Genomic DNA, 111,114 nt, shown 5'->3' on the forward strand with positions numbered 1-111,114 from the left:
GCGCCACGATGTCGTGCAACTCGCGGGCGATCGAGGCCCGTTCCGCCGCCGCGGCCTCCCGGCGCTCCAGCGCGATCAACCGGGCCTGTGCCAGGGCCCGTTCCCGGCGGGTCTCGTCCCGGGCGCGCACCGCGTCGCCCATCGCCACGGCGCCGATGACGATGACGGTCAACACGAACGCCTCGGCGAACAGCCCCAGTGAGCCGGGCCGCCCGACCGTGGGCACCGGGACGCCGTCGACCGGCGGCCAGGTCGCGATGTGGACCAGGTTCACCGCCCCGGCGCCGAGCACTCCGCTGAGCACCAGCACCGCCGGGTGCTGCACCCGGTGCCGGGCGAGGGTGTAGACGCCGACCAGCCCGCTGACCATGGTCACCAGGTAGAAGGTGTGGTCGGCGGCGAAGGCGAGCAGCGCCGCGGCGATGGTGAGGAACCCGACGGGCGGACAGGTCCGCCGCCACGCCAGCGACACCGTGGACAGCAGCACCCCCGCCCGGGTCCAGGGGTCCGCCGGGTACCAGGACAGCTCCAGCACCGCGAGGACGGTCAGACCCCATCCCGTCACGGTCTGGTACCCCGGCGAGCCGATCCACCCGCGCAGCGCCGTGGCGCGGGGGCGCGGGCGTGGTGTGCGGAGGCGCGGCACAGCGAACACGCCCTCCCCGTCCCTTCCGTCGAGCCCGTGGTGCCGCAGGGTCCCGTGGCGGGGCCGCACCGTCCGATCGCTCCTCACCGTACGGGTGGAGCCGGGCGGACACGTCAGCCCACGGGTTGACGTGCGGATACGCCCCACGGGCCGACGACCGCCCGGGCAACCCTTCCTAGCCTCGGACGGGGCCGAAGGGCGCGGTGCGCACGGGTCCCGACCCGGAGGACCGGGGGCGTGACCGGCCCCGTCCCCGGGCGACCGAACCGGGCAGAGCAGAGCAGAGCAGAGCGGAGCGGAGAGGCACGCATGCGCACCCTGATCGTCACCAATGACTTCCCGCCCCGGCAGGGCGGCATCGAGACCTTCGTCGGCGCCCTCGCCGCCCGCTTCCCGCCGACCGGGGTCGTGGTCCTCACCTCCGCGCACCCCGGCGCCCGCGCGTACGACGTCGCCCTGCCGTTCCCGGTGGTGCGGGCCGCCGCCCGCACCCTGCTGCCCGCCCCGGGGGCCACCGCCCTGGCGGTGCGGACCGCCCGCCGGTACGGCTGCGACCGGGTCTGGTTCGGCGCGGCGGCCCCGCTCGGGCTGATGGCGCGCGGCCTGCGTCGCGGGGCCGGGGTGCGCACGGCCGTCGCCACCACCCACGGGCACGAGGTCTGGTGGGCCAGGACCCCGGGCACCCGGGCGCTGCTGCGCCGCATCGGCGCCGACGTCGACGCCGTCACGGTGCTGGGGCCGGCCACCCGGCGCCCGATCGCCGCGGCGCTCGCCCCCGGCACCCGGGTGGAACGCCTGGTGCCCGGCGTGGACACCGCCGCCTTCCGCCCCGACCTCGACGGCACCCCGGTCCGGGACAGGTACGGCCTGGCCCGCCGCCCGGTGATCCTCTGCGCCTCCCGGCTGGTGCCCCGCAAGGGCCAGGACACCCTGGTCAGGGCGGTGCCGTGGGTGCGCCGGGCGGTGCCCGACGCGGTGCTGCTGCTGGTCGGGGACGGCCCGTACGAGGGGGAGCTGCGCCGGCTCGCGGCGGCGGAGGGCGTCTCGGACGCGGTGGTCTTCGCGGGCGGCCACCGCCACGCCGACCTGCCCGGCCACTACGCGGCGGCCGACGTCTTCGCGATGCCCTGTCGAACCCGTCGCCGAGGGCTGGAGGTGGAAGGGCTCGGCATCGTCTACCTGGAGGCCGCGGCGGCCGGGCTCCCCGTCGTCGCCGGCCGGTCCGGCGGCGCCCCGGACGCGGTGCGGGACGGGGAGACCGGCTACGTCGTCGACGGCACCTCGGTCGCGGCGGTCGCCGACCGCCTGGTGCGCCTGCTGCGGGACGGGCGCCTGGCGGCCGACATGGGGGCGCGGGGGCGCGCCTGGGTCCGGGAGGAGTGGAACTGGGACCGCTCGTACGCGGTGCTGCGCGCCCTGCTGGAGCCGCCGGTGGGGGCGGGGGACGTGGGATCGGGCCGGGGCCGGGGGAATGGAGAGCTGCGGGGGGACGTTACGAGTGGCAGAAAGTTTTAGATTCAACTAAAGTCGGATCACGAGGAGGTACCCACGATGCCCGCTGTGACCGTTGAGAACCCGTTGACCCTGCCCCGAGTGGTGGCGCCCCAGGATGCCGAAGCGCGTCCGGTACTCGCCGTGACCACCGCTCCGAGCGGCTTCGAGGGCGAGGGATTCCCGGTCCGCCGGGCCTTCGCCGGAATCAATTACAAGTACCTGGACCCGTTCATCATGATGGACCAGATGGGCGAGGTCGACTACGCGGCGGGCGAGCCGAAGGGAACCCCCTGGCACCCGCACCGCGGCTTCGAGACCGTCACCTACATCATCGACGGGACGTTCATCCACCGCGACTCCAACGGCGGTGGCGGCACCATCACCAACGGTGACACCCAGTGGATGACCGCCGGTGCGGGGCTGCTGCACATCGAGACCCCGCCGGAGGAACTCGTCGCGTCCGGCGGCCTGTTCCACGGTCTCCAGCTCTGGGTCAACCTGCCGGCCGCGGACAAGATGAAGGACCCGCGCTACCAGGACATCCGCGGCGGCGAGATCCAGTTGCTCACCACGGCGGACGGCGGCGCGCTGCTGCGCGTCATCGCCGGCGAACTGGACGGCCACGAGGGCCCCGGCATCACGCACACCCCGATCACCATGGTGCACGCCACCGTCCGCCCCGGCGCCGAGGTCACCCTCCCCTGGCGCCAGGACTTCAACGGCCTCGCCTACGTCCTGGCCGGCCGCGGCACGGTGGGCGCCGAACGCCGTCCGGTCCACCTGGGCCAGACCGCCGTCTTCGGCAACGGCTCGTCCCTCACCGTCCGCGCCGACGAGAAGCAGGACTCCCACACCCCCGACCTGGAGGTCGTCCTCCTCGGCGGTCGTCCGCTGCGCGAGCCGATGGCCCACTACGGCCCGTTCGTCATGAACACCCGCGAGGAACTCCAGCAGGCGTTCGAGGACTTCCAGAAGGGCCGTCTGGGCACCATCCCGGCCGTTCACGGGATGTGACCCCGCCGGTCGCCCCGCGGCGGCCACCCGCAACGGCGAACCCGCCGAACCCCGCCCGGCTCCGGCCGGGCGGGGTTCGTGGTTCCGGCGCGGTGGGGCGGGCCGGAAGCCTCCCCGCCCCCGGAGCGGTGCGGCCCGGCGAACCCCGGCGGAGCTAGCCTTCCGGCATGCGCCGGGACGAAGAACGCCTGCTGACTCTGGAGATCGACGCCAACCACGGCCTCGTGCCGCAGGATTCCGACACCCCGCAGGCAGTCCTGAGAGACCCTTCCCTGCTCGCCGTGTGGGCCTGGTCCCCCGGCGCACGGCTCCTGGCACTCGCGCCCGGGCTCGCGCTCCCCGACTCGATCGACGGCGCGGAGCAGCAGTACGTCCCCGGTGAGCCGCCCGAAGCCCTGCGCCGTCTGGTCGCGTCCCTCGACGACCGGAAGGTGTCCGTCGAAGGCGGCCCGAGCTACGTCTTCCCCGACCGCCTCACCCTCCCCGACCCGCCCCCGCTGCCCGTCATCACCTCCACCACGGAGGGCCTGCGCACCGCCCGTCGCCTCGTCCGGCCCGACAACTGGCAGCCGGGCGAGTGGGACGAGCTGGTCAACGGGCGCATGGGGCAGTGGGCCATGGCCGTCCACGACCGGGAGCCGGTGTCGATCTGCTTCACGCCCGCGGCGAACGCGACCGCCGCCGAGGCCGGCGTCTGGACGCGCCCCGACTTCCGCGGCAAGCGCCTCGCCCCGGCCGTCCTCGCCGCCTGGTCGGAGCGCGAGCGCCCCGCCCGGAGCGTGCTCTTCTACAGCACCACCGCCGACAACCACGCGTCCCGATCCGTCGCCCGCGCCCTCGGCCTCACCCCACTGGGCTGGATCTGGACCGTGGGCGAGGACACGAGCGGGCCTCGGCGGGACTGACGCGGCAGGCCGGCGCGAGCCCGGTGGTGGGAGGCCCGCCCCTGCCGGGAGGGGCGCCGGCCGGACAACGGTTTCCGCTCTCGCCCTCGTCTCCTTCGTCGCGAGCGTCAAGGCCGCGGGCACCGGCCGGCCTGAGAAGCGGCCGGTCACGGGAGAGTGCAGGGCGGGTCGCCCCCTACCCGTCCTTGCTCGCGTACACCCATTGGAACCCGAACCCGTAGGCGGCGTCGAGTTGTTGCTGTATCCACAGCTCGGGCGAGGGGCGGAACCAGCGGACCTCGCGGCGGAGGGAGAGGCCGTCGACGGCGGGGCGGACCAGGGCGATGGCGCAGGCGGTGGCACCGGACGGGGAGTCGTCGAGGTGGATGCGGGCGCCGGGTTCGCCGGGCACCGTGACGGTGACGGTGGCGCCCAGGGCGCGGAAGTCGACGGCGCCCTCGTACACGTACACGTAGAGCAGCAGCCGTTCGAAGACGTGGGCGTGGTCGAGGCTGACGCGCAGGGTCTCGCCGTCCGAGCTGGCCCCGGTGCGGTCGTCCTGGTCGAGGCTGACGTAGGGCCACCGGGTGAGGGAACCGTAGGAGCCGCCGAGGGCCTGCACGGCGGTGCCGTCGCCCTCGCGGCAGGCCACCAGGCAGCCGAGGTCCAGGTCGGCATCGGCCCCGGGACGCCAGTTGAGGTTGGCCTGGAGGACGCCCCGGCTGCCGGTGAAACGGGTCTGCGGCCGTGCGGCGGAGAGCACCACGGGCGCCGGCTCGCTCCGGTCGGGGGCGCGCACGGGGGTGCGCGGGCGTCGCAGGTCACGGGAGTCGGCCGGGACGGGTGAACCGGTGGGGGTGGGGGAGAGGGGCGGGGTCGGGGGAGGCGGGGCGGAGGGGGCGGAGCCGTTCCGCAGGTGGATCACTCCGCGGGGACGGTCGTCCCCGGAACGGTCGGTGCTGGTGTTCATGGACTCCCCCGGTGCGTCCCAACTCCCTGCGAAACAAGGCGGATCATATGCCCTGTCCGCGCCTTGTGCGCTAATATCGGCGCCCGCGCACGGAGCCCACGGGGGTGAGCAGGCGAGGCCGGAGCGCGGGGGCGGGGTCGGCCCGCCCGGAACGGGGAGGCGGCATCGGACGTCGGTGACCCGCGGCGGCTCCCCGGCGAACGGGCGGGGGGCGAAGGGCGGCTGACGGGCGGGGACGGGAGCGGTCGTGGCCCGACCGTGCTCCGTCGGTGGTCCGTTCGTGGCCCGTCGTGTCGGTCCTCCGGGGCCCGTGGAGTCCGTTTCCCTGCGTTCCGTCGTGCTCTTGGTGTTGTGTGGTGCGAAGAGCCGGTGGTTCGTTCTCTGTCGTTCTCACTTCTAGGGGTTGGCAATGCCCGTTGGGGCACTGGCGGACCGCACTGCGGTCGCCACACAGCTCAGGGACCTGGCGGACCGGCCCGCGCTGGCGCCGCGCCGGGACGAGTTGACGACGCTCGCCGACGCCCTCCAGGGGCTCGGTGACAGCGACCTCGAATCCTGGGCCGAACTCGACCTGTTGGCCGCGTACGCCCGCCCGGAGAGCGTCCGGGTGCCCGCCGCGGAACCGGACGGACCGGAGCGGGCCGTGTGGGGCGTCCTGGAAGCGGTGCTCGGCACGCTGGTGTTCGTGCCGCTGCTGCTCACCTGGATCGGGCTGACCCGGGCGTCGAGCGCGTACGAGGCGCTGATCGGGGCGGATCCGAAGATGGCGGCCCGGCCCTTCCTCCAGCTCTGGCAGACCGGATTCGAGGGCAGGTTGACCGGCTGGTCGACCTTCGGGAACGTGGCGCTGCTGGCGACCGGGGCCATCCTGGTCCTGTTGGTGCTGACCGCCGTGCACGGGCTGCGCAGGGCCCGTGAGGACCGGCGGGAGGCCGCGGCCCAGCGCACCGCCGAGGATCTGCTGGCCCGGCTGGTGCCGGTGCTCACCCGTGCGCAACTCCTCCTGAACGACGAGCGGTTGACGGCTCCCGGCAAGTTCACCGGGGAACTCTCCAAAGCGGCGGGGTCGCTGGGTTCGTTGGTGCGGCGAGCCGCCAGCACGCAGAAGGAGCTGACCGCCGCGGCCACCGTCGTGGGGGAGGCCGTGGACGGCGCCGAACGCCGGCTGGCCGGGGTGGACGCGGCGACCCGTCCGATCGAACAGGCGGTGGGCAGGGTCGAGGCGGCCGTGCGCACCGCTGGGGACGGGGTCGGCAAGGCCCTGGACGGGGTGCGCACCGTCAACGGCGAGGTGCGGGACGCGCTCGGCGCGGCCGGGGAACGGGTCGAGGACTCGGTGCACACCCTGGGCGCCGCCCAACGGTCGTTCACCACGGCGACCGAGGTCGCCACCGACGTGTCGGCCCGGGTCCTGGACCGCTTGGGCGAGGTCACCGAGGAGACGGCGCGGGCCGTCGCCGGATCGCAGGAGGCGGTCCGGCTGCTGTCGGACGAGGCGCGTGCGCTGCGGGCGGCGGCCGAGCGGTTCGCGGACCTGGTCGAGGTGCTCGCCGCCCGGTCCGCCCCGGCGCCGGCGAGCCCCGCGCCGGTGGTCCCCGCCGGCCCGTCCGGCGGGGGTCCCGGCGGGCCCCCGCCCACCGCCCCGGCGCCCACCGGGCCCTTCGTGTGGCCGCCCGCGTCGTCCCCGTCGTCGTCCCCGTCGTTGGCCCCGCCGGCCGGGCACCGGGAGCCCGGCACCCCGTCGACGCCCGGTGCGGTGCCCGGGGCGTCGGGGCCCGTGCCGCCGGTGCCCCGGGCCGGTTCCAGCAGCACCGAGGGCCGCACCGGCACCGGGGTGGAGAGCACCTCGCCCGGCGGGCGGTACGGCCCCTGGGTGGACGACGAGCCGCAGGACGCCCGCCCGGTCGTCGACGCCGACCCCCTGACCGGTGCCGATCCCGTCTCCGATGCGGACCCCGCCGTGCAGCCCCCGGCCGGTCACCGGTGAACCGGCGCACCCGGCACCGCCGTTACCAGCCGCTGCACCTGGCGGGCTGGCTCTTCGCGGACCTGCTGTTGGTGCTGGCGCTGGTCGCGATGGGCGACCAGGGCGACCCGGTGAAGGCCGCCGAGGGGGCGCGGCCCTCCCCCGCGGCCCCGGCGGAAGGAGAGGCGAAGGAGAAGAAGGCGAAGCCGAAGGGTCCGCGCGCGGTGCACCGCACCCCCGTCAAGGTGTCCATCGCGGCGGCCCGCGGCGACACCGACCGGATCGTGCGGCGACTGCGCGAGGTCACCGCCCCGCACCGCGGCAAGCACGCCGCGTTCGTGCTGACCTTCGGCCACCACCGCGACCCGGGGTCCGGCGGGGAGTACGCCAACCGCGTCAACGCGCTGCTGGGCAAGGCCCGTCCGGACATGTTCGACGGCGCGACCACCCGCGACTTCTGGAAGGGCGGCGCAGCCGGCTCCGCCGATCTGGAGATCTACTTCTACACCTACTGACCCCGGCCCGCCGCCCCGCGCCCACCCGATCCGTCCGTCCACCCGATCCGTCCGTCCGTCCATCCGTCCTCCGTCCGACCCCCGCACCGGAACCGGACGACCACCGCAGCCGTCCCCACCAGCCGACCCCCCCGATCACCACGCCGCCCGGAGGTACCACGACCGTGCAGATCCTTCCCTTCTACCTCGTGTGCGACGAGTCGGGATCCATGAACGGGGACCCGCTCGACAGCATCAACACCGCGCTGCCCGAACTCCACCGCGAGATCAGCACCAATCCGACCGTCGCGGACAAGACCCGGTTCTGCCTCATCGGCTTCTCCGACGACGCGAAGGTCCTGCAACCCCTGGTGGACCTCAGCGACATCGACACCCTGCCGGCCCTCGCGGCCGGCGGACTCACCGTCTACGGGGAGGCGTTCCGCACCCTGCGCACCTGCATCGAGGCGGACGTGAACGGGCTCAAGGCCGAGGGCCACGACGTGTACCGACCCGTCGTGTTCTTCCTCTCCGACGGCGGGCCCACCGACGAGGACTGGCAGCAGGCACACAAGGAACTCATCCAGGCCCGCTACCGTCCCAACATCATCGCCTTCGGCATCGGCGAGGCGGACCGGCCGACCATCGGACACGTCGCCAACTTCCGGGCGTTCATGCAGCAGGACCAGAGCGTCTCCGCGGCCCAGGCGCTGCGCGAGTTCGCGGCCAGCCTCACCCGGTCGATCGTGCGCTCCGCGAGCAGCATCCCGGCGGACGGCAGCGGCGGGTTCAACCTCGCCGTGGACGAGACCGTGCCCGGGTTCACCACCGTCGCCCTCGACAAGCTCTGAGGCGGGCGACGTGCACCAGCAACCGGAGAACCCCCAGGAGTGGCCGGCCCCCGCCTCGGGCCCCGAGGACCCGGCGCACCCCACCCACCAGGGCCCCCCGGCGAGCACCGGGGACGCCCTCGACGAGACCTGGTTCAGCCTGCCGCCCGGGGTCGGCGCCGTCCCCTACCGGCCACCGGCGCAGCCGGCGCCCGCCCCGTCCGTCCCCGGGCAGGTGCGGGGGCCCGGCCCGCTGCCCCCGGCCGAACCCGAACCCGTGTCCGCGCCGGCGCCCGCGCCGGTGCGCGTCTCCGCACCCGCGCCCGTCTCCGCACCCGCGCCCGTCTCCGCGCCCGTCCCCGTCCCGGAGCCGGAAGGGGAGCCGGAGCCGGAGCCGGAGCCGGAACCGGCGGCCCCGCCCGAGGCCGCCGCCCCGGCGGGCGCGCCCGCGCCCGCGCCCCTCCCTCTCCTCGGCACCCCGCCGCACAGCGGGCCCAGGCCGCCGCTGTACCCGCCGGACCCGGGCGCGCTGCCCGGCGTGCGGGAGGACCTCGACGGGGCGGTGCTGCCCGACATCGTCGTGGACGGGGCCCGCTACGGGGCGCTCACCGTACGGGCCGCCTCGGTGCGCGGCGACTCGCACCGCTACGAGGGCGGGCCCCGGCAGGACGCGCTGGTGGTGTGCCGGATCGGCGGACCCGAGCCGGCACAGGGTCTGCTGCTGCTCGCCGTCGCGGACGGGGTGGGCTCGGCGGCGCGTTCGCACGTCGGCTCGCACGACGTGTGCCGGGGCATCGCGTTCTTCCTGGACCGCTACGCCGACCAACTCGCCGAGGCCCTGCGGCTCGTGGACGAACGGACCCTGGGGGCGCTGGTCAACTCGGCGGTCGGCAGCGTGGCCGAGGGACTCGCCCAACGTGCCGAGCAGGGCGGAGAGTCGCCGACCGGGCACGCCACCACCCTGCGCGGGCTGCTGGTGCCGCTGGACCCGACCGTGCGGCACCGCGGGTTCTTCGCGGTCGGCGACGGCGGCGCGGCCCGACTGCGCCGGGGCGCCTGGGAGGTCGACGTGTTCGGGGAGGGCCACGGCGGGTCCGGGGTCATCGACACCGGGACGGCGGCGCTGCCCGGGTCCCGGCTGGCCCGGTCGGAGGTCTTCGGCCCCGTCGAGGACGGCGACGTGCTGGTGCTCTGCACGGACGGGCTGTCCACCCCGCTCGCCGGCGACCCGGGGATGCGGGAGTTCCTGGCCGCGGCCTGGGGAGGCGGCGGCCCGGTGCCCGGGCCGGTCGACTTCCTCTGGCAACTCCAGTACCGGGTGAAGTCCTACGACGACGACCGCACCGCCGTGGTCCTGTGGGAGGGCCCGGGGGCATGAGCGAGGCAGACGGCGTGGACGTCCCGCTCGGCTCCCTGCCGGTCCGGGACCGGATCGGGGACGGCGGGCAGGGCGAGGTGTTCACCCTGTCCGACCGGCCCGCGGTGCTGTACAAGAGCTACCGCGACCCGCGGCGGGTCGACGGCGAGGCACTCGCCGCGCTGGTCGCCGTGCGCCGGGCGCTCGATCCGGCGCACCGGGACCGGCTGGACGCGGAGGCCGCCTGGCCGCTGTGCCGGGTGGTCGACGCGGGCGGGACGACCGGCTTCCTGATGCACCGGGCCCCCGCCACGATGACCTGGACCACGGGCACCGGGGACACCAAGCTGACCGAGTTGGCGTTCCTGCTCCGCCCGGCGAAGGCGGCCTGGCAGGCCGTGGTGCAACCGACGCCCGACGAGCGGTTGGCGCTGGCCGCGGCCCTGGTGGAGGCGGTGCTCCGGCTGCACACCATGGGCCTGGTCTTCGGCGACCTGTCGGCCGCCAACGTGCTGTGGACGGTGCGCCCCGAGCCCGCCGTGCACCTGCTGGACTGCGACGGGGCGCGGCTGGTGGGACGGGCGCCGGTGCTGGCGCAGGCCGACACCATCGACTGGGGCGACCCGAAGGCGCCGCCCGGCACGGTCACCGTCGACGGCGACCGCTACAAGGTCGCCCTCGCGCTGGCCCGCGTCCTCACCCGCGACCCGTACGCCGCCCCGGGCGCCCCGTTCACCCCGCTGCCGGGGGTGCTGGACGAGCGGCGGGAACAAGCGGTGCGCCGGCTGCTGGACCAGGCGGCCGGCCCGTACGGCTCCCGCCCCGACCTCGGACAGTGGCGGGTGGCGCTCGGCGGGCGGCAGCTCATCAAGCTGACGGCGGCCACCCCCGCGCCCCGACCGCCCGTGGACCGCAGCAAGTTCGACGGCATGCGCCGGCGCGGGACGATCAACCTGCGGGACTGAGCCGCGGCCGGCGGGCCCCCGGGCCCCGGGCCCGCCGCCCGGCCGCGTCACCCGTTCGCCGTCCCCGTGCGGCGGTGCGGCGCCCGGGCTGGTCGGCTGGAGGGGTGCGTCCCCTGCTGCCCGAACCCGTGCGCCGCGCCGCCGCCTGGTGCGTGGTGTTCCTGCTGGTCGCGGGGGTGGCCGCGGTCGGGATCTGGCTGTGCATCGTGTTCAAGACCGCGGTCACGCCGGTGCTGCTGGCGCTGCTGGGCACCGCCCTGTTGCGCCCGCTGTACCGGCGGCTGGTGGCGGCCCGGGTGAACACCTCGCTCGCGGCCGGCCTGACCTGCGCCGCGGTCCTCGCCGTGGTCGGCGGGGCGGTGTACATCGTGGTCGCCGCGCTGGTCGACTCGGGCCCGCAGATCGTCGACTCGCTGAAGGTGGCCAGCCGTTCCCTCAGCGAGTACTTCGGGGCCGCCGGCACCTCCCTGGACGACCTGGCGACCCATGCGAAGTCGCTGCTCGGCCGGTTCGGTTCGACGGCAGCCTCCGGGGTGATCACGGGGATCAGCGTGGTCGGAACGATGATCGCCACCGCAGTGCTGGCCCTGCTGCTGATCTTCTTCTTCCTCCGGGACTCCGGGCGGGCGCTCGCCGCGCTGCACTCCTTCGCGCCGGGCGGCAGCGGGCGCACCCTGGAGGCGATGGCCCGGCGCGCGTTCCGGGCCGTCGAGGGCTTCATGCGGGGCACCACGGTGATCGCGTTCATCGACGCCGTGTGCATCACCGTCGGCCTGCTGGTGCTGAAGGTGCCGGGCGCGGTCGGGCTGGGCGCGCTGGTCTTCGTCGGCGCCTACATCCCGTACCTGGGGGCGTTCATCTCCGGCGCGGTGGCGGTGCTGGTCGCCCTGGCCGACCGCGGTTTCGTGATCGCGCTCTGGGCGCTCGCGGTGGTCCTCGCGGTGCAGGTGTTGGAGGGGCAGGTGCTCCAGCCGGTCATCCAGAGCCGGACGGTGCAGATGCACCCGGCGATCGTGCTGTTGGCGATCACTGCGGGCGCCTCGGTGGCCGGCATCCTCGGCATGCTGCTGGCCGTGCCGCTGACGGCGGCGGCCTTCGGCGTGGTCGCCGAACTACGGGAGCACTACGGCGCCCCGGCCCCGCCCCCCGGTGCCGCGGGCGACGCACCCGAGTCCGGCACCTGACCCCTGGCGCGACCGCCGCTCACGCGGAGTCGTCGAGGAGGACGGGCGTCATCGCCCGGACCTTGCCGAAGTTCGGCGTGAACCAGTCCCGGCGGACCTCCCCGGTGTTCTTGTCGACGAAGACCACGATGTTGTCCGTCCGGCCGTACGCCGCCAGGCCGTCGACGTGGAACTCCCGCGCCCCCCACACCGGCAGGTAGTCCACGGCGTCCTCGTACCACTCGGGCGCGATGTACAACTCGCCGGAGACCGGCGGCGGATGCTCGGCGAAGTACGCCACCAGCAGGGCCCTGGCTTCGCGGGGGGTCAGCATGACGCCAATCTCGCACACCGGTCCGTCAGCCGCCGGGGTCGGGCCGGGGAAGCCGCAGCCGGGCGAGGGCCGATACGGGTGCCATCGGACCGCGCCCCGGCCGCCACCGAGGTGACCGGAGGCGGCCGGGGCGCGGTGGAGCCCGTCCGATCGGCCGCCGTCGCGGAAGCACGGGCTGACGAGGGCTCAGGCGGTGCCGAGGGCCATCCCGATCACCAGGCCGCACGCACCGCTGATCATCACGATCACCAGGACGCCGGCGTACCGCACGAGGGCGCCACGCGGACGTAGTCGGGTACGGGCGCGCCTCACCGGGGTGTGGAACACGCGGGACGACGACGGTCCTCCTCGTTGTCCGCGAGGACGTGGCACAACTCCGCGTGGAGGAGCTCTGCTTCGGAGGGGGACAGCCACAGGCCGGAGTCCCCCCGGTGCTCGCCGTTCAGCAGGACCATCAGCGGGAGCAGGTACCGGGTGCCGTCGGCATCCTCGATCCTGCGGGTGCGCTTGCTCGGGATGCGGTCCACGCGCCAACCGACGCCGGGGCTGTATCGCGGATCGGCCATCAGGGGGTCGCCTGCCCTTCTGTCACGAGAACTGGACAGGTGGACCATTCCACCGGTTGACCTGTCCAGTCAAGAAGGGCAAACGAAACAACCCCTGCCGAAACAGGGGTTGTTGGGGATCGGTCATGCGTTTTCAGCCAGCCTGGTCACTCCGGCTGCAGGGCGTACTCCTCGGTCCGCGCCCACCGTCCGGAGGGGGTCACGCCCACCTCGTAGGCCAGCGGCCTGCCCTCCGAGTCGTAGGAGACATGGCGCACCTCCGCGACCGCCTGCGGTCCGTCGAGTCCGAGGATGCGCAGCTCATCCTCGGTGGCGAGCCGTGCGCTCCACCAGTCGCGGCCGGTCTGCGGGCGCCGACCGGTCTGCATCTCCACATAACGGGTGGTGCCTTCGCGCACCCGCTCCCGCTGCAACAGGCGCGGCGCCGCCCCGGCCACCTCGGCGGTGAACCACGAAGTGGACATGGCCGATGCCCGATCGCCCTCACGGGTGACGCGCTGCCGCCGTGCGACGTTCGCTCCGGGCTCCACGTCGAGTGCGGTGGCGACGTCTTCCGGTGCGGCCGTCAGCTCCGCCGCAAGGATCTCGGCGTACTCGCCGGCCGTGTAGATGTTCCCCGTCGTCACGGCGGTGCGGTACCGCTCGCCGGCGCTGCGTGCCAGCGGCACGCGCGGTTGGACCGTGGTCCCCACGCCCTGTCGGGAGGCGATCAAGCCCTCCTGGCGGAGTACCTGAAGGGCCCGGACGATCGTCGGGCGGGAGACGTTCCATCGGTCCGTCAGCTCACGTTCGCTCGGCAGGCTGTCGCCCGCGCCGAGTTCGCCTCGCACGATGCGGCCCCGGATCTCCGACGCGATCTGTTCGTACTTCGGCAGTGCCATGGTTCGGGCGCCCCTTGGTAGTTGGCCAGTTGACTTGTCCAGTGGTCATGTTGCCCCACCGCCCCTGGGGGAGCCAAGCCGCTGTCCCGCCGTGCACCCGCCGCTCGTGCCCTACGACGCGTCCGTGCCCGCCGGCTTCGCCGGCCCCTCGGACAGCTCGAACCAGATGGTTTTGCCCTCGCCCCGGGGCTCCACGCCCCAGGTGTCGGCGAGGAGTTCCATCAGCACCAGGCCCCGCCCGGAGGACGCCAGTTCGCCGGGCTCGCGCCGGTGCGGCAGGTCGTCGCTGGTGTCGGTGACCTCCACCCGCAGCGCACGGCGGCCCGGTTCGCCGGTCACCTCCGCGGCGAGCACCGCGTCCCCGTCCGTGTGCACCAGCACGTTGGTGACCATCTCGGAGACCATCAGCACCGCCGAGTCGACCTGCTCGCGGTCCGTCCAGTCGTGCAGCAGCTCCCGCAGCTGCTGCCGGGCCGCTGCGATCCGCTGCGGCTCGGCCTGGGCCACCATGAGGTGGGTGCGGCGGGTCGGGGTGGTCGGCTCGGGGTGCTCGCAGCGCAGCAGCAACAGGGCGATGTCGTCCTCGCGGCGGTCCGCCAACGGGCCCGTGGTGTAGTACGAGGACGGGCCGTGCACCGCCTGCACCAGGCCGTCCGCCAACTCCTCCAGGCTGTCGCCCGCGTACTCCTCCAGGATGGTGCGGAGGCGGGCCCAGCCGGTGTCCCAGTCGTGGCCGCCGGTCTCGATCAGCCCGTCCGTGCAGAGCAGCAGGGTCTCGCCGGGCTCCAGCACCATCCGGGTGGTCGGGTAGTCGGCGTCCGGGTCGACGCCGAGGGGCAGCCCGCCGGCCGTCGAGTGCTGCAACACCGTGCCGTCGACCATCCGCACCGCCGGCTCCGGGTGCCCGGCCCGGGCGATCTCCAGCTCACCGGTGCGCGGGTCGACCTCCACGTACAGGCAGGTCGCGAAGCGGGTCTCGGCCACGTCCCCGGGGGGCGCCGGGCCGGTCGCCCCGTACGGGACGGCGTCCGTCAGCCCGGACAGGAACCGTCCGGCGCGGGACAGCACCGCGTCCGGGCGGTGCCCCTCGGCGGCGTAGGCGCGCAGTGCCACCCGCAGCTGGCCCATCAGCCCGGCCGCCCGCACGTCGTGCCCCTGCACGTCCCCGATGACCAGGGCCAGCCGCCCGGACGGCAGCGCGATGACGTCGTACCAGTCGCCGCCGACCTGGAGCCCGCCGCCGGTGGGGACGTACCGGGCGGCCAGCCGCACGCCCGGCACCGCGGGGCCGAGGGTGGGCAGCATCGAGCGTTGCAGCCCGTCCGTCAGCTCCCGCTCGTTCTCCGCCGTGCCCGCCCGGGACAGCGCCTGGCCCAGCATCCGCGCCACGGTCGTCAGCACGGAACGCTCGTCGGGCGTGAACGTCACCTCGTACGAGAACGCGGCCATCCACGCCCCGATGGTGCGGCCCGCCACCACCAGCGGCAGGAACGCCCAGGACTGCCGGGCGAAGGGTTCGGCGAGCCGCCAGGCCGTGGGGTAGGTGCGCCGGTAGTCCCCGGGGGTCGACAGGTACACGGCCCGCCCGGTCCGCACCACCTGCGCGGCCGGGTAGTCGGTGTCCAGCGGCATCGCCGCGAAGGGGCCCTCGGCGCCGGGGGCGTGCCCGTGGTGGCCGATGACGGTCAGGTGGTCGCCGGTCACCCCGAACACCGCGAGCCCGTCCGGGGTGAACCCGGGCATCGACAGCCGGGCCGCCACCCGCAGCACCTCCGCCGTGGACCGGGCCTCGGCCAGGGCCCGCCCCGCGTCCAGCAGGAACGCCTCGCGGGAGCGGCGCCAGTCGCCGGTGACGGCGGAGCGGGCGGCGGCGCCGGGCGGCTGCTCGCCGATCTCCTGGAGCACCCCGAACAGCTCGTAGGAGCCGGTCTCGGGGTGGAAGACGGGCTTGGAGCGGCTGCGCACGGTGCGCACCACCCGGCCCCGCTCGTCCATGATCCGCAGCCGTGCCTCGGCCAGCGAGTCCTCGGTGACGGCGAGCCGGACGATGCCGTCGATCTCGTTCCAGTCGACCGGGTGGAAGCGGGCCCGCACCCGGTTCTCGTGGACGGTGGTGGCCACCGGGGGCCAGCCGAGCAGCCGGGCGGCCTCGGCGTCGAGGGTCACGACCCCGGCTGCGGTGTCCCAGTGCCAGAGCCCGGTGCGCAGCGTCCTCAGCGCCTCCTCGGCCGCGGGCAGGGCGGCGGGCCGGGGCTCTTCGGTGCACATTGCCCCACTGTAGGAATATCCGATGGAAAAAGGCCACCTCATCCGGAAACCCGTGCGTTCCCGGTGGGTCGCCGCACCGGTGCCGGTTACCCCGGGTAGCCCCGAGGGGTAAAGCCGTCGGGGGATCTTGGGCCCGGACGGTAACCTTGACGGGCCCGGCACGTACCCCGTCAAGACTTGGATGAACCACGATGCATCGGTACAGGTCCCACACCTGCGGCCAGCTCCGCGCCTCCGACGTCGGCACCGACGTCCGGCTGAGCGGCTGGCTGCACAATCGGCGCGACCTGGGCGGCATCCTCTTCATCGATCTGCGCGACCACTACGGGATCACCCAGCTCGTCGCCCGGCCGGGCACCCCCGCCGCCGAGGCCCTGGACAAGTTGACCAAGGAGACCGTCGTCCGCGTCGACGGCAAGGTCGTCTCCCGCGGCGCCGACAACGTCAACCCCGAGCTGCCGACCGGCGAGGTCGAGATCGAGGCCGTCGAGGTCGAGGTCCTGGGCGCCGCCCAGCAGATCCCGTTCACCATCAACGCCGAGGACGGGGTCAACGAGGAGAAGCGCCTGGAGTACCGCTTCCTCGACCTGCGCCGCGAGCGGATGCACCGCAACATCATGCTGCGCACCGCGGTCATCGCCGCGATCCGCCACAAGATGACGGCCCTCGGCTTCAACGAGATGGCGACCCCGATCCTCACCGCGACCTCCCCCGAGGGCGCCCGCGACTTCGTCGTCCCGTCCCGGCTGCACGCCGGCCGCTTCTACGCGCTGCCGCAGGCCCCGCAGCAGTTCAAGCAGCTGCTGATGATCTCCGGCTTCGACCGCTACTTCCAGATCGCGCCCTGCTTCCGCGACGAGGACGCCCGCGCCGACCGCTCGCCGGGCGAGTTCTACCAGCTCGACGTGGAGATGTCCTTCGTCGAGCAGGAGGACGTGTTCCAGCCCATCGAGAAGCTGATGACGGAGCTGTTCGAGGAGTTCGGCGGCGGCCGTCACGTCACCTCGCCGTTCCCGCGCATCCCGTTCCGCGAGGCGATGGCGAAGTACGGCTCCGACAAGCCGGACCTGCGGGCCCTGCTGGAGCTGGTCGACATCACCGACGTCTTCGAGGGCTCCGAGTTCAAGGCGTTCGCCGGCAAGCACGTGCGCGCCCTGCCGGTGCCGGACGTCTCCGCCCAGCCCCGCAAGTTCTTCGACCAGCTCGGCGAGTACGCCGTCGAGCAGGGCGCCAAGGGCCTGGCCTGGGTGCGGGTCGCCGAGGACGGTTCGCTGACCGGCCCGATCGCCAAGTTCCTCACCGAGGAGAACATGGCCGAGCTGACCAAGCGGCTCGCCCTCGCCCCCGGCCACGCGGTGTTCTTCGGCGCCGGCGAGTACGACGAGGTCTCCAAGATCATGGGCGCGGTCCGCGTCGAGGCCGCCAAGCGCGCCGGCCACTTCGAGGAGAACGTCTTCCGCTTCTGCTGGATCGTCGACTTCCCGATGTACGAGAAGGACGAGGAGACCGGCCGCATCGACTTCTCCCACAACCCGTTCTCCATGCCCCAGGGCGGCATGCAGGACCTGGAGGAGAAGGACCCGCTGGATATCCTGGCCTGGCAGTACGACATCGTCTGCAACGGCGTCGAGCTGTCCTCCGGCGCGATCCGCAACCACGAGCCGGACGTCATGATCAAGGCGTTCGAGATCGCCGGCTACGACCGCGAGACCGTCGAGCAGGAGTTCGCGGGCATGCTCCGCGCCTTCCGCTTCGGCGCGCCGCCGCACGGCGGCATCGCCCCGGGCGTCGACCGGATCGTGATGCTCCTCGCCGACGAGCCCAACATCCGCGAGACCATCGCCTTCCCGCTCAACGGCAACGCCCAGGACCTGATGATGGGCGCCCCCACCGAGCTGGACGAGACCCGCCTGCGCGAGCTGTACCTCACCATCCGCAAGCCCCAGCCCAAGTAGTCCCGCCGGCCGGACGGCCACCGCGACGGGCCCGTGACCACACCCCAGACAGGGGGCTGGTCACGGGCCCGTCGTGCGTGCGGCACCCCCCGCTACCGTGACGGCATGACCTCCGACTCCGTCTCCCCCGCCGAGCTGGCCTCCCTGGCCAAGGCCGAGTTCGCCTTCCCCGGCCCGCTGCGTGACCAGCTCGTCGCGGCGATCCTGGACGGCTCCAAGACCACGACGACCGGGCTCGTCGTGGAGTACGAGCACGACGGGGACCCCCTGCCGGAGGTCGGCGACCGTTCGGTGGTCGTCGACTCGGACGACCGCCCGGTCGCGGTCATCGAGGTGACCGGGGTGCGTGTGGTCCCGCTGGGGCAGGTGGACCTCGCCCACGCGGTGGACGAGGGGGAGGGCGACACCAACGCGGCCGGGTGGCGGACCTCCCACGAGGGCTACTGGCACGGCGAGGAGTTCCGCGCGGCCCTGGGCGACCCGGGATTCACCGTGGACGACGGGACGCCGGCGGTCCTGGAACGCTTCCGCCTCGTCGCCGACCTCCGGCCCAGGGACTGACCGGGTCCGGAGCGCCACCGGTGGGTTCACCTGTGTGAGTCCCGTGCAAGCCTTCTGACCTCGTTTCATCGGATGGTGCCAACAGCAGCACGATCCGTGCGGAGTTCTGAACTCCCGGTCCTAGCCTCGCGGGCATGTGCATCCCCCACACCACCCACCCCTTCGCCGATGGCCCGGCCCAGGAGTGCTTCGAAGCACTCGCCCGCCGCGCTCACCGGAACGACGAAACCCTTCGCCTTGAGTTCATCGACGGAAGGATCGTGGAGAAACCCATGGCGGACGGTGTACACGGGCGGATCGTCCAATGGCTCACCGAACGGTGCTTTGACCACCACCCCCATGGGTGGCTGCACTCCGACCAGGGCGTCAGGCTGACGACCTGCCCCCAGGGCAACGCCCGCCCGGACGGGTTGCTCGCGCCGACGGACACCTTCGTCGGCCAGGGCGAGTGGGCCTCCGCCGACGGCGTCCTCATGGTCGTGGAGGTCACCTCCGCCGATCCGAAGACCACCGACCGGGACCGGGTCGAGAAGCCCCGCGCCTACGCGGAGACCGGCCTCCCGGTCTACCTGCTGATCGACCGGGGCACCCACGAGGTCAAGGTGCACTCCCTCCCGGACGGGGTCCGCTACGAATCCGTGCTGACCGTGCCCTTCGGCAAGACGGTGCCCCTCCCCGACCCGGTCGGCTTCGACCTGGACGCCGAACCGCTGACGGGATGGGTGGGCTGATCCGCACTCGGACGCGAGGAAAAGGGCCGGGCGGGGCCGTCTCGTCCGATTCCGCCACTTCCGCGTTCCCGCAGGGACACGGGCAGGGGAGCGAAAGTACGCCGAGGAGGACGAGGAGCCCGTCCTGAGTGACGAGGCGACCGGGCGCCCGGCCGCGACAGCCGTGTGGGCCGCTCCCTCCGAGGAGGCGTTCACGCAGGCAGGGCGCGCAAGGAACGGCCGGTGGCGGCTCCAGTAGGGCACGGTTCCACGGGAGGTCCGTCGGGTTCACGCGGTTTCCTCTGCTTCGGCGTCGGCTTCGACTCGATGGAGCCGTTCCCCTCCGCGTGCGAGCAGGGTGTGGAGGGGAGCGCTGGGACAGGCGTACCGGTCCACGGGCCCGGCCCAGTGAGCTCGGCCGAGCCGGAGGGGGAGACCGGGGCGGGGCACACCGAGGTAGTACCCCGCTCCCAGGTGTTCGACCTGCGGCATTCGATGCGGGAGCCAGGCTCCGCACGCGGTGAGCACGTAGGTCTGCCGGGTGATGCGGTCGGTGAAGACGGGCCCGCCGCCCAGGGCGCTGCGCAGGACGGCGGCTGCCCGGGCGTCGTCGGTGGCAGCGGTGGCGACGCGTACCAGGTCGCAGGGGATGCGGACGGCGTCGAAGGTCCGTCCGCAGGTGAGCAGGGCCACTCCACGCGTCCCCCATTCGGTGAGGGCGGTGGACGGGTTCCCGGCGGCGAGCAGCAGCCAGCGGGTGAGGGCCTCCGTGTCCGGCCGGGGCATCAACGGCGAGTTCATCAGACGCTCCCGACGGGGATGCTGGTCACGCTCACGGCTTCCTCGGCACGTCGATGACCCGACGAACCGCCGGGCATCGGTGCCGTTGTCGTCCGGGACGGGTGCTTGGTCCGTGGTGGGCATGGGGCGCTCCCCCTGTGGTTCACGAAGGGTGTTCAATGGGACACCCTCGGCCATGGTCGGAAAGAGCCTGGCGTTCAGGAGGCGTCACTTCTACCCCCATTCCTCCCTCGTTTCTTATGGGCGGAGTTGACGCTTCACCTCGGATCGCCCTCGCTTCTCCCCCGGTTTCTTTGGAGACCTCTTTCAGGGGCAAGTAGCCCAAGACAGGAGAGCTAGCATCGGCGCGGACCATCCGGCTGTGGGAAGAGGAGGCATGGTGCGAACACTGTTCCGGTACCTGCTGGATGAACGGGAGTGGCGTACTCATGGCGCGTTTCTTGCCGCGTTCGCACCAGTGGCCCATCAACTCGGCCTGACCGGCATCGAGCCCGCTTCAACCACTTTCGAAGCGTGGTACTACGGAAAACGACGCCCTCAGAGGGATGCCCGCAGAGTCTTGGTCGAGATGCTCGGCTACAGCATCGACCAGCTGTGGGCAGAAGTGCCCGAGGGAGCCCATGGGTTCCTCGTCGTTCCCGGTGCTTCAGCAGCCGATCCCGACGGGGACTTGAGCGAGATGAAAAGGACGGGTGCAATGGCCGCGCGAAGGGCGAGGGACTTTGTTCTTGGGGCTGAACGGACCCGAGTCGGAGAGGAGACGATCGGGTTCCTCGACGATGAGGTAGCCTGACTCGTTGCTGAGTATCCACGTGTGCCACTGGCAGACGTCTGGGAGGATCTGGCGGCTGCGCAGGACGACGCATTTCGCCTGCTGGAAGGCGGTCGGCTGCGCCCCACCCAGCTTCGGGATTTGCACTTCAAGGCTGCGGTGCTGTCGTTCCTGATGGCCAAGGGCAGTAACGACATGGGTGACCCCAAGACTGCGATGATGCAGGCAAGAGCAGCGCTGGCGTGCGCTGCCGACGCCGAGCATCCCGGACTGATGGCATTGGCGAACGGGCTCAAATCACTGATCGCGTACTGGGCTGACCGACCCGAGGACGCTGTGCATTTCGCCCGCCAGGGAGGTGCCCACGCATCGGCGGGCCGAGGCACGGTCGGCCTGTGGATGCTTGGTCTGGAGGGCCGTGCGGCTGCGCTCCTGGGTGACACTGAGACGGTCAACGCAGTGGCCCGGGCGGCTGACGAACAGCGTGATCGTGTGGTGCCCGATGACTTGGATGCACTGGGCGGGCTTCTCACCTATCCGGCGGCCAAGCAGCTGTACTACACGGTCGAGGCCGAAGTGCTCCTGGGCCGTGGCGACGACCGTCTGTCCGCTGAGGCGGCCCGGGCCGTTCGAGAGTTCAGCGATTCCGGTTCCGCGCACTGGGCCTTCGGCGATTTGGCCGGAGCCCAATGCAACCATGCTCTGACCCATCTGTACGCCGGAGAGCTGGAGGGGGCGGCAGCAGCGATCCGACCGGTACTGGACCTGCCTGTGAACCAGCGCAACAACGGCATCGTCGTCTCGGCTGCCCGCGTGCGCCGAGCCCTGTCCAAGGGAACCCTTGGTGATGCGGCCGTGGCCAGGGAACTGCGTGAGGAGATTGCGCAGTACGGGTCCGGCCGTCTCGCTCTGCCGCGCGGATAGGGTGCCTCCGTGTACCCAGTCAGCCGACACGGCCAGCGTTTGGAGCTCCGCGAAACGGACCCGGCCGACGTGGACTCCGTCTTCGCGATCTACGGGGACCCCGGAGCCACGGAACACCTGTCGTTCACTCCCCGGACCCCGGTTGACGTTCGGGCGATCGTGCACCGGGCCATCACCTCCGCAAGAGCGGCCCCCCGCTCCGAGTACGCGCTTGCGGTCGTGGAACGGGACGGCGGACAGCTGGTGGGGGTCGGGCGCCTGGCCTCCGACCCCCACCAACAAGGGGCAGCCACCACCGGCTTCGCTCTGCGCCGCGAGTCCTGGGGGATCGGCTACGGGACCGAGATGCTCCGCCTGTTGCTCGCCACCGCGTTCGAGGACCTCGGGCTGCACCGGGTCTGGGGCGCGCGTTCCCCCCTCAACGAGGCGTCCGCCAGGACCATGCGGGCCGTGGGCATGTCCGAGGAGGGGATCATCCGCGAGCACGTGATGAAGGACGGACGGTGGCGGGACTCCGTGGTGCACGCCATCCTCGACCGTGAGTGGACCGCTGCCCACTAGCCGGACGCCGGACGCCGGGACCGGTCACCCCGCCTCGCTCGGGTGGCGGACCTGTGGGCACCGAACGCCCGAGGGGCGCGCCGAACGTCCGGCGCGCCCCTCGGGCGTACGTCGACCAACCGGCGGTGAGTGCTACTCGCCGCCGCCGAACCGCTCCCGGAAGCCCTCCAGGTCCTCGTCCGTGATCTTGGCGAAGAGGACCGGCGGCACCGTGAACGGGGTGCCCGCCGGGACCGCGTCCAGGGCGGTGGCCTCCGCCGGGGTGACCCAGGGCGCGGTGTCGCCCTCCAGGGCGAAGACGCCCCGTAGGGCCTTCGCCGTCGCCGGGACGAGCGGCTCGGACACCACCGCGTACAGCCGGATCAGGTTCATCGCGGTGCGCAGCGTCAGCGCCGCCGCGTCCTGGTCGGTCTTGATCTCCAGCCAGGGGGACTTCTCCTCCAGGTAGGAGTTGCCCGCCGACCACAGGGCGCGCAGCGCCGCCGCGGCCTTGCGGAACTGGAGCGCCTCCATCTGCTCCTCGTACTCGGCGAGCAGCCGGGCGATCTCCTCGCCGAGCCGCTGCTCGGCCTCGCCCGGGGCGCCGCCCGCCGGCACCGCGTCCCCGAAGCGCTTCTTCGAGAAGGACAGCACCCGGTTGACGAAGTTGCCCAGGGTGTCGGCGAGGTCCTTGTTCACCGTGGCGGTGAAGTGCTCCCAGGTGAACGAGGAGTCGTCGGACTCGGGGGCGTTGGCGATCAGGAAGTACCGCCAGTAGTCCGCCGGCAGCACGTCCAGGGCGGCGTCCGTGAACACGCCCCGCTTCTGCGAGGTGGAGAACTTGCCGCCGTAGTAGGTGAGCCAGTTGAACGCCTTGACGTAGTCGACCTTCTTCCACGGCTCCCGCACGCCCAGCTCGGTGGCCGGGAACATCACGGTGTGGAACGGGACGTTGTCCTTGGCCATGAACTGGGTGTACCGGACGGTGTCGTCGGCCTCGTACCACCACGACTTCCAGTCCCGGGTCTCGCCGGCGGGGGCCGCGTCGGCCCACTCCTTCGTCGCGGCGATGTACTCGACGGGCGCGTCGAACCAGACGTAGAACACCTTGCCCTCGGCGGCCAGCTCCGGCCAGGTGTCCGCCGGGACGGGCACGCCCCAGTCGAGGTCACGGGTGATCGCCCGGTCGTGCAGGCCCTCGGTCAGCCACTTGTGGGCGATGGACGAGGCCAGCTGCGGCCAGGCGTCGCCGACCTCGGCGATCCACGCCTCCACCTCGGGCTGGAGCTTCGACTGGAGCAGGAACAGGTGCTTGGTCTCGCGCACCTCCAGCTCCGTGGAGCCGCTGATCGCCGAGCGCGGGTCGATCAGGTCGGTGGGGTCCAGCACCCGGGTGCAGTTCTCGCACTGGTCGCCGCGGGCCTTGTCGTAGCCGCAGTAGGGGCAGGTGCCCTCCACGTACCGGTCCGGCAGGAACCGGCCGTCGGCCGGCGAGTACACCTGCCGGATCGACCGCTCCTCGATGAACCCGTTCTCGTGCAGCTTCCGCGCGAAGTGCTGGGTGATCTCCACGTTCTGCGCCGAGGAGCTGCGGCCGAAGTAGTCGAAGGCCAGCTCGAAGCCGTCGTACACGGCCTTCTGGGCCCCGTGGGCCCGCGCGCAGAACTCGTCCACGGGCAGTCCCTGCTCCTTGGCGGCCAGCTCCGCGGGGGTGCCGTGCTCGTCGGTGGCGCAGATGTAGAGGACGTCGTGGCCGCGCTGGCGCAGGTACCGGGAGTACACGTCCGCCGGGAGCATGGACCCCACCATGTTGCCCAGGTGCTTGATCCCGTTGATGTACGGAAGGGCGCTGGTGATGAGGTGTCGAGCCATCGGGGGCTGCTCCCAGGTCGCGGTGCGGTGGTGTGGTCTTCCGACCGGGCCGGTCACCGGGCCTCGTGGCCCCGTCCGGCGGGGTGCGGAATCCACAAATCGTATCCGACGGGCAGGGGCGCCCCGCGCGGAGATTTCCGCGCGGGGCGCCCCTGGGACCCGCCGGTGGTGCGGGTGCGCGGACGGGCCGTGCTCAGCCCCGGCGGGCGGCCAGCCAGGCGGGCAGCGCCGAGAGCAGCCCCTCGTACACCTGCTTGTCGGTGAGCTCGCGGGGCGCGGGCCCCGCGTGGAAGAAGCCGGTGTGCTCGGCGGTCAGCTTCCGCAGGTAGTCGAAGCCCTTGCCCTCGTGCTCGCCGAAGGCCACGAAGTGGAAGAACAGCGGCAGCCGGGCCGCTGCGGCCAGTGCCTCGCTCGCCACGCCCTTGGCGTCCGGCGGCCCGTCGACCTGGAACACCACCAGCGCCGGCTCGGTCGCCCCGGACTTCTCGTAGTGGGCGACGACCTCCTCGATCGCCGCGTGGTAGGCGGTGCGGCCCATCCGTCCGGCCGCCTCGTGCAACTCGTCGACCTTGCCCTCGTACGAGGAGAGTTCCAGTTCCCCGGTGCCGTCCACCTCGGTGGAGAACAGCACGACGGGCACGGTGGCCGTCTCGTCCAGGTGCGCGGAGAGCGCCAGCACCTGCTCGCCGAGGCCCTGCGCGGAGCCGTCCTTGTAGTACCCGCGCATGGAGCCCGAACGGTCCAGCACCAGGTACACCCGCAGCCGGGCGCCCGCCAGGCCCTGCTTGCGCAGCGCCGCCCCGGCGGCCTTGTACCCGGTGACCAGCCCGGGGGCCCGGGTCTTCACCCGGGCCAGGCTCCAGGCGGGCTTCGCCGGGGTCTCGGGCGTGGTCTCCGCGACCGTCTCCGGTTCCGCGACCGTCTCCGGTTCCGCGACCGCGGTCGGCTGCGGGGCCACGGGCTGCGGCGTGACCTCGGGCGTCTCCTCGGTGGTCGCGACCGTCTCCGGGACCCCGGCCGCCCCGGTGGGGGCGGTGACGGGTTCGGCGCCGGGCTTGTCGGCGGGGACGGGGGCCGCGGGTTCCCGCTGCTCGGTCTCCCGCTCGGGGTGCGGCTCCGTGCGCGCGGGCGCCGCGGTGCCGGTGCCCGCGCCGGCGCTGGTGGCGTCCGGACCCGGCTCGGGGGTCGGCAGCGGGTCGGGCTCGCCGGCGGGTGCCGGGATCGTCGGCTTCGCCTCCGCGCCGGCCGGCGGAGCCGGGGGCGCCGCCGGCGCGCCGGGCTGCGCCGGAACCGAGGCGGACGCGCTCCGGCCCTCCTCAGCGGAACCGTTCCGCCCCGACTCCGCAGGGCGGGCCACGCTCACGTGGTCGAACGCGGCGGAGACCAGCTCGTCCGCGACCGAGGACTGCACGGGTACCCGGGCCTCGGCAGCGGCGCCGGTGTCGGCCGGCTCGGCCGCCGCCGTCGACGCCGCGGAGGCGGTCGCCGAGGAGGGGACGGACTCCGTCGCCGTGTCCGACGCGCCCGGGGCGTCCGAGGCGCGCGCCGGCTCGCTCGCCGGGGCGGGCACGGTCCCCGCCGCCTCCGTGCTTCCGGCGCTTCCGGCGCTCGCCGTGGCCCCTTCGTCCGTGGTGGTCCCGGCGCCGGAATCCGTGGTGCCCCGGGCGCCCTCGGTGCCCTCGGTGGACGACTGCGGCGCGTCCGCCGCGGCGTCCTGCGCCGGGCCTTCCGCCTTCTTCGACCGACCGAACACGCCCCGCAGCCGATTCAGAATGCCCATGTGCGCAACCCTTCAGATGAGTTGTTCTGTTAATCCCTGGCCAGGACGGCTACGTAAGGTTAGCCAAACGCCCGCACGATCACGGGCCGACCCACCCCGACGGCCCAACGCCGCCCCTCGGCCTCCCCGGCAGGTTCACCCCTCGTTCACGTTTCGGTCCACCCCCCGGCGGGGGAACCGCCTAGGTTCACGCCGTACGCACACCGATCCGGAGACACCCGAGAAGGGGAGCGAGACGTGCGCAGAATGCTGCCGTTGATCACCACTCACCCGGGCGGCCGATCCGCCCTGACCTGCCGCTTCCGCTGCGGCGACGCCTGTTTCGGAGAGGTGCCGAACACCAGCGGGAACGCGTACGCGGGCGATGTCATCGCCGCGGCCGTGAGCCGCCGGGCCCTGATGCGGACCACGGCCGTGGTGACCGTCGCCGCGGCGGCCGGCGGCGCCCTGCTCGGCCCGGGGGCGCCCGCGGCGCAGGCCGCCGGCGCACCGCCGGCCGGGGCACCCGGGCGGCGCCCCCCGCGCGACCGGGCCGCCCGCGGCCTGCGGTTCGCGCCGGTGGCGCCCAACCTCGACGACCGGGTCACCGTCCCCGAGGGGTACGCGCAGAACGTGGTGATCCGCTGGGGCGAGCCGATCCTGCGGGGCGCGCCGGCCTTCGACCCGGAGCGCCAGACCGCCGCCGCGCAGGCCGGCCAGTTCGGCTACAACAACGACTTCCTCAGCCTGCTGCCGCTGCCCCGGGAACGGGACCGCCAGCTGTTGGTGGCCAACCACGAGTACACCGACGAGGTGCTGATGTTCCGGGGCTACGACCCGGAGCGGCCGACCCGCGAGCAGGTGGAGATCGCCTGGGCGGCGCACGGGCTCTCGGTCGTGGTGGTGGAGGGACAGCGACGCACCGGGCGGTTGGGCGCGGTGCCCCGCCACCCGTTGAACCGCCGGCTCACCATGACCAGCGCGTTCCGGCTGGCCGGCCCGGTCGCGGGCGACCCGCTGGTGCGCACGCACGCCGACCCGCGGGGCACCACCGTCCTGGGCACCCTCAACAACTGTGCGGGCGGCGAGACCCCGTGGGGGACGACCCTGCACGGCGAGGAGAACGTCAACCAGTACTTCGGCCACGCGGACCGGGTGACCGAACCGGTGGCCGCGGCCCGGTTGAAGCGGTACGGGTTCAAGAGCGGTGCCTCGGAGCGCAAGTGGGAACGGTTCGACGACCGCTTCGACCTGGCGAAGGAGCCCAACGAGGCGAACCGCTTCGGTTGGGTGGTGGAACTGGACCCGTACGACCCGGACTCCACGCCCCGCAAGCGCACCGCGCTCGGCCGGTTCAAGCACGAGGCCGCGCAGCCCCGGCTGACCCGGGACGGCCGGCCCGTCGTCTACATGGGGGACGACGAGCAGTTCGACTACTTCTACAAGTTCGTCTCCTCCAAGCGCCGCATGCGCGGTGAGAGCCGCACCGCGCACGCGCACAACCTGACGCTGCTGGACGAGGGCACCCTGTACGTGGCCAGGCTGACGGGCGACTCGCCGGCGGCGGAGGTCGACGGCAGCGGCACGCTCCCCGCGGACGGCCGCTTCGACGGCGGCGGCGAGTGGATTCCGCTGGCCACCGCGGGCCCGGGCGGGCGGGCCGTCTCGCACGTGCCGGGGATGAGCGCCGCGGAGGTGTACGTCTTCACCCGGCAGGCCGCGGACCGGGTGGGCGCCACCAAGATGGACCGGCCCGAGGACGTGGAGCCGTCCCCGCACACCGGCAAGGTGTACGTGGCGCTCACCAAGAACTCCGACCGGGGCAAGCCCGGCAAGCCGGGCGCGGACGAGGCCAACCCCCGCAACGGCAACAAGCACGGGCAGGTGCTGGAGCTGACCGAGCACGGCAACCGGCCGGAGGCCACCCGCTTCGGGTGGAACCTGTTCCTGGTGGCGGGCGACCCGGCGGACCCGGCGACGTACTTCGCGGGCTTCCCCAAGGACCGGGTCTCGCCGATCTCCTGCCCGGACAACCTCGCCTTCGACCCGCACGGCAACCTGTGGATCTCCACCGACGGGAACGCGCTCGGCTCGCAGGACGGCTTGTTCGGCGTGGCGACGGACGGGGAGCGGCGCGGTGAGTTGAAGCAGTTCCTCACCGTGCCGAACGGCGCGGAGACCTGCGGCCCGGTCATCCAGGAGCGGCGGGTGCTGGTGGCCGTGCAGCACCCGGGCGAGGTGGACGGGGCGAGCGTGGAGCGTCCGGCCAGCACCTGGCCGGACGGCCCGGGCCGGATCGTGCGGCCCGCGGTGGTCGCGGTGTGGCGTGCGGACGGCGGTGCCGTGGGCGGCTGAGCCCGGCGCCCGCCCCGGTGGCCGGAGGTCCGGCCGGGCCTTCGCGGCTCGGGGCAGCCGGGGTGGGCGCCCGTCCCCGTCGGGGCCGGGCGCCCACCGCCCCCGCCCCTCCAGCGCCCGTTCCGGCCCCCGTCCGGGCGAGCTCACCGGTAGCGGATCACCCGCACCCCGCACTCCCGCAGCGACTCAAGGCCGCTGAACGTCCGCGCGGAGCCGTCCACCAGGCCCACGGCGCCCTCCGCCGTGCGGAACCCGGTCAGCAGCACCCCGGTCGACGGGCGGCCCCGCCCGTCCAGCCGGCGCACCCACACCAGGGCCCGGCCGCCCGGCGACAGCGCCGCCAGGGATGCGACCGCCTCGGTCGCCGTCGCGTGTTCCGTCACCGACGACACCCCGCCCAGCTCCGCGAGCGTGGGCGCGAACCAGGCCGCCCGCCCCGGCCGGGGCACCGGGCCCGCCGGGCCGCCGCGGTCCCAAGCGGTGAAGTGGCCCCACGGATCGGAGTTCGGCAGCAGGAACGGCTCCTGGGCGTCCTTCGGCACCACCAGCGCCGCGTCCACCATCGACTCCCGCCAGTCACCGGTGCGCAGGAACGACGCGGTGTCGCAGGCGAACAGCCAGCCGCGGGCCGTCTCGTCCGCCGGATCGGGCGCCACCAACTCCACCGGCTCCGACCAGGACGCGCGCAGCCACTCCTCGGCCTTGCGGCGAGCCGTCGCGAAGTCGGGCGCGGGCGTCGCGCCCGACCCCGCGGGACGCACCCGCGCGAACGTCAACTCCCGCACGCCGAGGGTGTCCAGCCGGCCGAGTCCGCCCGTCATCCCGTCCAGGAAGACGACGTTCCCCCCGTCGTTGAGCGCGTACAGCAGGTGTCCGCTGGCCTCCGCACCCCCCGCCTCGCGCCGGATCCAGACCACGCCCCGGGTGCCGGGACCGGATTCCTTCGCCCGGCGCACGACCTCGTCCCAGTCCGCACAGCGAAGCGCCACCGCGCCCGGGAAGTAGCGGAGCAGCAGGTTCCACCAGCCGGGTGCCTCGTGCACCGCTCGCCACGGCAGCGGTGTCGACGGGGCGCCGCCGGATACCTGCGCGGCGACCGTGACCACGCAGCCCCGGGCGTTCAAGCGACGGGCACGGGCCTCCGGTTGCCGCGCCTGTGGGGGGCCGGGGTAGCAGGCGGCGTCCCCGAACGGATCGTCGGACGCCGGGTGGAACGGCTCTCCCCCGTCCTTCGGCACCACCACGGAGGAGGCCAGCATCGGGGTGCTCGGGTAGCCGGGCTGGGGGACCGTGCGGCAGCTGAACATCCAGGTCCGGGCGGACTGGGCGACGGGGTGCGGAGCGGCCAGCTCCACGAGGCCCCCGTAGGTGCGGTGCAGCCAGTGTCGGGCCGCGTCGGACGGGTCGGCGGCGTTCATCGTGCGCCGCCGCCCTCGGGCCACTCGCCCGCGGCGAGCTTCTCCAGGTAGTCCGGGACGGGGATGTTCGTGGGAGGGAACTCCGGCTCGGATCCGTCGTCAGGGACGAGGAGGATCTTCATCATGGGGCCGATCCATGGTTGTCCACTGTCAAGGGCCTCCTGCGAATCGAACCGCACCGCCCAACCCGCGTGATACCGGTAAGACCCGTCGGGCAGAACGACGATGGTCCATCCCGTGGAGTCGTTGGCATAGGCCTCGTCCAGGAACCGGCCCGCCACCCGGAGGGCTTCTTCCTTGCTCAACATGAGGTGTCCGTCCTGCGCTGCTACTTGTACGGGATGTGGGCAATCATTGTGGTCCCCTTCTCCAGCATGGCGAGGCCCCCGCTCTGGCCGTCCAGGAAGACCACTCCGTCCGGTGTCTTCACCGCGTTGAACACGTGGGCCGACGTCTCCCGGCTGATGTAGACCACGCTACGTGCGCCGTCACCACGGTCGTTCAAGTCCCGGATGATGTCGTCGTAGCCCTTCACCTGCGTGAACGATTCGGGGCCGACACCCAGTTCCTTGAAGGGGATGTCACCGGGCTGCGGCCGCGGCGCCGCGCTGACCTCGACGCCGTCGAGGCGCCGGTCGACGGTCACCACGTTGAACGTGCAGTTCTGCGTGTATCCGGGCTGGTTGGTGTTGTTGAGGTCCCGCATCCAGGGGAACTGCTCGTCGAGGTACTTCTGCGCGGTGGCCGGGTCCACGGAGTCGGCGTGGATCGCCTTCTCCTTGACCGTGTCGGTCGACTTCGCGAGGTCGCCCCACGAGGGCTTCGCCGGTGCGGCCTTCGCCGCGTCCGCGACGTCGTCCGCGACCCGGGCCGCGGTGCGGACCGTTCCCAGGCCCTTCGTGCCGAGGAGCTCCGGGATCAGCCGGCCGAACCCCTCGCTGGGGTCCTCCTTGAAGCTGTCCCACAGTGCCCCGGGGATGCGCTGCGGGTTCGCCGCGGCCGACACCACCCCCGCCAGGGTGGTGGAGACGCTCTGCCCGTACTGCGCGGGGTGCGTGAGGTTGTAGATGTCCAAGGGGTTGATTCCGCGCACGAAGTTGACGGCCCCCGCGGCGCCCTTCAGCGCGCCGCCCACGACGTGGGTCAGCTCGATCGCCGACCCCGCGGCGTGGTCGGCGACGTTCAGCACCATCCGGTCGGTGGGCGGCGGTTCGGCCGGGGCGTGCTCCAGTGCGGCCTGGAGGGCGTCCTGCGCCTCGCGCGCCGCCGCGTCGCGTTGCCGGCGGACCTCCCGGAGCAGGTCGTGGGCCTGGCGCCGGTCGGCGGCCCCGGGGTCGGTGAACGGCGGCGGCACGGGGCCCGGGTCCCGGTCCGCGGTGACGGCCGCGTTGTACGCGTGGACCTTGGTGTTGTGCGCCTCGACCGCGTCCTGCGACGCCTTCTTGCCCGCCCGGTACAGTTCGATCGCCCGCCGGGCCTGCCCCTGGGCCCACTGGACCACGTCCGCGTAGCGGGTCAGGACGAGGTCCGCGCCCTCGAACGCGTCGGCGGCCCGCAACCAGTCGGCCGGGTACATCGCGAACTTCGCACGGAACTCGTCGGCCGCCTCGCCCTTCCACCGGTCCGAGCCGAGCCCGCGCATCCCGTCGCCGACCCGGTTGAAGGCGTCCCGGAAGTCGGCCAGGTGACCCGCCGTGCTCCGGATGTCGGCGGGGCTGCCGTGGATCAGTTCGTTCGCCTCCTCGGTCTCGCCCAGCCGCTGCTCGCGGACCGAAGCCCCGAGGTCGGACGCCAGGTCGTCGCCGAAGTCCTCGACGGTGTCCGCGAGGTCCTCCGCGCCGACGTAGTCCAGGCCGTCGCCGATGCGGTCCGTGGTCCAGTCGACGCCCTCGCCGACCGCCTTCCTGCCCGCGTCGATGCCGTCCTCGATGCGGCTCAGGCCCTTGTCCGCGAGGTCCTTGAGGCCGCCGAGGTCGATGTCGGGTCCCCAGCCCATCAACCGTCGCCCTCCCGGGGCGCCGGCTCGGGCTCGGTCGCACGGTCCACCGCGCCCCGCACCTCGTCGCGCACGCCGACGGCCTCCAACACCTGGTTCTGGAGCAGGTGGTCGGCGCCGAAGACCTCGCGGGTCGCGCCCTTCCACGCCTCCTGCGAGGTGTGCGCCGCGGCCTCGAAGGACTCGCGGCTGTAGTCCGCGTCCCGGATGTGGGTGTACGGGTTGCTGGACAGCACCTCGCCCCAGTCCTTGCCGGTGATCTCGTCCTCGGTGGCGTACGGATTGCCGATGCCCGCGTTCACCACGACCTTGAGGCTGCCGTGCACGTACTGGTCCACTTCGTGCAGCACGCCCGCGGACAGTCCGACGTCGTCGGCGAACTCGTTGCCCTGTTGGACGAGTCGCCGCACCCCCCACTCCCAGCGTTCGCAGAAGTTCTCCAGGGTGGAGCTCAGGCCGTCGTGACCGGTCTGGAGACCGGTCAGGGCCAGGTCCGAGAAGCCGCGGCCGGTACTGGCCCGGCCGACCATGCCGAGTTCGTTCAACTCTCCCAGGGTGTCGGTGATGCCCTGCGCGATCTGTCCCAACGCCGCCTTGGACGAAGCCAGGTCAACGTAGTCGGTCATTCGGGTGCCCCTCCGTGGTTCGGGTGCGGTGGCGTGCGGGCCGGGGGCGCGGAGTTGAGGGCCACGCGGTCGGGAACGACGCCCCGTACCGGTGGGAGGACCCAGCCGTCCGGCCCGGCGGCGTCCAACGCCACCCCGCACGGGAACCCGGCCGCCGGTACCACCTCGTCCAGCAGCCGGGACCCGTACGTCCTGCGGTACGGCCAGTCGTGCGTCTCCTCGTCGCGGGCCAGCGCGAACCGGCAGAGCGCCGTCTCGTCGCTGAACGCGCAGATCCAGGCGAGTCCGCCGAAGGCGAGGGTCAGCGGGGCGCCGTCCCCGTCGAGCGGGACGAGCACCAGCGACCGGCGGAAGCCGGCGATCCGCTCCAGCGCCGCGACCCGGGCGGCGTCCACGGTCACCGCGACGGGTGACGGCGGCCGAACGGCTCCGGTCCCTGCCGGCGGCTCGGCGCCTTCGACGGCGGAGGCGGTGCGTCTGGCCGCCGCCTCCTTCAACTGCCGCCATTCCTCGTCGAAATCCACTCGGCTCCTCCGTGCCGTTCCTGTCCCCGAGCACCGTTGGACAGGAACCTACCGAAGGGGGTGACGGGCGCGGTCTCCTTTCTTCGCGCTCGGCACCGGACCGGGGAGGGCAAGGGGCGATCGGCGGTCAGGAACCGGGCTGGCGGAATCCGGGCCGGGTCGCGGGCCGTGCGGTGGACCCCCGGGTGCGGTCACCGGACCCCGTCGGGCTCCGGTGACCGCAGCGGGGTCCGGCTGCCGGCGGGGGAGGGCACGCGGTCCAGTGCGGTGCCCGGGTTCCGCTGCGGGGTCGGCACCTGTCCGTGTCCGGGTACCCGGGCCGTCCGTCCGGGGAGGGCGCCGGCGGGCACCGGCCGGGGGGCGTACGGCGGCGGGTCGGGGGGCAGTGCGGTGCGCGGGGGCGGCGCCGGTCGGTCGGCCAACCAGCGGGCGTAGGCCGGGGATTCTGCGGCGGCCTCCCAGTAGGCGGCGGCCAGGTCGTCGAAGACGGCGTCCACCTCGGGTCGGCTGCGGGCCACCAGGAGCAGCCGCACCCCGATCGGGTCGCCGCGCAGCGGCCGTACCGCGGTGTCCGGGCGGGGGCTGGTGGTGGGTTGGGACACCGTCACCACTTCGCCGGTGGCCACCAGGGTGTACGCGGTGAGGTAGTCCCCGTGCAGGACACGGGGGTTCAGGTCGGCTTCGCGGAGCACCCGGCACACCGCGTCCCACTCGCCGTCGACGGTGGCGTCCACCATCCAGCGGTCGTCGGCGAGGGCGTCGAGCGGTACGGTGCGGTGGGCCGCCGCCGGGTGGTCGGCGGCGAGCGCCACGAACTGCGGTTCGCGTTCCACCAGGATGCGGCTGTGCAGTTCGGCGGGGAACCGCAAGGGGCTGCCCTCCACCTCGTGCACGAACGCCACGTCGAGTTGGCCGTCGGCGACCATGCCCAGCAGGGCGTTGGGGGACACGTCCATCTGGAGGGTCGGTTCGGTGCCGGGGTGGCGCAGCCGCAGTCTGCGCAGCCAACCGGGCAGGGCGCGGCTCGCGGTGGAACCGATCAGGAGTTGGGTTCCGTCACAGGTGCGGGCGGCGGCGGCCCGGGTGTCGTTGACCAGGGCCCGCATCTCGGCGACCAGGGGTCGGGCGCGGCCCAGCAGGAACCGGCCCAGGGGAGTGGGCCGGCAACCGGACCGCTCCCGGGTGAACAGCCGTCCGCCCACGGCCTGTTCGATACGACGTAGTTGGGTGCTGAGGGTGGGTTGTGCGACTCCCAGCGCCCGGGCGGCCTTGTGCAGGCTGCCCGTGTCGGCGATGGCGCACAGTGCACGGAGGTGCCTCACTTCGAGGTCCATGACAGGTGAGCGTAGGCCCGCTCAGGTCACCGCACCAGAGCGTTCTCGTCACACTGCGGTCCGGACGTGCCGTTCCGCGGCCCACCCCCATCGGACGGACGCCGGTCGCGGGGGGTGGTAGCCCGGGGCTATCGCCACTTGCCATCATCCCGCGCTTCCGTTCCTCCCCGAAACTCCTTAGCAGTCGAACCGGTTCGCCACCCTCCAGCCCGTTCGGGACCCCACTCCCCAAGGAGTTCCGGACGTCACCCGGTCGCACCCGACGGAGACCAGACCGACGTCAACTGATCTCCGTTCGGTGGATCGAGACAGATCGAACCCATGACGAACGAGGAGTGCACCATCATGAAGCCCCCCACGCGCCTCCTGTCCGCCGCACTGGGCCTCGGCGTCGCCGCCGTGACCGCGGTCGCGGCCACCGTCCCCGCCTCGGCCGCCCCGGCCAAGGCCGCGGAGTCCCGTGCCAACCTGTCCACCGCCGAGTCGATCGCCCGCTACGAGGGCTCCGGCGAGGACAAGGCCGCCACGAAGGAGTTCTTCGAGGCGGTCCTGAAGTCGGCCGCCGAGAAGCAGGCCGCCAAGCCGGGCGCCGCCGCGGTCACCGTCCGCTACAACGCGACCCGCGCTCCGTCCTTCCGCGGACAGATAGCCAGCAGCACGGCCATCTGGAACAGCTCCGTGACCAACGTCAAGCTCCAGGAGACCACCGGCACCGCCGACTTCACCTACCGCGAGGGCAACGACGCCCGCGGCTCCTACGCCTCGACCGACATGCACGGCCGCGGCTACATCTTCCTGGACTACCGCCAGAACCAGCAGTTCGACGCGACCCGCGTCACCACCCACGAGACCGGCCACGTGCTCGGGCTGTACGACAACTACCGCGGCCCGTGCAGCGAGTTGATGTCCGGCGGCGGCCCCGGCCCGTCCTGCCGCAACGCCTACCCGAACGCGGCCGAGCGGGCCCGCGTCAACCAGCTGTGGGTCAACGGCTTCGCCAAGGCCCTGAAGCAGGCGAACATCACCCCGGACGGCGTCAAGAACCGCTGACCGGGTCGGACGGTCGCGACCCTCCGCCGTCCGCCTCCGTTCCTGCTCCTCCTCGGTGAACCGCACCCGCCCGGCCCGTCCGGGAGACCCCCGTACCGACCGGGCGGGCCGGTTCCCCGAGATCGGCACACACCCCACGTGCACGTGTGTCGCCCCCCACAGGGGTGCGGGCCGTCCCCTCGCTCACCGGGGACGGCCCGCACCGTCGCGCACCCGCCCGCCCCCGCTCACAGCAGGCGCCGGATCTCCCCCCGGACCCGGTAGAAGCCGCCCGCGGAGGGGTGCAGCGAGTCGACCACGTACCGGGCGCCCGCCTCCCGCATGCCCCGCGGGAACTGGACGTTCCAGCCGGACTCGTAGCCCTGCGACACCACCTGCACCCGCAGCCGGCTGCCCTGCTGCACGCACTCGACGACGATCCCGCCGGCCGGCGCCGCCGTCACCGTGGCCAGTGCCGTCACCGACTGCACCGGGGTGTAGGTGGGCAGCGCGGCGGCCGACTTGACGTCCCTGGCCACCGGCACGGTGCCCTGCTGGGCGGCGGTGACTGCCACGTCCGAGACGTCCACGCACACCAGCGACCCGTCCGTGGTCACCATGTACAGCCGCCCGTCGAGGTACTGCATGGAGAGCGCGGAACCGCTGCCCGTCCCCAGCTTCCACAACCGGTTGCCGGCGGCGTCGAAGCAGTACACCGAGGACGCGCAGTCACCGGCGAAGACGTAGGCGCCGCCGGGCGCGGTCGCGCAGGAGTACACCGAGGCGTCGCAGCGGTAGGTGGCCAGCAGCGCCCCGTTCGCCTTGGACAGCTTCTGCACCAGGTTGTGCGAGGTCCCCGCGTACACCGCGTCGTCCTCCTGCCAGCCGAACAGCACCCCGCCCTTGGTCGGGGTGTGCCAGGACTCGCCCGTTCCGTCCGGCGCGTAGGCGGTGACGCCCTTCTGGTGGCCGTGGTAGACGGCGCCGGCGTCGGTGCGCACCATCCACGCCTGACCGCCGGCCGACTTGCGGGACCACTGGTGCTCGTCCTCGTGGTCGATGACGGTGAGCCCGCCGTTCGCGTCCGAGACCTGGAGCACGCCCTCGTGGATGTCCAACCAGTAGATGTCGACGTCCGGGGCGACGGCGTAGGCGCCGAAGGGCACCTTGGAGGACAGGTCGTACACGGTGCCGTCGTCACAGCCCGCGTAGATCCAGAAGTCGTCGGCGACCAGGCACTTCACCCCGTCCGGCAGCCCGTAGTGGGCGAGCACCTCACCGCCGTGGCTGAGCGTGTAGACGTCGCCGGCCTGGTTGCCGACCCAGCAGCGGTCCTCCGCGATGTGGATGCCGAAGGCGGCCGACCCGGTGCGGAACCGCCACAGCACCGGGGCCGTGGACCGTGCCGTCGACGGGGCGGAGGCCACCTGCCGCCGGGTCACCGGCCGTGCGGCCCGCGCCCCCTGCACGGCGGGGGCGTAGCCCTTGCGGACCTTCTCCCCGACCTTCTTCGCCGCGGCGGCCCGCGCCTTCTCCTCGGTGGCGAAGGACGACACGGTCGTCTGCCCGTCCGCCCCGATCCGCCCGTACCGCACCGACACCACCGTGCCGTCCACGGTCACCTCGTAGAACTTGTGGGCGCCCCCGCCCTCCTGCGACAGCTCCAAGTACGTCGTCGAACGCGCCATGACGGACCCCTCCCCGGGACGGAACGGTCCCTCTCGGTCGGCCCGTTCGCACTGTTGTCACTGGGGAGGACAGTAGGCGGGGGTACTGACAGCGGGCCCGCCCGGATCGGACGGCCCGTCCGTCCGGACCCCTCCGTCAGCCCAGCACTTGGGTGCATGCGCGCCCTCAGGGCACCGGGTGCGTGGGGTGGTGGAGAGCGCGTACGGGGATGGTCGGTGGCCCGTGGCCGGATCGAGCCGGTTCCCACGAGGCGCTCTTTCCTCTTGAGTTAACGTCCTATCCGAATGGGAAACATGGGGGAGGAAATTTTATGCGTGTGCGTCGCCTCTTAGTCTTCTTGGCCGCCGGTTCGCTGGTCCTTACCGGTGTCACCGCCGCCCCGGCGCTGGCGGCTGGCGGACCCTCGGGGGACACGCCGGGTGTGGTGTCCGATCTTCTCACTCCGGAAGAAGAAGCGGCGGTCCATGCCGAGGTGGAGCCCGTCCGGCAGGTGGATATGTACTACAACGGCCAGAAGGTCGACCCGGCCGCTCCGTGGAACGGGGCCGCGGTCTGTGCCGAGGTTTCGGAAGACGGCACCATGCAGTGCTTTGACAGCGGAATCCAGGCCAATCGATACCTTGCCGAGCACGCGCCTTCGGTGAAGTCGCGAGCCGGAGCGGCCCAGGCTGTGAGGCAGGAAACGGCTGGCGGGGCATCGGGTGCGGAGTACACACCCCAGCGGGCCAGTGACTGCCCTGCCTGGTGGGTCTGCCTCTGGCAGCACTCGAACTACGGCGGGAGGATGCTCAAGTGGCCTTGGTACCCTGCGTCCAAGACTCGTCACCTCGACTCCTACCGCCCGTCATTCAGGGACGAGGCAAGCTCCGTCTATGTCAACCGTCCTCAGCGTGGGGTGGAGGCGTATGACTTCCGTTCGTTCATGCCCGACCCCCGTATGTTCTTCGGGGCAGGCTACGGAATGTATCCCAACCTCAAGAACGAGGATTACCCCACGGGGGGCAATTGGAACGACAAGATAGACGCGATAAAGTTCTGAAGCCGTCTGTCTTGTGCGCTGCTCTGATTGTGCAACTGCTCGGTTGTCTTCGGCTTTTCCTGGGGGATGGTGGGCTGGAGGTCGACCTCATCGGACGTGGAACGAATGCTGACGGAGACCTCTGTGAAACACATTTCTCGTGCCGTGACCGCTCTCGGGTGTGCCGCTGCTCTGCTGTCCTTCACGGTGGCGTGCGGTAAGGACTCCGTCGCGGAGCCGGACCAGGTCCGAATCGTGGCGAAGTTGCCCGAGGACGTGGACGAAATCCGATCGAAGAAGAACGCCGACGCGTTCCGTTCCTGGGCCGACCGAAACGGAACCGCTTCGCAGAAGGCTGCGGCCAACCGCGTGGGTCGGATCCTCGGGGAGTGGGACGCCAACACGGGAAACGCGTACATCTCCACGGACATCGACGGTCAGAAGACTCTGGAGGCTGACCTCCGAGCCATGGCGAACGACCTCGTCGAAGCGTTCGATGACTGGAGCGACTCCGAGTTGGGCTATGTGTCGGTGTACGACCGGAACGGTGACGCGTTGAAGACCAACCACCGTTTCTGAGCGGGGATGTGGGGCCGGCCGAGCGACTCCTGGGCAGTTGGCTCGGCCGGGGCCGGCCCGATGCGGCCTCTCACCATGGTGGCCAGCCCGAAGGCGTCGATCGCCCCGGTGGGCGAGTAGCCCGGTTCGGGTGCGCCGGCCCGGACCCCGCCCGCTCAGTCGCCGTCGGGTGTCGGGGACGAGCCACCGGCCTCCTCGGTGAAGGCCCCGGCCGAGGCGGCGAGGGCGGCGGTGCGGGCCGCCCGGCCGGGCAACTGCGGGTCGGGCGCGCCGTGCAGCAGCACCAGGTGGTGGTAGAGCGGGGCGGTGGCGGCGAGGAGTAGCTGCAGGACGTCGGCGTGCGGCGCCAACTCGCCGCGGGAGACGGCTCGTCGGCCGATGGTCTCGCAGCGTGCGTACCGGTCCTCCCAGAGGCGTTGTTGGGCCCGCGCCGCGCGCTCGGAGCGGAACGAGGCGGCGATCAGTGCCGTCATGACCGGGGGCTGCGAGGTGAGGCCCGTCTGGATCTCCTCGTTCAGCGCGGTCAGGTCGCCCACCAGTGAACCGGTGTCCGGCGGTTGCCAGCCGTCGTCGGCCGCGGCGTCGAGGAAGTCGGCCAGCAGGCCGCCGACGTCGCCCCAGCGCCGGTACACCGTCGTGCGGTGCACGCCGGCGCGGGCGGCGACGCCGTCCGTGGTGAGCCCGTCGTAGCCGTGCTCGCCGAGTTCGGCGAGGAGCGCGTCGAGGACCTGCCGGCGGACGCGGGCGCTGCGGCCGCCCGGCCGGCGGTGGGGCGTCGGGGACGGTGGGACGTCGTCCGCCCCGGGGTCTGCGGGAGCCATCGCCGGAATGCCTTTGCTCGGGGTGCCGTCGTCGTGCCAGGATATTAAAGCATCAACTGTTGCGATAGCTGCCTCTTCATGGACCCGTGGACCCGTCAGCCCACCGGAAAGGGACGATGACCGTGACGCCCCCCGCTCCCGCCGATCCCACCGTGCTCCACCCGATGCCCGGACACCCCCGCGTGGTGCTGCTGAAACCGCTGGTCACCTCCCCGCTGATCGAGGTCGGGGAGTTCTCGTACTACGACGACCCGGACGACCCAACCGCCTTCGAGACGCGCAACGTGCTGTACCACTACGGACCGGAGAAACTGGTCATCGGGAAGTTCTGCGCGCTGGGCGAGGGCGTGCGGTTCCTGATGAACGGTGCCAACCACCGCATGGACGGCCCCTCCACCTTCCCCTTCCCGATCATGGGCGGCTCCTGGTCGGAGCACATGGACCTCATCACCGGACTTCCCGGGCGCGGTGACACCGTGGTGGGTCACGACGTGTGGCTCGGCTACCGCTCCACCGTGATGCCCGGCGTCCGCATCGGCCACGGCGCGATCGTCGCCGCGGGCTCGGTCGTCGTCCACGACGTCCCCGACTACGGCGTGGTCGGCGGCAACCCGGCCCGCCTCCTCCGCCACCGCCACGACGAGGCCGACGTCGAGCGGCTGCTCGCCCTGGGCTGGTGGGACTGGCCCCTCCAGCACCTCACCGAGCACGTCCGGACCGTCATGTCCGGCAGCGTCGACGCGTTGGCGGCCGTGGCGCCCTGACCCGTGCGCGGAGGGGTGCCCGGTCCCGTCGGGGTCGGGGCGGAGTCAGCCCAGCACTCCGGCGAGCGCGCGGCCGAGCACGGTGGCGAACAGGTCGTGGGGGGCGGGCTCGGGTCGGAGGGTGGCGAGCGCCGCGGCGATGCGGGGGTGGGTGCCGGCGGCGGCCACGTGGCGCAGGTAGGAGGAGCGGCGCCGGGCGTCGGGGTCCGCCCCGGCCAGTTCGTTCTGGACGAACAGCGCGGTCAGCGCGTTCAGCACGGCGAACGCCTCCAGTTTGCGGGCGGGTTCGGCCGGATGGTCACAGAGCACGTCGAGCAGGTGTTCGAGCAGGTCGACGCCGTGCGGGCCGAGGCCGGGGCGCGTGACGACCAACTGCGGCAGCCAGGGGTGGCGCAGCATGATCCGTCGGGCCTGGTGGGCGATCTCCAGGAGGTCCGCCTGCCAGTCGCCGCTGGGGGCGGGCAATCGGTACTCGTCGGCGGTGCTGTCGATCATCAGGTCGAGCAGGTCGTCACGGGTGGCCACGTAGCGGTAGAGCGAGGCGGCACCGGTGCCGAGGGTCGCGGCGAGCCGACGCATGGAGACGGCGTCCAGGCCCTCCCGGTCGGCCAGTTCCACCGCGGCGGCGGTGATCTCGGCGCGGCTGCGCTCGGCAGGGCGTCCGACCGCCGCCTGTTCCGGCCGTAGCCAGATCACCGGTTCGTGCTGTCCCACCACCGTCACCTCCTGCGTTGCCGTCATCCTAGCGTTCCGAGTACGGTGTTCGCGAACACTGTTTGCGAACGGAAGGAGCCTCCGTGCCGCTCTTCGCGTCCCACGACGGAATCCGGATCGCCTTCGACGACCTCGGCGGAACCGGCGGCGACCCGCTGCTGCTGGTGATGGGGCTGGGGACCACGCGTTTCTGGTGGCCGGACGGACTGGTGGACGAACTGGTCCGCCGCAGCTTCCACGTCGTGGCCTACGACCACCGCGACGCCGGCCAGTCCACGCACCTGCCCGACCGGCGCGGGGGCTCGCCGCTCGCGGCCCTCCTGCGCCGCGAGCCCCCGGCCTACGGCGCCGAGGACCTGACCGACGACGCGGTCGCGGTCCTCGACGCGCTCGGCTGGGAGCGCGCCCACCTCTTCGGCTACTCGCTCGGCGGGCTCGTCGCCCAACGCATCGCCATCCGCCACCCCCGGCGCGTGCACACCCTCACCACCGCCTCGGCGGTGCCCAGCGACGTGAAGGGAGCGGGCGTCCTGCGCTACCTGCGCCCGGCGCCCCTGGTCCGTCTCGCCGGACTGCGCCACCCCGGGACGCCGCAGGGCGACCTGGCCCTGGCCCTGGCCGTCGCCCGCCTGATGGTGGCACCCGGCCAGCACGTCGACGAGGACGACGTGCGCGGGTTCGTGGACAAGGAGGCCGCGCACCGGGTCACCAGCTTCCGCGACCGCAAGGCGCAGAGCCGCCAGATCGGCGCGAAGTGGCACGGCGGCCCGCTCGCCGGGATCACCGCACCGACCCTGGTGCTGCACGGATCGCGGGACCCGCTGCTGCGCACGTCCGCCGCCCGTGACATCGCCGCCGCCGTCCCCGGCGCCCGCCTGCGCACCCTGCCGGGTGTCGGGCACTTCCTCACCGGCGACGTCTGGGCGACCTACGCCGACGAGCTGCGGGCGCTCGCCGACCGGCCGGCCACCGCCCCTGCATGACGAGGACCGTGCGGACCGCTCGTTCAGGACAGGGTGAGCCGGGGCATGCGGGGGTGCTCCAGGTGTTGACCCGTTCCGTCGACGGTGAGGCGGAACGCTTCGGGGCCCGGGCGGACGGCCAGTAGCCGTACAGGCCGTCCGCGACCGCGAGGTCCGGGCCCTCCCCCGGCGGGCACGACGGGCGGGGCCCGCTGTGGGTGCCTCAGACCGGCAGGCTCCACTTCGGGCCGTCCGGTGAGCCGAGCCACACGTTCTGCTGCTCGGGGGTGGCCGTCATACCGAATGCGGTGAGGTCCGGTGCGCCTGCCTCCTGCCAGCTGAGCAACGCCGCTTCCACCTGGTCCCACAGGGACAGCGGACCGTGCTGGTGGACGATCCAGCCTTCGCCCTCGGCCGCCGTCCACGCCTGTGACCCGGTGCCCACGTCCCGCAGCACGATGCCGTCGCCGGTCGTCATGAGCTGGGCGGAGGGCGCTGCCAACTGCGCGACGAAGCGGCCCGCCCAACGGTCCAGCAGTCTCGGATCCACCCGGGCGGTGCGGGTGTTGCCGAGCTGGGGGAAGAAGACCGGGGCGGGCGGCCGTTCATGGGGCCGGGCCAGCATGTACGAGATGCGGTCGTCGGTGAAGCGTCCGTGCGCGGTTCCCTCCTCGTCCAGCGTGAGACGGATCAGCCCTGCGGCCAACATCCATCCGCTGATGGTGGTGGTGATCGACCCGCCCTCGTTGAGCTGCCAGAACCACGACGGCGGTAGCGAACGCACGGAGCAGGTCGCCACGACGGCGTCGTAGTCGGCGTGCTGCCGGCAGCCCTGGAGCCCGTCCCCGACCACGAGCACGGGCGCGTATCCGGCCTCGTGCAGGTGGACGGCGGCGTTCGCGGCGAGGCGCTGGTCGTACTCGATGCTGACGATGTTCTCGGCGTTCCCGGCACCAAACCGGTGGCACAGCAATGCCGTGGAGTAGCCGGTCCCCGTGCCCACTTCGAGGACCTTCTCACCGCCCCGGAGCCCGGCCACCAGGGCGGTTCGGACGACGAGGGAGGGCAGGGTGGCCGAGGAGGTGGGGCTGCCCGTGACCGGACCGGGAGAACCATCCGCGTCCCGGCCGTCGACCTGGGTGACCCAGGTCCGGTCGGAGTAGACCATGCGCAGCCACTCCTCTTCCCCGAGCTCCTTCCGGTTCACGGGTTGCCAACCCTCCTGCACCCCACGGAAGACCGCCGTACCGAGGAACAGCTCGCGCGGCACGGAGGCGATGCTCTCCCGCCACTCGACGGGGAGTTCTGGGTCGGCGGCCGCGATCTCCTCCGTCAGCGCGCGTCGCAGTTCGGTGGCGTCAGGGGTCAAGGTGCTCTCCTGCGTACTGGAGTCGGTCAGCGATGGCCGAGACGATCCGCTGTGTGATCGGCTCGGGGAACCAGGCGAATTGGCCGTTCGGGTTGCACTCGTAGAACCAGGCGCGACCGTCGCGGTCGACACCGAAGTCGAAGGCGCCGAAGACCAGACCGAAGGATTCCATGTACGTGCGCACGCGGTGGGCCAGATGCCCGGGCGTGTCGATTGACCTGTACGACAGTTCGCCGTAGTGCCGCCGCCAGTCCAGGCCGGGGGAACCTTCGATGCGCACGGTGAAGACCTCCTGGCCCACGACCGTCACGCGTAGGTCGGCGACCGCGTGCACGCGCTTCTGGAAGAGGTGCACGGTGTGGGACACACCCGATCCCATCGAGGTGGGTTCCACCTCCTCGACCCACACCGTGAGCGCCCGTCCCTCGGAGTCCTGGTAGTCCGTGCTGCGGAGCGGTTTGTAGACCACGGACTGGTGCCTGCGGACGAAGGCCCGCGCCGAGCGGGGATCGTTGGTCAGGAGGGTCGATGGTACGTCGAACCCGCAGTTGCTCGCGGCGGCGAGTTGCGCGGGTTTGTACTCGGCATCACGGTTGCGCCAAGGATGATTTACATAGTGGGCTCCCCGCAGCGTCGCGAGTACGCCGCCCAGGCCGTACCGGGCTTCTTCCCGGCACCAGCGTGCGTCCTGCTCGGAAAGGCCCACGGGTGCGGCGTAGGGGCGGGGACGACGCCAGTACACGGATCGGATGCGTTCCAGGTCGGCGACACGCGTGGTCGTCCGGATGTCGCCCCGCAGCCCATCCGGACCCAACTGGGCGCGGACGGCGACGCGTTCGGGAAAGTCCCCCGGATCCAGCCGTACTACGGGGATTCTTCTCCGGTTCAGCTCGTCAATCACCGAATCGGCGGTCGGATCATCGACCTGGGACACGACGAGGACGGGCGTCCGCGCACTCAATCGGTGTCACCTTGCTGGTCGTGACCCTGATCCGGCTTGCCGTCCAGGCTGGTGATGTGCTGGGTTTCCTTGCTCGTCTCGGAGCGCTTGTGCCTGGCGGTCGCGGGCAAGGCGTTGCCGTGCCGATCGACCCACTTGCCCGTCTGGGTCACCGGGTCCAGGGTGACACCGGCTGCGGGCAGCTCGGCCACGTCGGGATAGGGCCTCATGCGGGTGACGCCCCAGGGGACGACGGTCTCACTCACGACCTACCTCGATTCTTCGCGGAGCCAGCACACAGTGTGTGGGAGCCGCGACTGGGTCCTCCAGAAGGAATCCGGCTGACCTGAGCCCCACGTGAGCTGAGGGGGTCCGGCCGGGGAACAGATCTCGTCGCGGCCTACCCCAAGGGCAGCAGGCACCAGGTCGCGGTGCGGTCCGGGCTCACGCCCCAGGTGTCGGCGAAGGCGCCGACGAGGTGCAGGCCGCGTCCGCTCTCGGCGAGGGGGTCGGCAGGGTCGGCGGTGGCCGGCGACGTGCCCGCCGGGCCGCTGCCGGCCACCTCGATGCCCAGGTGGCGTCCGGTCCGCCAGACCCGTACCCGCACGGTGGGGCCGTGTCCGTGCTGGAAGCCGTTGGTGACGAGTTCGGTCAGCAGGAGGCCGAAGTCGTCGCGGGCCGCCTCGGCCCCGCGTACGCCCCACTCGTCCAGGCAGGCGTTCCCCGCCCGCCGGAGCAGGCCCGGCCACACCCGGTCCACCCCGGCCGGCCGGGTGGCACGTGACAGTGCGACCTCGAAGCCCGGCTCGGACCGGGGATCGCACGGGGCCGGGCCGGTACGCCGGGTGCTGGGGAGGACGGACGGCGACGGGCAGGACGTCGGCTTCACGGACACGGGGAACCTCCGGACGGTGCGGTGCGGTGAGGGGGAGGAGACGGGAGGAGGGGACGGGGGGAGAGGGGGGCGCGGGCGGTCAGCGCGGGACGAGGGCGGCGCGGTCCGCCTCGCCGATGGCCCGTTCGGCGAGGGCGGCGAGCTGGTCCAGGCAGGCGGCGCAGGCGAACATCGGTGCCTCGCCGAGCGGTACGCGGACGGGCCCGATCCACTGGACGGGCAGCCCCTCGCGACCGCAGTACAGCCAGCACCTGTCCCGCACCCAGCCGGGGCCCGCGGCCGGGACGGCCGCCGTCACGGCCGCGCCCGGGTGACCCGCGCGGGGCCCGGGGCGACCACCGGCGCGGGCGCCGGAACGTGCTCGGTGGGCTGCCAGAACTGGTAGTCCGACCGGGTCCGCCGGTACCGGTTGTGGCGGGTTCCGGAGGTGTGCCGGATCATCCACGCCGTCACCTCTTCGGGTGAGTGTCGCGGCCCCGACTCGGCGCCGCACTCCACCTCCTCGCCCCATACGCACCGCGCCTCGTACTCCTCCTCCGCGCCCAGGTCAGCGTGGAGTTCGTACGTCACGTGCTTGATCACCGAACGGGTCATCGAACGGCCCCGGCCCTTCCGTCGCGCTGTTTGTTCTTTCACCGTGTGTACCGCAAGCGTCGCGCTCCGCGCCTACGCTGAACAGGGTCGATGGAATAACAACGGGCGATTTATCAAGGGGCGTTGAGGGCATGACAGTTGAGAAGGTCGAACCCGACCCCACGACTTCACTCCTCGCATTCTTCGGAGCGGAAGTGTTGCGGTTGCGCACCGAACGGGGCATGAGTCAGGCCACGCTCGCCGCCAAGGCGCTGGCCACCCAGGCCATGATCAGTTACGTGGAGCGCGCCAAGCGCGTCCCGTCCCGTGAGTTGGCCGAGGGGCTCGACCACGCCCTCCGGACGGGCGGCCACTTCGTCCGGCTCTACCCGTTGGTGATCCGGTACGCGTACCCGAGTTGGTTCCTGCCGTACGTGGAGTTGGAGCGGGAGGCGGTGAGCTTCCGGAGCTTTGAGGGTCAGATTGTTCACGGTCTGCTCCAGACAGAGGGCTACGCCAGGGCCATGCTCGCTGCCGGGAGGCCGGACAATCTTGAGGACTTGGTGGCGGCGCGCATGTCGCGACAGCAAGTGTTCGAACGAGACCTTCCGCCAAGGGCCTGGTTCGTTGTTGACGAATACGTGCTGCTCCGGCAAGTCGGCGGCGAGGAAGTCATGCGCGGCCAGTTGGAGAAGCTGTTGACGGCAGGGGAGTCACCGCGGACAGTCATCCAGGTGATTCCCAAGGACACGGCAGTGCACCCGGGACTCTGTGGCCCCTTCGCCCTCCTTGGGTTCGATGAAGGCGGGGACATCCTCTACTCAGATGGCTTCTCACAGGGGTGGGCAGTGACAGACCCGGCAGAGGTTGCAAGCGCTGCCCATGCCTATGATCTGCTCCGAGCCGTGGCCCTTCCGCCGGACGAGTCCGCCGACTTGATCGGCAGGCATCTGAAAGGACTGAGCGCATGATCAGTGCGAGTGAGCTTGCTGTGACCTGGCGGGCTTCGACGTACAGCAGCCCCAACGGTGGGGCGTGCGTCGAGGTGGGCGATGGTCTGCCGGGCGTCGTCCCGGTGCGCGACAGCAAGGTTCCGGCCGGCGCTGCCCTGGTGTTCGGGGCCGGGGGCTGGGCTTCGTTCGTGGGCTTCGTCGTGGATCAGCAGGTGTGACGCCGTGATCAGTGCGAGTGAGCTTCCCGTGACCTGGCGGGCGTCGACGTACAGCAGCACCAACGGCGGCAACTGCGTCGAGGTTGGCGAGGGCCTGCCCGGCGTCGTCCCCGTGCGCGACAGCAAGGTCCCGGCCGGCGCGGCCCTGGTGTTCGGGGCCGAGGGTTGGACCAGGTTCCTCGCGTTCGCCGTGGTGGAGCGGGGCTGAGGTCCCGCCCTGGGAACGTACGTGGTGAGCCCCCGACCGGCCTGGTGCGCCGGGCGGGGGCTTTTCGTCACTCCCCGGCCAGCAGGGATTCCTGGAGTTCGGTGACCCACTCGTCGCGGTTCTCGGGGCATTCGAGGGTCACCTCCCGGGGGTAGCCCGCCGAGCGGTGGCCGTGGGCCTCGATCCAGCGGCCCAGGGTCTGGATGGCGGGCAGGACGGCGTTCGGGGCGCCGCGGTGCACGATGGTCGCGGCCCGCTCCACGGGTGGCAGGTCCAGGACGCGCATGCCGTCGTCCTCCCCGAGGGGCGCGGCGACGGTGATCGCGGCGTGGATGAGGACGCGGCCGTCCGGGGTGTCCTCGTAGGTGGTGATCCCGGGGCCGGTCAGGGGGATGCCGGCCGCTTCGAGGCGGCGGCACAGTTCCTCGTACAGCGGTTGGATGACCGCGTCGACGGAGTCGAAGTCGGCGGCCACGCCAGTGAGTTCGGCCACGCGTATCCGCGGCAGGCTCTTCACGACGACGTCGTTGCTGGGCATGCGCCCCTCGCTCTCGATGGAGTGGAGCCTCGCCTCGACCTGGACCAGTCGAGCGGCGGTGGCCGCCATGGTCGCCTCCAGTTCGGCGCGGCGCAGCCGGAGCATGGCGCGGAGTTCCTCGGTGGTGACCTCCTCGTCCAGGATCTCCCGGACCTGGTGGAGGGTGAAGCCGAGGTCCTTGAGCGCGATGACGCGGTTGAGGCGCGCGAGTTGGGCGGCGGTGTAGTGGCGGTAGCCGGTGGCGGGGTCGACGTGGGCCGGGCGCAGCAGTCCGGTGGCGTCGTAGTGGCGCAGCATCCGGACCGACACGCGGCCGTGCCGGGCGAAGTCTCCGATGGTGAACATGATGTCTCCGAGTCGAGCGCCTCACACGGTGTGAGGGTCAAGCGTCGATCGTGCGGGGGGCTGCCGGGGCCCTCAGGTCCTGCGGTCGGTCACCGTCCAGCCGGCGCCCAGGTCGGTGCGGAGCGCGTGCAGGGCCGCGTCGGACTCCTGCTGGAAGGACCGCCACCGGTCCGTGGTCCAGGGGGAGGGGCCGCCGGGGTCGTCCCAGTCCAGTGAGGACTGGTACCGGTCGGCGAGGTGCGTCAACGCGTGGGCGGTGGCCTCGGTGACGGGTAGCAGCGCCGGGTCGCAGGGGTAGCCGTAGGGGCTGTCGAAGTCGGCGTCGTCGGGCCACAGGGGCGTGTCGACGCCGTAGGAGAAGAAGAAGCGCAGCTGGCGGGACATGTCGCAGTCTTTCATCAGCTGCGGTCGGGGAGCGGGGTGGGGTGCTGCTGGAGCCGGCGGTACTCGCCCGGGGGCATGCCGTAGGCGGCGCGGAAGGAGCGGCTGAAGTCGGTGGCCGTCATGCACCAACGTGCCGCGATGGCGTGGACGGGTCGGCCGGCCCGGTGCGGGTCGGCGAGTTCGGCGCGGGCGCGTTCCAGGCGTTGGCGTCGGATGAGTGCGGCGACGGTGACGCCCTCCCGGCGGAAGAGGCGGTGCAGGTAGCTGGTGGAGATGTGGTGCGCGGCGGCGATCAGGGGCGGGGAGAGGGCGGGGTCGTCCAGGTGCTGTTGGATGAAGGCCCTGATCCGCAGGACGGTGGTGTTCCGTCGGGTGTGCGCGGGGAGCGCCCGGTTCTCCTCCAGGGCGTGGGCCAGGGCGGCGGCCGTCAGGTCGGTGAGCACCGCCCCGAGTCGGGGTCCGTCCGTGAGCCGGTACTCGGTGTGGGTGCGCACGAGTTGGCGCAGGAAGTGCGCCAGGAGGGCGCCGGTGCCGTGGTCGTCCGGTATGGGCAGCCCGATGGCGCGGTCGGCGATGCGGCGGGGCAGGGGGAGGCTCGTCTTCGGTACCTCGACGCCGATCATCAGGATGCGGCGGCCCGGCTCCGTGGCGGTGCGGATCTCGACCGGGCGGGAGGAGTCGTTGGTGTGGAGGGTGCCGGGGCCCGCCCGCAGGGTCCGGTGGCGCCAGTCGGCCACTCCACCGCCGCGCAGGGTCAGGGTCAGGTGGTAGCTCTCCGGGTCGGACTGCCGGATGAGCCGGTCCGTGCGGAGGAAGGTGACCGGCGGGAAGGCGGCGGGCCACACCATCGACTCGCCGAGGACGATGGCGCGTTGGCGTACCAGGAAGTCGTCGGCGTGGTCGCTGCGCAGGTCCATGGGCGCGTGGGTGTGGTCCAGCAACTCCTTCCAGTGGCAGAAGCGTTCGGGCGCGGGGAGGTGCGCGTTGCTGTACGGACGGGTCGGCAGGGGTGGCGGTGTCCGGGACATGGGCGGGTCCTCTCCGGTCCGGCGGGACGACGGCGGTCGCGGTGCGTCCCTCCCCGGCGGAGGGGGTGCACCGCGCCCACCGTCGCCGTGTGGTGGGGGTGGTGACGGTGTCCGGGGTTCACTCTGCGGCAAGAAGTCGGTCACCGGGTGCCAATGACAAGGGCGGACCGCCCGCGGCACCCTGTGGGGGTGAAGTAGGGGGAAACCCGGTTGGACCGGCCCGCCACGACACCGCCCACCGGGATGCCGGCCGACCCCGGCATCGGACCACCGGGGGCGGTCGACGGTTCGGGGGAGGCGGGCGGGTCCACCGGTGGACGGGTGGGGGAGGGGTGGACCACCCGCGTGCGTGGCCGATCGCCCGCGCGGGAAGTGGCGTTTCCGGCCCGGGGGAGGACGGCCGGCCGGATCCCGATCCGTCGAACGGTGTACTGCGGTTCGTCCTGCGCGACGAGGAGGAGGGCGTCCAGGAGTTCCTACGCTGGGAGCCGTGTCCGGAGGCGGGGCGGTGGTCCCGCGTCCACCCGTGCGGGGTAGAGAGGGCGTGCAGACGTGAAGTCGTTCAGGCACCTGGGGGAGGGCGTCGTCACCTTCCTGGTCGGCCTCGGCCTGTTCCTGTTCACGGACGGGGTGGAGACACCCGTGGTCACCCTGACGAAGGTCGGGGTGGTGCTCATGGTCGTCGGGGGCGGTACGACCGCCGTGACCGTGGCCCGGTCGCTGCGCGGCTCGCGGGCCCTGGGCGGGCGGTGACCAGGTGGCTGAGCTCGGCATGTGACCCGTGGGAGAGCTTCGGCGCTCGCTCGCGCGCTTGTCCGCTGAATCCGATCTCCCACCGAGCCGTGCCGGAGCCCTCCGCCCCGGTCACTCCCACACGTCGGGCACCGGCACCGGCCGGGAGCCCTCCGCCAGGGACCGGGCCCCGGCCACGCCGACGAGGGAGGCGGCGACCGCCTCGCGCACCGGGACCGGGGGCGGGGCGCCGTGCTCGACGGTCTCCCTGAAGGCGCGCAGGAGCAACACCGTTCCCTCGGCGCCGCGTTCGACCGGGATGCCGTCCCACTCGACCTGCGGCGGGACGCGTTCCTCGTCGCGGGTGGTGCCGTCGGGGCGGGTCCAGCCTTCGGCACGGACCCGCACGGACCAGGCACGGTCACCGGGGGCGCGGAGGGACTCGGCGAGGCCGTGGGTGCCGCGGGCGGAGAACCAGCTCCAGTGGCTGTCGGGTTCGCCCTGGAGGAAGCCGTGCCGGGTGACGGCCAGGGCGCCGGTGGAGAGCCGTACGGTCATCACCACTGCGCTGCGCGGGTCGTGGGCGTCGACGGTGAACGCCGAGACCTCCACCGGGCGGGCGCCGGTCAGCGCGAGGACCGGGGAGAGGGTGTGCGTGCAGTAGGCGGTGGGGGAGATCCGGCCGCGCCAGTGCCCCGGGTCGCCGATCAATTCGGTGATCTGCTCGGGCGCCATGCCGTGCAGGTAGTCGGCCTCGACCAGGGAGAGCCGGCCCAACTCGCCCTTCTCCGCGGCGGCGCGGACAAGTCGCACGTGCGGGTGGAGGACGTAGTTCTCGGCGAACGAGTAGGTGGCGGTGGAACGGTCGGCCGCCGCGATGAGTCGTCGACCCTCCGCCTCGTCGGCGCAGGCGGCGGATTCGGAGAGCACGTGCACGCCCCGCTCCAGGAACGCCACGGCCAGGGGTGCGTGGGCGTCGAAGTCGTTGGCCAGGACCACCGCGTCCAGCGATCGGTCCAGCAGGTCCTCCCACCGCTCCGTCGTCCTCGCCGCCGGGAACTCGGCCGCGGCCTCCTCCCGCCGCAGGGGGTCCCGGTCGCAGAGCGCGACCACGTCCAGCCCGACCCGGCGACCCCAGTGCGCCAGGTACCGCCCCATGCCCAGCCCGATGACTCCCGTGCGCACGCCCATGACGCCAGCCTCACACGGGGCCCGGGGAGCCGCCCAGCGGGTTTCCGTCGGCGGTGGGGGCGCGGGGCCCTCCGGACCCCGGGGCGAGGGCGTGGGCCCGGAAGCGCTCCTCCTGGTGGGGATCCGCCCCGCACCCCGAGGATCTGTCGGCGCCCCGCTCGGAGTGTGCGCGACCGGTCCGAAGAGCGGTATAGTGATCATGTGCTCGCGGCCGGAACAACCGGTCGGGAGGCGCGCGTTGGTGGTCCAAGGAAAGACACCCCACTTCCCGTGGGGGGATGCAGGTGCAAGGCCTGCCCAGCGCTCCACGTCGAAGGCTCCGCCCCTCCGGGGGTCGGAGCCTTTCGCGTTGTTGTCCGTGGTCCGTGCACTGCCCCCCTCGTTCCCTGGGGTCAGCGAGTGCCGTCAACAGGACCGGACGGGGAACGTCGGGTGTAGTCGGCGAGGTCCTGCGCGCAGCTGGCGACGACGCTCAGGGCGTTGCCGAACGAGGCGCCCGCGCCCGCGAGGAGCGCCAGCTCCACGTCTTCGGGAGATGCGGCGGAGAAGCCCGAGCGGACCGTGCAGGACACCGAGGAGAAGGGGTCGGCCGTGCCCTGCGGGGACGTCAGGGCCAGCTTGGTCTCCGTGCTGCGGCTGTCGACGGACAGCGTGCTGGTCAGTCCCTCCAGCGCTGCCACGAGCGGGGCTTCACTGCCGTCGAGGCTCCCGCCGGGGAGGGGGACGACCCGGTCCTCCAGGACGGGGAGTCCGACGCCGCGGAGTGTGGTCACCGTCAGCGCCAGTTCGCGGACGCTGAACACCCGGTGGTGGTGGAGCACGTACACGGCCACCAGTGCGGTACGAACCAGGTGCACCAGGGGGTTCTGCCGTCCTGCCGGGCTGGTGGCCCAGGTCCAGCGCAGCGGTTGGACGCGGTGTGGGTGGTGCCCCTCCACGAGGGCGATCAGACCCTCCCGTACCGTCTCGCCGTGGTGCCAGGCGCCCCCGTGGTTGACGGAGAACAGGCGCTCCGCCTCGTCGACCGCCAGGAGTGCCCCGGTCTCCGTGCGGCCGAACGGGAACAGCCGGCTGCCCGTGGTTCTGCCGAGCCGGGCGAACGGGCGCAGTGCGTGCCGTGCCGCCACGGGGTCCACGACGCACCCCGTGGCGGCGACGTCTCTACCGGATCCGGCTGGAGGCAGGTGCAGATCGTGGAACTCCCGCAGCGCTCGCTCGGCGGCGGGGAACAACGTCCACTCGGCTCCACCGACCACCGGTTCGACGAGTGTGAGGGCCTTGAGCGCGGCCAGTTGTGCGCGGACTCCCACGTCACGCCCCTCGTACCAGCCGGCGGCGGCCAGTGCCTCCCGTCCCGGAATCATGCGTCGAGGACATCGACGCCGAGCCGGGCGAGCAACGCCGAACACGAGCGGCACACCAGGGCCGGCGTACCGTGCTCGGGGTCGCCCTGGCCGCGGATCTTCCGGGCGACGAGGGCTGACCCGCTGAGATGCGCGGCTGCTTCGTCGAGCGATGTCGTTCCGCCGTCGTTCCGCTCCCGGTCCGCTCCCCACAACTGGTCCGAGATCAAGGTGGATTCGGCACAGTACCCCAGGAAGGACTCGCGCTCGTCCACGGGGAGCGCGTCGAAGAACTCCCTGACGGCGGGGTGCAGGCGGGGTTGCTCGTCGCCGACGATGCTCGTGTGGCTGAAGATCCTGCCGTGCACGAGGAGCGATGCCGCCACGCCGGGAATGAGCTCAGACAAAGTAGTCCTCCGCGTCCTGGAAACTATCGGTCATCAAACCGATGAGGGCCTCATATTTTCCCGTTCCGAGGTAGTGGTTCCCGCTCCAGTGGACATAGAAGAATCGACCGTGTTCATCAATGAGAATGGTTCCTCCTTCATAAGTGTCCCAGCCGACGGGAAAGAGTGCGGCACCCAGGCTCCGGGAAAGTTCGTCGATGTCCTCCCCTTGCCCCTTGAAGGCGAGGATCGGGGTGAAGTCCGCATAGTCATCAGGATTCGCCTGCTTGAGTACCTTGATGAAGGCGTGCTCGCGGACGAAGGCGACCGCGGCCGCGGACGGTGCGATGTCGACGCCCTCTGCCCGGTAGTCGTCGATCACGGCCTCCATGGCCTCGCGCGCCGCTTGCTCACCGATGTCCCGTCCCGCGTGCCATCCCCCTTCAGCCAGCCAGGCGTCGATCTCCGCAGGTGTTGTCAGTCTGGGCATTCTGCTCTCGCTCTACTTGTACGCCGTCACGCCGACCCGGAGAAGGATCACAGAGCATGACCGACAGGGTTCCTTGTAGTCGCCGTGTTGGATGTGCCCGTTCCGGCCCGGTTGGTCCCCGATCTGAAGAGAGTAGACGAAAGACCCATCCATGGCTCGACGGATGTCTTCCGGGGATTGAATCGGTATGCCGTCCCGCGCTTCCAGGTGGCGGAGCCGGTCGGATATGAGAGCGATCTCGGCGCATTTCCCGTGGCCGGCTCCTTTCAGGCCGCCGGACGCTTCGATGTCCCGACCAGCCGTGTCCACCACATCTTGAAGCGCGGGGTGGTTGTCGAGGAACTTCTGGCCGTGCCGTTGCGTGGAGCTTGAATGTGTCGTCAGCGTTCCGTCGTGGAGCAGGCCGCCGGCGCACGCCGTCTTCAGTCGGTCCTGCCCCGGAGGATTGTTTCCCACCGGTTGGTCCCTGGCGTCGTCAGCGAGTTGACGGGTCTCCCGGACGAGGGCGTCCCGCTGCTGCTCCGGCGTGAGGTGGTTGACGTCCAGAGCCTCACGGCGGTGGTGCTTCATCTTGCCGGCGCTCTGGCCGTGCCAGCCCGGTTGAGGGTCCAGCGGACGGCCCTGAGGTCCCGGACCGGAGCCGCTGCCGCCCCCTCCGTCATCACCTCGGCCTCCGCCGCTGCCCTTCCCGCTCCCCTGGTCGATCCGCTTGATGCGACCGTCGATGTCGAGGTCCGTGTTCTTGTGGATCTTGGAGCCTTGGCCGATGGCGTCGGGGAGGTCCTTGCCGATGTGGTTGCCGATGTGGCTGTGGCTCTTGGTGAGCTTCTCGACGACGCCGTCGATGGTGCTGTCCAGGACGGCGGTGAGGGAGTCCTTGCCCTTGGCGCGGCCGTGGTGACCCCTGGCCCTGCCGATCTTGCTGGCGGCGCGGCTGTTCATCGACGCCTGGACGGTGGCGAGTTTGCCGCCGGTGTTGGTGTGGGCGTCGTGGTCGATGTCCAGGCCCTTGCCGCCGACCGGGCCTGTCGGTCCCGCGGTACCCGGGGCGCTGTTGAGTCGCAGTCCCTCCCCGCTTCCCTGTGGTGCCTGGCCCGTGTCGGCGCCGCTCGGCTGGCCGGTCACGTTCATCACGGTGTGAATGGCCAGGTCCGTGATGATGTTCTCCAGTGCGGCCACCGCAGGTTGGGCGAGTACGGCGGTGATTTCCGCGACCGCGGCCTCCGCCATCTCCTGGAGTATCCGCTTGAAGGCGATCCGGGTCGCGACGATCTTCCCGCCGGCCAACAGCGAGGTCAGTCCCATGGTGAACGGTGCGGCGGCCAGCGCGATGCCCACCGTCGCGCAGAGATCGGCGAGTTCGGCGACAGCGGCGATCTTCCGGGCGACGATGAGATCGGCGACCCGGTCCAAGGCGTCCGCGACGAGCCGGGCGGCAGCCGCGAGGTCCTTGTTGCCGCCCTGGACCTTCTTCCAGTGTCCGTCCAGCGCCGTCAGCGACTCGCTCTGACCCGAGGACAGCAACCGTTGGACGTGTCCGTGTGCGGCGCCGGCGTCCTCGTCGGCGTCGTCGGCGAACTCCCGTAGTGCTCCCGCCATGTCACGGTAGGCGTCCTCGTCGACGTTCGGCCAGCCGACCCCCACGACGTCGAGCATCGTGTCCACGCCTTCGGGAATCGTGTACCCCACGCTCGCCAACACCCCCGTGCGAGCCACCGCAGTGGCGCCGTGCACTGCTGGAAGAACGGGCGGGGAAGCGAATCCGCGGCCTCCTACCCGTAGGAAATCGGCGCCAGTTTAGCGATCCGTGGGGAACCGGCGGGGCCTATCGCCGCAACGGGTGGGCCGCTTCCGGCCGCTTCCGGTGCCTGCCGTGCCGCTCAGCGCCGCGCCACCTCGTGCAGCGTGAGGTCGACGACGACGGTGCGGTGGTCGGTGTCGCCGAGGTCCAGGGAGCGGGCGGCTTGGGCGTGGAAGTCGCGGGAGACCAGGACGTGGTCGATGTGCGCGCCGAACAGCGGGGCGGTGGACGCCGGCCAGGTGGCGGTGCGGGAGGCGTCGGCGAGGTGGGCGGCGTCGCGCAGGCCGGTGTCGAGGAGGCGGCGGAAGGCGGCATGGTCCTGGGTGGCGTTGAAGTCCCCGGCCATGATCATCGGGCCGAAGTCCACCCCGCCGATCGGGGCTGTGGCGGCGCCGTGCAGCATGTTGAGCTCGCGGCGCCAGGTGCCCAGGTCCCCGGGCATCGGCGGCATGGGGTGGGCGAGTTGGAGGCGGATGCGGTGGCCCTTCACCTCGATCACGGCGCCCGGCATGCCCAGGGTGCTGGCCGGGAGGCCCACGGTGGCCTCCAGCGGGGTGCGGCTGAGGATCGCGGAGCCCGCGGCGCCGTACTCCTCGACCGCCGAGCGGTGCGGGTAGTCGGTGCCGAGCCGCGCGTCCAGCCGGGCCAGGCAGGTGGGGTCGCACTCCTGGACGAACACCAGGTCGGGGCGTTCCCGGGCGATCGCCCGGGTCAGGGCCTCGGTGGCGCCGCCGTGCTCGACGTTGGAGGTCATCACCCGGAGTTCGGCGAGGGCCGGGCCGGAGGGCTCGGAGGTCTTGCCGTGGGGCTCGGTGTACCAGGCGACGAGGCCCAGCGCGAGGACGCCCCAGAGCATCCCGAACCGCCAACGGGCGAACGCGGCGAGCAGCAGGGCCAGTGCGGCGGGGGCCAGCAGCCAGGGCAGGAACGCGAGGAGTTGCGGGACGGGGGTGATGCCGTCGCTGTCCGCGAGCCGGAAGCCCAGGACGGTGCTGACTCCGAGCAGCAGCAGTCCGGCGAGCCGGGCCCGCAGGCGTCCGGGGCGCCGGCCGCCGGGGCCGGGCGGGGCGTCGTCAGCGAGGGGGCCGGCGTCCTCGGTCCGTGCGGGTGTCGTGGGCGTGGTCATGGTCGTTCCGATCACCCTTCCGGCCGTGCGGCCCGTTCCGTGTGCCGGGCCGGTCGCCGGTCAGGTTCCGGCGGGGTCCGCGGCGTCCACCGCGGCGGCGGTTTCCCCTGCGTGTCCTGTGTCCTCCGGGCGTCCGGGGCACTCCTGGTAGGACGGGGCCGGGTCCGTGGCGGTTGCACGGACGGGTGGCCGGTGGGCGCGGGGCGCGGACTCCGCGGCGAGCACCGGCGTACCGGGCGCGCACGCGGTCACCGTCCAGGCGCTGGTGGGCTCGGGCGGGGTGGGGGCGCCGGCGCGGGCGCCGCGCACTCCGGCGAACCGGCCGGCGATCCAGCCGGCGAGGCCCACCAGGAGACCGAGGACGAGGATCACCAGGGCCGCGGTGCGCAGCGAACCGGTCAGGGCGTCGAAGACCGCGCCGGCCGCGGCGCGGGACACGTGCGGGGGCAGGTCGTCGAGGGTCACCGCGCGGCAGACGGCGATGGCGGCGGCGAGTGCGCCGGCCGCCGCGGCGACGCCGAGGGCAGTCGCGGTGACCGCCCGCCGGCGGGCGGTGGCCAGCAGGATGCCGCCGAGGGCGAGCAGGACGGAGCCGACGGGTAGCCAGAGGCCGGCCAGTTCGAGCATGTGGACCCCCTTGCGGAGCCGCTGCGGGTCCTCGCCGGGGAGGACGGTGACGACCGTCGGTTGGACGGGGATGCGCCGGGCGAAGACCACCCCGTCGTCGACGAGGCTCTGTTTGACCCGTTCGGTGACGGAGGTCAGGTCGATGGTGACCCGCTCGCCGTGGGGTCGGCGGACGGCGTGCATCACCACGTCGTGGGTGGCGCGGTTGGCGGTGTTCCAGCCGCCCCGGTAGGCGTCGGTGGCGGTGAAGGAGCCGACCGCGTCCCGGACGAAGACCCGGACGGTGCCCTCCGGGAGGGTGCCGCGGTCGACCTGGCGGACGACGGCGTCGGTGAGGGCGTCGGCCAGGGCGTCCTGCACGCCCGGTTCGCTGGCGAGCGGTGCCATGGCGGCGGTGTACGCGTCGGCGTCGGCCAGCTCGGTGCGGGCCCAGGCGGCGACGGTCGCGGCGGGCAGCAGCGCGCAGGCGGCGAGCAGCAGCACCGCGGAGGCCGTGCGGCGGAGCACGCCGGGCTTGGTGGCGGACACGGTTCCACCGAACGGTGCGCGGGGGCCGGCCGCGAGCCGGGCGGGGGTGTTCGGGTGCCGGTGCACCCGAGCGGCGCGCACCGGGTGGCGGGGGCGCGCCGGGTGTGCCGGTCAATGTCCCCGACGCCCCGACGCCCCGACGCGCGCCGGGGGGCGGGGGCGGCCCTAATTGCGGTTGTACATGCGCATGGTGAGGGTGCCGAAGACGACGACGAGGAGCGCGGACCAGCCGAGCGCCCAGCCGAGTTCGGCGGCGGGCCACTCGCCGGCCATCAGGGCGCGCACGGCGGTGGCGACGTGGGTGATGGGGTTGTGGTTGACGAACGCCTGGAGCCAGCCGGGCATGGTCTCGGGCTTGACGAAGATGTCGCTGAGGAAGGTCAGCGGGAAGATCACCATCATGCTGACGCCCATCACGGACTTCTCGGTGCGCAGCAGCAGCCCGAACATCGTCCACACCCAGGAGACCGCGAACGAGAACACGATCAGCAGGGCGACGCCGGCGAGCACGCCGAGGAAGCCGCCGTCCGGGCGGAAGCCCATGATCAGGCCGACGGTGATCATCACGACGGAGGCGATGAGGTAGCGGACCATGTCGCCGAGCAGGTAGCCGACCATGGCGGCGGGGCGCCACAGGGACAGGGTGCGGAAGCGGTCGAAGACGCCCTTGTCGATGTCGGTGTTGATGGCGACGCCGGTGTACATCGTGATCATGACGATGGACATCACGAGCATGCCGGGCAGCAGGTACTGGACGTACTCGCGGGGCGAGCCGGCGAGGGCGCCGCCGAACAGGTACGTGTACATCAGGATCAGCATGATCGGGAACGCCGTCACATCGAACAACTGTTCGGGAACGTGCTTGATCTTCAGCATGGCGCGCCAGCCGAAGGTCAGCGAGGCCGCCAGCGGCCCGGGCCGGCGCGGGCGCTCCCGGGCCACCAGCAGTTCCGCGAGCGAGTCGGTGCGGACCGGGGTGAGGTCCTGGGCGTCCTGGGCGGTGGTCACGGTGCTCATGCGCTGGTCTCCTTCGCGGCGGCAGTGCCCGCGGCGGCGGTGCCCGCGGTGGCGTCCGCGGCCGTGGCGTCCGTGGCGGGGCGGTCGGTGAGGGCGAGGAAGACCTCGTCCAGGCTGGGCTGGCCGAGGGCGAAGTTGTCGACGGTGATCCCGGCCGCGGAGAGTTCGGCGAGGGCCCGGGACGCCTGGGCGGCCGGGTCCGGCCCGTCGAAGGAGCCGTCCCGGCCGATCCGCGCGGTGAGCGCCACCGGGTCGGGCTCCAGGTCCACCGGCGCGTCCAGCACCCGGGCGAGCAGCTCGCGGGCCTGCTCGCCCCGGTGGGCGTCGCGCAGTCGGACGTGCACCGCGCCCGCGCCCACCGACGCCTTCAGCTCGCCCTTGGTGCCCTCGGCGATCACCCGGCCCTTGTCGATCACGGCGATCCGGGAGGCCAGCCGGTCGGCCTCGTCCAGGTACTGGGTGGTCAGCAGGACGGTGGTGCCCTGGGCCACCACGGCCCGCACGATGTCCCAGACCTGGTTGCGGCTGCGCGGGTCGAGCCCGGTGGTGGGTTCGTCCAGGAACAGCAGGTCGGGGGTGTTCAGGATGGAGGCGGCGATGTCGATGCGCCGGCGCATGCCGCCGGAGTACGCCTTGACCTGCCGGTCGGCCGCCTCGGCCAGCCCGAACGCGGTGAGCAACTGCTCGGCCCGCTCGTAGGAGGCCCTGCGGCCGTGCCCGGTGAGCCGGGCGAGCAGGACGAGGTTCTCGGTGCCGGTGAGGTCCTCGTCCACCGAGGCGTACTGCCCGGTCAGGCTCACCCGCGAGCGGACCGCGTCGGCCTCGTGCACGACGTCGTGCCCGAACACCCGGGCCTCGCCGCCGTCCGGCCGCAGCAGGGTCGCCAGCATCTTCACGGTGGTGGTCTTGCCCGCGCCGTTGGGTCCGAGGACGCCGTACACCGTGCCGGTGGGGACGGTCAGGTCGACCCCGTCGACCGCGCGGTTGTCGCCGAAGGTCTTCACCAGACCCGCGGTCTCGATCGCCGGGGCACCCGGCCGCGCCGCCGTCCGCCCGCCCTTTCCGCTGCTCATGTTCGCCTCGCGTGATATGTCGATCTTGGAATGGTTCACTACGCCTTGTGGCGTTTCGTTCTGTCGTTCCATGGTCCGTGCTCCACGGGTCGAGATGAAGACCGGGCCGGAAACGAAAACTCATCGCTTTCGGCAAGATTTCTTCGAACTCATGATCGACCAGGGTGGGTGGCGGCCCCCGGCACGAGTTGCTGAGCCCCCGCGCGGGGTGTGCCCTGGAGGTGGACGGACGGCCCCGCACGGCTCCCGGCCCGCCCGGACCGGGCCCCGGCGGGACCCGCCGGGCACCGCCCCGCCACCGCGGGAACCCGTGCCGCCGCGCACGCGGTCAGCGCACCGTCCCGCGAGACTCCGCGAGAGAGGAGCGGTCCCATGACCCATGCGGCCCCCGCACCGGGCGCCCCCCGGACCCCCGGCACCCCGCGCACCGCCGCCGGACGCCACCGGGCCCCGCGCGCCACGATCGACCCCCGGGCCAGCGGCACCTGGATACCGGTCCTCGCCGGCATCGTCTACGGCTTCTGGATCGCCGGGATCAGCCGGGACGCCGCCGGCTACCAGGTCACCGGCTGGAACATCCTGCTCGGCTTCGTCAGCGGCATCCTCTTCGCCGCCGTCGCCTTCGGCCTGCACCGCGCCGCACCCGCCCTGCGCGCCGGCCCCCGCGCCCTGGCCTGGGCCGTCTTCGCCGGCCTCGCCTTCGGCTTCTGCTACAGCCAGACCGGCCACTCCGTGCTGCGCTCCAGCGGCATCGCCCTCGCGGTGGCCTTCGGCGTCGGAGCCACCGTGTACTACCACACCTACGTGAACGAGGACTGAGGCCCGCCCGGGTCCGCGTCCCATGCCCCCGCCCGAGCTCACCCCGCCCGTCCCGCCGGACGGCCCCGACGCACCGGTGCCGTCCGCCGGCGACGGGAGGCAGTCCCTGCTGCGCGTGCGCGGGCACAGCGTGTCCTGGCTGCCGCCGCTGGCCCTGCTGGTCGCCCTGGTGGCGTTCGACCTGAACACCTCCGGCGAACTCCGGGTGATCTCCTGGATCGTGCTGGTCCCCGGCATCGCCGCCGCCCTGTGCGGCGTGTGGACCACCGCCCTCTTCGCCCTGCTGTCCGTGCTCGCCTACGTCGCCATGGACACCACCTGGCCGCAGCAGTACCAGACCGGCCTGCCCGACTTCATCCTGGTCGCCGCGGGCGGGGTGCTCGCCGTCGCCGTGTCCTGGGTCCGGCTGCGCAACGAACGCCGCGCCCTGCACATGCGGGACGTCGCCGAAACCACCCGCCGCACCGTGCTGCGCCCGCTCCCCCCGTACTGGGGCGGGCTCGACCACGCCGCGGTGTACCTCGCCGCCGACAGCGTCGCGAAGGTCGGCGGCGACTTCTACGACATCCAACCCAGCCCCTACGGCACCCGGGTCCTCATCGGCGACGTCCAGGGCAAGGGCCTCGGCGCGGTCGACGGGGCCGCGGTGCTGCTCAGCTCCTTCCGGGAGTCCGGCTACTACGAGTCCGACCTGACCACCGTCGCCCGCCGCCTGGACGCCCGGATGCTGCGGCACGGCTTCTACTGCGCCCAGGTCGGACGGGACGACTCCGACCGCTTCGCCACCGGCGTCCTGCTCGGCTTCCCGCCCCGCACCGCACCCCACGGCCCCGTCGTCCTCGTCAACTTCGGCCACCAGCCCCCGCTGCTCGTCGGACCGTCCGGCGTCCGCGAACTCCCGCCCGGCGACGGCCTCCCGCTCGGCCTCGGCGACCTCTCCGAAGGGCCGGCACCGCTGCAACGGATCTGGCCGGCCGCCGGGGACACCCTGCTCCTGGTCACCGACGGGGTCACCGAAGCCCGCGACGCCCAGGGCGAGTTCTTCCCCCTCGTCGCCGCCGTCGCCGTCGCCCTCGCCGAGGACCCCGGGGTGGCCGAACCCGAACGGCTGGTGGCCTTCGTCCGCGACGCCACCCTCCGCCACGGCGGCAACCACCTCGCCGACGACACCACCGTCTTCGCCGTCCGCCCCGCCCCCGCGGACGCCACCGACGGCTACCCCTTCTTCGGGCCGCCGCCGGGATGAGGGGACGGGGCCCCGTCCCCCGTCCGCCCGTTGCCCCGTCCGCCCGTGACGACCGGTCAGCCGCCGTCCCGTGCCCCGGCGTCCCCGTCCGCCCGTGTGCGGAGCACCGTCGTGAACTCCCCCCGCGGCCGGCACCGGACGCGGGGGGAGCAGGATCGGCCCGGACACCGGCGTTATGCCCTTCCATATGGTGACACGCCGTCTGGAGTCGCTTTTATCCCTTGAAATAACACTTATAGATGCTTTACTCATCAATCGAGGTGGGCTGTTCCACAGCCCAACCCGGTGCGCGCGTGAGGGCCCCGTGCGGGGCGCGTGCCGGACCGCGGCGGGAGGGGAGAGGGCGGGATGGACAGGTGGGGGTGGTGCTCGCGCACCGCTGCGGGCGAACCGGGGGCGGGTCTTCCGTCGTGCCCGGTCGCGTTCCGTTCCCCGGGCACCGGACCGGTCCGCCGGGCCGGGCTCCCGGACCGGCGGCTCCGACGGACGGTCGCGCCGGACCTCCGTGGTCCCGGCGGACGTCGATCGATGCGGTGCCCGCACGGGCGAACCCCTCGCTGAAGTCCCGGTCCGCCGGTGACCGGCTCCCGGTCCGGACGCCCCGTCAGAAGAGGGCTCCACGGGTCCCGGTACCCGATCGCGGCGTACCGCAACAGAATCCGGAAGGTGCTGAATGACCAGGATGGATCGCCGCAGCGTGCGGCACAGAAGGCGGCGGGTCCGCTCGCTCTGGGGGCTGCTGTTCACGGCCTTGTTGATCGTGGGCGGCACCTTCTGGACCCCGCTCCTGTCCGCACCGCAGTCGTACGCCGCACCGGGTGACGCGTTCGACCCCGCCGACCCGACGGTCTTCGTCGCCCAGGAGACCCCGACCCGCCTCTACAAGGCGCTCGCCGGCGCCTCCGGCAGCATCACCTTCCAACCGGAGGGGGCGGCGTCCCCCATCACCTACAACGGCATCAGCTACAACACGGCGGACAACTACCTGTACGGGATCAGCGCCATCGGGAACGCCGCCTTCCCGACCGGATCGTTGATCCGGATCGGGCAGGGCGGTGCCCTCTCCCGGGTGGGCGCCCCGAACCTGCCCGGAGGGGCGAACCTGGCCGCCTTCGCGCCCGACGGCTACCTCTACACCGGTACCACGGGCTCCACCACGGCCCGCCGGATCGACGCCACCACGGGCGGGTCCACGACGCTGAACCTGTCCGCCGCCCCCAACACCGGCGACCTCACCTACGCGGACGGATACTTCTGGGGAGCCACCGACAACGGACAGATAGTCCGGGTCGACTTCCTCAACCCGGCCGCCACCAAGCCGGTCAGCTTCCACCCCGTGCCCTTCCTGACGCTCACCCACGGGTACGGCGGGGCGTGGACCTTCGGCAACGGCAACATCGGCCTCTCCAACAACGTCACCGGGCTGGTGACCCAGGTGAAGGTCAACACACCGGCGAACCCGACCTTCACCCTGGTCTCGGCCTCCTCCGGCCCGGCGAGCAGCAACAACGACGGCGCCTCGTCCCCCGGCCTGCCGACCGACCTGTCGATCGTGAAGACCGGGCCCGGGGCGGTCGAGCCGGGTTCCCCGGTGACGTACACGCTGAAGGTCAAGAACAACGGTCCCGGCAACTCCAGCGGCTACACGGTGACGGACACCGTGCCGGCGCCGCTGACCGACGTGGCCAGTCCGACGCCGGGTTGCACGGTCTCGGGCACCACGGTGACCTGCGTCGGCGGCCGTACGCTGGCGGGCGCCGAGAACACCATCACGATCACGGCGAACACTCCGGCCACGATGACGGGATGCGTCACCAACACCGCCACCGTCCTGGCCAACGAACAGGACCCGGTGGCGAACAACAACCAGGACGAGGCCGAGATCTGCGCCGTCGAGCCGGGCCTGACGGTGGAGAAGACGGCCGATCCGGCCACGGTGAGCGCGGTCGGCGAGCGGGTGACGTACTCGTTCGAGCTGACCAACACCGGGAACGTGGAGCTGACGGAGCCGGGCGTCACGGAGACCGACTTCTCGGGCGCCTCGTCCCCGACGGTCGAGTGCCCGGCGGGTCCGCTGGCCGTGGGTGGGACGCTGACCTGCACCGCCGTCTACACGGTGACGCAGGCCGACCTGGACGCGGGCTCCATCGAGAACACCGCGACCGCGCACGGAACCCCGTCGGGCGCCACCGATCCGACGGTGTCGGAGCCGGACACGGCGACCGTCGGCGTCGACGCCGAACCGTCGCTGACCGTGGTCAAGTCCGCCACCACCGGTCAGCCGGACGAACTCGTCCTGGACGAGGAGATCACGTACAACTTCGTCGTCACCAACACCGGGAACGTGACCTTGACGGACGTGGCGGTGGACGAGGGCGAGTTCACCGGGAGCGGTGAACTGGGTCCGGTGCTCTGCCCGGCCGGTGCCGCCTCGCTGGCCCCCGGCACCTCGGTGACCTGCACGGCCACCTACACGGTCACCCAGGCCGATGTGGACGCCGGTGAGATCACGAACTCGGCGACCGCCACCGGCACCCCGCCGTCCGGCACGCCGCCGGTGTCGCCGCCGTCCGAGGTGACGGTCCCCTCCCCGCCGGCCCCCGCGCTGACGGTGGTCAAGTCGGCCTCGACGGACGAGTTGGTCGCGGGTGAGGAGATCACCTACGGCTTCCGGGTCACCAACACCGGCAACGTGACCTTGGAGGATGTGGAGGTGGGTGAGGGCGAGTTCACCGGGAGCGGTGAACTGGGTCCGGTGGTCTGCCCGGCCGGTGCCGGTTCCCTGCTCCCGGGCGAGTCGGTGAGGTGCACGGCGACGTACACCGTCACCCAGGCCGACGTGGACGCCGGCTCGGTACGGAACACGGCCACCGCCACCGGCACTCCGCCGTCCGGCACGCCTCCGGTGTCGCCGCCGTCGGAGGTGACGGTGAGCACGGATGACGATCCGGCGTTGTCGGTGGTGAAGTCGTCGTCTGTGGATGAGTTGGTTGCGGGTGAGGAGGTCACGTACGGCTTCGTGGTCACGAACACGGGGAACGTGACCTTGGAGGATGTGGAGGTGGGTGAGGGCGAGTTCACCGGGTCCGGTGGGTTGGGTCCGGTGGTGTGTCCGGCGGGTGCGGCCGCGTTGGCGCCGGGTGCTTCGGTGACGTGTACGGCGACGTACACGGTGACGCAGGCGGACGTGGACGCGGGTTCGGTGAGCAACTCGGCGACCGCGACCGGTGTGCCGCCCCGGGGCGAGCCTCCGGTGTCGCCGCCGTCGGAGGTGACGGTGAGCACGGATGACGATCCGGCGTTGTCGGTGGTGAAGTCGTCGTCTGTGGATGAGTTGGTTGCGGGTGAGGAGGTCACGTACGGCTTCGTGGTCACCAACACCGGGAACGTGACCTTGGAGGATGTGGAGGTGGGTGAGGGCGAGTTCACCGGGTCCGGTGGGTTGGGTCCGGTGGTGTGTCCGGCGGGTGCGGCCGCGTTGGCGCCGGGTGCTTCGGTGACGTGTACGGCGACGTACACGGTGACGCAGGCGGACGTGGACGCGGGTTCGGTGAGCAACTCGGCGACCGCGACCGGTGTGCCGCCCCGGGGCGAGCCCCCGGTGTCGCCGCCGTCCGAGACCACGGTGACCACGGAGGACGACCCCGGCATCTCCGTCGTCAAGTCCGCCACCACCGGTGAGGAGGACGAACTGGTCGTGGGCGGGGAGGTCGACTACCTCTTCGTGGTCACCAACACCGGGAATGTGACCCTGGAGGACGTGGAGGTCGTCGAGCGCGAGTTCACCGGGTCCGGTGGGTTGGGTCCGGTGGTGTGTCCGGCGGGTGCGGCCGCGTTGGCGCCGGGTGCTTCGGTGACGTGTACGGCGACGTACACGGTGACGCAGGCGGACGTGGACGCGGGTTCGGTGAGCAACACGGCGACGGCTTCCGGCGTGCCGCCCCGGGGCGAGCCTCCCGTGTCACCGCCCTCGACGGTGGAGGTTCCGCAGACCCCGGAGCCCGCGCTGACGGTCGTCAAGACCGCGGAGTCGGAGAACCCGGGCAAGCTCGTGCTCGGTGAGGAGATCGACTACGGCTTCGTGGTCACGAACACCGGCAACGTCACGCTGAAGGACGTGAAGGTGGACGAGGGCGAGTTCACGGGTGCCGGTGAGCTGAGCCCGGTCACCTGCCCGAGCGGTGCGGCCTCGCTGGTGCCGGGTGCTTCGGTGACGTGTACGGCGACGTACACGGTGACCCAGGCCGACGTGGACGCCGGATCGATCGAGAACACCGCGACCGGCACGGGCACCCCGCCGTCCGGCGAGCCGCCGGTCTCCCCGCCGTCCACGGTGATCGTGCCGTCCGACGGCAAGGGCGAACTCGGTCTCGCCAAGACCGCCGAGGTCACGGACGTGAACGAGAACGACCGGACGGATGCGGGCGACCGCATCGACTGGGGGTTCACGGTCACCAACGAGGGGCCGATGACGGTGACCGACATCATCGTGGACGACCCCACCGCCGGTGCCGTGACCTGCCCGAAGAGCCGCCTGGACCCGGGCGAGGAGATGAGGTGCGAGGCCGAGCCGCACACCATCACCGCCGAGGACGTCGAGCGGGGGAAGGTCGTCAACACCGCGACCGCGGGCGGCAAGGCCGGCGGCGAGGACGTCACCTCGTCCGAGGCCACCGCCACGGTCCAGGTCCCGCCCGGCACCACTCCGGGCTCTACCGGCACCCCCGGTGCTCCGGACGACCCCGACCACCCGGAATCCCCCGCTCCGGCCTCCTCGGGCATCCTGGCCAGGACCGGCACCACCGTGCTCCTCGCGGCCTCGGTCGCCGCGGGTCTCCTGCTCGTGGGCGGACTCGCCTACGGCATCAGCAGGCGCCGCCGCAGTAGCCGGTAGCAGCGCACGACCCCGAGCGGGTGCCCACGGCGAACCGGCCGTGGGCACCCGCTCGCCCATGCGCGGGGCGGACGACCCGTTCGTTCCCGGACGGCCCACCGGCGCGGGGCGCGTGCTCCGTTCCGCCGACGGGACCGCTCGCGCCGGGCGCCGGATGTGAGTGCGCTCATCTCGCTGAGAGTCGGCCCACGTTCGTTGACCCCGGGTGTCCTCCCGCCCTAGCCTCCCGTGTGCCGCGGTGCGGCGCGGAGGGCCCGACGAATCCCCGAACGGGCCGGTGGAAGCGAGCTGTTGAGGAGCACCGGTGACCGCTGTTGCCGCTTCGCACGTCAAGAGGACGGCCATCGCCTCCTCGCTGGCGCTGCTGCTCTCCCTGGGGCTGCTGTTCGGCCCGGTCCAGTCCGCGCGGGTGGACGGCACGACGGCCGTGAAGACGGCCGGGGCGATCGACCGCGGACCGCGCTGACGGCCGCCCGCACCGGGCCGCCGGCAGCGCGCCGTGCCACGGTGGGGGCATGACGACGCTCGCCCACCTGCGCAAGGCGGCACTGGCCCTGCCCGGGACCGCGGAGCGGGCCACCCGCACCGCGGCGGTGTCCTTCCTCCTGGCCGTGACGGCGACCGCCGCACTCGGCTGGACCGCCGTCTCCCGCCTGGTGGCGGTGCAGCGGTGCCCCCACCCGAGAGGGGTCCCAGCGGAAGCACGAGGAGAAGGAGGACGGATGCGGGCGGGGGACCACCAGGTAGTGGTAGTGGAACTACTCCCAGCCGTCGAGCGACACCTCTGGGCCTCCGACTAGGTAGCGGTGCAGGGCGCTGGCCGTGGTGGCCACGAACTGCTCCGGGACGGCGTCGATGTCTACCCAGCGAACTTGGGCGTGTTTGCGAGGTTCGCGGTTTTCGGGTTCGCCAGTCCATTCGTGGGTGGCGAAGACGACGGTGAGGAAACCGTTCGGGGCCTCGACGCCCCAGGCTCCGTGGATGACGTGGGCGACTTTGAGGGACTCGGGTTCCACCGTGAGGCCGGTCTCCTCGTAGAGCTCGCGGACCGCGGTCCTTGTGATGGCTTCGCCGGGGTCGCTCTTGCCGACGGGCAGGTCCCACAGGCCCGGAGCGAACTTGGCGTTCTCTCCGCGTTGGAGCAGGACGACGCGGTGGGTGGCCTTGTCGTGCACGATGATTGCCGCGACCAGCAAGGTCATCGATCCGAGAGCCGGCTTGAGGGTTTTCGGCTGGTTTTCGGTCTGCTGGGGCACGGGGTTCCCTTCGTCGGGCGCGTTGTCGGGCATGCTAGGTGAGGGCCTCGCGGGCGCGACGGGCGAGATCGGTGGCGCCGGGGACACGGCGGCGCTGGTAGACAGCGAGGGTGGACCGGATCGAAGTGATCGCCTTGCGAGTGCGGTCGGAGGTCATGCCTTCCATCAGGGCGAGGGCCTGGGTCCAGGCGGCGACTGCCTCATCAGCACGGGCTTGGGCGGCGAGACTGTCGCCTAGGTCGGCGTGGGTCAGGGCGTGAACGCGCTGGTACTTCTCGGGGTCCCAGCGGATGAGGGCGTCCCGGTGCTGTTGTTCGGTGCCGATGTGGTCGGCGAGGTCGGTCAGGGTGCGGGCGGTGTGGCTGGCGACGGTTCCGGCCGCAGGGCCGCTTACCTGGGAGTAGTCCGGCTGGGGGCCGTCGTCTCGTAGGAGGGCGTCTTCGGCGGCGAGCAGGGCACGGGCGGCTGACGGGTTCTCATGGGTGGCGGCGTGGGCGCGGGCGTGGGTGATGTGAAGGAGCGCTTCGGTGCGGCCGTCGACGTGGCCGAGGCCCTGTCGCAGGGCGCCCTCGACGAGGTCTACGCAGTGGTGGGGTTGTTTGAGGCTCAGTGCTTGATGAGCGAGGGCGCGCATCATCCAGGCGGTGTGCCCGTGGGGGTCTGCTTCGCAGGCGAGTTGGTAGCCGACTTGGTAGTAGCGCTGGGCGGCTCCCTCCTGACCGAGGTCGTGGTGCTTCCAGCCTGCGAGGTAGGCGAGTTCGGCAACGGCACCGAACGCCTTCCGGCGGTCGGCTTCGCTGGGGAATCGTCCGCGCAGCATGGGGGCGGCGGTGTCGGCGAGGTAGGTGGTGACCGTGGTCAGGCCGTGTCCGCCGCCGAGGCGCTCGTCGGCAGCGCTGAACGCTGCGGTGATCTGACGTACGACGTTCACGTCCTCCGCACCTACCAGGGACGTGCCGGTGCGGGCGCGGAGCATGCGGGCGGTCGCCTCGTGGTCGTGGCCAAGAGGCATGGCGACCCCGGCGGTCGTGAAGGCGGCGGCGGTGAGGAAGCGGCGGCGCTCGACGTCTGCACGGCCCAGATCGATGGCGGCGAGGACGGGATCGGCTTCCGTCGGCCCGTCGACTTCACCGGAGCGGAACCCGATCCCGGTCCGGGTGATCACACGCCCCGCGCGACGGGACAGCGCCTCGGCGAGGTACTGACCCATCCGCCCCGAAGGGGTGCGGGTGCCGTTCACCCAGTGCGAGACGGCCGACTTGTTGGTCTGGAGGACCTCGCCGTTCTCAGCGGCGACGCGACGCACATCTCTGGCGAGGGACTCATAAGTGCAACCGACCTCCTCGATGACGTCTCGCAGAAGGGGGTTGGGGTTCCTCGGTGCTGCCACGACCGCCTCCGCATCGGAGCTGTAAACCACGTATACCGCTGCAACTCCCTTCCACCGTACCCACTGAGCGTGACCGCCGGTTCACTATCCAGTAGCCGCCGGAACGGTGCAGGGGATTCGGATTCCCCCCGGCCCGGGCGGCTCCCCGAAGTTCCGTACGTCCGCATCCGGTTCGGGCACCCCTGTGCCCACATCCGGACGAGCAAGAGACGGAGACAAGGTGACCACCATCGACACCACGGCCATCACGGTCGAACTGCCCGAGGCGTTCGACCCGCGCTGGGACCGCCTGCCCGGCCTCCGGGTCCAGGGTCGACGCCTGACGATCGACCCGGCCGCGTACTTCTTCCGCTTCGAGTCGAACACCTGGCTCGTCGCCGACTGGGAACTCGTCCAGTCCCAGCTTTTCGGCTTGGACGAGACGACCGAGAGCGCGGTCGAGCAGCTCGCACTCGACTTCATCAAGCAGCACGGTAAATCCACCTCCGACCCGGCCCGTGTTCTGACCACCGCCCACGCGGTGTACGCGTACCTCTTCCGCGAGGAGCACCTGCCCGGTCTCGGCCTGCCGCAGATCACCACCGAGCACCTGCGGATGCTGCGCGAGGCCGCCACGCTCATGGCGCTCAACAAGGTCGAGTTGGACGGGCGCATCTCCAACGTCGGCCCGTGCTGGTTCTTCCCCGCCGCCACCTCCGTCGTCTTCGACCTGGACGACGAGACGGGCGGAACGCTCGACGAGGTCTACCACGGCGGCTGGTTCAACGAGCACCGCCGGATCGAGTCCATCAAGGCCCACGCCGCGCTCGGCGGTCGGCTGGTGCACGGCTGCCAGTCCGTCCCGGACCAGTCCGGCGGCGCCGTCGCGCCCTACGGCGCGTCGATGGCGAACTTCCGCGACGACCTCGCCGCCTTCAAGGCGGGCTGGATCGAGCAGGTCTACGCCCACCGCGTGCACCCCGCCGCGTAACCCCCCCGATCAGGCTCCGGGGCGGGCCGGCACCCCCGCCCGCCCCGGACGCCACCACCACCCTCCCGGAGCCCTCACATGACCGCGAACCCCAGCGCCGAACTCCTCGACAACCTGCTCACCCTGACCGGCCAGACCGCCGCCGTACGGGAGGAGGTACGCGTGTGGTCCTTGTCCGGGGTCGAGCGCGTGACCTTCCCCGACTGCTCCACGGCCGTCTTCAAGTACGCCAAGAAGCCCTTCGACAGCGAGGACCAGGCCCTCCGGCTGGCCCGCACCTGCGGCCTGCCCGTCCCCCGGGTGCATGCCTCCGCGGTCCTGGACGGTTGGCTCGGCATGTTCATGGAGGACCTCGGACCCGCCACCCGTGAAGCCGACGACCTGGACGGCATCGCCGCGGCCGTGGTGCTGCACGGGGCCCGCACGGCCGTGCCCCTACCCGTCCTCGACCACGAGCGGCTGCGTAGGCTACCGAGCCGGGCGCTGGAGCACCTTGCCCGGCTGCGCAAGGCCGACCGATGGCAGGAAGCCGACGACGTCGAAGACGCACTCGACCGGATCTCCCGAGCCGCCGAAGCGCGCTCGGCCGGGGCGACCCTGGCCCCCTTCGGCTGGGTGCACTCCGAGTTCCACCCCACCAGCCTCCACATCGGCCGACAGGGCTGGCGGATGCTCGACTTCGCCCGCGCCTTCACCGGCCCCGGCCTGCTCGACCTCGCCAGCTGGCACGGCACCGTCGAACCCCCGAAGCCCGAACGGCTCCGCACCCTCCTGGAGCAGTACGTCACCGCCGGTGGTACCCCCGACGCTCTCACCACACGCGGCGGACTCCCCGCCGAGAACTGGGCCCTGGGCTGGCACCGCACGTGGGCCGTCGAGTGGTTCATGGAGCAGTCCATCCGCTGGGTCGACGACCCCGCCACCGACCCCACCTACCTCAAGGTCGTACGCCGCCACCTCGACAACGTCCTCCACCTCCTGGAGATCTGACGTGCCCACCCAAGCTCCCCCGACGTCCCCCTGGCACGCGCACGCCCTCCAACGAGCAGCCGCCGGACCCGCCGCACCCCTCTCCGCGCCCACCCGGATGGAATGGACCACGAGACCCGGCCAGGGCCCCGGCGCCGAGGCCCTCGGCGCCGACCTGCACGGCAAGAGCGTTCTGGAGCTGGGCTGCGGCCCCGGCCACAACGCCGCCCACCTCGCCACCCGCCACCACGCCCACGTCACCGCCGTCGACCTGGTCGGCCTCCAGGTCCGCCGCGCCCGCTCCCACTACGGACGACTGAACAACCTCACCTTCATCGCCGGGCACGCCCTGCACCACCTGCACGCCTCCGACGAACAGTTCGACGCGATCTACTCCATCTTCGGCGCCATCGGCCTCGTCGCCCCCGAACTCCTGCTCCCGGCCATCGCCCGACGCCTCCCACCGGGCCGGGTGCTCGCCTTCTCCGTCCCCCACCCGCAGCGCGCCGGTCGCTGCCCGTCCGGCGACGACCGGCCCTGCCGGGACCACGTCACCCTCCCCGACCGCACCAGACTCCCCGTCGCCCGCTGGGAGTTCGCCCCCGACCGCTGGGAGAGGCAGCTCCGCCGGGCGGGCTTCTGGACCACCTCGGCCCAGGAGTTCCACGACCCCCGCACCGGCCACTGGCCCACCACCCTGCTGATCCGCGCCCGCAAACTCTGACCGCCACTCGTCCCGACTCCCCACGGAGGAAACGGATGCGCCCGCCCTACCTGCTCCTCGACGTCGACGGCGTCCTCATCCCCTTCCCCGGCCCGGACGGCTCGATCCCCGCCACCCACACCCGACACGACGTCGTCCCCACCGGCCGCAGCACGGACGCCCCGGTCAGCGTCTGGCTCGACCCCACTCACAGCGCCCTGCTCATGGAGGTGATCCGCACCGGCCTGGTCACCCCGGTCTGGTGCACCAGTTGGCGGCAGGACGCCACCGCCCTCATCGGCCCCCTCCTCGGTCTCCCCGATCTGCCCTATGTCGACCTCCCCCGCCCGAGGATCACCACCAGCCACCCCAACGGCTACCTCTGGAAGCGCGACCGCGTCGACGCCTGGCTCCACGGGGCACCCGCCGTCTGGATCGACGACGACTTCACCACCCTCGACCACGACTGGGCCGCGACCCGCACCGCACGAGGAGCCGCTACCCTCCTCGTCCAACCCGACCCCCATACCGGACTCCGACCCGAACACCTGACCAGGGCCACCACATGGGCTGCCCGCCTCGCCACCCGCTGACCCCGGGCAACCGCCCGACCGCCGCCGACCCCCCTCGGGCACCGCGTCCCGTCCCGCGTACCATCGGGGCCCCCACCCGAGAGGAGCCGTCGTGACCAGCGGTGACGTCCCGGACGCGCAGGAACAGCGGGTCACGGTCCCGGAGGCGGTCGTCCGGGAGGCGACGGCCCGTCCGGAACCGGAACCCGTACCGGAGGCCCGGCCGGAGGCGGAGCGGGAGACCAAGGGACAGCGCACCCGGCGGCGCATCCTGGAGGCGGCCCGGCGCCAGTTCGCGCAGTGCGGCTACGAGCGGGCGACGATCCGGTCCATCGCGGCGGACGCCGGCGTCGACAAGGCGTCGGTGATCCACTACTTCGGGACCAAGCAGGAGCTGTTCCGGGAGGCCGTGGCCTGGCAGATCCCGATCGCGGAGATGACCACCGACGATCCGCGCGAGTCGGTGGGGAACTACCTGCGGAACATGCTGGACAACTGGTCGAAGGACCCGGAGACCCCGATGACCGCGCTGCTGCGGGCCAGCATGACCAGCGAGGAGGCGGCGGAGCTGCTGCGCGGGCGGGTCACCGCGCAGGCGGTGGACCCGGTGGCCGAGCGGCTCGGCGACGACCCGGACGCCCGGCTGAAGTCGGCCCTGGTGGGCGCCATGATGATGGGCGTCGCCATGCACCGGCTCATCCTGCGGATGCCGGACCTCGCGGAGGCGGACCTCGCGGACGTGCTGCGGTTGGCGGTGCCCGTGCTGAGCGAGTTGATCACCCCGGAGCCGACGGCCGGACCCGCACCGGAGCCGAATCCGGAGTCAGAACCAGAACCAGAACCGGAACCAGAACCGGAACCAGAAACGGAACCGGAACCCTAGTCCCGGACCCGTCCGGGCGCGTTCCGTCGGAGCCCGTCGCACCTCCCGTGCGGCGGGCTCCGAGGCGTTCCGGGGGCCCGACCGGCGGGTCCGGGAACGGGGTGTGAGCTATTTCTCACCGCTCGGTGAGAAATAAAAGTCAACGCTCGGTTAGTTTTCTCGCTTGGTGTTGCCGGGCGGACCGGTACGCCCCTGACGCCTCACGAGGAGCTTCCCCATGACCACGACCGCGACCGCGCACGGCAGCGGAGCACCCCCCAGAGCGCTCGGCTGGGCCCTGGTGGTGATCGCGACGGCCCAGCTGATGGTGGTGCTCGACGGCACGATCACCAACATCGCGCTGCCCAGCATCCAGACCGACCTGGACCTCTCCGCGTCCACGCTGGCCTGGGTGGTGAACTCCTACGCGCTGGCCTTCGGTGGTCTGCTGCTGCTCGGCGGCAAGGCGGGCGACCTGTTCGGGCGCCGCCGGATGTTCCGCTTCGGCATCGTCGTGTTCACCGTCGCCTCGATCCTCGGCGGCTTCGCCACCAACGAGTTCCTGCTGATCGCGGCCCGGGTGCTCCAGGGCGTGGGCGCGGCGGTCGCCGCCCCGACCGCGCTGTCGCTGATCACGACCAACTTCCCCGAGGGCGCCCCGCGCAACAAGGCGATGGGCGTCTACGCGGCCATGGCCGGCATCGGCTCCACCGTCGGCATGCTGCTCGGCGGCGTCCTGACGGACTACCTCGACTGGCGCTGGGTGTTCTTCGTGAACGTCCCGATCGGTGTGGCGGTGCTCTTCGGCACCAAGCTGCTGGCCGAGGGCCGGCCGGAGCACGGGCGGCTGGACATACCCGGTGCGATCACCGGTACCGGTGGTCTGATCGCCCTGGTGTACGGGATCACCCGTGGTGGCGAGCACAGTTGGACCGACGGACTGGCCCTCGGCTCGTTCGCCGTCGCCCTGGTGATGCTGGCCCTGTTCCTGGTCCTCCAGACCAAGGTGGACCACCCGATGCTGCCGCTGCGGCTGTTCGCCGACCGGACCCGTTCCGGCTCCTACGTGACCATGCTGCTCCTGGGCGCGGGCATGTTCGCCACGTTCTACTTCATGACCCTGTACATGCAGCAGGTGCTGGGCTACAGCCCGGTCAAGACCGGTCTGGCCTACCTGCCGTTCAGCATCGGCATGATGATCTCGGCGACGATGGGCTCCCGGCTGATCTCCCGCTGGTCGCCGCGCCGGATCGCGGGGCCCGGACTGCTGGTCGGCGCGGTGGGCATGCTGTGGTTCGCGATGCTGGAGACCGACTCCTCGTTCGCCGGGCACCTGGCGCCCGCGATGTTCGTCACCGCGCTGGGCCTGGGCGCCAGCTTCGTGCCGATGACCCTGGGCGCGGTGCAGGGCGTGGCCCCGCAGGACTCCGGGATCGCCTCGGCGCTGTTGAACACCGCGCAGCAGATCGGTGGTGCGCTGGGTCTGGCGACCCTGACGACGGTGGCCGTGGCGCAGTCGAACGACGTGCTGCCGAACGCCTCGGCGAGCTTCTACCAGGCGGCGGCCACCGGTGACGCCAGCCTGATGCAGCGCGCGGCGGAGGCGCTGACCGAGGGCTACGCGGCGGCCTACCTGGTGGCGGCGGGCCTGTTCGTGGCCGGCCTGGTGATCACGGTGGTGGCCCTGCGCGGCGCCCGTCCCGCGACGGGTGAGGCCCCGCCCGCGGCTCACCTGGGCTGACGGTCACGCCGTCGACGGTCCACGGGCTGACCGGTGGGGTGCGGAGCGGAATCCGCACCCGGCCGGTCAGCCTTCGGCGTTCTCGTGCTCCGCTTCCTGCTCCCGCCGGCGCCGTTCGGCGGCCCGCTCCCGGGCCTCGCGGCGTTGGCGCTGCCGGGGGCCGAAGGTGAAGAGGTTGAGCGAGAGCACCAGCAGGCCGACGACCAGCAGCAGCGGGCCGCGGCCCTGGAAGTAGGAGAGGAAGCCGAGCACCAGGACGAGTCCCGCGCCGGCGATGCCCGCCCAGTCGGCGTACGTGCCCACGATCTTGCCGGCGCGCTCGGCGGCGCGGCCCTTGCGTCCCATCCGGACACCCCGTTTCGTCTTCGGCCCCGAGAGCCCCGAGAGCCCCGAGAGCCCCGAGAGCCCCGAGAGCCCCGGGTTCCGGGTCCCTGGTTCCGGGCCGGTCCCGCGGGGCGGCCGGTGCCGCACCCGGGGTCATTGTCACCCGGACGGCCCCGGAACCGAAGGGGTCACCGGGGCCGTCGTGGCGGTCGGGGAGGGCGCCGGGGTTCAGCAGTGCCCGCGGCGCCCCGGCTCAGCCGTACATGCGGCGCATCGCGAAGTCGACCATCTGCTCCACGGCCTTCGCGTCGAAGACCATCCGGTGGTCGCCCTCCATGTCGAGGACGAACCCGTACCCGGTGGGCAGCAGGTCGGTCACCTCCGCGCCGGTGATCACGAAGTACTTGGACTCCTTGCCCGCGTACCGGCGCAACTCCTTCAACGTGGTGAACATCGGGATCACCGGTTGCTGGGTGTTGTGCAGGGCGAGGAACCCGGGGTTGTCGCCGCGCGGGCAGTACACCTTGGAGGTCGCGAAGATCTGCTGGAAGTCCTCGGCGGCCATGGAGCCCGTGGTGAACGCCCGGACCGCGTCCGCGAGGGACGGCGGGGACGGCTCCGGATACAGCGGGGGCTGCTGTGCGTACCCGCCGGTCGCCGGCGGGGGCGGGGACTGCGGCTGCGCGTAACTCTGCCCAGGGGCGGCGCCGCCTGCGTGCTGGTCGTAGCCGTACATGGGCGCAAGCGTACCGAGCGGCGGGGGGCCGCCGGGCCGCGCCCGTCCGGGTGCGGTGCGGGCGCATCACGGGGGGACGGTCGGGGGAAGGATCAGCGCGTCGGGGGGTTGCCGATATTACCGATGGGTAGCATCATCGTGAGTACCTGCTACTCGCCAGTACGCGTGTCATCACCGAGCTACCTACGGAGCCGTCGCCATGGGGCACTACAAGTCGAATCTCCGCGACATCGAGTTCAACCTCTTCGAGGTGCTCGGCCGCGACCGGATCTACGGCACCGGACCGTTCGCCGAGACGGACGTGGAGACGGCCCGCAGCATCCTGGCCGAGATGACCCGCCTCGCGGAGAACGAACTGGCCGCGTCCTACGCCGACGCCGACCGCAATCCGCCCGTCTTCGACCCCGCCACCGGTACCGCCCCCGTCCCCGAGTCCTTCAAGAAGTCCTACCGGGCGTTCATCGACTCCGAGTACTGGCGCCTCGGCCTGCCCGAGGAGATCGGCGGCACCCCCGCCCCCACCAGCCTGATCTGGGCGTACGCCGAGATGATCCTGGGCGCCAACCCGGCGATCTGGATGTACGCCTCCGGGCCCGCGTTCGCCCGCATCCTCTTCGAGGAGGGCACCGAGGAGCAGCGGCGGATCGCCGCGCTCGCCGTGGACCGGGCCTGGGGCTCCACGATGGTGCTCACCGAGCCCGACGCGGGCTCCGACGTGGGCGCCGGCCGGTCCAGGGCCGTGCAGCAGGAGGACGGCACCTGGCACGTGGAGGGCGTGAAGCGGTTCATCACCTCCGGCGAGCACGACCTGGCGGAGAACATCCTCCACTACGTGCTGGCCCGCCCCGAGGGCGCCGGCCCCGGCACCAAGGGGCTGTCGCTGTTCCTGGTGCCGAAGTTCCTCTTCGACGTGGAGACCGGCGAACTCGGCGAGCGCAACGGCGTGTACGCCACCAACGTCGAGCACAAGATGGGCCTCAAGGCGTCCAACACCTGCGAGGTGACCTTCGGCGACCGGCACCCCGCGAAGGGTTGGCTGGTCGGCGAGGTGCACGACGGCATCCGCCAGATGTTCCGCATCATCGAGTTCGCCCGCATGATGGTCGGCACCAAGGCGATCTCCACCCTCTCCACCGGCTACCTCAACGCCCTGGAGTACGCCAAGGAGCGCGTGCAGGGCACCGACCTGGCCCGGTTCATGGACAAGGGCGCGCCCAAGGTCACCATCACCCACCACCCCGACGTGCGCCGTTCGCTGATGACGCAGAAGGCGTACGCGGAGGGCATGCGGGCGCTGGTCCTCTACACGGCGAGCGTGCAGGACGCCATCGCGGTCAAGGAGGCCGCCGGCGAGGACGCCGCGGCCGAGCACGCCCTCAACGACCTGCTGCTGCCGGTGGTCAAGGGCTACGGCTCGGAGAAGGCGTACGAGCAGCTCGCCCAGTCGCTCCAGGTGCTCGGCGGCTCCGGCTACCTCCAGGAGTACCCGGTCGAGCAGTACATCCGGGACGCCAAGATCGACACCCTCTACGAGGGCACCACCGCGATCCAGGGGCAGGACTACTTCTTCCGGAAGATCGTCCGCAACCAGGGCGCCGCGCTGAACGCCCTGGCCGAGGAGATCAAGAAGTTCCTCGCCCTCGGCTCCGGGGGCGAGGAGCTGGCCGCGGCCCGCGACCAGCTCGCCCGGGCCGCCGGCGAGCTGGAGGCGATCGTCGGCGTGATGCTCACCGACCTCGCGGCCACCGAACAGGACGTCCGCTCCCTCTACAAGGTCGGCCTCAACGGCACCCGGCTGCTGCTCGCCTCGGGCGACGTGGTCGTCGGCTACCTGCTGCTGCGCGGGGCCGCGGTCGCCGTCGAGAAGCTGCCGTCCGCGTCCCCGAAGGACCGCGCCTTCTACGCCGGCAAGATCGCCGCCGCCCGGTTCTTCGCGGCGAACGTCCTGCCCGGGGTGGCCACCGAGCGGTTGCTCGCCGAGTCCGTGGACCTCGGGATCATGGACCTCGACGAAGCCGCTTTCTGAGCCGGACGCACCCCCCGAACGGCCGGTGCGAAGATCCGGCACCCCGGACATCCACCCACGACATGTACATTTCACTAGGGGCCCGCTCACACCCCCGGGGGCGGGCCCCTGCTCGTCGTTAAGGTGAACCCATGAGCCAACCCCCCCGCTTCGACCGCGGCCACACTGACGACCTCATGACGTTCCTCGCGGCCGGCCCCTCCCCCTACCACGCCGTGGCGAACACCGCCCAGCGGCTGGAGAAGGCCGGATTCCGGCAACTCGCCGAAACCGACGCCTGGGACGGTACCGCGGGCGGAAAGTACGTCCTGCGCGGTGGCGCCGTCGTCGCCTGGTACGTCCCCGAGGGCGCCAGCGCCCACACCCCCTTCCGCATCGTCGGCGCCCACACCGACTCCCCCAACCTGCGGATCAAGCCCCTCCCCGACAGCTCCGCCCACGGCTGGCGCCAACTCGCCGTCGAGATCTACGGCGGCCCGCTCCTCAACTCCTGGCTCGACCGCGACCTCGGCATCGCCGGCCGGCTCTCGCTGCGCGACGGCACCCACCGCCTGGTCAACGTCGACCGCCCGCTCGCCCGCGTCCCCCAGCTCGCCATCCACCTCGACCGCAAGGTCAGCGCGGAGGGCCTCAAGCTCGACCCCCAGCGCCACCTCCAGCCCGTCTGGGGCTTCGGCGACGCCCACGAGGGCGACCTCATCCGCTTCCTCGAAGAGGAGCACGACCTCCCCGCCGACTCCGTCACCGGCTGGGACCTGATGACCCACCCCGTCGAAGCCCCCGCCTACCTCGGCCGCGACAAGGAACTCGTCGCCGGGCCCCGCATGGACAACCTGATCTCCGTGCACGCCGGCGTCGCCGCCCTCGCCGCCGCCGCGGCCACCGGGGACCTCCCGTACATCCCCGTCCTCGCCGCCTTCGACCACGAGGAGAACGGCTCCCAGTCCGACACCGGCGCCGACGGCCCGCTGCTCGGCTCCTGCCTGGAGCGCAGCGTCCTCGCCCGCGGCGGCACCCTGGAGGACCGCGCCCGCGCCCTCGCCGGCACCGTCTGCCTCTCCTCCGACACCGGCCACGCCGTGCACCCCAACTACGCCGAGCGCCACGACCCCACCCACCACCCGCGCGCCGGCGGCGGCCCCATCCTCAAGGTCAACGTCAACAACCGCTACGCCACCGACGGCTCCGGGCGCGCCGTGTTCGCCGCCGCCTGCGAGAAGGCCGGCGTCCCGTTCCAGACCTTCGTCTCCAACAACGCCATGCCCTGCGGCACCACCATCGGCCCGATCACCGCGGCCCGGCACGGCATCAAGACCGTCGACATCGGCGTGGCGATCCTCTCCATGCACAGCGCCCGCGAACTGTGCGCCGCCGACGACCCCCATCAGCTGGCCAACGCCCTCACCGCGTTCCTCACCGGCTGACCCGGACCCGTCCCGTCCCGCCCGTCCCGTGCCCGTTCCCCCGCCGCGGGGGAACGGGCATGCGCATGACCCCCCGGAGCCCGGGTACGCGCCCCCCGAACGGAACTGCCGCAACGATTCGGCACAGCCGACAGGGAGGCCAGATCCATGGGACTGGGCGGATGCATCCTGCTCCTCGCGGTGGGGGCCATCCTCACCTTCGCCACCGACTGGGAGGTGCAGGGCCTCAACCTCGACGTGGTCGGACTCGTCCTCATCGCCGTGGGCCTCATCGGCATCGCGGCCTTCACCAGCATCGCCCGCCGACGCCGGGTCCTCGTCCCCGGCGCCACCACCGTCGTCGACGAACGGCACGACACCCGCTGACGCCCCCGGGGCCCGGCCACCGCCGGGCCCCGGGCACCCGGGCGCCCCCGCCCGGAAGCGGGGCTACGACTCGGCGATCTCCCGCCGCAGCCGATGGGTGAAGCGATGCAGGAGGTCCAGGGTCTCCCGGAACTCGGCCCGGTGCTCGTCCCTGCCGTCGGTGGGCCGGGTGCTCCACACCCGACGCGCGAGGGCGTCGGCGAGCTCGACGGTGTCCTCGGCGCAGAGCAGGTAGAGGGCCGAACGCGCCTCCTGCATCCGTTGCACCCACTCGTCGGCCCCGGGACCGTCGTCCCCGAGCCGGGTGCCCTTCAGGTGGTCCAACAGCTGCACCACCGCCGTGTTGAAGCCGATTCCGGCCCTGAGCTTCTGCTCGCGCAGCCACAGGCGATCCTGCCGGCGCGCGGTGAACCACGCACCGAACAGGACCCCCACCAGGCCGATGGCGGCCCCCACGGCCACGGCCAGCACGTTCGCCACCATCCGCTCCCCCCGACGCCGGTGGCGCCAGGCTACCGAGGCGGTCGCTCCCCGCCCCACCGGGACGGGACGCGGCCGTCCGCCGGCCCGCTACGCCTCCTGCGGGTCCATCCCTGCGAGCACCAGCGGCAACCGGTCCGCCGCGCCCGCCACCAGCCGCACCGGAACCCCCCAGTCCTGCTGGTGCACATGGCACGCCGGATACGGGTTGGCCGGATCGTCGTCGCAGGACGCCGCCATCGCCGACACGTGCAGCACCCCCTCCGGCACCGCCGGGTCCAGCTCCAGCGCACGGGACAGGTCCGTCCCCGCGCCCGCGCCCGTCCGCAACAGCTCCGGCGGCGTCGACGACACCAGCAGCCGCGTCGACGGACCGTACCGGGTGTCCAGTTTCTGCCCCGCCGGCGCCTGGAACACCACGTCCACCATCAGCGCCCCCGGCGCCACCTCCGTCGCCTCCCGTCGCGTGCGGTGCGCCACCGCCGCCACCCGCACCGCCTCCTCCGGCAACCGCAAGCGGGTCAACCGGTGCCGCGCCGACTCCACCACCACCACGTCCCCGTCCACCACCACCGCGTCCGAGGGCTCCCGCAGGTCCGTCGCCAGGGTGCTGACCCGCCCGCTCACCGGGTCGTAGCGGCGCAGCGCGTGGTTGTAGGTGTCGCTGATCGCGACCGAACCGTCCGGCAGCACCGTCACCCCCAGCGGATGCTGCAACAGCGCCTCGGCCGCGTCCCCGTCCCGGTGCCCGAAGTCGAACAGCCCGGTGCCCACCGCGGTGTGCACCGTCCCGTCCTCCGTCACCCAGCGCAGGGCGCTGGTCTCCGAGTCCGCGACCCACAGCCGGTCCTCGCCCGCCGCCAACCCCGAGGGCTGAGCGAACCACGCCTCCGCGGCCGGCCCGTCCACCAGCCCCTCGTTGGTGGTGCCCGCCGCCACCGCCACCGTGCCCTCCACCGGGTCGTACGTCCACAGCTGGTGGACGCCCGCCATGGCGATCCACACCCGCCCGCCGAAGTACGCCACGTCCCACGGCGAGGACAGGTCCACCTCCCGGGCCGGCCCGCCGGTCGGCGAGCCCTGCCACCACTGGCGCCCGGTGCCGGCCAGCGTCGTCACCGCCCCCGTCACCGGGTCCAGCCGGCGCAGCGCGTGGTTCACCGTGTCCGCGACCACCACCGAACCGTCCGGCAGCGCGGCCAGCCCCTGCGGCTCGCTGAACGCCGCCCGCTCGCCCCGCCCCGCCGGTGCGTCCGCGAAGCCCCGCTCGCCCGAGCCGAACCGCCGCAGCACCTCCTCCCCGTCCGGCGCCAGCTCCACCAACTGGTGCCGGGTGGTGTCCGACACCAGGAAGTTCCCGGACGGCAACAGCAGCGCCTTGCCCGGGAAGCGCAGCTCCGTCGCCGCCGGCTCCGGCGCCACGTACGGGCCGTCCCCGCGCCGCAGGGTGCCCTTCGCCGCGTGCTCGGCCTCCAGCTCCGCCACCAACCGCTCCAGCGCGTGCGCGTGCCCCTCGCCCGCGTGCTGCGCGACGACGTACCCCTCCGGGTCGATCACCACCAGCGTCGGCCAGGCCCGCACCGCGTACTGCCGCCAGGTCGCCAGTCGCGGATCGTCCAGCACCGGGTGCTCCACCCCGTACCGCTCCACCGCGTCCACCACCGCCGCGTGCTCCGCCTCGTGCACGAACTTCGGCGAGTGCACCCCGACGATCACCACCGTGTCCCGGTGCTTCTCCTCCAGCTCCCGCAGCTCGTCCAGGACGTGCAGGCAGTTCACGCAGCAGAAGGTCCAGAAGTCCAGGATCAATGTGCGACCTCGGAAGTCGGCGAGCTTCAGGTCCTTCCCGCCGGTGTTGATCCAGCCGCCCTCGCCGATCAGCTCGGGGGCGCGGACACGGGCACGACGGGGCGCGGGAGTGGGCGCCGAGGCAGCATCGTTCATGTTTCAAGCTTGCCATTGGCCCATGAACACCGGATCACGGATGTACGACGCCGTTGTCCTGCGCAGCTACGGGATCCGCTCCACCACGGACTAGCCTCCTTGGACGCCCCGGACGAACAGGGTTCCTGTGCGCCGACTACCGGGGGGTGCCTCTATGAGGTTCGTCAAGGAAATCGGGCTGCGTTCGGGCGGGTGGCCAGGCAGCATGGCGAGATGCCAGATCTGCTGTGGGACGACGTCAGGGAGTTCTTCGACCCTGGCCTGATGGGGTCGCTGCCAGATGGGCGGGTCGCAGATACCTCGGTCGAGGACTGGCAGGCGGTGCTTGATCTGGTGCGGTCGCAGGGGTGGTCGTGCGAGTACTCCGAGGACGGCGTCCCGGTTCGGCTGCCGCGAGCTGCGGACATGCTGGCCCGCAGCGAGGGCGCCGACGCGTTGTTGAGGGTCTGGCCCGCTACTGGATTCCTGGTGATCTTTCGGGCGTATGAGGCCAGCTCTATCGACTTCGATGTTGATCTGCGAGAGCTGTGGGGCCAGGACGGCGTCAACCTGCTGTGCCGTCTGCTGCGGGCGATCGGGCGCCGGCTCGGTAAGCCGGTGACGTTGACTCCGGAGTCCGATCCACTCCGCCCCGTTCTCGGGTTCGATGCCGATGCCGACCGCGTGGTGCTGCTGGCGGAACCACGGCTCAGCTGACCGCTTCGGCTGGCCGGGACTCGTAGAAGGTCCCGTCGCGGAGCATGGCGAACAGGACGTCGACCCGGCGCCTGGCCAGACAGAGAAGTGCCTGGGTATGCCGCTTCCCTTGGCCGATCTTCTTGTCGTAGTAGGCGCGGGAGGCCGGGTCGCCGAGTGAGGCGAACGCGGCCAGGAAGAACGCCCGTTTCAGCTGCTTGTTGCCTTCTTCTCTTCGAGCCGGGGCGACTCGTACGAGGATAAGCACTACGTAGTGATCGTCCAGCATCGGAACCGGCTGACCGTTCAGAGTCTGCCTGGGGCGAGCAGCAACCCGGACAGCCCGCTCACGCTGGATCTGACCGTTGATCGCAACGTGGTCACGGGTACGTGGGTCGAGCAGACTGCCGCAGACGGCTACTACAACGGGGCCCGCTACCACGGGGCCATCCAACTCCTGGTCGAGCCGACCGGGCGGCGTATGGCCGGGAAGTGGGTCGGCTTCGGCAAGGACTTCGACGTGAATACCGGCCCCTGGGAACTGCGGCTGGTGGATCGGTCCACGAGCAAGGCGACGCTGGAGAGGTACAGCCAGCCGCCGGAGTGACATCCGACGGGGCACTTGATGAGCCGAAGACCCCACGGGTGGGGCCTTCGGCGGGCTTTGCAGGGCGTTAACTGTGCCGCTCTCGTGCCTTCGGCGGTCGATATGCGCTGGTCAGAGCCCACGATGGGCCCGAAAAACGGGGCCATACCCAGCGTGCACGTTCCGAGCTGAGGCCGGGGTCGGGATGGTGACCACAGCGCAACTTCGCGCCGACCCTCGGGCCGCCCCAGTGACGAAGTGACGGAATGACGGTTTGCTCTACTCCGTCTATAGAGCTCAGAACATCTCTTAAAGAGGTAATGGGCTTCGACCGTCATTCCGTCACTTCGTCACCCGCTGACTCCTCCCCAGCACCGTCTCTCGTCGCCCAGACGATCCGGCAGCGCTCGTCGCCGTCGAACCTCACGCCCACCCTGCCTCGCTGGACTTCCACTCGATCGATTGCGAGGCCAAGGCGTTCACGTCTTCCGGCCGCATCGTCGCCTTCCCAAGCTTCACGTAGCAGACCCGCATCCAGGAGCGGAGAGATGTCCACCGAAGGGGTCGGCATCCGCAGTAGGTCCGCGCGCAGCCCCTCGATCCGGGTACGAAGTCGTCCGGCGAGCCGGTTGTACCGGTCGATCGCGTCTGCGCCGGTGAACTCGCCACGGACGTACCTGGCCTCCTCCAAGTCCGACAGACGAGCCCCCTCGTCCGCGATCTCCGCCTCGATCGCGTCCCGCTTCGCGAAAACCTCCGGGTCCTCCCTCTGCACCCAGCGATCGGCGATCACGGCGAGGAGCGGGTCCTGAGGCTCCAGGGACGGCAGGCGTGAGAGGAATGCCTGAGTCACGTAGTCGTCGATGCTCTCGACCCGAGCCGATACGCCGGAGCATCCTCGCCCCATCCGGTGGCTGGAGCACTGGTACGACGTGCCGGCCTTGCTCATCCGAGCCCCGCAGAGCCCGCAACGCGCTATCCCGGTGAGCAGAGACTTCCCTTGCTTGTGACTGTGCCGCTTCCCCGCCAGCGGGAACGTGCGCGCTTCAAGCTGGCGGAGGATGAGTTCGCGCTCCCCGACCGTGATGATCCCCTCACCAATGCTCACGGTCTCCAGCGTCTCCGGGTCTCGGTAGGGAGAGACCCGGTTCATGTATTTGCGTGTCCCGTCCGGCTGCTCCTCGTACTCGGTCTGCGGCATGAGACCGGCGAAGGCCGGTGAACGAAGGAGTTGCATGACGCTGGACGAGTTCCACTCGCCTCCACGGGCGGACTCCACCCCGTGCTCGTTCAGCAGCCGGGCGATGTGGACGAGCGCCTTCCCGGACAGCGCTTCGTCGGCGATCAGGCGGGCGTAAACGGCGGTCTCGGGGTCGTGGACGAGCTTCTTCGCCTCCGGGTCCACCAGCAGCCCGTAAGGCGGCTGTCCGCCGACCCACTGGCCCCGCTGCCGTAGGTACCGCTTGGCGTTGCCGACGCGCATCCCAAGGTTGCGGGACTCGTTGCGCGCCAGTTCCGCCAGCATCGCGATGGTGACGCGGGCGCTGTCGTTCTTCGTGTCGAGGCCGTCCATGACGGAGACCAGCCGTCCGCCGACCCGGCCTATGTCGTCCAGTGCCTTGCCGACCTCGCCGATGCCCTTGCGGGACAGGCGGTCGAGCTTCCAGACGATCAGAACGCCCACGACGCCGGCCGTGGCTGCTGTGATCGCTGCATCGAAACCTTTGCGGCTGACGTTCTTGTAACCGGAACGTCCACGGTCGATGTGGACCTTGCGGACAGTGAGTCCGTTGCGCTCCGCCCATGCGCGGCAGTCGGCTTCCTGGCGGTCGATCGCCGTCTTGCCCTCCCGGTCCAGGGACAGGCGCAAGTACAGGTCAGCAGTGGTGTGTTGGTGCACGTCCCCAACGCTAGCGAGAAGTGCTCACATTGGTTCAGGAAATCCAGAAGTCCAGGACGACGATGCGGCCCCGCAGGTCCGCGAGGGTCAGCTCCTCGCCGCCGGTGTTCAGCCAGCCGCCCTCGCCGACCAGCTCGGGGGCGCGGACACGGGCACGACGGGGCGCGGGCGCGGGGGTGGGCGCCGGGGCGGATGCATTCATGCTGCAAGGGTGCCACCCGCGCCCGGGCGGGGACGACGTGTGCGGGGTCACCCGGGCGGGGGCGGGGCCCGCGCGGCTGCCCCAGGTCCTCGGGCGGTGTGCGACGGTCGCGGGATCGCCGGGAGCGGGCGCTCGCGGACCCGTGGCCCGGTCCGGCGCCGGTTGACAGGATCGACTCATGAGCCAGCACTCGGTGTCCCTGGACGAGATCGTGTTCGACGACTGGCGGGCCGTCCACTCCTGGGCCCGTCTCCCGGAGGCCTGCCGCTTCCAGCCCTGGGGGCCGAACGACGAGGACCAGACGCGCGATTTCGTGAGGGCCGCGGTCGAGGCCCGGTCGAGCACGCCCCGGCGGAGGTTCGTCTACCGAGCGCGTCTCGGGGACGAGGTGGTCGGCGTGGGGGAGTTGCGGGTCCGCAGCCACACGCGGCGCCAGGGCGAGATCTCCTACGTCGTGCACCCCCGGGCATGGGGGCAAGGCATCGGCACGGGAATCGGGCACCAGCTCCTCTCGCGCGGCTTCGGCGAGTTGGGACTCCACCGCATCGTCGCCACCTGCGACCCGCGCAACCTGGCCTCCGCCCGCGTGCTGGCCAAGCTCGGCATGACGTACGAGGGCCACCTCCGGCACACGGCGTGGATACGGGACGGCTGGCGGGACTCCCTGACGTTCAGCGTCCTCGAAGAGGAGTGGCGTGCGCAATGCCCGGAGTGACGCGGAGACGGTCGGTCCGCGGAGGGGGCGGCCGGTCCGCTCGATGGACGTCACGGATCGTCAGTTCCGGTAGGACACAGGTGATCGGAGAGGTTATGAGTAGTTACAAGATGTGACGTCAGATACACGCCTGATATGCCAAATGGACTGAATGGGTGGATATCGTGTCCGGTGCAGAGCGCGATGCGCGGGTTCACGTACTCGTGTCAACCGGCTCTCCTTCCAAGGAAAGGACCGGACGTGAAAATAGCCAGCAGGGCACGGAGCCGATGGACACGACGCGCGGGCGTGGTGACGACGGGTCTCCTCGCGGTCGTCGTGCTCTTCGTGCCCGGAACGGCCGTGGCAGCGGCCGAGGCCGACCCTCCGCAGAGCGGCGACACCGTGTACATCGAGAACCGGCAGGGATACAGCGGCACCGGCTTCTTCTCCGTCCACTCACCCGTGCCGGCGGACCTCGACGATCCGGGCGAGCCCGACCTCTGGGCCTACTGCATCGAGCACGACGTGACCGCGCTGACGGACATCACCGGCACGGTGAGCGGGCCCGAGGACTTCCTCGGGTCCAACCACTTCACCGATCCGGCAGTCCAGGGCAAGGTCCTCTGGGTACTCGAACACGGCTATCCGGCCCTGAGCCTCGAAGAGTTCGGCGCCGCGGCGGGAGTGCCCGGGATCGCGCGCAACGACGCCATCGAGGCGATGCAGTACGCGATCTGGCGGTACACCGACCTCGGCTTCGACGCCGCCTGGGCGTGGGAGACCAGCGACTCGGAGGCCGCGTACTACTACCTGATCAACGGTGCGAACGCGAGCACGGGAACGCCGCCGACCGGAGCCGCCACCAGCATCTCGATCTCCGCGCCGAGCACCGCGCAGGAGGCCGGAACGATCGTCGGCCCCTTCGTCGTGAGCACCAACCGCCCCACCGTGCGCGTCTCGGTCACCCCCGGGGCGACGCTGACCGACGAGAACGGCGTCGCGCTCGACCCGAACTCCGTCGTCGACGGTCAGGCCCTGTACCTGGACCTCCGCGGCACCAACCGGTCGGGGACCGCCACGATCACGGCCACCGCCCCGGGCTCCGCGCACCACGGCCGCATCGTCTCGGTGCCCACCTCGCCCGGAGGCACGCCCACCGCGGCGGACCACGCCCAGTCGATCGTCCTCGTGGCGCCGAGCGGAGCCACCACGAGCGCCGAGGCCCTCGCACGGTGGAGCGGCGTCGAGGGCGAGGACACCGGCGGCACCGGCGGAAGCGAGAGCACCGGCGGAAGCGAGAGCACCGGCGGGAACGGCGGGGCCGGTGCGTCCGGCGGGGGTGGAGCCACCGGTGGGAGCGACGGCACCGGCGGGGGCCAGGGCTCCGGCGGGAACGGCACCACCAGCAGCGGTGCCGGCGGGGCCGGAACCACCGGCGGGGACGACGGGACGGAGCCGGACGACGGCACCGCCGTGACCACCGGGGGTTCCACCACCGGCGGGGCCGCCGAACCGTCCGCCGGAACGGGTGCGTCGACCTCGCCCGCGGCCGGCGGCCCGCTGGCCGCGACCGGCAGCAACGGGATCGCGGTGACCGCGAGCATCGCCGGCGTGCTCGCGGCGGTCGGCATCGGCGTGCTGCTCGCCGTCCGGCGCCGGCGCATCGCCCGGCGCTGACCCGACCGGCGGGTCCGTCGCTCCGCACCCCGCGCAGCGACGGACCCGCCACCGGCACGGCGGACGGCGGAGCCAGCCGGGGAGGACGAGTTGGCGCACGGTCTGGGCGGCGACCCGCACCCCGTGGTCCGCGGTGACCAGTTCCACGCACGGGTCGATCCCGCCGAACAGGCCGGGCACGGCCCTTTCGCCGTTGGTGGGTCTGTCAGTCGGTGGTGTGGTGGTCGGCGGTGCAGGGGCCGGATGCGCCGGCGTGTTGGGGACACACGCGGTGGGTGATGAACCCGGTGCCGCTGACGCTGCCGTACCCGAGGACGACGGGGGCGGTGGTCCAGCGTCCGCAGTGGCAGCAGTGGGTGCCTGCTTCGGTGGGCGGGGCGTTGGTGAGCGCGTCGCGGGTCATGCGGTCGCCCCTGTCCGGACCTGGTGGACTCCGGGGGCGGTGTACGGGTAGTCGTAGCCCCGTTCGGCCCAGGCGGTGGCGTAGTAGCGCTCGCGCTGTTCTGGGCTCAGACGGCGGGCTTCCTCCGCGTGGAAGATCGCTCGGGCTTCGGTGGCGCTCGGGCCGGTCCACGGGCGGGCCCATGCGCTCACCCGCCCGGGGGCGGTGCCGGAGGCCGGCCCGGCGGGGCGGGCGGCGAAGTGTTCGGCGGTGTGGCGCCCCGGTCGGGTCCGGCGGGTCAACGTCAGGTGGGCGGACACCCACATGAGTGCACGGACGATAAACTCACGCATACGTCGGTCAGCTCCCTAAAGCTGGTTCGGCGAGCCCCGATGGACCGTTCCCGCGGTCTGTCGGGGTGTTTTCGTCTTCGACGACGGATACCCTATACCCCCCTGTCCACCCCTGTCGGCGGACCGGGATGGGAGTGCGTCGTGGTCAGCGCCTCGGTAGCGTCAGGGGGTGGAGTTCGACCCCATGCGCCCCAAGTGGCAGCAGATCGCCGAAGAGGTATCCCGCAGGATCGAGCGCGGGGAGTATCCGCAGCGCTTCCCGCTCTCGGAAGTCAGGCTGGCGGCTGAGTTCGGGGTCAACCGGGACACGATCCGCAAGGCGACCAGGGCGCTACGTGAGTCGGGGCTGATCACGACTGTCCCGAGTCTGGGGACGTTCGTCCGGCCCTCGGACGGGGACGAGGCGGAGGAGTAGCCCCGTCCGGACACCCGAAGGGGTCCGTGGGCGGGTCTACGCGCGCCGTGGCGTGCGGGTGCCGAGCGCATCGACCAGGTTTCGGAACTGTGCGTTGCTGACCGATGACCCTCGTTCGCCCACGCGTGCCGCTGCTTGGCGGCAGGTCGCGTTCACGAACGCCTCGACCGCTCGTGGGTCGGCCTCCTGCCAACTGGTGAACCCGTTCAGCCAGCGGGCGACGTCGTCCAGGCCTTGTCCGAAGCGCATGAGCCACCGGCCCGTGTAGGCGACGTCGACCCATGCGGGTCCAAGGACGGGCATCGCCCAGTCGATGACGTGTGCGTGTCCCTCCCGGTCGATGAGGACGTTGTGGGGGTTCGTGTCCGTGTGAAGGAGATGGGTGCCGGCCAAGTGGTCCGCTTCACCGGGACGCAGATGGTCGGCGAGGCGTTCCGAGAGTCGCGGGAGGGGAAGACCGGGTGCTGGTAGGCGGTTCATCCGCCGTAGGGCGTCAGCCACGGCAGGAAGATCGCCCGTGTCGGGGCCGTAGTCGACATGGCGCCCGTCGATGTGGTCGAACGCCAGACAGGTCCATCCGCCGACCTCGAAGCGGTGCCGGATCGCCGGACAGATGCCGCCCAAGGCTCCGTTCACCCGCTCCTCGCGCACCAATCCCGCTACCCCGTCGCCGTCGTCCGCCCGTACCCCTTTGAAGAACAGGCGCCCGCTGCGGAGGGTGTGCAGCGTCAGGGCCGTGGAACAGTTGAACCCGCTCGGCACGCTCTTCGATGCCACGACGGTGCCGGTGCACGCCTCCACCACACGGCGGAGATTCTCCGGCAACTCTTCCCATTCGATTCGCTCGTTCATGTGGTCCCCACTCTGTGGGGAGGGGTACCGACTGACCGGTGCCCCTCCCGCCCTCAACTAGCGTCGCGTGTGGCCGCACTTGATGCAGCGCTCAGCACCGCTCCACATCTCGTACTGGTGGTCACACTCGCTCAGAATCCATGGATTCATGGGGAGACCTCTCTGTTGGTGTCGAGCCTTTGACATGGCTTGCTGTGCTCTGTCGGATGGACCCGGTTACCGTTGGTCGGATGGACTACGGCCCTGATGACGAGATCGAGCGGGATGCCCCCGAGCCGCCGTTTCACCAGCTCGCCGGCATCCTGCGGGCGCGTATCGCCCGCGGTGACTGGAAGCCCCGTCGTCCGATCTCGTCAGAGACTCGTCTCTGCGATGAGTTCGGGTTGTCCCGTCCGACAGTGCGTCGGGCGATCGCCGTCCTGGTCTCCGAGGGGATGCTGTTCGTCGTTCCGCAGCGTGGAACGTACGTCGCGGATCGGAGCGCCCGGGACGAGGGCCAAGGGGGCGGGTAGCCCCGCCCGCTGCGATTGGGGCGGCATGGGTGTCTCACATCGCGCGCTGTGGGACACCCATTCGTCCCATCGGCCTTCCGCGTGTGGGAAGGCCGGAACGGGCCCCGAGCCTGTCATGCGGCACTAAGCTCCGGGTCTGTGAACGAACCCTTCGCAGGTGCCGACGACCCTGCGTGCGGTATCTGCCCGTCGAAACGGCTTCCCCGGTCCGGGTTCGTGGTCTACGACCGTCCGAACCGAGAAGCTCCGTTCAACTCCGAGGACGGCTACCGCTACGCTCCCGATGGCACCCCGGCATGTGTCCACCCCCACAAGGTGGGACTCGAACCTGACAGGTTCGGGCCCGCCCCGGTGGAGACCGAACAGGATGCGCCGGTTGTCGTGCCTAGCTGGTGGCGGCGCCTAGCGGGATGGACACCCTTTTCCCGCGGTCGGTGACACCGATGCGGGCGTACACCTCGTCCAGCACGGCGCGGCGCCGTTCGGTCTCCGCGCTTCCGATCCAGAAGCGCGGGTGCACGTCGCCGAACGCGCTCTTGTAGCACTGGTGGGTGTAGTCGCCGTGGTCCCACGCGCCGCCCCCGGGGCCTTCCTCCATGTCCGTCATGTGCACGAACTGGAACCCGCCGCGTTCCTGCATGCGGCACAGCAACGTGAACTGCGCCATGAGCGCGTGGGACATCACGTCGACCGGCACGGGGAGGGGTAGTTCCGCAGCCTCCTCGTCCCCGTCCGTGAGCGCGAACACGGCGCTCTTCAGGGCCATTCCCCGAACGGTCTCCTTGAACAGGGCGGGAGCGTCGCCGATCGCGTCGTAGTCCGGGATGACCGGGTAGCCGTAGAAGTCATCCCAGTCGGACGAGTACTTGGCGCATGTGTCCCAAAGACGCCCGAACTCGGGGTCGGCCTCGATGGTGGCCAAGATCCCTCGCGCCCGCTCGGCCACCCTCTCGGGGGCCGGACGCACCATACTTGCTCCTGACACGGTGCACTCTCCTTCGTTGGTTGGTGCTCGGTGCCCCATCGACTGTCAGCCTGAAACAGTCGATGGGGGGGGATTTGCTGCCCCTGTCGGTGCATCTGCGGGGAGCCTTTCCGCTCCAGGCAAGGACAGGGTTCCGTCACGCGGTGGCGCGGGTCGGCGACCCGCGGATGCGTGTCGGTCGTGCTGGTGGGGCCCCGCCCGCCCCGCTCCCCTCTCCTACGGTCGGTCGGCACCGCCCTGCGGGTGGTCGGGGAGCAGGCACCAGGTGGTGGTGCCGTCCGGGGTGACGCCCCAGGCGTCGGCGAAGGCCCCCACCAGGTGCAGGCCCCGGCCGCCCTCGGCCAAGGGGGAGGCGGGGGCGGGGGCCGCGAAGGGCGGGCGGGGGGTGCCGCCGCCCACCTCGATCCCCACCCGGTGCCCGGTCCGCCACACCCGTACCCGCACGGTGGGCCCGCCGCCGTGTCGGAAGCCGTTGGTGGCCAGCTCCGAGAGCAACAGGCCGAAGTCGTCCCGGACCCCGCCCATTCCCCAACTGTCCAGGCAGGTGTTCCCCACCCGCCGCAGCAGCCCGGGCCACATCCGGTCCACGTCCGTGCGCGCCCCGACCCGGGAGAGCGTCACGTCGAAGCCCGTCTCCTCCGGTGCGGTGCGGGGGTGGACGGACGGGGCGCGGCCGGCGGTCGACGGGGTCGACGGGGAGGAGGGGAGCGGGGGAACGACGGGCACGTGAAACCTCCGGAGGGTGGGCGTGCGGGAGCGCGAGGCAGGCGCACGGGTGTGGAAGGGCCCAACCGGGACGCTTTGCGCTCGTCCACCAACTAGCCTGGTGTGCCGCTGGTTTGGTTCGCAACCGTGCCACCGGTGATTAACCAGCACGGGTGTCGAAATGGACTATGCGCCCGTGTGCTCAGGGAACCCGGCCGACCGCGCAGGGGTGCGATCGACCGTCGCGGGGCGATACTGGACCCGCACGAAGCTCACAGGAGGGTGCACGGTGGGAGCCAAACGAGGGGCGTCCGGACGACGTCTCGAATTGGGCATTCAGCTGAGGCAGTTGAGGGAGAACTGCCCGGGGGTCGAACGGGTCGGCGCCAAGGGCATGACCCGGCGCGAGGCGGTCCGGGGGCTCCCCGACCTGTCCGAGGCGACCCTCGCCCGGATCGAGAAGGGCGAACTCAACTTCCGTCGCAACGTGGGCAACCTCCGTACCCTCCTGAAGCGGTACGGGGTCACCGACCAGGACCTGGTGGACGAACTGGTCGAGCTGAACCGCGAGACCCCCAACGAGGACTGGCTGACCGGCTACCGCAGCTTCATGCCGCCCGGCATGCCGCACTTCGTCGGTCTGGAGGCGGAGGCGGTGGCCATCACGGCGTACCACCCGACCGTGGTGTACAGCGTTCTCCAGACCCCGGCCTATGCCAAGGCGCTGTACGAGACGGGTCGCCCGGTGGAGGACACCACCGCCGAGTTCGTCCGGCGGAACGTCGAGCTCCGGATGGAGCGCAAGCGACGCGTGCTGGAGCGGGAGGAGCCGATCCGGCTCCGGGTCATCCTGGGGGAGGCAGCGCTGCGCGTTCCGGTCGGGGACGACGAGGTGATGCGCGAGCAGTACGAGGAGATCGTCCAGCTCGCGGGGCTGGACCAGGTCTCAGTCCAGGTGCTGCCCTTCCGCCGCGGGTACCGCTCCCACCACGACTTCGCGATCCTGCGCTTGGGCGGTGGCCTGCCCACCCGGGTGCAGACGGACAACGCCTGGGGCGCGATGTCCTCCTCGGACAAGCCTCGTGAGATCGAACGCTTCACCCGGCGGTTCGACGCGATGGTTGGTCTCGCCCTCGGGGTGGAGGACACCATCACCTTCGTCAAGGAACTAGCGAGAAGGTAGCGGAGCCATTACTACATATCTGTCGGCCACCGAGGTGGCCCCTGAATCGGCCTGGTTCAAGTCCTCTTACTCCGGCGGCACCGGCAACAGTTGTGTGGAGGTGGCCGCCCTCTTCGCCCCCGAGGGCAACTGGTTCAAGTCCTCCCACTCCGGTGACACCGGCAACAACTGCGTGGAGGTGGCGGTGGTGCACCCCCGGGTGGGGGTGCGGGACTCGAAGGCCAAGCGGGGGCCCGCGCTGGTGGTCGGCGCGGGGACCTGGGCGGCGTTCGTGGGGTACGCGGCGGGGGAGGGGCGCACGACCGGTTGACGTGACGTGGTGGGGTGGCGGGCGCTCGGCCGGGGTGTGTCCCGGTCGGGCGCCCGTCCCGTTGGGGCGTCGCCCGGGGGCGGTGGGCCGGCGGGCGGCGGGCCGGCGCGGCTGGTGAAGGGGCGTGCCGCCAGTGGTCCGCCTTCGCGGTTCTGGCGCCGGCGATCGTCAATCTGCCGGTGGAGACGGTCAGTCGGGCTCCTCCGGTGGCGGGGGTACGACCGTGGCGACCGCCCGGCGGAAGGCGGCCCGGTAGGCGCGGGGGCCGGTGCCGGTGAGGCGGTGGAAGTGGTGGCGGAGGTTGGCGGGGGAGCCGAAGCCGGTGCGGGCGGCGATCTGCTCGACGGGGGTGTTGGTGTTCTCCAGGAGGAGTTGGGCCTGGTGGAGGCGGGCGCGCAGCAGGTAGCGCAGCGGGGGCAGGCCGGTCTGGGCGCGGCAGCGGCGGGTGAGGGTGCTGACGCTGATCTTGGCGTGGGCGGCCAGGTCGGCGAGGGCCAGCGGGCGGTGGAGGTTGGCCTCCAGCCAGCGCAGGGTGGGGGTGAGGTCGCTGTGCCGGGCGAGGTCCCGTTCCCGTTCCGTCTCGTCCGCGATGACCTGTTCGTTGACGGGGAGGACGAGTTGGCGCATGGCCTGGGCGGCGATCCGCACCCCGTGGTCCGCGGTGACCAGCTCCACGCACAGGTCGATCCCGCCGAACAGGCCGGGCGCGGTGTGGAACGGCGGGTCGGCGACGGTGGGGTCGCCCACCGGTACGACGGTGGTGCGCGGATGGCGGCGGGCGAGCTCGTCGAGGTGTGGCCAGGAGGTGGTGGCGCGGCGGCCGTCGAGGAGGCCGGCGGCGGCCAGGGTGAAGGTGCCGGTGCCGACGGCCGTCATGCGGCAGCCCCGGGCAGCGGCGGCCCGCAGGGCGTCGGTGACCCGGGGCGGCGGTGGCGCCAGGTGGTCGCCGGGGCTGGTGACGAGGACGGTGCCGGCCCCGTCCGCCAGGGCCGACGGGCCCCAGGGCGTGGTGAGGGTGAGGGTCGGGTCGGCGGTGGTGACGGTGCCGGTGGCGGAACAGGCCCGCACCTCGTAGCGGGCTCGGCCCCCGGCGCGGGTTGCGGCACCGAAGACGGCACCGGGAACGCCGAGTTGGTGTCCCGGGACGCCGTCCGCGAGGAGGACCGTGACCACGTGCATGAGCAGAACTTAGCGGTTGCTGAGGCGGGTGCGTCTTCTTCGCGGGTACGGCGGACGGTCACGATGAGGGGGCGGCGGCCGCCGGAGCGAGGGGACACCGGGGTCGAGCCGTCCAACTGCCTTCGTCTGCCGGGCCGATGACGCCCGTCGAGCGAATCGACACCCACCCACGAGGAGATGCCGCCGTGCGCACCCGTACGCCCTCCGTCCGCCCGATGCGTCCCGTACGCGGGGATTCCGTTCGGTCCTTCCCCCGGCTCGCCGCCGTCCTGCTCGCCGCCGCGACCGTGTCGAGCGTGCTGACCGGCCCCGTCGTCGCCGCGACCGGGGCGCAGCCCGTCCCCGCCGCCCACCCGATCGCCGCGGGAGCGGGCGAGGAACGGGCGGTGGTCGCCGCCCTGGAGCGCCGCGCCCATCCGCTGACGACCGCCGAACCCGACGCCCTGGCAGGGGACTTGGCGCACCTGGTGCGGATGGTCGGCAAGGCCGACATCGTCGGGGTCGGGGAGGCCACCCACGGGTCGAAGGAACTGTTCCAGCTCAAGGACCGGATCTTCCGGCAGCTGGTCGCCGCCCGGGGGTTCCGGGCCTTCGCCCTGGAGACCTCCTGGTCCTCGGGGGTCCTCCTGGACCGCTACGTGCGCACCGGGGAGGGCGATCTGCGCCGGATCATGCGCGAGGAGTTCCAGGGGAGCTACGCGGACTGGAACAACGCCGAGTTCCTGCGCCTCTTCGCCTGGATGCGCGACCACAACCGCACCGTGGCGCCGGACCGCAGGCTCCGGGTGGTGGGCAACGACGTGAACGACGTCAACCACGCCCAGTACGCTCGGGTGCTGGCCTGGGCGGATGCCCAACGACCGGCTCTGGGCGTCGAGTTGCGCCGACTGTACGCATCCTTGCTGGCGCTGCCCCGGGGGATGGGCGAGCGGGTCGAGGCCCTGGCCGCCAAGCCCGTCACCGCACTGGAGACGATCGCCCGGGACGCCCGGGCCGCGCACGCCCTGCTGGAACGGGAACCCGGGGCGGACCCGTGGACCCTCCAGGAGGCGAGGGTCATCGCGGACACGGCGACGGTGTACGCACTGGGTGCCGGCGACCCCGACCCGGCGCGGCAGGCCCGGGCCAATCTCCACCGGGACCGGGCGATGGCCGCACACACGGTGTGGTGGCAGCGGTGGACCGGCGACCGGATCGTGGTCTCCGCGCACAACGCGCACCTCGGCCACCGCACCCCGTACCGGGACACCCACCCCCGCGTCCAGGGCGAGTTCCTGCGGGAGGCGGTGGGCGAGCGGTACCTGGCCGTGGCGACCTCCGTCCACCAGGCCCGCTACCGCGCCTTCGACGTGAACGCCCTCCGCTTCGGCGTCTTCTCCACCGGCCCGGCCGCGCCCGGCAGCAACGAGCACCTGCTCGACCGGGTGCGCCACCGCGACTACTACGTGGACCTCCGCCGCGTCCGGCGGGACGGCGCCGCGGGCGCCTGGCTGGACACCGCCCGGCCCATGTTCGTGGTGCCCTCCGGGTACTCGGGCGATCCGGCGGACGTGCTGCGGGACGTGGCCCTCGGGCGGACCTTCGACGTGCTGGTCCACTTCCGGCAGGTCGCGGAGTACGGCGAGGTGGGCTGAGCGGGCGCCCGGGGCGGGCGGGCCGAACGGGCGCCCGGGGCCGTGGTCCGGCCCCGGGCGTACCGGGCGTCAGCTGCTGCTGACGATCTCGTTCACGATCCAGGCGCCGAGTTCCTCGGTCATGCGGGTGTGGCCCTCGTTGCGGCTGGCGCACAGGAAGGCGTCGAGCGCGCTCCGGTCCGGCGCGATCGGCTGGTACAGCGCCTCCTGGCCGTTGATGTCACCGGCGGCGACGGCGCTGATGCTGGGGATGAAACAGGAGGTGGCGATGCGGTCCGCGTCCACCTCGTTGCCGAGGAGGGTCATGAGGAGCGCGGCCAGGCCGAAGTTGCCGGGGTCGCCCTCCGGGGAGGGGGCGCTGAACAGGCCGCCGGGGGCCCCGTCGACCTCGGGCAGTCCGTTGGTCCGGACGAGGACGGGCTCCTCGCCGGCCTTCTGGAGCCGGGCGACCTCCTGGTCGCCCCGGGCCTGGGTCTTGAGCCAGGTGTCCAGCAGGGTCCGGCCGTTGCCCCGGACGGCGGTCGCACCGGGCGCGACCCCGTTGCCGGTTCCGGTGTCCACGCCGCTGGCGACACCGATCTTGCGGACGGCGCGCGGCCATCCGCCGAGCTCTTCGAGTGCCTGGAGGAACGCCACCCGCTCCGGCGCCGCCTCCGCGGTGTCGTCGACCTTCTGGAGGTGCCAACGTGCCATCTGCTTCGCGGCGGGGCTGTTGAGCAGGGCGGAGAACTGGCGCAGTACGGGGCCCGCGACGGGGTCGTCGCCGAACTTGTCCGTCGCGAAGTGGGCGAAGCCCTGGATGGAGACGGGGAACCAGGCGCCCTCGTGCGGGGTGTCGTAGGAGAGGTGGAGGGAGGTCTCGTGGTCGGGCAGGCCCGGGTCCTGCTCCATCTTGGCCAGCGCGTAGCGGGTGACCAGCCCGCCCATGCTGAACCCGCCCACCACCAGCTTCGACCGGCCCACCCGCTCGGACAGGGCGCGGCGGATGCAGTCGATGACGGTGTCGGCGTTGTCCGTGATCGACGCCGTGCGGTCGTCGTAGCCGAGGACGATCACGTCCCGGCCGGTCGCGTGGAGTTCGGAGATGAAGCGGAATTCCCCGTTCTCCTCCAGGCCGTTCCAGAGCTGGTCGAGGTTGCTCGACCCGCCGGAGAACCCGTCGGAGAGGATGACCGGCCGGACGAGCTGCCGGCGGTTGAGCGGGCTGTAGAAGACCCAGGCCGTGCCACCGGCGAGCGACCACTCCTCGTGCGGCTCAGGCGCGGAGGGGTAGGAGGCAGGGGCCCCGGGGGAGATCGGTCCCCAGATGTCAACGACGGTGTTGGGCATGGAAGTTGTCTCCTCGTACGGGTTCGCCGGCTCGCCGGGAGGGCGACGTCAAGCGGCACCCTAGGGAGCCGGAGCCCGTCGGCGGGAGTGGTACCGGGGAGGGTTCACACCATGGTGGCGATCTTGCCGGGTGAGGGTGTCGACGGTCGGTGGCACGGGCACGATGTTGGCCCGGTCGACGCGGACCGGGAGGTCGTCCCGGCCGGGCGGCCCGGGCGGCCGTCCCCCGGGAACGGGACAACGGTTGGGTAAACGGCCTTCGGAACAAGCCCTGTTGGTGAACCATTCCGCCGTATGGCCATCGATTACCGCAAGCGCCCCCGTATCGACTACCGGAAGGGGGCCGCGGGCACCGCCGGGGTCAGCCTGGAGAAGGTCGCCACCATGGCCCCCGCCCTGGTCGGCGTCTACGAGACGGCTGCGGTCTCCCTGGTCAAGAACCGGGTCGGCAGTGGCCAGCGCGCCGCCGTGTACCTGGTGCTGGACCGCTCGGGGAGCATGCGCCCGCTCTACCGCGACGGTTCCGTCCAGCACCTGGCGGAGCGCACCCTCGCCCTGGCGGCGAACCTCGACGACGACGGGGTGGTGCCGGTGGTCTTCTTCTCCACGGACGTCGACGGCACGGCTGAGATCAGCCTCGACGCCTACCGGGACCGGATCTCACCCCTGCACGCCTCGATGGGACACATGGGGCGCACCAACTACCACGTCGCCATGCAGGCGGTCATCGACCACCACCGGGATTCGGGGGCGGGGGCCCCGGCCTTCGTGGTCTTCCAGACGGACGGCTCGCCGTCCTCCAAGGCGGCGGCCGAGCACGTCCTGTGCACCTCCGCGAAGCTGCCGGTCTTCTGGCAGTTCGTCGGCTTCGGCGAGGACGAGTTCCGGTTCCTGCGCAGGCTCGACGAACTCCCCGTGCCGTCCCGCAGGATCGTGGACAACGCGGGGTTCTTCGCGGCCGGCCCGGCGCCGAAGAGCCTCTCCGACGCGGACCTCTACGACCGGCTGTTGGCCGAGTTCCCCCGGTGGTTGGTCGCGGCGCGCCGGGCGGGGATCGTCGCGGACTGACCCGGCGGGAGGTCCGGAACCCGCCCGGACCGGAGGGGCGCCGCTCAGCGCGCCACCCGGTAGCGGAGGTAGACGACCTGCGGACCGACGGCGCGGGTCTCCACGAGGTCCAGGTCCACCCGACGCTCCTCGTGCGGGAAGAACGGGGTGCCTCCGCCGACCAGCACCGGGTAGACCCTGATCCGGTACTCGTCGATCAGGTCCGCGGCCGCGGCGGCGAGGGTCGCGCCGCCGATCGCGATGTCGCCCTCCCCGGGTTCGGCCCGCAACCGCTCGATCTCCTCCGCCACGCTGCCGGTGGCCAGCCGGGCGTTGCCCCGCACCGCCGGCAGCGTGGTGGAGAACACCACCTTCGGCAGCGGGTTCCAGAGCGCGGTCCACTCGCGCTCCGTCGGGTCCGAGGAGTGCACCCGGTCGTCGTCCTCCCAGTACAGCATCGACTCGTACAGCCGCCGACCCAACAGGTGGACGCCCACCCCGCGGGTCTCGTCGACGGCGAGGCGGAAGGCCTCGGCGTCGGGCGCCGTCCACTGGAAGCCGCCGTCCGGCCCGACGACGTAGCCGTCGAGGGAGACGCTCATCGAATAGGTCACGTCGCGCATGGGGAACCCTCCTCGGTGCGGGTTCGACCGTACGGCCGCGGGGCGCCGCCGGACCCGTCGCCACGCGCCGCGTCCGGGGGCGGGTCACCTCGCCGACGCACCGCCGGGCTCAGCAGGCCGAACGGTCCCGGTCCGCGGAGTAGAGGTAGCTGTCCGGGAACTGCTCGGCGCCCAGGGTGCGCCCCACGATGATCACCGCGGTGCGCAGCACGCCCGCCGCGCGGACCTGCTCGGCGATGCCGGACAGCGGCCCGCGCAGCACCACCTCCTCCGGGCGGCTGGCGTAGGCCACGACCGCGGCGGGGCAGTCCGCGCCGTAGTGGGGGAGGAGTTCCGCGACCACCCGGTCCGCGTACCGGGCCGCGAGGTGCACCACCAGCAGTGCACCGCTGCGGCCGAGCGTCGCCAGGTCCTCGCCGGGCGGCATGGGGGTGGCCCGCTGAGCGATGCGGGTCAGCACCACGGTCTGGCCCACCGTCGGCACCGTCAACTCCCGTCCCAGCGCCGCCGCGGCGGCGGCGAACGCGGGCACCCCCGGCACCATCTCGTACGGCACGCCCGCCGCGTCCAGCCGCCGCATCTGCTCGGCGACCGCGCTGAACACGGACGGGTCGCCGGAGTGCAGCCGCGCCACGTCCCGGCCGTCGGCGTGCGCCCGCACCAGTTCCCCGGTGATCTCGTCCAGGGTCAGGTCGGCGGTGTCGACCAGCCGGGCCTGCGGCGGGCACTCGGCCAGCAGTTCCCGGGGCACCAGGCTGCCCGCGTACAGGCACACGCCGCAGGAGCCCAGCAGCCGGGCGCCCCGCACGGTGATCAGGTCGGCGGCCCCGGGGCCCGCGCCGATGAAGTACACGGTCATGCGCCGTCTCCCTTGTCGTGTGGTGCCTGCTGCGTCTGTCGGGCCGGGGGTTTGCGCACCGCCCACTGGGTGACGGGCATCGCCTGACGCCAGCCGGTGAACCGGCCCACTGGCACCGCGTGCGCCACGGCCAACCGGACGAGGTCGCCGCCGTACCGTTGGCGGGCCTCGACGAGCAGCGCCTCGGACTCCAGGGTCACCGTGTTGGCGACCAGCCGTCCGCCCGGCCCGAGCGCCTGCCAGCAGCGGTCCAGCAGCCCGGCGGAGGTGAGGCCGCCGCCGATGAACACCGCGTCCGGCGCCGGCAGCCCGTCCAGTGCGGCGGGTGCCGCGCCGGTCACCACGCGCAGGCCGGGCACGCCCAGGGTCCGCGCGTTGCGGGCGATGCGTGCGGCACGCTCCGGGTCCCGTTCCACGCTCACCGCCCGGCAGGCCGGGTGGGCGCGCAGCCACTCGATCGCCAGGGACCCCGACCCCCCGCCCACGTCCCACAGCAGTTCGCCGGGCTCGGGCGCGAGGACGGCGAGGGTCGCGGCCCGCACGTGGCGCTTGGTGAGTTGCCCGTCGTGCGCGTAGGCGTCGTCGGGCAGCCCGGGCACGGTGCCCAAGGGCACGGCGTCCGGCGCCCGCTCGCACTCCACGGCCACGACGTTCAGTGCGGCGCCGGGCGGTCGCGCCCAGCTCTCGGCCCGCTCCCCGTCGGTCAGGTGCTCGTCGGGGGCGCCGAGCCGTTCCAGCACCCGCACCGTGCTCGGCCCGAAGCCGCGGTCCCGCAGCAGCGCGGCCACGGCCGCCGGCCCGTCCGCACCGGCGCTCAGCACCAGCACCCGGCGCCCCGGGTGCAGCACCGCGGCGAGCCGCTCCACGGGCCGCCCCACCGCGCTGACCACGTCGGTGTCCTCGACCGGCCAGCCCAGCCGGGCGCAGGCCAGCGAGACGGAGGACGGATGCGGGTGGACGTCCAGCCCGGTCGGGCCGACCGACTCGACGAGGGCCCGGCCGATGCCGTGGAACATGGGGTCACCGCTGGCCAGCACCGCGAGGCGGCGCCCGGCGTGGGCGGCGAGCAGCCCGGGCACCGCGGGCCGCAACGGGGACGGCCAGGGCACCCGCGCGCCCGTGCACTCGGCCGCCGGCAACAGGTCGAGCTGGCGCGGCGCACCGAGGACCACCTCGGCGGCGCGCAGCACCGTCCGGGCCGCCTCGGGCAGGCCCGGCCAACCGTCCGCACCGATGCCGACCAGGGCCACGGGGGACGTGGGGGGCACGGGGGCGGTGGGGTCGGAGGGTCCCACGGGGTGGGGGCGGGGGGCTTCGGACGTCACCGCCGCACTGTATCCGTCGGGTCGCGGGGGCTTCGGGGGTGGTCAGCGGGGCGGGCCGCGTGCGACGACGGGCCGGCCGTCTCCGTACCGCTCCCCGGGGCGGAGCGGACGGGGCGCGTCGACCCGCCGGTACGGGCACGCATCCGGTCGACCGGCCCCGGTCTCCGTCGGCCGGATCAGTGCTGGACCAGGCCGCCGACCGGGACGGGCGGGACGTGGCCGGTCGTCGGCAGCGTCCGCGCCAGGGCGAGGCCGACGTCGACCAGCGACGACCGGCACACGTCGGCGACCTCGGAGAACGGGGTCCACGCGGCTTCGGTGACAGCGCCGTTCGGCTCCGGCCGGAACCGGCCGCCGGTGATGCGGACCCGGTAGAAGACGCCGACGTTCTGGTGCAGGGCCCCCGCCCTCGCCTCGGCCGCGGGGATCAGCCGCGAGTCCACGCCCAACAGTCGCTCCACCGCCGCGGTGCAGCCGGTCTCCTCGGCCACCTCCCGGACCACCGCGTCGAAGGGGTCCTCCCCGTGTTCGACCCGGCCGCCCGGCAGGGTCCACACGCTCCCGCCCCCCGGCTGCACGCACCGGACGAGCAGCACCCGTCCGTCCTCGATGCACACGGCGTACGCCGCCAGTCGGAAGCTCATCCCGGCGTGCCGTCGGTGTCACGGGGAGACGGTGCCGCCGGCGTCCGGTCCGCCGCCCGGAGGACGGCGGCGAGGAGGCCGGGGAAGCGGGCTTCGAGGTCGTCGACGCGGAGTTCGCTGAGGCGCGCGGTGCCCTCGTAACGCTGTCTGATGACGCCCGCCTCCCGCAGGACCCGGAAGTGGTGGGTGGTGGTCGCCTTGGAGACGGGCAGTTCGAGGGCCGCGCAGGCCATCGGGAGTTCGCTGCGGTCGAGACGGCGCACCACCTGGAGCCGCATGGGGTCGGCGAGCGCGTGCAGGACGCCGGTGAGGACGAGTTCCTCGCGTGCGGGATGCGCAATGGCTCGCGCACGGGCACCTCGGTCGGTCACGGTCCGGCTCCTCTCCCTCGCTTCCCCGCCATGATACGACGCCTCTCGTAGTACGAAGAATCTCATAGTACGATGCATTGCGTACCACGGTCGGTGGCGGGGCGGTCGTGTGCCTGGTGCCCACGAGTGCGTCGACCACGCGAACGACCGGATGAGGACGCGTACCGACGGAGGTAGGACAACATGATCGAGTGCGAAGTCCGGGGCAGCGGCGAACACCATGTCATCGCACTGCACGGATGGTTCGGGGACCGCACCTCGTGGTCTCCCCTGTGGCCCCATCTGAACGAGGACGAGTTCACCTACGCCTTCGTCGACCTCCGGGGCTTCGGCGCGTCCCGACACCTCTCGGGGGAGTACGACTTCGCCGAGGTGTCCCGGGACGTCCGGGCGGTCGCGGACCGCCTCGGCTGGGACGCCTTCTCCCTGATCGGCGCCTCCATGGGCGGAAAGGCCGCGCTCCGCACGCTCGCCGACACCCCCGACCGGGTCCGCGCCGTGGTCGGCATCGCGCCGATCGCCGCCTCCGCCGTCCCCCTGGAGGCGGACGCCCGCCGGTTCCTGGCGGATTCCACCCACGACCCCGGGGCCCGCCGGGCCATCATCGCGGGCGGCACCGGACGTCCCCTGTCCGGGCGCTGGCTCGACGCCATGACCGCGCGGTCGGTCGAGCGCTCGACGCCCGAGGCCTACGCCGGATACCTCGCCGCCTGGTCGGACGGTGACTTCCACGGCGAACTCGCCGGACTGAGCACCCCCTCGCTGGCCATCGCCGGTGGCCGCGACACCACCGCGCCCCCGGAGTACCTGGAAGCCACCTGGTCGCGGCACCTGACCGACGCACGGCTGGAGACCCTCTCCGACCACGGGCACTACCTGATCGACGAGGCACCCCTGACGGTCCTCTCCCTCGTCGAGGACTTCCTCGGGACCGTCGCCCCCGGCCGTTGACACCGACCGGCCCCCACCCGATCCACCGGCCTCCGCTGGCCCCTCGCCCACCGTCAGCGCCCACCGGCCCTCAACGAAAGGAACAAGCGCCCATGACCACGGCGTTCGACCCCATCGACCTCGGCGGAAGGCCCCTGGCCAACCGCATCGTCATGGCCCCCATGACCCGCAGCCGTGCCTACGGCCCGGGCGCCACCCCCACGCCGGCCATGGCGACCTACTACGCACAGCGAGCCACCGCCGGGCTGATCGTCACCGAGGGGGCCCAACCCTCGGCCACGGGCCAGGGCTACCCGGACACCCCCGGCCTCCACTCCCCGGAACAGGTCGAGGCGTGGAAGCCGGTCACCGACGCCGTGCACCGCCGCGGCGGCACCGTCTACGCGCAGCTGATGCACACCGGCCGCATCGGCCACCCGAGCCTGCGCCCGGACGGGTTGCCCCCGCTCGCACCCTCCCCGGTCGCCGCCCCGGGCACGCTCCACACCCACGCCGGACCCCAGACGTTCCCGGTTCCCAGAGAAATGACGGACAGTCAGATAAGAGAGACCGTGCAGGACTTCGCCTCCGCGGCCCGCAACGCCATCGCGGCCGGCTTCGACGGTGTCGAGATACACGGGGCCAACGGCTACCTCGTCCACCAGTTCCTGGCCGACAACACCAACCTGCGCACCGATGGATGGGGTGGCCCGGGCACCGCCCGGATCCGGTTCGCCGTCGAGGTCGCCGCCGCGGTGGCCTCCGCCGTCGGAGCACACCGGGTCGGCATCCGGCTGTCCCCCGGCAACACCTTCAACGACATCGCCGAGGCCGCCCCTCACGACGTCTACCCGGCGCTTACCGCCCGGCTCGGCACCCTCGGACTCGCCTACCTCCACCTCGTCGAGGGCGAAGACCCCGAACTGACCCGAGAGCTCCGCAAGGACTGGCCCGGAACGTTCGTCCTCAACCCCCACACCGGCTCCGCCCCCACCGGCCCCGAGGCGCTGTCCCTGATCGAGGACGGCGCCGCCGACATGATCTCCTACGGCGCCCTCTTCATCGCCAACCCCGACCTGCCCGCCAGGTTCGCCGCCGGAGGCCCCTACAACACGCCCGACCGCACCACCTTCTACGGCGGCACCGAACGCGGCTACACCGACTATCCGCGCCTCGGCACGTGATCCCGCCGGCTGCCGACCCGCCGACCGGCCGGAGCCCGGCCGGCGCTCCGTGCGCAAGGCGGACACGGGGCCGGTCCGCCTCCGGAACACGGCTGTTGCGCGGTAACGGGCGTGCCACAGCGGTGTCTTGAGGGAATCACCGGTGCGACCGGTCCGCTGCGGACGCCCTCTTCACGGTCAGAAGGGGGCGACGGGCCGGCACGGTCCGGTGGCCCGCTCCGTCCGCACCGCACACACACCGTTGGGGGAACCCCGTGCTGAACCGCCGTCTGCGCCGTACCGCCGTCACCGCCGCCGCGATCGGCACCGTGCTGCTGATGACCGCCTGCCAGAACGACTCGGGCGACGGGTCCACCGACAGGGGCGCGGGGGCTCCCGCCGCCACTCCCGCGGCGGAGAACGCGGCGAACGCCAAGAAGGGGACGGGCGTCAGCGGTTCGTTCACGAACGGCCGGGTCACCCTGCTCGCCCCGGGCAAGTACCTCGTGGCCGTCCCGGGCAGGACCGACCAGCAGTTCCTGGTGTCGAACGACACCGAGGTCTACGGCGCCGGAGTCGTCTGCGGGGACGCCGGCTCCAGGGTCGACGCGCCCTGCACGCTCGACCAGTTGGAAGCGGCCGCGAAGAAGGGCGCCGTGAACGCCGACGTGGAGATGCGGAACGGCATCGCGACCCTGGTGACCGAGCGGCGCCCCGCCCGGAAGGACACCGGCACCCCGGGCTCGGCCTCTTCGGGCTCCGGCACCCCTGGCTCCGGCACCTCGGGCTCCACCGGGAGCTCGGGCTCCGGCAGCTCCGGGTCCGGCTCGTCCTCCGGTTCCGGCTCGTCCTCCGGGTCCGGCTCCCGGGACACCGTGATCGAGGGGATCAACAAGGGCAAGGGCGTCAACGGAACCTGGTTCGGCAACGTCTCCTACCTGGCCCCCGGCAAGTACACCGTCTCCGACCTGAAGGGCGTCGAGCAGCAGTTCCTCCTCTCCGAGGAGACCATGATCTGGGGCTACGGCATCGTCTGCGGGGACAGCAACACCGGGGAGGGCGGCCAGGGCGGCACCCAGTGCTACGAAGCCGAACTGGAGAAGGCCGCCAAGAAGGGCTTCGGCGCCACGGTCGTCATCCGCAACGGCATCGCCACCACCATCACCGAGGACCACTGACCCGCCACCGGACCCGATGACGGCGGAGGCTCCCCGGGTCACCCCCCGGCCCGGGGACCACGCCGGCGCGCTGCCGTCCCCGGCCGCCGGCGCCGTCAGCGGTTGGCCGCCAGGAGCGAGCGGGCGTGCTGGTTCAGTGCCTGGCGCACCTCGTCCGGGGACAGCACGGTGAGCGGGGTGGCCAGGCCGAGGAGGTAGGTGGTGAGGCAGGCGGTGCTGTTGCCGCCGATCTCGACCACGGTGGCTTCGGGGCCGTCGGGGCGGTGGGTGCCGATGGTGGGGGGAACCACCCGCAGGGCCTGCTCCAGGGGGAGCGGGAGGCGGATCGTGGTGTACACGGGGTAGGTGACGCTCGCGATGCCCCGGGAGACCAGTGCCACGGCGTCGGGCGGATCGGTCAGGTCGGCCGGTTCGTCGGTGAGGCGCAGGCTCACCACCCGGTCGGCGCGGAAGGTGCGCCACTGCCGTTTGGCGACGTCCCGGGCGACCAGGTACCAGCGCAGGCCGGTGTGGACCAGGCGGTAGGGGTCCACGGTCCGCACGGAGGCGCGGCCGGCGTGGTCCCGGTAGGAGAGGGTGCCGCGCAGGGTGCTGCGGCAGGCCCGTGCCAGCTCCAGCAGCAGGAGCGGGTCGATCTGCGGTGCGCCGGTGCGGGGGGTGTGTTCGAGGGTCCCGTCCAGCGCGTTCAACTGCCCGGCCAGGTGTGCGGGCAGGCTCTGGCGGAGCTTGAGGAGCGCGGAGAGGGCGGCCTGTCCGGTCCCGAGGACCCCGTTGAGCGCGGCTTCCCGCAGGGCGACGGCGACGGCCAGGGCCTCCTCGTCGTCCAGGACCAGGGGTGGCGTCCGGGCGCCGGGGCCGAGCCGGTAGCCGCCCCAGGGGCCGGGCACGGAGTCGATCCCGTAGCCCAGCTCCCGCAGCCGGGCGATGTCCCGGCGGATGGTCCGGTCGGTGACGTCCATGCGTTCTGCCAGTTCGCGGCAGGTCCATTCGGGGCGCGCGGACAGCAGCGACACCAGGCGCAGCAGACGGGAAGAGGTCCTGATCACAGTTTCCGCAGTATGCCGGACGGGCAACCAGGACCGTTCCTGTCAGGGTCAGGGCCTACGGTCCGGTGCCATGAGCAACCCGAAGATCCGTCTGCTGTCCTTCGACCTCGACTGTCCCGACCCGGCCGAGCTGGCCCGTTTCTACGGCAGTGCGCTGGACCTGCCGGTGATCCACCGTAGTGACGACTACGTCCTGCTGGGGCGGGAGGGAGCCCCGGGGCTCGGTTTCCTCCGTCAGTCCGGCTTCCGCCCTCCCGTCTGGCCCGACCCCGCCCACAGCAAGCAGGCCCACCTGGAGTTGGGCGTCGAGGATCTGGACGCCGCTCAGGAGCGGATGCTCGCCCTGGGCGCCGTCCTGCCTGACTTCCAGCCGAACCCCGAGGCGTGGCGGGTGCTCCTGGACCCGGCGGGTCACCCCTTCTGCCTGGCGACGCACGGCATCTGAGCCGGTCCGTCCCCGCCGGCCCCCTGCGCTCAGCAGCCCCTCGCGGCCCGCGGGGCGACGGTCACGGGGCCGTCCCCGCCCGTCCCACGACCGCCCCGGCCCGGTCGATGCAGACCACGTCGACCCGGACCGGGGCGCCGCGCAGCACGGTCAGGGCCTCGCCCCGGGCGGCGGCGGCGACCAGGTCGCCGAGCGGCACCGCGGCGGCCTCGGCCAGGCGGAGGGCGCCGAGGCCGGTGTTGGCGGTGGCGATCGCTTCGGTGAGGGCGGGGTCGGCGCCGGTCTCGGCGGCGAGGGAGGCGAGGAACGACTTGTCCACCTGGGAGCGAGCCGAGTGCAAGTCCAGATGGCCCACGGCCAGTTTGGACAACTTGGCGAAGCCACCGCAGACGGTGAGCCGGTCGACGGGGTGACGGCGGAGGTACTTGAGGACCGCGCCGGCGAAGTCGCCCATGTCGAGCAGGGCGTCCTCGGGGAGTCCGTACAGCTCGGTGACGGTGCGCTCGGAGGTGGAGCCGGTGCAGGCGGCGACGTGGCTACGGCCGGCGGCCCGGGCCACGTCGATCCCGCGGCGGATGGAGTCGATCCAGGCGGAGCAGGAGTAGGGCACGACGATGCCGGTGGTGCCGAGGATGGACAGGCCGCCGAGGATGCCGAGCCGCGGGTTCCAGGTGGAGCGGGCGAGTTCCTCGCCGTGGTCGACGGAGAGGGTGACCTCGACGTCGCCGCCGGCGCCGTACCGCTCGGCGACCCGGGCCACGTGCTCGCGGATCATCTGCCGCGGGACCGGGTTGACCGCGGGTTCGCCGACCGGCAGCGGCAGCCCGGGGCGGGTGACGGTGCCGACGCCGGGGCCCGCCCGGAACACCACCCCGGCGCCCGGCTCCAGCAGCCGCACCGTGGACCGCACCAGCGCCCCGTGGGTGACGTCGGGGTCGTCGCCGGCGTCCTTCACCACCCCGGCCGTCGCCGTGCCGTCCGGGGCCCGCTCCTCCACGGCCAGGGCGAAGGACGGGGTCTGGCCGCGGGGCAGGGTGATCGTCACCGGGTCGGGGAAGTCGCCGCCGAGCAGTGCCGTGTACGCGGCGGTCGTGGCGGCCGTGGCGCAGGCGCCGGTCGTCCAGCCGGGGCGCAGACCGGTGTGCTTGAGTTGGGCTCCGCGCCCGCCGGCGACGCCTTCGCCCGCGGTGCCCGTGTCCGGGTGGTCAGTGGTCATGAGGGGAGTCCGGTTCCGTGCACGTGTTGATCCTGGGCGGGACGGCGGAGGCCCGCCGCCTCGCCGCCCTGCTCACCGGGGAGGACCGGAGCGCGGACGGGCTCCTGGTCACATCCTCGCTGGCCGGACGGGTCGCCGCGCCCCGGCTGCCGCCCGGGCGGGTGCGGATCGGCGGCTTCGGCGGTGCGGAGGGGCTCGCCGAGTGGCTGCGCGCCGAGCGGGTGGACGTGCTGGTGGACGCCACGCACCCGTTCGCCGGGCGGATGAGCTTCCACGCCGCCGCGGCGGCCGCCGCGACCGGGGTGCCGCTGGTGGCGCTGCGCCGAGGCGGGTGGCGGCCGGTGCCCGGCGACGACTGGCACCCCGTCGACTCGCTGGCCGCGGCCGCAGCCCTGCTGCCCGGCCTCGGCGAGCGGGTGTTCCTCACCACCGGCCGGATGGGCCTGGCCGCGTTCACGGGCACCCCGGAACTGGACCGGCTCTGGTTCCTGGTGCGCTCGGTCGACCCGCCCGAGCCGCCCGTTCCGCCGCGCTGCGAGGTGCTGCTGGACCGGGGCCCGTTCACCCTGGACGGGGAGCGCGGACTCCTCGCCGCGCACCGCGTCGACGTCCTGGTCACCAAGGACAGCGGCGGGCCCGCCACCGCGCCCAAGCTGACCGCGGCCCGCGAGGCGGGGGTGCCCGTGGTGATCGTGCGCCGCCCGCCGGTGCCCGCGGGCGTGCCGCTGGTGACGGGGCCGGAGGAGGCCGCCCGCTGGGTGCGCGGACGGCGCTGAACCGCGGCCGGCCGCGGGCCCGGCCCCGTACCGGTCACGCCCTCACGCCTCGGGGTAGCGGCGGGGCGTCCACACCACGGTCTCGCCCCCGGCGCCGTCACCGCGCCGCACCCGCCGGGTCTGCGAGGAGCCGACGAGCAGCAGGGTGCGCATGTCGACCTCGGCCGGGTCGAGGTCGGCGAGGCTGACGATCCGCACCCGTTCGCCCTCGCCGCCCACGTCCCGGGCGACCACCACCGGGGTGTCCGGGGCGCGGTGCTCCAGCAGCAGTTCCCGGGCCTTGCCGACCTGCCAGGTGCGGGCGCGGGAGCCCGGGTTGTAGAGGGCGAGGACCAGGTCCGCGCGGGCCGCCGCGTGCAGCCGCTCGGCGATGACCTCCCACGGCTTCAGCCGGTCGGACAGCGAGACGGTGGCGTAGTCGTGGCCGAGCGGGGCGCCGGCCCGGGCCGCCGCCGCGTTGGCGGCCGTCACCCCGGGCAGCACCCGCACCGGCACGTCCCGGTAGGCGTCCTCGCAGGCCACCTCCAGCACGGCGGTGGCCATGGCGAACACCCCCGGGTCGCCGCCGGAGACCACGGCGACCTTCCGCCCGCGGGCGGCGAGTTGCAGCGCGAACTCGGCGCGCTCGGACTCGACCCGGTTGTCGGAGCCGTGCCGCACCTGGCCGGGGCGGTGCGGCACCCGCGCCAGGTAGGTGGTGTAGCCGACGAGGTCGTCGGCGTCGGCGAGGGCGCCCCGCGACTCGGGCGTCAGCCACCGAGGGCCGGCCGGGCCGGTGCCCACCACCACGACCTCGCCGCGCTCCCGCGCCGGCCGTTCGGCGTCGATCCGGCTCGGCAGCACGGCCACCGAGAAGTAGGGGACGGAGTCCTCGGCGACCTCCGCGAGTTCCGCGGTGCGCTCGCCCGCCATGGTGGCCCGCTCCACGTAGCGGGCCTCGGCCAGCCGGCCGGAGGCGTCCAGGGCGCGGCGCACCTTGCCGAAGGTGCGGCCCAGCTTCATCACCACCGCCGAGTCGGTGGCGGCGAGCCGTGCCGTCAACTCTTCCTCGGGCAGCGTGCCCGGCAGGATCGTCAGCACCTCCTCGGCCTCCACCAGCGGGGTGCCCAGGCGGGCCGCCGCGGCGCTGACCGAGGTCACCCCGGGCACCACCTCGGTCGGGTAGCGGTGCGCCAACCGCTTGTGCATGTGCTGGTAGGAGCCGTAGAACAGCGGATCGCCCTCGGCGAGGACGGCGACGTCCCGCCCCGCGTCCAGGTGCGCGGCGAGTCGGGCCGCGGCCTCCTCGTAGAACTCGTCCATCGCCCCGCGGTAGCCGCCGGGATGGTCGGTGGTCTCGACGGTCAGCGGGTAGACCAGACGTTCCTCGATGTGGTCCTCGCGCAGATGCCGGGCCGCGATCGAGCGGGCGATCGACCGCCCGTGCCGGGCGCTGTGGTACGCCACCACGTCCGCCGCGGCGATCACCTCGACGGCCCGCACCGTCATCAGCGACGGGTCCCCGGGCCCCAGCCCCACCCCGTACAGCCGTCCGGTCGCCGTGTCGGTGCTCGCGCCGGTGTCGCTGCCGGTGCCGCTGTCCGTGCCCGTGCCCGTGCCGCTGTCCATGCTCACTCTTCCTCGCTCGCGATGGCGTTCAGCGCGGCGGCGGCCATGGCGCTGCCGCCCCGCCGCCCCCGCACCACCAGGTACTCCAACCCGGACGGGTCGGCGGCCAGGGCGTCCTTCGACTCGGCGGCGCCGATGAAGCCGACCGGCGCCCCGATCACCGCCGCCGGGCGCGGAGCGCCCTCGCGGACCATCTCCAGCAACCGGAACAGCGCGGTCGGCGCGTTGCCCACCGCGACCACGGAACCTTCCAACTTGTCCCGCC

General features: G+C 72.4%; 114 protein-coding genes and 2 pseudogenes (2 of these 116 running past the window's edge). 54 read left to right on the forward strand and 62 right to left on the reverse strand.

Annotated features, from left to right (window positions below):
- Positions 1–655: the 5' portion of a sensor histidine kinase gene (locus ABT092_RS02610; RefSeq protein ID WP_351238950.1), read on the reverse strand. Its footprint begins 596 nt before the window's first position; the window shows 655 of its 1,251 coding nt (coding positions 1–655); its start codon is at positions 653–655; its stop codon lies off the left edge, out of view.
- A 300-nt stretch (positions 656–955) separates the two neighbouring features.
- Here ABT092_RS02610 and ABT092_RS02615 point away from each other — a divergent pair, with 300 nt between their 5' ends.
- From ABT092_RS02615 to ABT092_RS02625, 3 genes are all read left to right on the forward strand, one after another.
- The gene (locus ABT092_RS02615) at positions 956–2,161 is read left to right on the forward strand and encodes a glycosyltransferase family 4 protein (RefSeq protein WP_351238952.1); all 1,206 of its coding nucleotides are present in this window, start codon (positions 956–958) and stop codon (positions 2,159–2,161) included.
- Positions 2,162–2,197: 36 nt separating this feature from the next.
- Positions 2,198–3,154, forward strand: a complete 957-nt coding sequence (locus ABT092_RS02620) for a pirin family protein (RefSeq protein ID WP_351238954.1) — start codon at positions 2,198–2,200, stop codon at positions 3,152–3,154.
- 167 nt (positions 3,155–3,321) lie between these two features.
- On the forward strand, positions 3,322–4,059 hold the full coding sequence (locus ABT092_RS02625; protein WP_351238956.1) for a GNAT family N-acetyltransferase: 738 nt from the start codon (positions 3,322–3,324) through the stop codon (positions 4,057–4,059).
- A 175-nt stretch (positions 4,060–4,234) separates the two neighbouring features.
- Here the strand turns inward: ABT092_RS02625 and ABT092_RS02630 are convergent, their stop codons facing one another.
- Positions 4,235–5,008, reverse strand: a complete 774-nt coding sequence (locus ABT092_RS02630; protein WP_351238958.1) for a tellurium resistance protein — start codon at positions 5,006–5,008, stop codon at positions 4,235–4,237.
- A gap of 409 nt (positions 5,009–5,417) precedes the next feature.
- Between ABT092_RS02630 and ABT092_RS02635 the strand changes: the two genes are divergently transcribed.
- From ABT092_RS02635 to ABT092_RS02660, 6 genes are all read left to right on the forward strand, one after another.
- Positions 5,418–6,995: a methyl-accepting chemotaxis protein gene (locus ABT092_RS02635; RefSeq protein ID WP_351238960.1), complete on the forward strand. Its 1,578-nt coding sequence runs from the start codon at positions 5,418–5,420 to the stop codon at positions 6,993–6,995.
- On the forward strand, positions 6,992–7,489 hold the full coding sequence (locus ABT092_RS02640; RefSeq protein ID WP_351238962.1) for a hypothetical protein: 498 nt from the start codon (positions 6,992–6,994) through the stop codon (positions 7,487–7,489). The genes ABT092_RS02635 and ABT092_RS02640 overlap by 4 nt, the downstream gene beginning before the upstream one ends.
- A gap of 164 nt (positions 7,490–7,653) precedes the next feature.
- Positions 7,654–8,319 (forward strand): vWA domain-containing protein, encoded by a 666-nt coding sequence (locus ABT092_RS02645; RefSeq protein ID WP_351238964.1) that lies wholly within the window; start codon positions 7,654–7,656, stop codon positions 8,317–8,319.
- Positions 8,320–8,329: 10 nt separating this feature from the next.
- Positions 8,330–9,676, forward strand: a complete 1,347-nt coding sequence (locus ABT092_RS02650; protein ID WP_351238966.1) for a protein phosphatase 2C domain-containing protein — start codon at positions 8,330–8,332, stop codon at positions 9,674–9,676.
- A complete protein-coding gene (locus ABT092_RS02655) occupies positions 9,673–10,620 on the forward strand; it encodes a hypothetical protein (protein WP_351238968.1) in 948 nt (315 codons plus the stop codon). The genes ABT092_RS02650 and ABT092_RS02655 overlap by 4 nt, the downstream gene beginning before the upstream one ends.
- 104 nt (positions 10,621–10,724) lie before the next feature.
- On the forward strand, positions 10,725–11,804 hold the full coding sequence (locus tag ABT092_RS02660; RefSeq protein WP_351238970.1) for an AI-2E family transporter: 1,080 nt from the start codon (positions 10,725–10,727) through the stop codon (positions 11,802–11,804).
- A gap of 19 nt (positions 11,805–11,823) precedes the next feature.
- On the opposite strand, the gene ABT092_RS02665 is transcribed toward ABT092_RS02660, so the two are convergent.
- The 5 genes from ABT092_RS02665 to ABT092_RS02685 all read right to left on the reverse strand — a co-directional run bounded on the left by ABT092_RS02665 (position 11,824) and on the right by ABT092_RS02685 (position 15,832).
- Positions 11,824–12,117 carry a hypothetical protein gene (locus ABT092_RS02665; RefSeq protein ID WP_351238972.1) on the reverse strand — a complete coding sequence of 98 codons (294 nt, stop codon included), beginning with the start codon at positions 12,115–12,117 and terminating at the stop codon, positions 11,824–11,826.
- Positions 12,118–12,303: 186 nt separating this feature from the next.
- Positions 12,304–12,429: a hypothetical protein gene (locus ABT092_RS02670; protein ID WP_351238974.1), complete on the reverse strand. Its 126-nt coding sequence runs from the start codon at positions 12,427–12,429 to the stop codon at positions 12,304–12,306.
- The gene (locus ABT092_RS02675; protein WP_351238976.1) at positions 12,426–12,683 is read right to left on the reverse strand and encodes a hypothetical protein; all 258 of its coding nucleotides are present in this window, start codon (positions 12,681–12,683) and stop codon (positions 12,426–12,428) included. Before ABT092_RS02675 ends, ABT092_RS02670 begins: the two co-directional genes overlap by 4 nt.
- Before the next feature lie 146 nt (positions 12,684–12,829).
- On the reverse strand, positions 12,830–13,564 hold the full coding sequence (locus ABT092_RS02680; RefSeq protein ID WP_351238978.1) for a GntR family transcriptional regulator: 735 nt from the start codon (positions 13,562–13,564) through the stop codon (positions 12,830–12,832).
- Positions 13,565–13,675: 111 nt separating this feature from the next.
- Positions 13,676–15,832 carry an ATP-binding SpoIIE family protein phosphatase gene (locus ABT092_RS02685; RefSeq protein WP_351238980.1) on the reverse strand — a complete coding sequence of 719 codons (2,157 nt, stop codon included), beginning with the start codon at positions 15,830–15,832 and terminating at the stop codon, positions 13,676–13,678.
- Positions 15,833–16,023: 191 nt separating this feature from the next.
- On the opposite strand from ABT092_RS02685, the gene aspS reads away from it, so the two are divergent.
- From aspS to ABT092_RS02700, 3 genes are all read left to right on the forward strand, one after another.
- A complete protein-coding gene (aspS, locus tag ABT092_RS02690) occupies positions 16,024–17,787 on the forward strand; it encodes an aspartate--tRNA ligase (RefSeq protein ID WP_351238982.1) in 1,764 nt (587 codons plus the stop codon).
- 105 nt (positions 17,788–17,892) lie between these two features.
- A complete protein-coding gene (locus ABT092_RS02695) occupies positions 17,893–18,348 on the forward strand; it encodes an ASCH domain-containing protein (protein WP_351238984.1) in 456 nt (151 codons plus the stop codon).
- Between the two features lie 134 nt (positions 18,349–18,482).
- Positions 18,483–19,079: a Uma2 family endonuclease gene (locus ABT092_RS02700; protein WP_351238986.1), complete on the forward strand. Its 597-nt coding sequence runs from the start codon at positions 18,483–18,485 to the stop codon at positions 19,077–19,079.
- A gap of 267 nt (positions 19,080–19,346) precedes the next feature.
- On the opposite strand, the gene ABT092_RS02705 is transcribed toward ABT092_RS02700, so the two are convergent.
- Positions 19,347–19,859 (reverse strand): hypothetical protein, encoded by a 513-nt coding sequence (locus ABT092_RS02705; RefSeq protein WP_351238988.1) that lies wholly within the window; start codon positions 19,857–19,859, stop codon positions 19,347–19,349.
- Between the two features lie 376 nt (positions 19,860–20,235).
- Here ABT092_RS02705 and ABT092_RS02710 point away from each other — a divergent pair, with 376 nt between their 5' ends.
- Genes ABT092_RS02710 through ABT092_RS02720 form a run of 3 tightly spaced genes read left to right on the forward strand, consistent with a single transcriptional unit; the run spans position 20,236 to position 22,116 of the window.
- Positions 20,236–20,652 carry a DUF4129 domain-containing protein gene (locus tag ABT092_RS02710; RefSeq protein ID WP_351238990.1) on the forward strand — a complete coding sequence of 139 codons (417 nt, stop codon included), beginning with the start codon at positions 20,236–20,238 and terminating at the stop codon, positions 20,650–20,652.
- 21 nt (positions 20,653–20,673) lie between these two features.
- Positions 20,674–21,555, forward strand: a complete 882-nt coding sequence (locus ABT092_RS02715) for a hypothetical protein (RefSeq protein ID WP_351238992.1) — start codon at positions 20,674–20,676, stop codon at positions 21,553–21,555.
- 9 nt (positions 21,556–21,564) lie between these two features.
- Positions 21,565–22,116 carry a GNAT family N-acetyltransferase gene (locus tag ABT092_RS02720; RefSeq protein ID WP_351238994.1) on the forward strand — a complete coding sequence of 184 codons (552 nt, stop codon included), beginning with the start codon at positions 21,565–21,567 and terminating at the stop codon, positions 22,114–22,116.
- Positions 22,117–22,248: 132 nt separating this feature from the next.
- Here the strand turns inward: ABT092_RS02720 and metG are convergent, their stop codons facing one another.
- Positions 22,249–23,967 carry a methionine--tRNA ligase gene (gene metG / locus ABT092_RS02725; RefSeq protein ID WP_351238996.1) on the reverse strand — a complete coding sequence of 573 codons (1,719 nt, stop codon included), beginning with the start codon at positions 23,965–23,967 and terminating at the stop codon, positions 22,249–22,251.
- 193 nt (positions 23,968–24,160) lie between these two features.
- Positions 24,161–25,747: a VWA domain-containing protein gene (locus tag ABT092_RS02730; protein ID WP_351238998.1), complete on the reverse strand. Its 1,587-nt coding sequence runs from the start codon at positions 25,745–25,747 to the stop codon at positions 24,161–24,163.
- Between the two features lie 237 nt (positions 25,748–25,984).
- On the opposite strand from ABT092_RS02730, the gene ABT092_RS02735 reads away from it, so the two are divergent.
- The gene (locus ABT092_RS02735) at positions 25,985–28,081 is read left to right on the forward strand and encodes a PhoX family protein (protein ID WP_351239000.1); all 2,097 of its coding nucleotides are present in this window, start codon (positions 25,985–25,987) and stop codon (positions 28,079–28,081) included.
- 143 nt (positions 28,082–28,224) lie between these two features.
- Here the strand turns inward: ABT092_RS02735 and ABT092_RS02740 are convergent, their stop codons facing one another.
- From ABT092_RS02740 to ABT092_RS02765, 6 genes are all read right to left on the reverse strand, one after another.
- A complete protein-coding gene (locus tag ABT092_RS02740; protein ID WP_351239002.1) occupies positions 28,225–29,499 on the reverse strand; it encodes a YrhB domain-containing protein in 1,275 nt (424 codons plus the stop codon).
- Positions 29,496–29,807 (reverse strand): YrhB domain-containing protein, encoded by a 312-nt coding sequence (locus ABT092_RS02745; protein ID WP_351239004.1) that lies wholly within the window; start codon positions 29,805–29,807, stop codon positions 29,496–29,498. The genes ABT092_RS02740 and ABT092_RS02745 overlap by 4 nt, the downstream gene beginning before the upstream one ends.
- A 20-nt stretch (positions 29,808–29,827) precedes the next feature.
- Positions 29,828–31,495 carry a putative T7SS-secreted protein gene (locus ABT092_RS02750; RefSeq protein ID WP_351239006.1) on the reverse strand — a complete coding sequence of 556 codons (1,668 nt, stop codon included), beginning with the start codon at positions 31,493–31,495 and terminating at the stop codon, positions 29,828–29,830.
- Entirely contained in the window at positions 31,495–32,121 is a 627-nt protein-coding gene (locus ABT092_RS02755) for a hypothetical protein (RefSeq protein WP_351239008.1), read from the reverse strand. Before ABT092_RS02755 ends, ABT092_RS02750 begins: the two co-directional genes overlap by 1 nt.
- Positions 32,118–32,645: a hypothetical protein gene (locus tag ABT092_RS02760; protein WP_351239010.1), complete on the reverse strand. Its 528-nt coding sequence runs from the start codon at positions 32,643–32,645 to the stop codon at positions 32,118–32,120. The genes ABT092_RS02755 and ABT092_RS02760 overlap by 4 nt, the downstream gene beginning before the upstream one ends.
- Positions 32,646–32,836: 191 nt before the next feature.
- Positions 32,837–33,979, reverse strand: coding sequence for a LysR family transcriptional regulator (locus ABT092_RS02765; protein WP_351239012.1), 1,143 nt, complete (start codon positions 33,977–33,979; stop codon positions 32,837–32,839).
- 345 nt (positions 33,980–34,324) lie between these two features.
- On the opposite strand from ABT092_RS02765, the gene snpA reads away from it, so the two are divergent.
- Positions 34,325–35,029 (forward strand): snapalysin, encoded by a 705-nt coding sequence (gene snpA / locus ABT092_RS02770; protein WP_351239014.1) that lies wholly within the window; start codon positions 34,325–34,327, stop codon positions 35,027–35,029.
- A gap of 227 nt (positions 35,030–35,256) precedes the next feature.
- Here snpA and ABT092_RS02775 read toward each other — a convergent pair whose 3' ends face one another.
- Positions 35,257–36,696, reverse strand: coding sequence for a WGR domain-containing protein (locus tag ABT092_RS02775; protein WP_351239016.1), 1,440 nt, complete (start codon positions 36,694–36,696; stop codon positions 35,257–35,259).
- A gap of 317 nt (positions 36,697–37,013) precedes the next feature.
- On the opposite strand from ABT092_RS02775, the gene ABT092_RS02780 reads away from it, so the two are divergent.
- Complete coding sequence (locus tag ABT092_RS02780) at positions 37,014–37,736, forward strand: peptidase inhibitor family I36 protein (protein ID WP_351239018.1); 723 nt, start codon at positions 37,014–37,016, stop codon at positions 37,734–37,736.
- 144 nt (positions 37,737–37,880) lie between these two features.
- Complete coding sequence (locus tag ABT092_RS02785; RefSeq protein WP_351239020.1) at positions 37,881–38,294, forward strand: hypothetical protein; 414 nt, start codon at positions 37,881–37,883, stop codon at positions 38,292–38,294.
- Between the two features lie 155 nt (positions 38,295–38,449).
- Here ABT092_RS02785 and ABT092_RS02790 read toward each other — a convergent pair whose 3' ends face one another.
- Positions 38,450–39,115, reverse strand: a complete 666-nt coding sequence (locus tag ABT092_RS02790) for a TetR/AcrR family transcriptional regulator (protein WP_351239022.1) — start codon at positions 39,113–39,115, stop codon at positions 38,450–38,452.
- 116 nt (positions 39,116–39,231) lie between these two features.
- On the opposite strand from ABT092_RS02790, the gene ABT092_RS02795 reads away from it, so the two are divergent.
- Positions 39,232–39,879 (forward strand): CatB-related O-acetyltransferase, encoded by a 648-nt coding sequence (locus ABT092_RS02795; RefSeq protein ID WP_351239024.1) that lies wholly within the window; start codon positions 39,232–39,234, stop codon positions 39,877–39,879.
- Between the two features lie 45 nt (positions 39,880–39,924).
- On the opposite strand, the gene ABT092_RS02800 is transcribed toward ABT092_RS02795, so the two are convergent.
- Positions 39,925–40,620: a TetR/AcrR family transcriptional regulator gene (locus ABT092_RS02800; RefSeq protein ID WP_351239026.1), complete on the reverse strand. Its 696-nt coding sequence runs from the start codon at positions 40,618–40,620 to the stop codon at positions 39,925–39,927.
- Positions 40,621–40,676: 56 nt separating this feature from the next.
- On the opposite strand from ABT092_RS02800, the gene ABT092_RS02805 reads away from it, so the two are divergent.
- Positions 40,677–41,576 carry an alpha/beta fold hydrolase gene (locus ABT092_RS02805; protein WP_351239028.1) on the forward strand — a complete coding sequence of 300 codons (900 nt, stop codon included), beginning with the start codon at positions 40,677–40,679 and terminating at the stop codon, positions 41,574–41,576.
- A gap of 202 nt (positions 41,577–41,778) precedes the next feature.
- Here ABT092_RS02805 and tgmC read toward each other — a convergent pair whose 3' ends face one another.
- The 6 genes from tgmC to ABT092_RS02835 all read right to left on the reverse strand — a co-directional run bounded on the left by tgmC (position 41,779) and on the right by ABT092_RS02835 (position 45,353).
- Positions 41,779–42,924, reverse strand: coding sequence for an ATP-grasp peptide maturase system methyltransferase (gene tgmC, locus ABT092_RS02810; protein WP_351239030.1), 1,146 nt, complete (start codon positions 42,922–42,924; stop codon positions 41,779–41,781).
- On the reverse strand, positions 42,914–43,885 hold the full coding sequence (tgmB, locus tag ABT092_RS02815) for an ATP-grasp ribosomal peptide maturase (protein WP_351239032.1): 972 nt from the start codon (positions 43,883–43,885) through the stop codon (positions 42,914–42,916). The genes tgmC and tgmB overlap by 11 nt, the downstream gene beginning before the upstream one ends.
- The gene (gene tgmA / locus ABT092_RS02820) at positions 43,882–44,130 is read right to left on the reverse strand and encodes a putative ATP-grasp-modified RiPP (RefSeq protein WP_351239034.1); all 249 of its coding nucleotides are present in this window, start codon (positions 44,128–44,130) and stop codon (positions 43,882–43,884) included. The genes tgmB and tgmA overlap by 4 nt, the downstream gene beginning before the upstream one ends.
- Positions 44,131–44,264: 134 nt before the next feature.
- The gene (locus tag ABT092_RS02825; protein WP_351239036.1) at positions 44,265–44,759 is read right to left on the reverse strand and encodes an ATP-binding protein; all 495 of its coding nucleotides are present in this window, start codon (positions 44,757–44,759) and stop codon (positions 44,265–44,267) included.
- 79 nt (positions 44,760–44,838) lie between these two features.
- Entirely contained in the window at positions 44,839–45,057 is a 219-nt protein-coding gene (locus ABT092_RS02830) for a hypothetical protein (RefSeq protein WP_351239038.1), read from the reverse strand.
- Positions 45,054–45,353, reverse strand: coding sequence for a DUF7848 domain-containing protein (locus ABT092_RS02835; protein ID WP_351239040.1), 300 nt, complete (start codon positions 45,351–45,353; stop codon positions 45,054–45,056). The genes ABT092_RS02830 and ABT092_RS02835 overlap by 4 nt, the downstream gene beginning before the upstream one ends.
- A 131-nt stretch (positions 45,354–45,484) precedes the next feature.
- Here ABT092_RS02835 and ABT092_RS02840 point away from each other — a divergent pair, with 131 nt between their 5' ends.
- Genes ABT092_RS02840 through ABT092_RS02850 form a run of 3 tightly spaced genes read left to right on the forward strand, consistent with a single transcriptional unit; the run spans position 45,485 to position 46,711 of the window.
- Entirely contained in the window at positions 45,485–46,303 is an 819-nt protein-coding gene (locus ABT092_RS02840) for a helix-turn-helix domain-containing protein (protein ID WP_351239042.1), read from the forward strand.
- Entirely contained in the window at positions 46,300–46,503 is a 204-nt protein-coding gene (locus ABT092_RS02845; RefSeq protein WP_351239044.1) for a DUF397 domain-containing protein, read from the forward strand. Before ABT092_RS02840 ends, ABT092_RS02845 begins: the two co-directional genes overlap by 4 nt.
- Before the next feature lie 4 nt (positions 46,504–46,507).
- Entirely contained in the window at positions 46,508–46,711 is a 204-nt protein-coding gene (locus ABT092_RS02850; protein ID WP_351239046.1) for a DUF397 domain-containing protein, read from the forward strand.
- A 67-nt stretch (positions 46,712–46,778) separates the two neighbouring features.
- On the opposite strand, the gene ABT092_RS02855 is transcribed toward ABT092_RS02850, so the two are convergent.
- The 3 genes from ABT092_RS02855 to ABT092_RS02865 all read right to left on the reverse strand — a co-directional run bounded on the left by ABT092_RS02855 (position 46,779) and on the right by ABT092_RS02865 (position 49,006).
- Entirely contained in the window at positions 46,779–47,594 is an 816-nt protein-coding gene (locus ABT092_RS02855) for a MerR family transcriptional regulator (protein WP_351239048.1), read from the reverse strand.
- A gap of 72 nt (positions 47,595–47,666) precedes the next feature.
- Entirely contained in the window at positions 47,667–47,978 is a 312-nt protein-coding gene (locus ABT092_RS02860; protein WP_351239050.1) for an immunity protein CdiI family protein, read from the reverse strand.
- Positions 47,979–47,992: 14 nt separating this feature from the next.
- Positions 47,993–49,006, reverse strand: a complete 1,014-nt coding sequence (locus ABT092_RS02865) for an AraC-like ligand-binding domain-containing protein (RefSeq protein ID WP_351239052.1) — start codon at positions 49,004–49,006, stop codon at positions 47,993–47,995.
- Positions 49,007–49,558: 552 nt separating this feature from the next.
- Between ABT092_RS02865 and ABT092_RS02870 the strand changes: the two genes are divergently transcribed.
- Positions 49,559–49,759, forward strand: coding sequence for a DUF5708 family protein (locus tag ABT092_RS02870; protein ID WP_351239054.1), 201 nt, complete (start codon positions 49,559–49,561; stop codon positions 49,757–49,759).
- Positions 49,760–49,870: 111 nt separating this feature from the next.
- On the opposite strand, the gene ABT092_RS02875 is transcribed toward ABT092_RS02870, so the two are convergent.
- From ABT092_RS02875 to ABT092_RS02915, 9 genes are all read right to left on the reverse strand, one after another.
- Positions 49,871–50,929: a Gfo/Idh/MocA family protein gene (locus tag ABT092_RS02875; protein ID WP_351239056.1), complete on the reverse strand. Its 1,059-nt coding sequence runs from the start codon at positions 50,927–50,929 to the stop codon at positions 49,871–49,873.
- 392 nt (positions 50,930–51,321) lie between these two features.
- A complete protein-coding gene (locus ABT092_RS02880) occupies positions 51,322–52,293 on the reverse strand; it encodes an SUKH-3 domain-containing protein (RefSeq protein ID WP_351239058.1) in 972 nt (323 codons plus the stop codon).
- Positions 52,290–52,658 (reverse strand): YwqJ-related putative deaminase, encoded by a 369-nt coding sequence (locus ABT092_RS02885; protein ID WP_351239060.1) that lies wholly within the window; start codon positions 52,656–52,658, stop codon positions 52,290–52,292. The genes ABT092_RS02880 and ABT092_RS02885 overlap by 4 nt, the downstream gene beginning before the upstream one ends.
- A 13-nt stretch (positions 52,659–52,671) precedes the next feature.
- A complete protein-coding gene (locus ABT092_RS02890; protein WP_351239062.1) occupies positions 52,672–53,148 on the reverse strand; it encodes an SUKH-3 domain-containing protein in 477 nt (158 codons plus the stop codon).
- A 12-nt stretch (positions 53,149–53,160) separates the two neighbouring features.
- On the reverse strand, positions 53,161–54,804 hold the full coding sequence (locus ABT092_RS02895) for a YwqJ-related putative deaminase (RefSeq protein WP_351239277.1): 1,644 nt from the start codon (positions 54,802–54,804) through the stop codon (positions 53,161–53,163).
- 224 nt (positions 54,805–55,028) lie between these two features.
- On the reverse strand, positions 55,029–56,075 hold the full coding sequence (locus ABT092_RS02900) for an endonuclease/exonuclease/phosphatase family protein (RefSeq protein WP_351239064.1): 1,047 nt from the start codon (positions 56,073–56,075) through the stop codon (positions 55,029–55,031).
- Between the two features lie 60 nt (positions 56,076–56,135).
- The gene (locus ABT092_RS02905; RefSeq protein ID WP_351239066.1) at positions 56,136–57,230 is read right to left on the reverse strand and encodes a hypothetical protein; all 1,095 of its coding nucleotides are present in this window, start codon (positions 57,228–57,230) and stop codon (positions 56,136–56,138) included.
- Between the two features lie 165 nt (positions 57,231–57,395).
- Positions 57,396–58,247 carry an ABC transporter permease gene (locus tag ABT092_RS02910; protein ID WP_351239068.1) on the reverse strand — a complete coding sequence of 284 codons (852 nt, stop codon included), beginning with the start codon at positions 58,245–58,247 and terminating at the stop codon, positions 57,396–57,398.
- Entirely contained in the window at positions 58,244–59,320 is a 1,077-nt protein-coding gene (locus tag ABT092_RS02915; protein ID WP_351239070.1) for an ATP-binding cassette domain-containing protein, read from the reverse strand. Before ABT092_RS02915 ends, ABT092_RS02910 begins: the two co-directional genes overlap by 4 nt.
- A gap of 372 nt (positions 59,321–59,692) precedes the next feature.
- Between ABT092_RS02915 and ABT092_RS02920 the strand changes: the two genes are divergently transcribed.
- The 5 genes from ABT092_RS02920 to ABT092_RS02940 all read left to right on the forward strand — a co-directional run bounded on the left by ABT092_RS02920 (position 59,693) and on the right by ABT092_RS02940 (position 67,079).
- Positions 59,693–60,139: a hypothetical protein gene (locus tag ABT092_RS02920; protein WP_351239072.1), complete on the forward strand. Its 447-nt coding sequence runs from the start codon at positions 59,693–59,695 to the stop codon at positions 60,137–60,139.
- A 22-nt stretch (positions 60,140–60,161) separates the two neighbouring features.
- The gene (locus ABT092_RS02925) at positions 60,162–61,385 is read left to right on the forward strand and encodes a PP2C family protein-serine/threonine phosphatase (protein WP_351239074.1); all 1,224 of its coding nucleotides are present in this window, start codon (positions 60,162–60,164) and stop codon (positions 61,383–61,385) included.
- 673 nt (positions 61,386–62,058) lie between these two features.
- Positions 62,059–66,279 carry a CLIPPER-2 domain-containing protein gene (locus ABT092_RS02930; protein WP_351239076.1) on the forward strand — a complete coding sequence of 1,407 codons (4,221 nt, stop codon included), beginning with the start codon at positions 62,059–62,061 and terminating at the stop codon, positions 66,277–66,279.
- Between the two features lie 304 nt (positions 66,280–66,583).
- Positions 66,584–66,745, forward strand: coding sequence for a hypothetical protein (locus ABT092_RS02935; protein ID WP_351239078.1), 162 nt, complete (start codon positions 66,584–66,586; stop codon positions 66,743–66,745).
- A 49-nt stretch (positions 66,746–66,794) separates the two neighbouring features.
- Entirely contained in the window at positions 66,795–67,079 is a 285-nt protein-coding gene (locus tag ABT092_RS02940) for a hypothetical protein (RefSeq protein WP_351239080.1), read from the forward strand.
- Here ABT092_RS02940 and ABT092_RS02945 read toward each other — a convergent pair.
- Both ABT092_RS02945 and ABT092_RS02950 read right to left on the reverse strand, forming a co-directional pair.
- Positions 67,038–67,568, reverse strand: coding sequence for an NUDIX domain-containing protein (locus ABT092_RS02945; protein WP_351239082.1), 531 nt, complete (start codon positions 67,566–67,568; stop codon positions 67,038–67,040). The genes ABT092_RS02940 and ABT092_RS02945 overlap by 42 nt on opposite strands.
- Position 67,569: 1 nt before the next feature.
- The gene (locus ABT092_RS02950) at positions 67,570–68,925 is read right to left on the reverse strand and encodes an NsdA family TPR-like regulatory protein (protein ID WP_351239084.1); all 1,356 of its coding nucleotides are present in this window, start codon (positions 68,923–68,925) and stop codon (positions 67,570–67,572) included.
- A gap of 220 nt (positions 68,926–69,145) precedes the next feature.
- Between ABT092_RS02950 and ABT092_RS02955 the strand changes: the two genes are divergently transcribed.
- From ABT092_RS02955 to ABT092_RS02980, 6 genes are all read left to right on the forward strand, one after another.
- The gene (locus ABT092_RS02955) at positions 69,146–69,895 is read left to right on the forward strand and encodes a hypothetical protein (RefSeq protein WP_351239086.1); all 750 of its coding nucleotides are present in this window, start codon (positions 69,146–69,148) and stop codon (positions 69,893–69,895) included.
- Between the two features lie 78 nt (positions 69,896–69,973).
- Complete coding sequence (locus tag ABT092_RS02960) at positions 69,974–70,885, forward strand: phosphotransferase family protein (RefSeq protein ID WP_351239088.1); 912 nt, start codon at positions 69,974–69,976, stop codon at positions 70,883–70,885.
- 97 nt (positions 70,886–70,982) lie between these two features.
- Positions 70,983–71,588: a class I SAM-dependent methyltransferase gene (locus tag ABT092_RS02965; RefSeq protein ID WP_351239279.1), complete on the forward strand. Its 606-nt coding sequence runs from the start codon at positions 70,983–70,985 to the stop codon at positions 71,586–71,588.
- Positions 71,589–71,623: 35 nt separating this feature from the next.
- Positions 71,624–72,160, forward strand: a complete 537-nt coding sequence (locus ABT092_RS02970; RefSeq protein ID WP_351239090.1) for an HAD domain-containing protein — start codon at positions 71,624–71,626, stop codon at positions 72,158–72,160.
- 91 nt (positions 72,161–72,251) lie between these two features.
- Positions 72,252–73,022 (forward strand): TetR/AcrR family transcriptional regulator, encoded by a 771-nt coding sequence (locus ABT092_RS02975; RefSeq protein WP_351239092.1) that lies wholly within the window; start codon positions 72,252–72,254, stop codon positions 73,020–73,022.
- Between the two features lie 217 nt (positions 73,023–73,239).
- The gene (locus ABT092_RS02980) at positions 73,240–74,742 is read left to right on the forward strand and encodes an MFS transporter (RefSeq protein ID WP_351239094.1); all 1,503 of its coding nucleotides are present in this window, start codon (positions 73,240–73,242) and stop codon (positions 74,740–74,742) included.
- Positions 74,743–74,808: 66 nt separating this feature from the next.
- On the opposite strand, the gene ABT092_RS02985 is transcribed toward ABT092_RS02980, so the two are convergent.
- Both ABT092_RS02985 and ABT092_RS02990 read right to left on the reverse strand, forming a co-directional pair.
- Positions 74,809–75,087 (reverse strand): hypothetical protein, encoded by a 279-nt coding sequence (locus ABT092_RS02985; protein ID WP_351239096.1) that lies wholly within the window; start codon positions 75,085–75,087, stop codon positions 74,809–74,811.
- Positions 75,088–75,319: 232 nt separating this feature from the next.
- The gene (locus ABT092_RS02990; protein ID WP_351239098.1) at positions 75,320–75,802 is read right to left on the reverse strand and encodes an SseB family protein; all 483 of its coding nucleotides are present in this window, start codon (positions 75,800–75,802) and stop codon (positions 75,320–75,322) included.
- Between the two features lie 199 nt (positions 75,803–76,001).
- Between ABT092_RS02990 and ABT092_RS02995 the strand changes: the two genes are divergently transcribed.
- The 3 genes from ABT092_RS02995 (at position 76,002) to ABT092_RS03005 (ending at position 79,618) form a co-directional block, all read left to right on the forward strand.
- A complete protein-coding gene (locus ABT092_RS02995; RefSeq protein ID WP_351239100.1) occupies positions 76,002–77,828 on the forward strand; it encodes an acyl-CoA dehydrogenase in 1,827 nt (608 codons plus the stop codon).
- 131 nt (positions 77,829–77,959) lie between these two features.
- Entirely contained in the window at positions 77,960–79,252 is a 1,293-nt protein-coding gene (locus ABT092_RS03000; protein WP_351239102.1) for a M18 family aminopeptidase, read from the forward strand.
- 147 nt (positions 79,253–79,399) lie between these two features.
- Complete coding sequence (locus ABT092_RS03005) at positions 79,400–79,618, forward strand: DUF6458 family protein (RefSeq protein ID WP_351239104.1); 219 nt, start codon at positions 79,400–79,402, stop codon at positions 79,616–79,618.
- 63 nt (positions 79,619–79,681) lie between these two features.
- Here the strand turns inward: ABT092_RS03005 and ABT092_RS03010 are convergent, their stop codons facing one another.
- Positions 79,682–80,098, reverse strand: a complete 417-nt coding sequence (locus tag ABT092_RS03010) for a hypothetical protein (RefSeq protein WP_351239281.1) — start codon at positions 80,096–80,098, stop codon at positions 79,682–79,684.
- A gap of 90 nt (positions 80,099–80,188) precedes the next feature.
- Positions 80,189–82,042 carry an NHL domain-containing thioredoxin family protein gene (locus tag ABT092_RS03015; RefSeq protein ID WP_351239106.1) on the reverse strand — a complete coding sequence of 618 codons (1,854 nt, stop codon included), beginning with the start codon at positions 82,040–82,042 and terminating at the stop codon, positions 80,189–80,191.
- A gap of 213 nt (positions 82,043–82,255) precedes the next feature.
- Between ABT092_RS03015 and ABT092_RS03020 the strand changes: the two genes are divergently transcribed.
- Positions 82,256–82,738 (forward strand): hypothetical protein, encoded by a 483-nt coding sequence (locus tag ABT092_RS03020; protein ID WP_351239108.1) that lies wholly within the window; start codon positions 82,256–82,258, stop codon positions 82,736–82,738.
- Here the strand turns inward: ABT092_RS03020 and ABT092_RS03025 are convergent.
- A pseudogene (locus tag ABT092_RS03025) lies at positions 82,731–82,961 on the reverse strand (IS110 family transposase); the annotation flags it as partial. The gene ABT092_RS03020 and the pseudogene ABT092_RS03025 overlap by 8 nt on opposite strands.
- Between ABT092_RS03025 and ABT092_RS03030 the strand changes: the two are divergent.
- Positions 82,944–83,324: pseudogene (locus ABT092_RS03030) on the forward strand (XRE family transcriptional regulator); the annotation flags it as partial. The pseudogenes ABT092_RS03025 and ABT092_RS03030 overlap by 18 nt on opposite strands.
- Positions 83,325–83,637: 313 nt before the next feature.
- Here the strand turns inward: ABT092_RS03030 and ABT092_RS03035 are convergent.
- Together ABT092_RS03035 and ABT092_RS03040 are read right to left on the reverse strand one after the other, a co-directional pair.
- Positions 83,638–85,203, reverse strand: coding sequence for a recombinase family protein (locus ABT092_RS03035; protein ID WP_351239110.1), 1,566 nt, complete (start codon positions 85,201–85,203; stop codon positions 83,638–83,640).
- 34 nt (positions 85,204–85,237) lie between these two features.
- A complete protein-coding gene (locus ABT092_RS03040; RefSeq protein WP_351239112.1) occupies positions 85,238–85,405 on the reverse strand; it encodes a thioredoxin domain-containing protein in 168 nt (55 codons plus the stop codon).
- 178 nt (positions 85,406–85,583) lie between these two features.
- Between ABT092_RS03040 and ABT092_RS03045 the strand changes: the two genes are divergently transcribed.
- Both ABT092_RS03045 and ABT092_RS03050 read left to right on the forward strand, forming a co-directional pair.
- Positions 85,584–86,120: a GNAT family N-acetyltransferase gene (locus ABT092_RS03045; protein WP_351239114.1), complete on the forward strand. Its 537-nt coding sequence runs from the start codon at positions 85,584–85,586 to the stop codon at positions 86,118–86,120.
- Positions 86,121–86,408: 288 nt separating this feature from the next.
- Positions 86,409–87,779: a thioester domain-containing protein gene (locus tag ABT092_RS03050; RefSeq protein WP_351239116.1), complete on the forward strand. Its 1,371-nt coding sequence runs from the start codon at positions 86,409–86,411 to the stop codon at positions 87,777–87,779.
- A 205-nt stretch (positions 87,780–87,984) separates the two neighbouring features.
- Here the strand turns inward: ABT092_RS03050 and ABT092_RS03055 are convergent, their stop codons facing one another.
- Complete coding sequence (locus ABT092_RS03055; protein WP_351239118.1) at positions 87,985–88,182, reverse strand: hypothetical protein; 198 nt, start codon at positions 88,180–88,182, stop codon at positions 87,985–87,987.
- Positions 88,179–88,514 carry a hypothetical protein gene (locus ABT092_RS03060; protein ID WP_351239120.1) on the reverse strand — a complete coding sequence of 112 codons (336 nt, stop codon included), beginning with the start codon at positions 88,512–88,514 and terminating at the stop codon, positions 88,179–88,181. The genes ABT092_RS03055 and ABT092_RS03060 overlap by 4 nt, the downstream gene beginning before the upstream one ends.
- A 169-nt stretch (positions 88,515–88,683) precedes the next feature.
- On the opposite strand from ABT092_RS03060, the gene ABT092_RS03065 reads away from it, so the two are divergent.
- A complete protein-coding gene (locus ABT092_RS03065; RefSeq protein ID WP_351239122.1) occupies positions 88,684–88,929 on the forward strand; it encodes a GntR family transcriptional regulator in 246 nt (81 codons plus the stop codon).
- A 36-nt stretch (positions 88,930–88,965) separates the two neighbouring features.
- On the opposite strand, the gene ABT092_RS03070 is transcribed toward ABT092_RS03065, so the two are convergent.
- The gene (locus tag ABT092_RS03070) at positions 88,966–89,781 is read right to left on the reverse strand and encodes an aminoglycoside phosphotransferase family protein (protein ID WP_351239124.1); all 816 of its coding nucleotides are present in this window, start codon (positions 89,779–89,781) and stop codon (positions 88,966–88,968) included.
- A gap of 230 nt (positions 89,782–90,011) precedes the next feature.
- On the opposite strand from ABT092_RS03070, the gene ABT092_RS03075 reads away from it, so the two are divergent.
- Complete coding sequence (locus ABT092_RS03075) at positions 90,012–90,293, forward strand: GntR family transcriptional regulator (protein WP_351239126.1); 282 nt, start codon at positions 90,012–90,014, stop codon at positions 90,291–90,293.
- Positions 90,294–90,678: 385 nt separating this feature from the next.
- Here the strand turns inward: ABT092_RS03075 and ABT092_RS03080 are convergent, their stop codons facing one another.
- Both ABT092_RS03080 and ABT092_RS03085 read right to left on the reverse strand, forming a co-directional pair.
- Positions 90,679–91,278, reverse strand: a complete 600-nt coding sequence (locus ABT092_RS03080) for a hypothetical protein (protein WP_351239128.1) — start codon at positions 91,276–91,278, stop codon at positions 90,679–90,681.
- A gap of 216 nt (positions 91,279–91,494) precedes the next feature.
- A complete protein-coding gene (locus ABT092_RS03085; RefSeq protein ID WP_351239130.1) occupies positions 91,495–92,004 on the reverse strand; it encodes an ATP-binding protein in 510 nt (169 codons plus the stop codon).
- Positions 92,005–92,272: 268 nt separating this feature from the next.
- Between ABT092_RS03085 and ABT092_RS03090 the strand changes: the two genes are divergently transcribed.
- Positions 92,273–93,166: a helix-turn-helix domain-containing protein gene (locus ABT092_RS03090; RefSeq protein ID WP_351239132.1), complete on the forward strand. Its 894-nt coding sequence runs from the start codon at positions 92,273–92,275 to the stop codon at positions 93,164–93,166.
- A gap of 34 nt (positions 93,167–93,200) precedes the next feature.
- Entirely contained in the window at positions 93,201–93,476 is a 276-nt protein-coding gene (locus ABT092_RS03095; RefSeq protein WP_351239134.1) for a DUF397 domain-containing protein, read from the forward strand.
- A gap of 189 nt (positions 93,477–93,665) precedes the next feature.
- Here the strand turns inward: ABT092_RS03095 and ABT092_RS03100 are convergent, their stop codons facing one another.
- Positions 93,666–94,655 carry a GlxA family transcriptional regulator gene (locus tag ABT092_RS03100; protein WP_351239136.1) on the reverse strand — a complete coding sequence of 330 codons (990 nt, stop codon included), beginning with the start codon at positions 94,653–94,655 and terminating at the stop codon, positions 93,666–93,668.
- A gap of 185 nt (positions 94,656–94,840) precedes the next feature.
- Between ABT092_RS03100 and ABT092_RS03105 the strand changes: the two genes are divergently transcribed.
- Positions 94,841–96,289, forward strand: a complete 1,449-nt coding sequence (locus tag ABT092_RS03105; RefSeq protein WP_351239137.1) for an erythromycin esterase family protein — start codon at positions 94,841–94,843, stop codon at positions 96,287–96,289.
- Positions 96,290–96,358: 69 nt separating this feature from the next.
- Here the strand turns inward: ABT092_RS03105 and ABT092_RS03110 are convergent, their stop codons facing one another.
- A complete protein-coding gene (locus ABT092_RS03110; RefSeq protein ID WP_351239138.1) occupies positions 96,359–97,618 on the reverse strand; it encodes an esterase/lipase family protein in 1,260 nt (419 codons plus the stop codon).
- 294 nt (positions 97,619–97,912) lie between these two features.
- Here ABT092_RS03110 and ABT092_RS03115 point away from each other — a divergent pair, with 294 nt between their 5' ends.
- Entirely contained in the window at positions 97,913–98,686 is a 774-nt protein-coding gene (locus ABT092_RS03115) for a vWA domain-containing protein (protein ID WP_351239139.1), read from the forward strand.
- Between the two features lie 44 nt (positions 98,687–98,730).
- On the opposite strand, the gene ABT092_RS03120 is transcribed toward ABT092_RS03115, so the two are convergent.
- From ABT092_RS03120 to ABT092_RS03140, 5 genes are all read right to left on the reverse strand, one after another.
- Positions 98,731–99,288: a dihydrofolate reductase family protein gene (locus ABT092_RS03120; protein WP_351239140.1), complete on the reverse strand. Its 558-nt coding sequence runs from the start codon at positions 99,286–99,288 to the stop codon at positions 98,731–98,733.
- Between the two features lie 109 nt (positions 99,289–99,397).
- Positions 99,398–100,147, reverse strand: coding sequence for a precorrin-4 C(11)-methyltransferase (gene cobM / locus ABT092_RS03125; protein ID WP_351239141.1), 750 nt, complete (start codon positions 100,145–100,147; stop codon positions 99,398–99,400).
- Entirely contained in the window at positions 100,144–101,442 is a 1,299-nt protein-coding gene (gene cbiE / locus ABT092_RS03130) for a precorrin-6y C5,15-methyltransferase (decarboxylating) subunit CbiE (protein WP_502968378.1), read from the reverse strand. The genes cobM and cbiE overlap by 4 nt, the downstream gene beginning before the upstream one ends.
- 206 nt (positions 101,443–101,648) lie before the next feature.
- Positions 101,649–102,116 (reverse strand): NUDIX hydrolase, encoded by a 468-nt coding sequence (locus ABT092_RS03135; RefSeq protein WP_351239142.1) that lies wholly within the window; start codon positions 102,114–102,116, stop codon positions 101,649–101,651.
- Positions 102,113–102,487: an ArsR/SmtB family transcription factor gene (locus ABT092_RS03140; RefSeq protein WP_351239143.1), complete on the reverse strand. Its 375-nt coding sequence runs from the start codon at positions 102,485–102,487 to the stop codon at positions 102,113–102,115. Before ABT092_RS03140 ends, ABT092_RS03135 begins: the two co-directional genes overlap by 4 nt.
- 183 nt (positions 102,488–102,670) lie before the next feature.
- Here ABT092_RS03140 and ABT092_RS03145 point away from each other — a divergent pair, with 183 nt between their 5' ends.
- The 3 genes from ABT092_RS03145 (at position 102,671) to ABT092_RS03155 (ending at position 105,758) form a co-directional block, all read left to right on the forward strand.
- Positions 102,671–103,438 (forward strand): alpha/beta fold hydrolase, encoded by a 768-nt coding sequence (locus tag ABT092_RS03145; RefSeq protein WP_351239144.1) that lies wholly within the window; start codon positions 102,671–102,673, stop codon positions 103,436–103,438.
- A gap of 92 nt (positions 103,439–103,530) precedes the next feature.
- Complete coding sequence (locus tag ABT092_RS03150; protein ID WP_351239145.1) at positions 103,531–104,601, forward strand: alkene reductase; 1,071 nt, start codon at positions 103,531–103,533, stop codon at positions 104,599–104,601.
- A gap of 254 nt (positions 104,602–104,855) precedes the next feature.
- Positions 104,856–105,758: a hypothetical protein gene (locus ABT092_RS03155; RefSeq protein WP_351239146.1), complete on the forward strand. Its 903-nt coding sequence runs from the start codon at positions 104,856–104,858 to the stop codon at positions 105,756–105,758.
- Between the two features lie 95 nt (positions 105,759–105,853).
- On the opposite strand, the gene ABT092_RS03160 is transcribed toward ABT092_RS03155, so the two are convergent.
- Positions 105,854–106,804 (reverse strand): helix-turn-helix transcriptional regulator, encoded by a 951-nt coding sequence (locus ABT092_RS03160; RefSeq protein ID WP_351239148.1) that lies wholly within the window; start codon positions 106,802–106,804, stop codon positions 105,854–105,856.
- A 70-nt stretch (positions 106,805–106,874) separates the two neighbouring features.
- Between ABT092_RS03160 and ABT092_RS03165 the strand changes: the two genes are divergently transcribed.
- The gene (locus ABT092_RS03165) at positions 106,875–107,249 is read left to right on the forward strand and encodes a VOC family protein (protein ID WP_351239150.1); all 375 of its coding nucleotides are present in this window, start codon (positions 106,875–106,877) and stop codon (positions 107,247–107,249) included.
- A 61-nt stretch (positions 107,250–107,310) separates the two neighbouring features.
- Here ABT092_RS03165 and ABT092_RS03170 read toward each other — a convergent pair whose 3' ends face one another.
- The gene (locus tag ABT092_RS03170) at positions 107,311–108,465 is read right to left on the reverse strand and encodes a cobalt-precorrin-5B (C(1))-methyltransferase (RefSeq protein ID WP_351239152.1); all 1,155 of its coding nucleotides are present in this window, start codon (positions 108,463–108,465) and stop codon (positions 107,311–107,313) included.
- A gap of 17 nt (positions 108,466–108,482) precedes the next feature.
- Here ABT092_RS03170 and ABT092_RS03175 point away from each other — a divergent pair, with 17 nt between their 5' ends.
- Entirely contained in the window at positions 108,483–109,241 is a 759-nt protein-coding gene (locus ABT092_RS03175) for a cobalt-precorrin-6A reductase (RefSeq protein ID WP_351239154.1), read from the forward strand.
- Between the two features lie 42 nt (positions 109,242–109,283).
- Here the strand turns inward: ABT092_RS03175 and ABT092_RS03180 are convergent, their stop codons facing one another.
- Together ABT092_RS03180 and ABT092_RS03185 are read right to left on the reverse strand one after the other, a co-directional pair.
- Complete coding sequence (locus ABT092_RS03180) at positions 109,284–110,849, reverse strand: precorrin-2 C(20)-methyltransferase (RefSeq protein ID WP_351239156.1); 1,566 nt, start codon at positions 110,847–110,849, stop codon at positions 109,284–109,286.
- 2 nt (positions 110,850–110,851) lie between these two features.
- Positions 110,852–111,114 carry the 3' end of a precorrin-8X methylmutase gene (locus ABT092_RS03185; RefSeq protein ID WP_351239285.1) on the reverse strand. 364 nt of this gene lie beyond the right edge of the window, so 263 of the gene's 627 nt are visible here — the last part of the coding sequence; its start codon lies beyond the right edge, outside the window; it ends in the stop codon at positions 110,852–110,854.

Origin of the sequence: Streptomyces sp. NPDC002490, assembly GCF_040296045.1 — a bacterium.
GTDB lineage: Bacteria > Actinomycetota > Actinomycetes > Streptomycetales > Streptomycetaceae > Streptomyces.

Bases quoted from the DNA above. Each gene is read 5' to 3' on its own strand.
- ABT092_RS02615 (WP_351238952.1), top strand. From the start codon at position 956: ATGCGCACCCTGATCGTCACCAATGACTTCCCGCCCCGGCAGGGCGGC.
- ABT092_RS02620 (WP_351238954.1), top strand. From the start codon at position 2,198: ATGCCCGCTGTGACCGTTGAGAACCCGTTGACCCTGCCCCGAGTGGTG.
- ABT092_RS02625 (WP_351238956.1), top strand. From the start codon at position 3,322: ATGCGCCGGGACGAAGAACGCCTGCTGACTCTGGAGATCGACGCCAAC.
- ABT092_RS02630 (WP_351238958.1), bottom strand. From the start codon at position 5,008: ATGAACACCAGCACCGACCGTTCCGGGGACGACCGTCCCCGCGGAGTG.
- ABT092_RS02635 (WP_351238960.1), top strand. From the start codon at position 5,418: ATGCCCGTTGGGGCACTGGCGGACCGCACTGCGGTCGCCACACAGCTC.
- ABT092_RS02655 (WP_351238968.1), top strand. From the start codon at position 9,673: ATGAGCGAGGCAGACGGCGTGGACGTCCCGCTCGGCTCCCTGCCGGTC.
- ABT092_RS02665 (WP_351238972.1), bottom strand. From the start codon at position 12,117: ATGCTGACCCCCCGCGAAGCCAGGGCCCTGCTGGTGGCGTACTTCGCC.
- ABT092_RS02675 (WP_351238976.1), bottom strand. From the start codon at position 12,683: ATGGCCGATCCGCGATACAGCCCCGGCGTCGGTTGGCGCGTGGACCGC.
- ABT092_RS02680 (WP_351238978.1), bottom strand. From the start codon at position 13,564: ATGGCACTGCCGAAGTACGAACAGATCGCGTCGGAGATCCGGGGCCGC.
- ABT092_RS02685 (WP_351238980.1), bottom strand. From the start codon at position 15,832: ATGTGCACCGAAGAGCCCCGGCCCGCCGCCCTGCCCGCGGCCGAGGAG.
- aspS (WP_351238982.1), top strand. From the start codon at position 16,024: ATGCATCGGTACAGGTCCCACACCTGCGGCCAGCTCCGCGCCTCCGAC.
- ABT092_RS02695 (WP_351238984.1), top strand. From the start codon at position 17,893: ATGACCTCCGACTCCGTCTCCCCCGCCGAGCTGGCCTCCCTGGCCAAG.
- ABT092_RS02700 (WP_351238986.1), top strand. From the start codon at position 18,483: ATGTGCATCCCCCACACCACCCACCCCTTCGCCGATGGCCCGGCCCAG.
- ABT092_RS02705 (WP_351238988.1), bottom strand. From the start codon at position 19,859: ATGAACTCGCCGTTGATGCCCCGGCCGGACACGGAGGCCCTCACCCGC.
- ABT092_RS02710 (WP_351238990.1), top strand. From the start codon at position 20,236: ATGGTGCGAACACTGTTCCGGTACCTGCTGGATGAACGGGAGTGGCGT.
- metG (WP_351238996.1), bottom strand. From the start codon at position 23,967: ATGGCTCGACACCTCATCACCAGCGCCCTTCCGTACATCAACGGGATC.
- ABT092_RS02730 (WP_351238998.1), bottom strand. From the start codon at position 25,747: ATGGGCATTCTGAATCGGCTGCGGGGCGTGTTCGGTCGGTCGAAGAAG.
- ABT092_RS02740 (WP_351239002.1), bottom strand. From the start codon at position 29,499: ATGAACGCCGCCGACCCGTCCGACGCGGCCCGACACTGGCTGCACCGC.
- ABT092_RS02745 (WP_351239004.1), bottom strand. From the start codon at position 29,807: ATGTTGAGCAAGGAAGAAGCCCTCCGGGTGGCGGGCCGGTTCCTGGAC.
- ABT092_RS02750 (WP_351239006.1), bottom strand. From the start codon at position 31,495: ATGGGCTGGGGACCCGACATCGACCTCGGCGGCCTCAAGGACCTCGCG.
- ABT092_RS02755 (WP_351239008.1), bottom strand. From the start codon at position 32,121: ATGACCGACTACGTTGACCTGGCTTCGTCCAAGGCGGCGTTGGGACAG.
- ABT092_RS02765 (WP_351239012.1), bottom strand. From the start codon at position 33,979: ATGGACCTCGAAGTGAGGCACCTCCGTGCACTGTGCGCCATCGCCGAC.
- snpA (WP_351239014.1), top strand. From the start codon at position 34,325: ATGAAGCCCCCCACGCGCCTCCTGTCCGCCGCACTGGGCCTCGGCGTC.
- ABT092_RS02775 (WP_351239016.1), bottom strand. From the start codon at position 36,696: ATGGCGCGTTCGACGACGTACTTGGAGCTGTCGCAGGAGGGCGGGGGC.
- ABT092_RS02790 (WP_351239022.1), bottom strand. From the start codon at position 39,115: ATGGCTCCCGCAGACCCCGGGGCGGACGACGTCCCACCGTCCCCGACG.
- ABT092_RS02795 (WP_351239024.1), top strand. From the start codon at position 39,232: ATGACCGTGACGCCCCCCGCTCCCGCCGATCCCACCGTGCTCCACCCG.
- ABT092_RS02800 (WP_351239026.1), bottom strand. From the start codon at position 40,620: ATGACGGCAACGCAGGAGGTGACGGTGGTGGGACAGCACGAACCGGTG.
- ABT092_RS02835 (WP_351239040.1), bottom strand. From the start codon at position 45,353: ATGACCCGTTCGGTGATCAAGCACGTGACGTACGAACTCCACGCTGAC.
- ABT092_RS02840 (WP_351239042.1), top strand. From the start codon at position 45,485: ATGACAGTTGAGAAGGTCGAACCCGACCCCACGACTTCACTCCTCGCA.
- ABT092_RS02845 (WP_351239044.1), top strand. From the start codon at position 46,300: ATGATCAGTGCGAGTGAGCTTGCTGTGACCTGGCGGGCTTCGACGTAC.
- ABT092_RS02855 (WP_351239048.1), bottom strand. From the start codon at position 47,594: ATGTTCACCATCGGAGACTTCGCCCGGCACGGCCGCGTGTCGGTCCGG.
- ABT092_RS02860 (WP_351239050.1), bottom strand. From the start codon at position 47,978: ATGTCCCGCCAGCTGCGCTTCTTCTTCTCCTACGGCGTCGACACGCCC.
- ABT092_RS02865 (WP_351239052.1), bottom strand. From the start codon at position 49,006: ATGTCCCGGACACCGCCACCCCTGCCGACCCGTCCGTACAGCAACGCG.
- ABT092_RS02875 (WP_351239056.1), bottom strand. From the start codon at position 50,929: ATGGGCGTGCGCACGGGAGTCATCGGGCTGGGCATGGGGCGGTACCTG.
- ABT092_RS02880 (WP_351239058.1), bottom strand. From the start codon at position 52,293: ATGATTCCGGGACGGGAGGCACTGGCCGCCGCCGGCTGGTACGAGGGG.
- ABT092_RS02890 (WP_351239062.1), bottom strand. From the start codon at position 53,148: ATGCCCAGACTGACAACACCTGCGGAGATCGACGCCTGGCTGGCTGAA.
- ABT092_RS02895 (WP_351239277.1), bottom strand. From the start codon at position 54,804: ATGCTCGACGTCGTGGGGGTCGGCTGGCCGAACGTCGACGAGGACGCC.
- ABT092_RS02900 (WP_351239064.1), bottom strand. From the start codon at position 56,075: ATGACCACGCCCACGACACCCGCACGGACCGAGGACGCCGGCCCCCTC.
- ABT092_RS02910 (WP_351239068.1), bottom strand. From the start codon at position 58,247: ATGAGCACCGTGACCACCGCCCAGGACGCCCAGGACCTCACCCCGGTC.
- ABT092_RS02915 (WP_351239070.1), bottom strand. From the start codon at position 59,320: ATGAGCAGCGGAAAGGGCGGGCGGACGGCGGCGCGGCCGGGTGCCCCG.
- ABT092_RS02920 (WP_351239072.1), top strand. From the start codon at position 59,693: ATGACCCATGCGGCCCCCGCACCGGGCGCCCCCCGGACCCCCGGCACC.
- ABT092_RS02925 (WP_351239074.1), top strand. From the start codon at position 60,162: ATGCCCCCGCCCGAGCTCACCCCGCCCGTCCCGCCGGACGGCCCCGAC.
- ABT092_RS02930 (WP_351239076.1), top strand. From the start codon at position 62,059: ATGACCAGGATGGATCGCCGCAGCGTGCGGCACAGAAGGCGGCGGGTC.
- ABT092_RS02940 (WP_351239080.1), top strand. From the start codon at position 66,795: ATGACGACGCTCGCCCACCTGCGCAAGGCGGCACTGGCCCTGCCCGGG.
- ABT092_RS02945 (WP_351239082.1), bottom strand. From the start codon at position 67,568: ATGCCCGACAACGCGCCCGACGAAGGGAACCCCGTGCCCCAGCAGACC.
- ABT092_RS02960 (WP_351239088.1), top strand. From the start codon at position 69,974: ATGACCGCGAACCCCAGCGCCGAACTCCTCGACAACCTGCTCACCCTG.
- ABT092_RS02965 (WP_351239279.1), top strand. From the start codon at position 70,983: ATGGAATGGACCACGAGACCCGGCCAGGGCCCCGGCGCCGAGGCCCTC.
- ABT092_RS02970 (WP_351239090.1), top strand. From the start codon at position 71,624: ATGCGCCCGCCCTACCTGCTCCTCGACGTCGACGGCGTCCTCATCCCC.
- ABT092_RS02980 (WP_351239094.1), top strand. From the start codon at position 73,240: ATGACCACGACCGCGACCGCGCACGGCAGCGGAGCACCCCCCAGAGCG.
- ABT092_RS02985 (WP_351239096.1), bottom strand. From the start codon at position 75,087: ATGGGACGCAAGGGCCGCGCCGCCGAGCGCGCCGGCAAGATCGTGGGC.
- ABT092_RS02990 (WP_351239098.1), bottom strand. From the start codon at position 75,802: ATGTACGGCTACGACCAGCACGCAGGCGGCGCCGCCCCTGGGCAGAGT.
- ABT092_RS02995 (WP_351239100.1), top strand. From the start codon at position 76,002: ATGGGGCACTACAAGTCGAATCTCCGCGACATCGAGTTCAACCTCTTC.
- ABT092_RS03000 (WP_351239102.1), top strand. From the start codon at position 77,960: ATGAGCCAACCCCCCCGCTTCGACCGCGGCCACACTGACGACCTCATG.
- ABT092_RS03005 (WP_351239104.1), top strand. From the start codon at position 79,400: ATGGGACTGGGCGGATGCATCCTGCTCCTCGCGGTGGGGGCCATCCTC.
- ABT092_RS03015 (WP_351239106.1), bottom strand. From the start codon at position 82,042: ATGAACGATGCTGCCTCGGCGCCCACTCCCGCGCCCCGTCGTGCCCGT.
- ABT092_RS03020 (WP_351239108.1), top strand. From the start codon at position 82,256: ATGCCAGATCTGCTGTGGGACGACGTCAGGGAGTTCTTCGACCCTGGC.
- ABT092_RS03040 (WP_351239112.1), bottom strand. From the start codon at position 85,405: ATGAATGCATCCGCCCCGGCGCCCACCCCCGCGCCCGCGCCCCGTCGT.
- ABT092_RS03045 (WP_351239114.1), top strand. From the start codon at position 85,584: ATGAGCCAGCACTCGGTGTCCCTGGACGAGATCGTGTTCGACGACTGG.
- ABT092_RS03055 (WP_351239118.1), bottom strand. From the start codon at position 88,182: ATGACCCGCGACGCGCTCACCAACGCCCCGCCCACCGAAGCAGGCACC.
- ABT092_RS03060 (WP_351239120.1), bottom strand. From the start codon at position 88,514: ATGCGTGAGTTTATCGTCCGTGCACTCATGTGGGTGTCCGCCCACCTG.
- ABT092_RS03070 (WP_351239124.1), bottom strand. From the start codon at position 89,781: ATGAACGAGCGAATCGAATGGGAAGAGTTGCCGGAGAATCTCCGCCGT.
- ABT092_RS03075 (WP_351239126.1), top strand. From the start codon at position 90,012: ATGGACTACGGCCCTGATGACGAGATCGAGCGGGATGCCCCCGAGCCG.
- ABT092_RS03100 (WP_351239136.1), bottom strand. From the start codon at position 94,655: ATGCACGTGGTCACGGTCCTCCTCGCGGACGGCGTCCCGGGACACCAA.
- ABT092_RS03110 (WP_351239138.1), bottom strand. From the start codon at position 97,618: ATGCCCAACACCGTCGTTGACATCTGGGGACCGATCTCCCCCGGGGCC.
- ABT092_RS03115 (WP_351239139.1), top strand. From the start codon at position 97,913: ATGGCCATCGATTACCGCAAGCGCCCCCGTATCGACTACCGGAAGGGG.
- ABT092_RS03120 (WP_351239140.1), bottom strand. From the start codon at position 99,288: ATGCGCGACGTGACCTATTCGATGAGCGTCTCCCTCGACGGCTACGTC.
- cobM (WP_351239141.1), bottom strand. From the start codon at position 100,147: ATGACCGTGTACTTCATCGGCGCGGGCCCCGGGGCCGCCGACCTGATC.
- ABT092_RS03135 (WP_351239142.1), bottom strand. From the start codon at position 102,116: ATGAGCTTCCGACTGGCGGCGTACGCCGTGTGCATCGAGGACGGACGG.
- ABT092_RS03145 (WP_351239144.1), top strand. From the start codon at position 102,671: ATGATCGAGTGCGAAGTCCGGGGCAGCGGCGAACACCATGTCATCGCA.
- ABT092_RS03150 (WP_351239145.1), top strand. From the start codon at position 103,531: ATGACCACGGCGTTCGACCCCATCGACCTCGGCGGAAGGCCCCTGGCC.
- ABT092_RS03165 (WP_351239150.1), top strand. From the start codon at position 106,875: ATGAGCAACCCGAAGATCCGTCTGCTGTCCTTCGACCTCGACTGTCCC.
- ABT092_RS03170 (WP_351239152.1), bottom strand. From the start codon at position 108,465: ATGACCACTGACCACCCGGACACGGGCACCGCGGGCGAAGGCGTCGCC.
- ABT092_RS03180 (WP_351239156.1), bottom strand. From the start codon at position 110,849: ATGGACAGCGGCACGGGCACGGGCACGGACAGCGGCACCGGCAGCGAC.